This window comes from Isoptericola sp. NPDC057653 (genome assembly GCF_042799955.1).
In the GTDB taxonomy this organism is placed as follows: domain Bacteria; phylum Actinomycetota; class Actinomycetes; order Actinomycetales; family Cellulomonadaceae; genus Isoptericola.
Map to the genome: position 1 here is coordinate 188272 of NZ_JBHVHP010000004.1, position 83590 is coordinate 271861.

An 83590-nucleotide genomic window follows, 5' to 3' on the forward strand; every position below is an offset into this window, starting at 1 on the left:
CCGGGCGTCGCTCGTCGTGGGCATGCGCGGCCACGCCACGATGGTCCCGTTCGGCCTCGGCACCCCCGTGCTGAGCCTCGTCTCGCACCCCAAGATGCGCTACTTCCTCGACGACGTCGGGCGCCCGGAGTGGGGCTTCGACGTCGCAGGCCCCCGGCTCGGCGAGCGGGTCGCCGAGCGCGCGCTCGACGTCCTCGCGCGCGAGCAGGAGTACCGCGACGACGTCCGCGACCGGCAGCTCGCGCTGCTGCCGCACGTCCAGGACGCCGCCGGGCGGGTGGCCGCCGCGCTCGGCGCCCCGACGGGGGCCGCCGGCCCGGTGCCGGCGGCCGCGCACCACCAGCACTGACAGCACCGACAGCACAGCAGCACCGACCCAGACAGGAGCCCTCGATGCCCACCATGCGGAGCGTCCCGCTCGGCCGAGAGCCGGGCGACGCGGAGATCGCCTCGTTCGCCGACCTGACCGACCGGCCGCTGCTCGTCGTCGGCAACGGCCCGTCCTCGGCGATGCCGCCCTACCACCGCATCCCCGCCGACGCCGTGGTCTTCCGGATGAACTGGTTCTTCCTGGAGAGCAACTACCACTTCGGCGACCGCGTCGACGCGTGGTTCAGCGCCGTCCCGCACGAGCGGCTCGAGAAGCTGCTGCAGGACGAGATCCGGTCCGGCCGCTACGACGTGCGTCGCCTCGCGTCCCCCATGCGGCACGCCGCGCACCGCGACGGCGACCGGTACGGGCTCGAGCCGCTCACCGACGTCGAGGAGCTGGACTCCTGGGCCGTGCCGGCCCGCAACCCGCGGCTCGCGCGCCACTTCATGAGCCGCCCCGGCCTGCCCACGACCGGCATGCAGGCGCTGGCGTTCGGGCTCGGCGTCGGGTTCCGCGAGATCTACCTCGCCGGCGTCGACCTGTACGAGTCGAAGGACGTGCGCTACGGGTACACGATGCCGCAGGTGGCCGAGCTGGGCCTGCAGGCCAAGGACGCCGCGCCCGGCTACGAGGCGGCGCACGGGCTCGACACCGACATCGCGTTCCTGCGCTCGTGCCTGGCCGCGTACCCCGAGGCCACCGTCCGCTCGGTGAGCCAGTCGGAGATGCTGCACCTGTACGTGCCCCCGGCCGAGGACCTGCCGGCCGACCGCCCGGCCCTCGCCCCCGGGGAGGGGTCGGTCGTCGGGGCCACCAAGGACACGGTCGAGATCGAGCTGCCCGCCACCGGCGGCGTCCAGGCGCTCACGGTGCCGAGGGTGGACGGCCCCCTGTGGAAGGAGGTCGACGGGCGGCGGTGCGCGTACGTCACCGTCGTCTCCGGCTCCTACCACCACGGCGCCCGCGCGCTCGCGAACTCCCTGCGCCGGGTCAGCGACGTGCCGCTGGTCGCGCTCTGCACGCCCGACGCCGACAAGGCGGCGCTCGCGGCGAGCGGCATCCTCACCCTCGACGTCCCGCCCATCGCCAACCCCGTGCTGCGGGGCGGTCGCAAGCAGAAGGTGCAGGAGCGGTTCGCCGCCACCTACACGAAGCTGCACGTCTTCCGGCTCGACTTCCTCGACCGCGCCGTCTACGTCGACAGCGACGCCGTGGTGCGCCGGAACGTCGACGACCTGTTCGCCGGCGACGACTTCGCCGCCGTCCCGGACGCCGGCCTCGACGCGCCGAACCCCGACGTCTTCAACTCCGGCGTGTTCGCCTTCACGCCGTCGTACGCGACGTTCGAGGCGATGATGTCGCGCCTGGCGCACACCCCGTCGTACGACGGCGGTGACCAGGGCTTCCTCAACGTCTTCTTCGACTCGTGGCGGGCGCTGCCGCCGGAGGACAACACGACCAAGCGGATCTTCGCCCACCACCCGGCGCTCTTCCACGACGAGGACGTGCGGGTGCTGCACTACGTGGGCAAGAAGCCGTGGGAGCCGGCGGGCGGCGACGACCGGTACGACACCCTCGACCTCGAGTGGCTCGACTACCTGGCCGACACGGAGAAGAACGAGCTGATCCGCGACCTGCGCCGCCAGACCGACCTCTCCACGACCACGGCCGAGGCGCCCGCCGACGTGCTGCGGACGGTCAGGGCCCACCTGGCGCAGGGCCGGCCCGAGCCCGCGGCGCGCCTGCTCGCCGAGACGGCGGGCAAGCGGCGGCTGACCACCGCCGAGCAGCGTCAGCTCGCGGTCGCGTCCATGCGCCTCGGCCGGCGACGCGACGCGCTGCGCACCCTGGAGCGGGCCAAGGGCCCGGTCGCGACCGTCGCCGTCGGCAGCGGCATCCTCGCCCAGTACTACCGGAACCGGAGGAAGTGACATGGCCCGGGACATGGCCCGCTGGCTCACGGCCCCGAGGGCGGTGCGCAAGGCCCGCGCCGCCGCCGAGGAGCACCTGCCCCCGCACCTGGGCCCCGCCCTGCTGACCCGCGACTGGGAGGCCCTCGCCGCGGGGGCCGGGACCACGTCGAGGGACGCGCGCCTCGCCGGGGCGCTCACCGGCCTGCGCGCGGGCGAGGACGCGGCCGTGCTCGCGGCGCTGCCCGAGGAGCCGGGGGACGCGCTGCGCTACCTGGGCGACGTCGCCCGGTGGCGGCTCGGCACCCTCGCCGAGGAGCGCGGTGCGGCGTTCGCCGACGCGTTCGGCCGGCTGCACCGCGAGGACCTGGTCACCGTGGCGACGGTCCAGAAGTCCGGCACCCACTGGATGCGGTTCTTCCTCACCAACTACGCGCGCGCCCTCGCCGACCCGGGCGTGCGCCTCCCGATCTCCTACCCGCAGCTGCAGCAGGAGTACTACGGCAACAACCGGTGGCAGGTGTTCCGCGAGGCGGAGCCCTACCGGGCGCCGTCCGACCTGCTCGCCCGGCACGGGGTGTCGGACGTGACCATGCAGCACTTCCGGCACGACGTCGACCCGTTCGTCCTCACCCCGGGCCGCAAGATCATGCTGTACCGCAACCCGCTCGACTACGTGGTGTCGCTGTACCACTACACGATCAAGCAGCGGCCCCAGCACCGGGACAAGGCGGAGCACCCGCGCGACGTCATCGAGCCGATGCTCGACACGTACGCCCGGCACTACCTCACCCTGGACAGCTACCGCGGCGACCCCGACGTGCACGTCGCGTCCTACGAGGCGCTCAAGGAGGACCCGGGCCGGCGGTTCCGCGAGGTGGTGCGGTTCCTCGCCCTGCCGCTGGAGGACGACGCCGTCGAGGTCGCCCTCGCGCTCTCGGACATCTCCACCGTGCGCGCCATGGAGGAGCGGACCGGGCGGTCGATGGTCGTGAGGCTGGACGGCTACTTCACCCGCGACGGCTCGATCGGGCAGTGGAAGCAGTACTTCGACGACGACGACGTCGAGCGGGCCCGCGGCGCGCTCGCCGTCCACGGGATCGACCTCGACACGTTCACCGTCGACGGGTGACCGCGCTCCGCCCCCGGCGCGGCCCGCGGCCCGACGAGGTCGTGATGTTCGTCCGCACCCTCGCCGGCTCGGTCGCCGGCGGCACGCGCGCCGTGCTCGCGCGGGCCAACGCCTACGCCGCCGCCGGGCACCCCACCACCCTCGTCGTCACCAGCGTCGTCCCCGACGGCGGGGAGTGGGCCCGCAGGTCCGGCCTGCTCGACCCGCGCGTGCGCCTGCGCCACTTCTGGCGCGACGGGCCCGGCACCGCCGAGCACCGCGCGGCGGCCGGCCTCCCGCCGCTCGCACCGCCCCGGGTGGCCGACGGGGCCGGCGTCGTGCGCCGCCGCCGGGTCACCGCCGCCGGCGAGCGGTGGCGCACCACGGTGGACGGCGTGCTGCGCACCCAGGAGCTGCGCGACCCCGCCACCGGGGAGGTGCTGTCCTTCGTGACCTACGCCGACGACGGCGGCCGGGACACCGTGTGGACCTACGTCGACGGCCGCGTCGCCACCGTGGACCGGCTCGACCGGGCGACCGGCGGACGGGTGCGGGAGTTCGTCGTCGACGGCCGCCTGGTGTGGCTGACCGCGCACCTCACGGGTCCCGAGGGCACCGGCGCCGTGACGTACGCCCTCGGCGGCCCGGGCCGCGGCGGACCGCTCGACCTCGCCGGGGCGCTCGCCGCCTGGCTGGACGGCGAGCTCGCCGACCGGGGACGGGTCGTGGTGGTCGCCGACGGCGAGAACGTCTGGCAGCGCACCCTGCGTCTGCTCACCCACCCGGGCGTGCGCGGCGTGTCCGTGCTGCACAACTCGCACCTGGCGCCGCCGTACGGGCCCGACGCGCCCACCAAGGAGCACTGGCGCGGCTACTTCGACGACCTGCGGAACGTGCACGCGATGGTGTGCCTCACCGGCCGCCAGCACGAGGACCTGAGCCGCCGGTACCCGGGGCTGCCGCTGCGCGTCGTGCACCACGCCGCCGAGCGCCCCGACGCCGGCGGGGCGACCCGCGACCCGCGCACCGTCGTCTTCGTCGGGCGGCTCGCCCCCCAGAAGCAGCTCGACCACCTGCTGCGCGCCTTCGTCCTCGTCCGCCGCGACGTCCCCGACGCCCGGCTCGACCTGTACGGCGACGGTCCGCTCGACGGCGAGCTGCGGGCGCTCGCCGCCGACCTGGGCCTGGGGACTGCGGTGGCGTTCCGCGGCCGGACCGACGCGCCCCTGCGCGCCTTCGCGGCCGCGCGCGTCGCGGCGATGACCTCCCTGCACGAGGGGCTGCCGCTCACCCTCACCGAGGGGATGTCCGTGGGCACGCCGTTCGTCGCCTACGACTGCTGCTACGGCCCCGCCGAGGTGCTGCGCGACGGGGAGAACGGCTTCCTCGTCGCGCCCGGGGACGTCGAGGGGTTCGCCGCCCGCCTGGTCGCGGTGCTCCAGGACGACGCGCTCGCCCGGCGGCTCGGCCGGCGCGCGCGCGGCGTGCGCCGCGAGCTCGGGCCCCGCCGCTACCGGCGGGCGTGGCTCGACGTGCTCGACGACGTCCTGGCGGCTCCTACGACACCGCGGTGATCTTCGAGATCCACGCGGCCGGCATCGAGCCGGTCGTGGTGCGGGCGCCGACCTTGGCGCGCATCGCGTCGGCCTTGCCGGTGACCGTGGCGGTCTTCCCGGTCGACGACGTCGCGACGAGCGTGCGCAGCTGCCCGCTGGACCACTTCGCGCTGACCCTGATCGACTGCACGTCCGCGAGCCCGAACAGCGTGCGGGCCTGTGCCTGCGTCAGCGTGCGCGTCCACGAGGCGTAGGAGTTGCCGGGCGCGGCCTTGCTGTACGGGTCCGCGACCGAGCGCTCGTACGGGATCACGGAGGACCACACGTCCTCCGAGTTCGCGGTGCGCCCGCCGCTCGAGGAGTAGTAGTGCGCCGCGACGGGCAGCCCGCCGTAGGTGAGCACCCGGGCCTCCGTCGCGCCCCGCACCGAGGCGCGGACCGCCGACGTCCAGACCTTGCCGTACTTGGCCCCCGTGCCCTCGTTCTCCTTGTTCCAGCCCGAGTAGTACTGGTCGCGCACGTCGTCGACGACGTTGCAGAGGCACCCGGACCGCAGGGACGGCTTCGACATGGCGTAGGAGCGGGCGGTGATCGCCTGCGCCGACAGCGCGTCGAAGCCGCCGTTGAGGCCCCACGACGACGGCATCTCGGCGATCCCGTACAGGTACTCGGTGTTGAGCAGCACGTCGTTCGTGAGGTTGGTGTAGCCCTGCTGGACCGTCGCCGTCAGCCGGCCGTTGCGGTACGAGCCGTGCGTGCCCGCGACGGTCGCCACCGCCTTCTTGCCCGTGGACTTGTAGTACCGCGTGCCCGACCAGTGGATGCGCAGCAGCGCGCCGTCGTACGTCTTGCCGCCGACGGTGACGCGCGTCCGGCTGCCCGTGGTGGTCGCCACCTTGAGGGTGGTGGTCCCGGTGCCGGAGGCCAGGGTCGTGCCCGCCGCGCTGCGGAGGCGCCAGTCGCCGCCGGTGATCGTGACGGTCGTCGACGTCTTGCGGTCGCCGTACGCCGTCGAGCCGCCCGGGTCCGGGCCGAAGACCTGCACCAGCACGTCCTTGGGGGTCGTCTTCCACGACACCGTGGCGCCCGGGTAGTAGTACTTCAGGATGTTGCGGCCGAGCGTGCCCTGCCGCGACATCTGGTACGCGCCGTACTGCGGCATCCCCACGCCGTGGCCGAACCCCGATCCGGTCAGGGTGAACGACTTCGGCACCGCGGCCTCGGCCGACGTCGCGGCCACCGTCCCTCCCGCGAGCGCCACCAGCGCCGCCACCGCCGCCGCGACGACGCGGCGGGCCGTGCGCCGGCCGCCTCCCGTGCTCCCCGTGGTCCCCGTCGTGCCCTCGCCGTCGGCGCGCGCGACCGTCCGTTCCTCGCCCATCCCGATCACCCCCTCTTTCACTCTGCCCCAGGGGTGGGTGCCCAGCATCCGGAACGGGTGGCGGTCTCGGCGTGCCGGTGCGGCCGGGACTCCTTATCGTCGGGCGAGTCAGATGCCCGGCGCGACCATGGTGGACGAGCGGAGACGAGCATGACGGCCACGACCACGAGCACGGACCCGAGCACGCCCCCGTCGACAGCCCGGACGAAGGCCAGGACGGCTCTGAGGACCGGCGTCACGACGACCACGGTCCTGGCGCTCGCCCTCGCCGGGGTCGTCCTCCCGACCGTCTCCCTCCCCGTCCCGCAGGCGCACGCCGTGGCCCCGGACGTCGAGCACGTCCCCGTCCACGGGGTCGACGCCGGCGCCCGCCACCAGAAGGGCGCGCTGGACGACGCCGTCGGCGAGGAGCACGAGGCGCCCGCCGCGGCGGAGGCCGCGAAGGAGGTCGCGCCGGACGGCAGCACGACGACCCTCCCGCAGGGCGAGCCCGACGAGGGGGCGCTCGCGGCGCTGAGCGAGCGCACCACGACCCAGGACTTCCTCGTCGCCGGGGTCACCTGGGACTCCTCGACGTCCAGCGAGGTCACCGAGGTCGCCGTGCGGCTGCGCGAGGACGGCCGCTGGAGCGCGTGGCAGGCGCTGGGGCTCGACGGCGTCACCGTCGACGGGGGCCGGGCCGGGACCGAGCCGATCGTGTCCACGGGCGCCGACGGGGTGCAGGCCCGCGTGCGGACCGCGGACGGCACGTCGCCGCGCGGGCTGCAGGTGGACGTCGTCGACCCGGGGACGTCCCGCGCCGACGCCTACGTCGGGAGCGACGCCGCGCCGGCGTCGTCGGCGAACGCCGGGACCGGCTTCGAGATCCGCCCGCGGATCGTCACGCGCGCGGGCTGGGGCGCCGACGAGTCGCTGGCGGGCAGCTGGCCCGAGACGTCCAAGACGCTCAAGGCGATCTACGTGCACCACACGGCGGGCACCAACAGCTACAAGGAGAGCCAGTCCGCGGCGCTCGTGCGCGGCATCTACGCGTACCACACGAAGTCGCGCGGATGGCCGGACATCGGGTACCAGTTCCTGGTCGACCGGTACGGCAACGTGTTCCAGGGCCGGCAGAACGCCCGCAGCGACAACCCGATCGGGGCGCAGGCCGGCGGGTACAACACGGGCACGATCGGGGTGTCCGCGATGGGGAACTTCGACACGGCGCAGCCCACCAGCGCCCTCCTCACCGGGCTGTCCCAGGTGATCGGCTGGAAGGCCTACCAGTACAAGCTCAACGCCAAGGGCACCACCACGCTGGTCACGGGCAGCAGCACCGGGTCCGGCACCCGGGCGAAGCCGGGGGCCACGGTGAAGGTGCCCACGGTGCTGATGCACAAGACCACCAACGAGACGGCGTGCCCCGGCCGCTACCTCGCCGCGAAGATGAGCAGCCTGCGCAGCTCCGCGGAGGCCCGGCGGCAGGCGGCGATCAAGAAGTACGGGGCCGTCCGGTGGGCGGTCGGCGCGCCCACGCGGACCGCGCCGACGTCGGCGCAGACGCCGGTGCAGTGGAACGTCAGGTCCACCTACACGTGGAAGGCCGTCCCGGGCGCGATCTACTACCAGGTGCTCTACCGGGACGCCCGGTGGAGCTCCGACATGCCCAGCACCAACTACTGGCGGATCCTCCAGGCGAAGAACACGTCCCGGTCCGTCACCGTGAACATGAAGCACGGCACGTCGCGCGACCTGGTCGTGCGCGCGATCAGCAAGGACTACCACCGGGGGCCCATGACCACGCTCGTGCGCACCACGACCCGGATCCTGCCGCAGTCGTGGAGCCTCTCGAGCGGCTGGAAGAAGGTCGAGCACAAGGTCTACCGCGGGGACGTCGCGTACCAGACGGCCAAGGGCGGCGCGACCCTCAGCCTCAAGAGCGCGAACCAGGTGCGGCGGGTCGTCGTCCGCGGCGCGACGAACCCCGCGGACGGCAAGCTCCAGGTGCTGGTGGGCGGCAAGGTCCGCGGGACGATCGACTTCGCGAAGCCGTCGGACGGCGACCGCATCTTCACCGTCACGCTGTCCGGGCAGACCGACGGCACCGTGACCTTGCGCAAGGTGGCCGACGGGAAGAAGGTGCGGGTCGTCCAGGTCGCGCTCACCCGCTGGTAGCGGGCACGTTCCCTCCCAGCCGACCCGCAGCCGGAACCGGTAGCCTGCGGGCACGTACCTCGGTGTCGAGGGGACCCCGGGGACGGGTCCCGGAGGAGTGTGGATGTCGACCAGCACGGGCCCGTCCGAGCCGTTGCAGCTGCCCGAGCGGGCCCTGCTGCTGCACATCGGGCTGATGAAGACCGGGACCACCAGCCTGCAGAACGCCGCCGCGGCGCTCCGGCCCGAGCTCCTCGCGCGCGGGGTGCGCTACCCCGGGCGCCACACGAACCACCGCAGCGCGGTGAACGACTTCATGGGGCAGTCCTGGGGCTGGGACACCGCGCCCGTCGAGGGCGCCTGGCGGAAGCTGCGGGCGGAGATCGACCGTGACACCGAGAACCGGGTGTGGTTCGGCCACGAGTTCGCCGCGAACGCGGACGACGCGACGGTCGCGGCCTGGCGCGCCGAGCTCGGCGAGCGGGCCCACGTCGTCGTGACGCTGCGCAACTACGCCGCGATCCTGCCGTCGATGTGGCAGGAGATGATGAAGGAGGGCCACCACTGGACCTTCGAGCGGTGGCTGAAGAACTCCTTCGCCGACCAGCCGGAGGAGGAGCTGCGCCCGTTCCTCGAGCGGCACGACCAGGGTCGCGTCGTGACGCGGTGGGCCGAGGCGTTCGGCCCGGAGAACGTCACCGTGGTCGTCGTCGACAAGTCGACGCCCTCGCTGCTCTTCGACGCGTTCGAGTCGATGCTCGGGCTGGAGCACGGGCTCCTCGGCACGGCCAAGCTCGACGGCAAGTCGACCAACCGGGGCATGTCGGTCGAGGAGGCGGAGCTGCTCCGGGCGCTCAACCTGCGCCTGCGCAAGCAGCTCACCTGGCTCGAGTACTGCAAGTGGCTGCGGGACACCGCGTCCAACTCGATGCTCAAGCGGCGCAAGCCGGGGGCCCACGACACCAAGCTCGTGCTGCCCACGTGGGCGGCGGAGGCCGCGCACGCGCGGTCGGCACGGTACGTCGAGCAGATCCGGGAGTCGGGCGTGCGGGTGGTCGGCGACCTGACGCTCCTGAACGCGGAGGTGCCGTCGAGCGCCGACCCGCGCCTGCGTGCGGACGTGGTGCCGATCGACGCCGCGACGGAGGCGGTCCTGGGGGTGATCCGCCAGGGGCGGCGGGACGAGGACCGGTTGTTCACCGCCCGCGAGGAGGTCGTGGAGCTGGAGGAGTCCGCGACGGCGTCGCGCAAGGCCGGCCCCGCGCTCTCCGAGGCGAGCGGGCGCGAGCTGGTGCGCGCCCTCGGCGCCCGTGCCAAGCGGCGCCTGCGGCGAGGCTAGGCTCACCCGGGTGCACCTCGCGCAACAGCTGATCCTGTCCGTTCCCGCCGACCGCCGCACCCTCGTCGTCGAGGACGGCCCCGCCACCGTCGACGGTGGGGCGGTCCACGTGCCGGCGGGGGCCAGCCAGGGGTTCGCCGCCTACTTCTCCGCCTTCCCGGCGTCGTACTGGGTGCGCTGGGCCGGCGTCGCGGCCGTGCGGCTGGAGGTCGACGCCTCCGGCGCCGGCCGGGTGCGCCTCGTCCGCTCGGACGCCGGCGGTGCCCCGACGGCGGTCGCCACCGCCGAGGTGGCGCCGGGCGGCGGCACCCTGACGCTCGACGCGGACGTCGCCGGCGCGACCGACGGCGGCTGGCTCTGGTTCGAGGTGGACGCGGGCGACGACGCCGTCGCCGTCACCGGGGCCCGCTGGCTGGTCGACGTGGCGCCGCGGCGCACGGGCGACGTGTGCCTGTCGATCACCACGATGGACAAGCCGGAGTTCTGCGTCGCGACGCTGGAGCGGATCGCCGGCTCGGCGGCGCTGGCGGAGGCCGTGGGCACGGTGCTGGTCGTCGACCAGGGGTCGCGCCGCGTCGTCGACCACCCGGGCTACGCCGAGGTGGCGGCCGCGCTCGGCGACCGGCTCACCGTCATCGAGCAGCGCAACCTGGGCGGGTCGGGCGGCTTCTCGCGCGGCATGCTCGAGGCGCTGGACCGGCCCGCGGCCGACGCCGTCCTGATCCTGGACGACGACGTCGAGGTGGAGCCCGAGGCGCTGCTGCGCGCCGTCCGGTTCCACCGTGCCGCGCGTACCCCCGTCGTCGTCGGCGGGCACATGCTCGACCTGCACCGCCCGACGGTGCTCAACTCCTTCAGCGAGGTCGTGCACGAGCGCAGCTTCAACTGGGGGCCGCCGCAGCCCGACCAGCAGTGGCACGACCTCGCGGCCGGCACCCTGCGCGGCACGCCCTGGCTGCACGCCCGCGGGGAGAGCGACTTCAACGGCTGGTGGATGTGCCTCATGCCGACGGACGTGCTGCGCGCCGTCGGGCTGTCCCTGCCGCTGTTCCTCAAGTGGGACGACGCCGAGTTCGGCCTGCGGGCCCGCGACGCGGGGCGGGCCACGGTCTCGCTCCCGGGCGCCGCGCTGTGGCACGTCGCGTGGACGGAGAAGGACGACACCGTCGAGTGGCAGGCGTACCTGCACGTGCGCAACCGCGTGGCCGCGGCGCTGCTGCGCGCCCGCCGCCCGCGGGCCGGGCTGCTGCTGCCGCTGCTGCTCGCGAACGACCTCAAGCTGCTGCTGGGGATGCGGTACTACGCCGTCGACCTGCACGTGCGCGCCCTGCGCGACGTGCTCGACGGGCCGGGCGACCTGCACGCCGACCTCGAGCGCGTGGTCCCCGCCGCCCGCGCGGTGGGCGCCGCGTACCCGGAGACGACGGTGCACCGCGCCGGTGACCCCGCCTTCGACGCCGCCGCGCCCCGCGCGACGGCCGGCGGGCCCGGGGAGAAGCCGACGTCGGCGGCGCTGGTGCGCTTCGCGGTCGGCGGGCTGCTGCGCCAGCTCCGGCCCGCCCGCGGCGGGTCCGTCCCCGCCACCGCGATGACCCGCGAGCAGGCGACCTGGTGGGAGACGCCCGGGCACGACTCGGTGCTCGTGCTCGCCGGCGACGGCGCCTCGGGGGTCTGGCTGCGGCGGGACCCGCGCCGGTTCTGGCGGCTGCTCGGGGCCACCGTCGCCACCCACGCGCGCCTCGCGCTGCGGTGGGGTTCCGTGTCCGCGCGGTGGCGCGCCGCCGCGCCTGCGCTCGTCGACCCCGAGACCTGGCGGGCGACCTTCGCACCCCGGCCGCCCCACTAGGATGAGCAGGATGTCCACCCCCTCCGTCGTCGCGGTCGTCGTGTCGTACAACAGGTCCGCGCTGCTCGGCGCGGCCCTCGACGCGCTCGCCGCCCAGACCCGGCCCGTCGACCGGGTGCTCGTGGTCGACAACGCGTCCACCGACGACGCGCTCGACGTCGCCCGGTCCCACCCCAGCGCCCCCGAGGTCGTCGCGCTCAAGCGCAACACGGGCGGCGCGGGCGGCTTCGCCGTCGGCATCGCGACCGCCGTCGCCGACCTCGACGCCGACCTCGTGTGGCTCATGGACGACGACACCGTCCCCACGGAGACCGCGCTGGAGGCGCTCCTCGGCGCGCGCGACGCCTACGCCGGCGACGTCACCGCGATGGCGAGCCGCGTCGTGTGGACCGACGGCAGCGACCACCCGATGAACACGCCGCGCACGCGCCCCGGCGCGTCGCCGGCCGAGCTGAACCGGGCGCGCGCCGCCGGCGCCGTGCCCGTCCGGTCGATGTCGTTCGTGTCGATGATGGTGGACGCGCGCGCCGTGCGGCAGCACGGGCTGCCCGTCAGCGACTACTTCATCTGGAACGACGACTTCGAGTACTCCACGCGCATGCTGCGCCGCGGCACCGGCCTGTACGTGCCGGGCAGCGTCGTCGAGCACCGCACGGCCCGCCTGGTCGGCACCGACCACGACCCGGGCCCGCGCTTCTACTACGAGGTGCGCAACAAGGTCTGGATGTTCACGCGGTCGTCCGCGCTCGGCCTGTCCGAGCGCGCCCTCTACGGCGGGTCGACCCTGCGGCGCTGGGCCCGCACCGTGGCCCGCTCCTCCGACCGCGGCACCCTCGTCAAGGCCGGCGCGCGCGGTCTGTGGCACGGCGTCGTGCGCCGCCCGCGTGCCGACACCGAGGTGCTCGCCGGCGTCGGGCCCGCCGCCCTGAGCGTCGCGCGGGTCGAGCTGGGACGGACCGAGCGGCACGACGCCGAGCCGCGTCCGGAGACGCGCCCCGCGGCGGCCCCCCGGGCGGCGGCCGCCACCGGCGCCCTCGAGGACCAGCGGTTCTCCGTGCTCCTGCCCGTCTACGCGGGCGACGACGCGGCGCACCTGGAGCGCGGCTTCCTGTCCGTGACCCGCGACCAGACGCTGCGGCCGGACGAGGTCGTCGTCGTGCGCGACGGACCCGTGGGCGCGGACATCACCGCCGTCCTCGGCCGGCTGCACGAGCTCACCGACGTCCCCGTCACCCTCGTGCCGCTGGAGCGCAACGTCGGCCTCGCCCGCGCCCTCGAGTCCGGCCTGGAGGCGTGCAAGCACGAGATCGTGGCGCGCGCCGACGCCGACGACATCTCCCGCCCGGAGCGGTTCGCCGTGCAGGTGCCGCTGGTGGCGGCGGGGTGCGACATCGTCGGCTCCGCGATCCAGGAGTTCGACGACGACGAGCACGACCCCGGCATGGTCCGTGTGCCCCCGACCGGCGACGACATCGCGACCACCGCGCGGTTCCGGGACCCGTTCAACCACCCGTCGGTCGTCTACCGGCGCTCCGCCGTCGCGGCCGCCGGCGGGTACGAGCACCTGGACCTCATGGAGGACTACCTCCTGTTCGCCCGGATGATCGCGGGCGGCGCGGACGCGGAGAACGTCGTCGAGCCCCTCGTGCTGTACCGCGTCGGCGCGGGTGCCTACGCGCGCCGCGGCGGCCGCCGCCTGCTGGCGTCCGAGCTCGCGCTGCAGCGCACCCTCCACTCCGAGGGCTTCCTCACCGGCCCGCAGATGGTGCGCAACGTCGTGGTGCGCGCCGGCTACCGCGTGGTGCCGGAGTCCGTCCGCAAGGCGGGCTACCGCGCCTACACGCGCCTGCGCGGCGGGTACGAGCCCGACTGACCACCCCCTGACCCTGGAGGCAGCAGCATGACCGACCTCGTCGTCGTCGGCACCGGGCTCTTCGGCCTGACCGTCGCCGAGCGGATGGCCGAGCAGGGCCGCAAGGTGCTCATGATCGACCGTCGTGACCACCTCGGCGGCAACGCGTACAGCGAGACGGACCCGGCCACCGGCATCGAGGTCCACAAGTACGGCGCGCACCTGTTCCACACCTCGAACGAGCGCGTCTGGGAGTACGTCAACCGGTTCACCTCGTTCACGTCGTACGTGCACCGCGTGTACACCACGCACCGCGGCGAGGTCTTCCCGATGCCGATCAACCTCGGCACGATCAACCAGTTCTTCCGTTCCGCGCACGGCCCCGACGCCGCCCGGGCGCTGGTGCGCGAGCAGGCCGCCGAGCTGGGCGACAAGCGCCCCGAGAACCTCGACGAGCAGGGCGTGTCCCTCATCGGGCGGCCGCTCTACGAGGCGTTCATCCAGGGGTACACGGCCAAGCAGTGGCAGACCGACCCGCGCGAGCTGCCGGCGTCGATCATCTCCCGCCTGCCCGTGCGGTACACGTACGACAACCGGTACTTCAACGACACCCACGAGGGGCTGCCCACGGGCGGGTACACGGCGTGGCTGGAGCGGATGGCCGACCACCCGAACATCGAGGTGCGGCTTCAGGCCGACTTCTTCGACGACGCGCAGCCGGTGAGCAAGAAGGCCGTGGTCGGGCAGGTGCCGGTCGTGTACACCGGCCCGGTGGACCGGTACTTCGACGACGCCGAGGGGTCGCTGTCGTGGCGCACCCTCGACTTCGAGCGCGAGGTGCTGCCCGTGGGCGACTTCCAGGGCGCGCCGGTGATGAACTACGCCGACACCGAGGTGCCGTACACGCGCATCCTCGAGTTCCGCCACTTCCACCCCGAGCGCGAGTACGCCGCCGACAAGACCGTCATCGTGCGCGAGTACTCCCGCTTCGCCGAGCGCGGCGACGAGCCGTACTACCCGGTCAACACCCCCGCCGACCGCGAGCGGCTGATGCGGTACCGCGAGCTCATGACCGACGAGCCCGACGTGCACTTCGGCGGCCGCCTCGGCACGTACCAGTACCTCGACATGCACATGGCCATCGGCTCCGCCCTGTCCATGGTGGACAACAAGCTCACCGCCTGACGCCCGGCCAGGTTCTGCACCCCCGGCCTGATGCCGAACAGGCAGTTGACACCGTTATGGACGCTCAAAGGCGCCCATAACGGTGTCAACTGCCTGTTCGGCGTCCGGCGCGGGAGCTGCCCCCAGGAGGGCGCGTCGTCCACAGGTCGATCGCGGGTGCCCCGCTGGACGCACGGGCCTGGTGGTGTGTCGGGATGCGCACCCTCGCCCCGGTCCCGCCGCTCCTCCAGGACCTCGCGGATGCGCAGGAAGGGCTGCTGTCGGCGCAGCAATGCGAACGGCACGGTGTCGGCGCCTCACGACGCTCCCGGCTGGTGGCCGCCGGGCGCTGGCTCGCCGTGACCCGAGGCGTCGTCGACACGGTCGCGGTGCCACCGGCCTCGCGGGTGGCCGCGGACGCACCGGACCGCGTCGTGGTCCCGATCGCGGCGCGCAGGGCGCCCCATCTGACGGCGTGGCCGCCGGAGAGCGACGGCGACGTGCTGCACGGACACCTCCGGCGCCGCCAGGCGTGGATCGGCCTGCTCGCGTACGGGCCGGAGGCGATAGCCGTCGGGGACGGAGCCCTCGTCCTTCACGGTGTGGAGGGGATGCCGACCCGACTCCGCTCCGGCACGGCGCTGCCGACCGCGTCACGCCGCCCTCGACGGCCGGGTGTGCCGCAGCGTCAGTTCGACGACGGGATGACGACCGTCGAGTTCGGAGACCGCCGGACAGGCCCGCGCCGGATCGCCTCCGCCGAGTGGGCGCTCGCGCAGGCGGTGCCGGAGCTGTCGATGGCCGACGGGCTGGCGGTCCTGGACTCGGCCCTGCGCCTGGGTGCCGTGGACCGCCGCGGGTTGGCGCGGTCGCACGACCATGCCCGCGGACGGCGCGGCGTCGCGCTGCGGCACGAGCTGTGGGACCACGCGAGCCCGCTCGCCGCCTCACCGCTGGAGTCCCGCGGAAGGTGGCAGTGCATCGCGGAGGGGGTACCGCCGGACGCCCTCCAGCTCGCCGTGCACGACCGCGCCGGACGGGTGCTCGCCGTCGCCGACATGGCCTGGCGCCTGCGCGACGGGTGGCTCGTCACGGAGATGGACGGGCGCGCATGGCACGACGACCGTCCGGGTGGTGTCCGCCGGGACCGCGACCGGGACAACGCGCTGGCCGCGGTCGGCGTGCGTCTCCTCCATTTCGACGCCGGGCACGTCGCCCGCGGCGTCGTCGGGACCACGGTCCGCACCGTCCTCGCTCCGGCTCGCCGAACAGGCAGTTGACACCGTGATGTATGCCTTCGAGCATCCATCACGGTGTCAACTGCCTGTTCGGCGCCGCGGGCGGGCGGGCGGGTCAGAGGGGGAGGCCGGCGGCGCGGAGCTCGCGCTCGAGGTAGGGCGTCATGGTGCGCGTGTACGTGGCCGTCAGGTGGTGCGTGTCGCGGTACACGTTGACGCCGCCGATGACGGCGGGGCAGGTGCCGTCCTGGCAGTAGAGCTCCGTGAGGTCGACGTACGACGCGCCCGGCACCTCGGCGACCGCGTCCTCGTAGACCTGCGTGTCGGGGAACGCCTGCTTCTCGGTCACGCCGCACTGCTCCGGGCCGTTGCGGAACGTCCGGTCGAGGCAGAGCGACGGCTCCTCGTCGTGCTGCGGGTTGTCGGAGAGGGCGACGATCGGGACGCCCGCGTCCGCGACCGGCTCCCACGCCTCGGCGAGGTCGTCGGCCTGTTCGGCCGCGTCGCCGGAGAGGTAGTCGAGGTAGCCGGTCGTGACGACGGCGTCCGTCCGGGGCGCCTGGCGCTCGAGCCACGGCTCGAGCTGGTCCTTCCACCGCTCGCAGGTGCGCGCGCGCTCCCCGTCGGCGTCCGTCGGGCCCGCGCTCCACGCGCACGAGGACTTGAGCTGCACGCTCAGGCTGATCCGGCCCTGGTCGACCATCTCCCGGAAGGCCGGCATCATCGCGCGGGCGTGCGAGTCGCCGACCAGCACGACGTGCGGGACGTCGTCGTCGTCGTCGACCGGGCCGAACGTGCAGTCCTCGAGGGCGGACTCGTCACTGTCCACGAAGCAGTCGGTCGGCTCGGCGACGTCCTGCGACACGGCCTCGGGCGCGGGGACGACGACGTCGTCGAGCTCGGGGTTGTCGCAGGCCTGCTCCGGGTCCATCGACGCGGCCCCGAGGCACGCGGGCTCGTCGGCCACGATGCTCGCCGCGAGCTCCTCCTGCCCCTGCACGCGGTGCTTCGCGACGGCGAGGCCGCCGCCGGCGACGAGGGCGAGCGCGGCCGCCCCGGCCACGGTGAGGGAGAGGGCGCGGCCGGTGCGGTGCAGGTCCCAGCGCCGGCTGAAGCGGGCGGGATCCTCGACGAACCGCTTGGTGAGGTCGGCCAGCAGCACGACGCCGACCAGCAGGACGGCGCGCTCGAGCAGCCCGGCCTCGTGCCCCAGCGCGAACGGCAGGATCACGATGGCCGGCCAGTGCCACAGGTACAGGGAGTAGGAGATCTCCGCGGCGTACGGCACGGGCCGCCAGGCGAACAGGCCGGCGGGGGAGAGTCGGCCCGACGGCGTCCCGGCGGCGATGACCACGACGGTCGCCAGCACGGGCGCGATCGCGGCGGTGCCGGGGAACGGCGTGCCGGCGTCGTAGCCGAGCGCGCACGCGACGAGGACGGCGAGCCCGGCCCAGCTCGCCGCGACCCGCACGCCGTCGCCCACCGGGCGGCGGCCCGGCCGCGCGAGCCACAGGGCGAGCAGCGCCCCCGCGCCGAACTGCCAGGCGCGGGTCGTCGTCGCGAAGTAGGCGGGCGCCGGGTCCGTGGCGGTGAGCCACAGCGACGCCGCGAACGAGGCGAGCGTCGCGACGGCGAGCAGCACGCCGGTCGTGCGGCGCGTGGTCCGGCCGGTGCGGGCCGCGACGGCGGCGGCGGCCACCACGAGCAGCGGCCACACCAGGTAGAACTGCTCCTCCGTCGACAGGGACCAGTAGTGCTGGACGGGCGACGGGTCGGCGTCGGCGGCGAGGTAGTCGACCGCGTCGGCGGCGAGCACCCAGTTCTCGACGTAGAGCGTGGCCCCGAGCGTCTCGCGGAACCACTGCTGCCACAGCGAGTGCGGGGCCAGCAGGAGGGTCGCGACGACGGTGGCCGCGAGGACGAGGTACGCGGCGGGCAGCAGGCGGCGGGCGCGGCGGGCCCAGAACCGACCCAGTCGGACGCGGCCGGTGGCCTCCGCCTCGCGCAGCAGGTGGCCGGTGATGAGGAAGCCGGAGATGACGAAGAAGACGTCCACGCCCACGTAGCCGCCGGGTACCCGGCCGGGCCAGAGGTGGAAGAGGACGACCATCCCCACCGCCAGCGCCCGCAGGGCCTGCACCTCGGGCCGGAACGACCGTCGTGGGGTGGAGCGGTCCGTGGCTCCGGCACCTCCCGCGGTGCGTGCGGGGGCAGGGCCGGCGTGGTCTCGGACGGGGGTCGTCATGCGCAGGGATCACCGGGGGCGTCGGGGGCGGGGCGGGCCGTGCGACGACGGCTCGGGAGCGGCGACGGTGCACGGACGCCGGTCAGGCTAACCGCGACCCCGGTGCCCGGGGCAAACCCGGCGTGTCAACTGCCTGTTCGGTAGTGGGCCGTGGGCGGGTCAGGGCACCCAGGCGCACACGACGTGCGCGGCGCCGTCGACGGTGAGCGGCCCGGCGGAGTCGGGCACGAAGCACGACTCGCCGCGGCGCAGCCGCAGCTCGCCGGAGCCGGTGAGGACCGTCGCGTCGCCGTCGAGGGCGAGGACGACGCGGGGGCCGTCGGCGGCGAGCGCCACCGGCTCGCCGGGCACGACGTCGGCGAAGGTCAGCGCGAACTCCTCGACGGGGGCGCGGTAGGTGACCACGACGCTCTCGCCGCCGGACACCAGCGTGGCGGGGCGCGCGGGCGGGCGCGGGGCGAACGACGCGCACTCGAGCAGGGCGGGGGCGTCGACGTGCTTCGTCGTGAGCCCGGCGCGCAGCACGTTGTCCGACGCGGCCATGACCTCGACGCCGAAGCCGCTGAGGTAGGCGTGCACCTCGCCGGCGGGCACGTACATCGCCTCGCCGGGCTCCAGCGTGACGCGGTTGAGGAGCAGGGAGACGAGGGCGCCGGGGTCGCCGGGGTGCTGCTCGGCGAGGTCGAGCACGGTGGCGTCGGCGCGCGCGGTCGGGCCCGAGCCGCCGGTGGCCCGGTGCCGGCGCGCGACGGACCCCACGGCCGCGGCGACGTCCGCGGCGCACGACGGCGAGCGCCGCGCGGCCACGAGTGCCTCGGTGGCGGAGCGCACCCCGGCGGTGGACGGCCGCTCGGCGAGCGCGGCGCGCACGGCGTCCACGAGGACGCCGTCGAGCCCGTCCAGCAGGCCGGCCACCGAGCGGGGGCTGCGGAAGCCGGCGAGGGCCTCGAACGGGCTGAGCGCCACGATCATCTCGGGCTTGTGCTGGTCGTCGTGGAACGACCGGCGCGGGTGCCCGGTGGGCAGGCCGTCGCGGGTCTCGCGGTGGTAGCCCGCGCGGGCGAGGTGCGGGCGGGGGTGCACCTGCAGCGACAGGGCCCGGTCGGCCGCGAGCACCTTGAGCAGGAACGGCAGGCGCGGCCCGAACCGGTCGGCGACGCGGGGGCCGAGGGCGTCGTGGGGCTCGGCGCCGACCAGGTCGTCGAGGCGCCGCCCTGCGCCGCCCTGCGCGCGGACCCGGGACGGCGCGGCGGGGTGCGCGCCGAGCCACAGCTCGGCCGCGGGCGTCCCGTCGGGCTCGCGTCCCAGCAGGTCGGGGATGCGCGTGGGCGATCCCCAGTCGTACGCCCGCACCGGGTTGTCGAGGGGCAGCAGGGGCAGGCCGCCGGCCCGCGGTGCGCGGGCGGCGTGGGTGGCACGCGGCGACGTGCGGGCGGTCAGGGCGTCCATGAGACCTCCTCGGACAGGGGACTTCTCCCGGTGACTTCTCCCATGAAAGGGCACGGAGAAAGGCCGGCGAACCATTCCCGCACACGCTCCGGAAATGTTCACCTGACGGCATCCTGATGTTCGGCGACAGTTGGCCGGAAAGGGTCGGTCGCGCCTTGTCGCGCTCTTAGTGTCGGCGCCATGAACGACATCCACCCGGGGTCAGACCCCGACCGAGGTGCGCTCGTCGTGATCCCCGCCCGGGGCGGCTCGGCCGGCATCCCGCTGAAGAACCTGCAGCGGGTGGGCGGCACGACGCTCGTCGCCAGGGCGGTCCGCTCGGCGCTCGCGGCGCCCTCGGTGTCCGCCGTGGTGGTCTCCACCGACCACGACGAGATCGCCCGCGAGGCGACGACGCACGGGGCGCGGGTCGTCCGGCGCCCCGCCGGCATCGCGGGCGCCACGGCCAGCTCCGAGTCCGCCGTCCTGCACGCGCTCGACGCCCTGCGCGCCGAGGGGGCCGACCCGGCCGTCACGGTGCTGCTGCAGGCGACGTCGCCGTTCGTCGACCCGGCCGACCTGGACGCCGCGGTGCGCCGGGTGGCCGACGGCGCGCACGACGTCGTGGTCGCGGTGGCACCCACGCACGACTTCCAGTGGCGGCTCGACGACGACGGCCCGGCGCCCGTGGGCCACGGCACCGACCACCGCCCGCGCCGGCAGGACCGCGCTCCGCACTTCCGCGAGACCGGCGCGTTCTACGCGATGCGCACGGCCGGGCTGCGCGAGGCGGGCAGCCGCTTCTTCGGGTCGGTGGGCCTGCAGCCGGTGGCGGCCGAGTGGTCGCTGGAGATCGACGAGCCCCGCGACCTGTGGCTGGCCCGCACGCTGCTGGACCAGCCGGGCGCCGCGCCCGCGGGCTCGCCGGCCGACGCGCCGATCGACGTCGACGCCCTGGTGACCGACTTCGACGGCGTGCACACCGACGACGCCGCCTACGTGGCCCAGGACGGCACGGAGACCGTGCGCGTGCACCGCGGGGACGGCATGGGCGTCGCGCGCCTCAAGCGCGCCGGCGTCCCGCTGCTGATCCTGTCCACCGAGACCAACCCGGTGGTGGCGGCCCGCGCCCGCAAGCTCGGCGTCGACGTGCTGCACGGCGTCGACGACAAGGCCACCGCGCTGCGCGACTGGTGCGCGGTCAACCGCCTCGACCCGGGCCGGGTCGCGTACGTCGGCAACGACGTCAACGACCTGCCCGCCCTCGCCGTCGTCGGCTGGCCCGTGGCCGTGGCCGACGCCCACCCCGAGGTCGCCGCCGCCGCGCGCGTCGTCCTCGACCGTGCGGGCGGCCACGGCGCCGTCCGCGAGGTCTGCGAGCGGATCCTCGCAGCCCGTCCCGACGCGACCGCGCGTCGTAGCCCTGAGCTCCACGATCGGAAGGACACCCCCGTGACCAGCACCGCCAGCACGACCCCCGCCGCCGAGCGTCCCGCGGAGCCCGTCGTCCGCGTGGGCGACCACGAGGTCGGCGCCGGCCAGCCGGTGTACGTCATCGGTGAGATCGGCATCAACCACAACGGCGACGTCGAGATCGCCAAGCAGCTGATCGACGTCGCGGCGGCCGCCGGCTGCCAGGCCGTGAAGTTCCAGAAGCGCACGCCGGAGATCAGCACCCCGAAGGACCAGCGGGACAAGATCCGGCAGACGCCGTGGGGCGAGATGACGTACCTCGAGTACAAGTACCGCGTCGAGTTCGAGCACGACCAGTACACCGAGGTGGACCAGTACGCGAAGTCGCGCGGCATCCAGTGGTTCGCGTCGCCGTGGGACGTGCCGTCGGTCGCCTTCCTCGAGGGGTTCGGCGTCCCGACGCACAAGATCGCGTCGGCGTCCGTCACCGACCACGAGCTGCTCCGGGCGCTGGCCGACACGGGCAAGCCGCTCATCCTGTCGACCGGCATGTCGACGCTCGAGCAGATCGACTCCGCCGTGGAGATCCTCGGTACCGACGGGCTCGTCATCCTGCACGCCACCTCGACGTACCCGCTGCCGGCGGAGGAGGCGAACCTGCGCACGATCACGACGCTGCAGGAGCGCTACGGCGTGCCGGTCGGCTACTCCGGTCACGAGACGGGCCTGCAGATCTCGCTCGCCGCGGTGGCGCTGGGCGCCGTCGCCGTCGAGCGGCACATCACGCTGGACCGGGCGATGTGGGGCTCGGACCACGCCGCGTCGCTGGAGCCGAAGGGCCTCGCGAACCTGGTGCGCGACGTCCGCATCCTCGAGCAGGCGATGGGCGACGGCACCAAGCGCGTCATGCCGGGCGAGCTCGCGCCGATGTCGCGCCTGCGCCGCGTCGACGCCTGACCGACGCGACCGGTGGAGAAGCTCGACCGGGCGGCGGCCCCCGTTCATCGGCCGGGCGGCGGGCCGTCCGGCCTGCGGTGGACGGAGGCGCCGCCCGGCGTCGCCGTCGTCGCGTGCGTGCGCGACGAGGAGGCCTACCTGGCCGAGGCGGTCGCGTCCGTGCTCGTCCAGGACTACTGCGGCCCGCTGCGGCTGGTGCTCGCCGTCGGGCCGTCCCACGACGCGACGGCACAGGTCGCGGCGGAGCTCGCCGCGGCCGACCCGCGCGTCGTGGTCGTGGACAACCCGACGGGCTCACGCTCCGTCGGGCTCAACCTCGCGACCGAGCACGCGGCCGGCGACGACCAGGTGCTGCTGCGCGTCGACGGGCACACCGTGCTGCCGACCGACTACGTGACCCGCGCGGTCGCGACGCTCGAGCACACGGGCGCCGTGGGGGTCGGCGGGCTGATGCACCCCGTCGGGACGTCGACCCTGCAGCGGGCGGCCGCGCGCGCGATGAGCCACCCGGCGGGCATCGGCGCGGCGTCGTTCCACGTCGGCGGCGAGGCGGGCCCGTCCGAGACGGTGTACCTGGGGGCGTTCCGGCGCTCGGCGGTCGAGGCCGTCGGCGGGTACGACCCGTCCCTGGTGCGCGCGGAGGACTGGGAGCTGTGCCTGCGGCTGCGCCGCGCGGGCGGGCTGCTGTGGTTCGACCCCGCGCTGCAGGTCACCTACCGCCCGCGGCGCACGCTGCGCGCGGTGGCCAAGCAGTTCTGGCGCACCGGCATGTGGCGCCGCGAGGTGATCCGTCGCGACCCGTCCACGGCGAGCGTGCGCTACCTCGCGCCGCCCGCCCTCGTGCTCGGGCTGGTCGCGTCCGCGCTGCTCGTGGCCGGGGGCGCGCTCGCCGCGCTGCCGGCGGTCGTCGCGCTCGGCGCGGCCCTGCCCGCGGCCTACGTCGTGGGCGTCGTCGCCGCGTGCGCGCACGCCACCGGCCGCCGCCCGCGGCTGGGCCTGCGCGAGGCCGTGGTGCTGCCCGCCGTCGTCGTGACGATGCACCTGGCGTGGGGCGCGGGCTTCGTGCGCGGCCTCACCGCCCGCGCGGTGGCCGACCACCGCGCGTAGCGCCCCGCCCCGGGACGCCGAACAGGCAGTTGACACCGTGATCGGCCGGAATCCGGCGGGATTACGGTGTCAACTGCCTGTTCGGCGCCGTGGCGGGGCGGGCCGTGGGGGTCAGCGGGTGAGGGTCAGGCGCTGGGCGACGGCGACGGGCAGCGCGGAGCGCAGCACCGTGTACGCGTGCCGCGGCCACGACCACGGGCGCACCCGGACCGGTGGCAGGTCGCCGGCGCGGGCGCGGCGGGCCAGGTCGTGCACGGCGGCGGGCAGGCCCGACGGCGCGGCGTGCAGGTAGTGCTCGTCGCTCCACACGGGGTCGGGCGTGGGGCCGCCGGCGCGGAGCGTGGCGGCGACGTCGTCCAGGCGGCGCAGGCAGCCCGACGCCGCGAACGGCTCGTTGAGCTGCTCCGGGCCGACGCCGAAGTCGGCGAGGAACACCGTGGGCAGGCCGCGCGCGAGCGACTCCAGACCCGCCGTCGAGCTGACGGTGAGCAGCGCCGTCCCCGGCGTGAGCTGGTCGGCCATGGGGCCGGTGGCGAAGGAGACGGCGCCGGCGGCGTGCCCGAGGCCCGCGTGCTCGGCGGCCCAGAGCGCGTCGAGGGGGTGGGCCTCGTTGTGGGTCTGGCGCTCGCCCGCGCGGGCGCGCAGCTTGACGACGACCTCCAGCCCCTCCGCCGCGAGGCCGGCGAGCCCGTCGAGCAGCGCGACGCGGTCGGCGCGGGTGGCGGGCACCTTGGCCTGCGCCGCGAGCACGACCCGTCGCACGGGGGCGGCGGGCGCGCGGCGCGGCGCGGCCTCGTCGAGGAACGGGAGCCGGGTGAGCACGAGGTCGGGCCGCGCGCCCTGGCGGGCGAACGCCTCGACGTACGGGGCGGCCTCCACGCGGGCGTGCACGAGGAACGCGTCGCACCAGCGGCGCCAGCCGGTGCCCTGCGGCGTGGCCGGCAGGGCCATGCCGGGCAGCCCGGCCAGCAGGGCGGGGCGGCGGCCGGCGGGCAGCGCCCGGACCACCTGCGCGGCCACGACCTCCGCCACCGGCCCGGTGGCGGCCACGAGCACGACGTCGGGCCGCGCGCGGCGCACCAGCCGGCGCAGCGCGCGCGGCCCCAGCACCGGCGGGCGCCCGACGCCCGTCCCGCTGACGGCCGCGGCCGACTGGCCCGCCGTCGGGGCGATGGGGGAGCGCACCACCACGGCGGAGAGGCGCAGACCGTCCGCACCGTCGCCGCCGGGGTCGTCGCGCAGGCGGGCCAAGGTCCAGACGCCCCACTTGAGGTAGGAGTCGGAGTCGGCGACGGCGAGCACGCGCGGCGCCCGGCGGTCGCCCGGCGGCGGGACGGCGGGCCCGCGGTCGCGGCGGTGGGTGCGGGGGAGCGGGCGGGCGAGCGTCATGCGCGCGACGCGACCGACGCCGGCCGGCCCGGGCGCAGCGGGCCCGCGGCCGTGCCCCGGGCGGACACGCCGGACGCGCCCGACTCCGCGGCCGCGCGGGTCGCCAGCGCGTGCGTGCGGCCGAGGTGGCGGCGCAGCTCGGGCGTGGCGCGGTCGGTCCACCAGGCGTCCGGCACGGCGTGCGGCGCCACGACGACGCCGCGGGGCGCGAGCAGGCGAGACAGGGTGACCGCCGACGTCGACGGCAGCATCACGGTGCGCTGCCCGGGCCGCAGGCCGCGCAGGCGGATCTCGACGGGGGCGCCGGGCTCGTCCACCGTGACGCCGGGCAGGCGCTCCAGCAGCGCGGCCACCAGGGGGTCGTGGCGGCGGTGCGGCACGTAGCGCACGGGGCCGTCGGCGGCGATCCCGCGCACCCACGCGGCGTACCGGTCGGCGTGCACGAGGCCGTCGGCCACCAGGGCCGACCCGACGACGATCGTCGCCTCGTCGGGGGCGTTGCGCTGCGGGCGCGAGCGCAGCCAGGCGAAGTCGTGCGGGCGCACGTCGACGCCGAGCCCCCGAAGCCCCACGAGCGCGTCGTCGTCGAGCGGGATCGTGGTGCACAGGGTGAGCCGCCCGGCGGCGACGACGCGGCGCAGCCGGCGCGCGGCGAGCGCGCCGAGGCCGTAGCGCAGCGGGTCGGGCGGCGCCGTGAGGCGCACGAGCGGGGAGCCGGTGAGCACCCGGCGCACCAGGTCGAGCGTCGCGAGCCCGTCGTCGACGACGACCAGGCGCTCCGGCGGGCGGGGCGCCCGCAGCAGCGCGGCCTGGAACGCCCCGGAGAACGGGTCGCCCACCACCACGGTGTCCTCGGGCAGGCGGCGCGGCGCCGGCGCGGGCTCCACGTCCAGCCCGGCGGGCAGGCCGAGGGCGCGCACGGCGTCGATCCCTGCGGTGAGGGCCGGGACGTCCGCACGGGCCAGCACGCGGGTGCGGGCTCCGGCGTGCCCGGCGGCGTGCGCCTCGACGGCGCAGAGCAGCTGGAGCGGGGACTCGACGAACGCGGTCACGCGGCCAGTCTCACCGCGGCGGGCGACGGGCGGGGGACGTGGGCGTGGCCGCGGGATGAACGTTGGGTGGTGGTCGCTTCCCCGGCCTGCCCCGGAGTGGTGACCGGCCGGGGAGGCCTCCGCTGCCTACGATGATCGCGTGCCGCCGTCGCGCCCCGGACACCCGACGACCCTGCTCCCCCCGGGGAGCCACGCCGCGGCGACGTGGACGATCCCGGCCGACTACGGCGGCATGACGTCGGCGCTCCTGCGGCGGTCGCGCGCGTTCGTGCAGGAGGCGGGCGTGCCCGTGCGGATCCTGACGTTCGCGCCCGACCTCGACCTCGACGCCGCGCGGGCGACGCTCGAGGACCGGGGCGAGCTGGTCCCGGGCATGACCCTGCACAACGTGTGGCACGACCTGTGCCTGCGCCCCGACGACGCCCTCGGCGTCCCGCGCAGGGCGGTCCGGGAGCCGCTGCCGACCGGGTCGCCGGGCGAGCGCGTGCGGACGGAGGGCGACGGCGACGAGGCGGCGCGCGTCCTGCACTTCCGGTCGGACGGCTCGCCGGCGGCCGTCGACGAGCGGTCGGGGCGGGGCCGCTCCGTGACGCTCTACGACCGCGCCGGCCGCCGCGGGCGACGCTGGGGCTCGGTCTGGGCCCTCTACCGGTCCTGGCTCGACGAGGTGCTGCCCGCGGGGCCCCGCTTCGTCGTGGTCGACAGCAAGTCGCTGGTCACCTTCTTCGCCGCCGCGGGCCGCGAGGACCTCCGCACCGTGCACGTGGTGCACGGCGCGCACCTGGCCGCGGGCGCCGTCGACGCGCACGGCCCGCTCACGGTGGCCCGCACGCCGCTCGTCGAGCACCTCGACGACCTCGACGCCGTGGTCTTCCTGACCGACGCGCAGCGCCGGGACGTGGTGGACCGGGTCGGCGACCGCGCGCACACCCACGTGGTGCCGAACAGCACCGACCTCCCGCACGGACCCCTGCCCGAGCACGCCGACCGGTACCGCGGCGCCGTCGTCGCGTCGCTGCACGCACGCAAGCGGGTGGGGCACGCGGTCGCCGCGACCGGGCGCGCCGCCCGCCGGGCCGGCCTCGGCCTGACGCTCGACGTGTACGGGGACGGGCCGATGCGCCCCCGGGTCGAGGCGCGCGCCGCGGCGGTGCCCGGCGTGACCCTGCACGGCTTCGTGCCGGGTGCCGCCGAGCGGCTGGCCGACGCGTCGTTCCTGCTGGTCACCAGCCGGTCGGAGGGCCTGCCCCTGGTCTTCGCGGAGGCGATGGCGCGCGGCTGCGTGCCCCTCGCCTACGACATCCGCTACGGGCCCTCGGACATCGTCACCGACGGCGTCGACGGCTTCCTCGTGCCCGACGGGGACATCGACGCGCTCGCGGCGGCGATCCAGCGGTTCGTCACGCTGGACGGCGAGGCCGTGCGGCGGATGCGCGAGGCCGCGGTCGCCACGGCCCAGGGCTACTCGGACGCCGCCGTCGTCGCGCGCTGGGCCGAGGTGCTGCACGACGTGGCCCGCCGGCCCCCGGCGGCCCGGGGGCCGCGGAGCCTGCGGCGCGTGGCCGGTATGCTGCGACGCGCCCCCCGCTGACCGACGACGTCTCTGGAGACCCATGCCTGCCACACCCCGGGGCGCCACGCTGCGGCGCCGGATCCGTTCTCTGGGGGGCAGGGTCGTCCGCCGGCTGGGGCTGCTGCCCGGTGGCATGCCGGACGGGCTCGGCGAGGACGAGGCGCTCCTCGGGACGTCGTGGCCCTACGAGGTGCTGGTCTACTTCGCGGACACCCCCGAGGCGCTCTACCAGATCGAGCAGTGGTACGACACGTTCCGCGCGCTGCACGCCGAGCACCCGCTGGTCGTCGTCACCCAGGACTCCCGCACGGCCCGCGCGATCCGCCGCGACAGCGGCCTGGACGTGCGGACGGTCGCGCGCTACACGACGCTCGACGACGTCCTGGGCCGCTCGGCCACCAAGCTCGCGCTGTACGTGAACCACAACCCGGAGAACTTCACCTGCCTGCGGTTCGGGCAGCTGGTGCACGCGTCGCTCATGCACGGCGACAGCGACAAGCTGGTCACGGTGTCCAACCAGACCAAGGCGTACGACTTCTCCTTCGTCGCGGGGCAGGCCGCCGTCGAGCGGATGGCGCGGTTCAGCACCCTGTACGACGCGCACGCCCGCTGCGTGCCCGTGGGCCGCCCCCAGCTGGACGACCAGCTGAGCCTGCGTGCGCGGACCCCGCGCGGCCCGCTCCCCACGGTCCTGTACGCGCCCACGTGGGAGGGCGGGCAGCCGTCCGCCGAGTACGGGTCGGTCGCCACGCACGGGCCGGCGATCGTGCGGGCCCTCGTGGAGTCCGGTCGCTACCGGGTGCTCTACCGTCCGCACCCGCTCACCGGCGTCCGCGTCGCGGCGTACGGCGAGGCGGACAAGGCGATCCGCGAGTACCTCGCGGCCGCGCCGGCGCCCGCGGAGGGACCCGGGCACGGCACCGACACCCACGGCGACGTCGCGCCGGCCTTCGCCGCCGCCGACCTGCTGGTCTGCGACGTCTCCGGGGTCGCCATGGACTGGCTCGCCACGGGGGAGCCGATCGTCGTGACGCGCCCCGTGGGCGACGTGATCATCGCGTCCAGCCCGCTCCTGGAGCTGGCCCCGGAGCTGCCGGTGTCGGCGCTCGGCGACGTGGTGGCCACCGTGGACCGTGAGCTCACGGAGGACCCGACGCGTGCGCAGCGCCTCGCGCTGCGGGAGCACTACCTCGGCGACACGGCTCCGGGCGCCTCCACGCGCCGGTTCGTCGCCGCGTGCGAGCGCCTCATGGACGTCCGCGATCGCGAGGTCGCACGGATCAAGGCCGCGGAGCAGCCTCCGGCGCTGGGCTGACGCCGCTCACGCCGGGCCCTGCCCGGGGAGCGGGGCGACCAGCGCGTCGCGGCGGGCCACGCAGTCGTCGACGAACTCGAGGAACCGCCGGCTGCTCTCCCCGCGGGCGAGGCCGAAGTAGTGGTCGCGCAGGCGCGCCCGGTCGTCGTGGCGGGGGTCCGCGGCGAGGTTCTTGGCCAGCAGCCCCGCGAGGTCGCCGACCGTGTCGCCGTCGACGACGTCCACGGCTCCGGCGAGCGGTGCCTCGGCGACCAGCCGGGCGCGATCGGTGTGCCGGTCGGTGAGGACGAGGGGCGCGTCGGGCCGCAGGTAGAGGAAGTCGAGCCCGACCGCCGAGATGTCGGTGACGAGGAGGTCGGTGGCCCCGTACAGGCCGAGGACGTCGGACTTGAGCGGCCGCAGGTGCGGCGGGCCCGCGGCGGCGAGGAGACGGACGATCTCGGCGTGCGCGGTGGCGACCCCACGGTCCTCGGCGGTGAGCACCCGGGGGTGCGGCTTGTAGACGACGCGGACGTCGGGACGGTCGAGCAGCGCGCGCACCACCGCGACGCCGTACCGGTCCACGGAGGTGTAGTTGTTGGCGTCGTCCTCGCCGGACCAGGTCGGGGCGTAGAGCACGGTGCGCCGACCGGGCAGCGGGTCGAGCGTCGGGGCGACGTCGAGGTCGAGCTGGGGGCGCCCGCAGACGACGAGACGGTCGAGGTCGAAGTTGATGAGGGCCCGGCGGTGCCGCTCGACCGCCGCCCTGCCGGCGACGACGACGTGGTCGTAGGCCTTCGCCTGGTTCGAGACCATCGAGATCTTGTCGGACTCGCCGTGGTTGACGTGCACGTGCAGGGCCCGCTGGTAGATCAGCGACTGGAAGTTGCGCCAGCCGTTGTTGACGTAGACCACGACCTTGACGTCGATCTGCTCGTAGAGGCGGCGCAGGCCGTCGAGCTCGAGCGCGAAGAGCACGGGGAGGTCGGTGGCGGCCCGCAGCTGCTCGGTGAGGTCCCACTGGCGGGTGACGACGGCCAGCGGGTGCCGCTCGGCGACGCGCTCGAGCACGGGCAGCCACTGCCGCAGCTGATAGGCCTGCAGGGGCGTGTCGGCGAAGTAGGCCACGACGGGGTACGGCGGCAGGCCCTCGAGCGCGGGGGAGAGCTCGGGCGGCTCGTCCCCGGCGGCCCTGCTCACGGCTCGCTTGGCCCGGGCTCCCGCGCTAAGCAGGCCGCGGGCGAGGGCCCGGCGGACACGCTGCGGGAGGGCGGGCTGCGGGGCGCTGACGTGCGGCATCGGCGCGCCTTCCTGGAGGCGGGACCGGGGGAGCGCCCCGGCGATGCCCCGAGTATTCCAGAGTGCCCCGGGCCTGCTGCGGGTTCACGCCGGAGGAAGGTGGGGGTGCATCACGGCTGTACTATCGACGGGGCCTGTCAGCCGCAGGCCGTACCTAGAAGGCCGTACCTAGAAGACGGGTATGCAAGCTACGTGACCACCGACACCACCACGGGCGCCGCATCGGGTGACCGCGGGAAGCCGGGGCCGGGGCGAGACGCACTCCGCCCTCCGGATCCGATCGTGCCCGACACCACCTCGCAGGAGCGCCTCGCTCTCGCGGAGCAGTACGGGCTGCACGCCATGGGCGTGCGCCCGCCGCTCGGCCGGTACATCAAGGACGTCGCCTCCCGCTGGGCGTTCATCCGCGTGCTCGGCACCGCGACCGCCTACTCCAAGAACCAGAACAACTACCTCGGTCAGCTGTGGGCGGTGCTCAACCCGCTGCTCAACGCGATCGTCTACGTGCTGATCTTCGGCGTGCTGCTCCAGGCCACCCGCGGGCTGGAGAACGCGATCGCGTTCATCACCATCGGCACGTTCCTGTACCGGTTCTTCGAGCAGTCGGTGCACGCCGGGTCGCGGTCGATCGCGCAGAAGTCGAACCTCATCCGGTCGCTGCACTTCCCCCGCGCCGTGCTGCCCATCGCCCAGGTCGTCTCGCTGCTCACCACCCTGGTGCCCGCGCTCCTGGTGATGCTGGCGATCGTGCTGCTCAGCGGGCTGCTGCCGAAGTACGCGACCGTGCAGGTCACGTGGACCTGGCTCCTGCTGCCCGCGCTCATCGCGCTGCTGTGGATCTTCAACACCGGCGTCGCGTTCGTCGTGGCCCGGGCGGTGGCGATCACCCCCGACCTGGACAACATCATCGGCTTCGTGCTGCGGCTCGTCATGTACGGGTCCGGCGTGATCTTCCCGGTGACGCACTACGTGGACAACCTCCCCGAGAGCGTCCAGGGCTGGATCGGCCCGATCCTCGAGTACCAGCCGATCGGCGTCTTCCTGTATCTGGGGCGCTCGCTCCTCACCCAGGAGCCGTCGATGCCGCACGACCCGTCGATGTGGGCGTGGGCGGCCGGGTGGGCGGTCGTGGCGTTCGCCGTCGGGTTCATCGTGTTCTGGCGTGGAGAGGAGCGGTACGGCCGTGACTGAGTCCGATCTGCACCTCGACGTGGACCTGGACGAGGAGTTCGAGCCGGAGGACCTCGAGGGCCCTAAGCCGGTCGCGACCCTCGGCGACCCGGTCCTCGTCGTCGACGACCTGCACATCGTCTACCGCGTGTTCGGCGGCAAGGCGAAGCAGGTGGCCGCCAAGGGCGGCGCGACCGTGCGCGAGGCCGAGGCGCCGAAGCGTTCGTTCGTGCGCCGGCTCCTCAGCTCGACCTCGCAGCACGTGGGCGCCGTGAGCGAGGTGCACGCGGTGCGCGGCATCTCGTTCGTGGCGCGCCACGGCGAGTCGATCGGCATCGTCGGCATCAACGGGTCCGGCAAGAGCACCCTGCTGCGCGCGATCACCGGGCTGATCCCGCCGCACTCCGGCTCGGTGCACGTCGCGGGCGACCCGGCGCTCCTCGGCGTCAACGCCGCGCTCATGCCGCAGCTCTCGGGCGAGCGGAACATCTGGATCGGCGGCCTCGCGCTCGGGCTCACGCCCAAGCAGGTCGAGGAGCGCTTCGACGAGGTGGTGGAGTTCGCCGACATCGGCGACTTCGTCTACATGCCGATGAAGACCTACTCGTCGGGCATGGGGGCGCGGCTGCGGTTCGCGATCTCGTCCGCCGCGACGCCGGACATCCTCATGATCGACGAGGCGCTGGCCACGGGCGACGCCGCGTTCAAGGCCCGCTCCAAGGCCCGCATCGACGAGGTGCGCAAGAACGCCGGCACGATCTTCCTGGTCAGCCACTCGGTCACCACGATCGAGGCGATGTGCACCCGCGTGCTGTGGGTGCACCAGGGCGAGCTCGTCATGGACGGGCCGACCGACGAGGTCCTCGAGCACTACCGGCAGTTCGTGCGCGCCCACCGCGCCGCGAACTCCTCCGGCCGGGCCGGCGGCGTGGGTCCGCGCGCGCGGCGCAAGAAGAAGCCGCAGGACTGACCTCCGCACGCGGCGAGCCCGCCGGGACCCAGGTCCCGGCGGGCTCGCTGCATGTCCGGGCCGGTCGCCCCCGCGCTCAGCCCAGGCGCTCGGCGAGCGCGGCGCGGACCCGAGCGACGGCGTCGGCGACGTCGACCCGGGACGTGTCGAGGACGAGGTCGGCGTCGGTGGGCTCCTCGTACGGCGAGGAGATCCCGGTGAACTCGGGGATCTCGCCGCGGCGTGCCCGGGCGTAGAGGCCCTTGCGGTCGCGGGCCTCGCAGACCTCCAGGGGCGTGCTGACGTGCACCAGCAGGAACGTGCCTGCGGCCTCGGCCAGCGCGCGGACCCGGGCGCGGCCGGAGGCGAACGGCGCGATGGGGGCCGCCACGGCCACGCCGCCGTGGGACGACACGAGCGAGGCGACGTAGCCGATGCGCTCCACGTTCAGCTCGCGCGAGGCCTTGTCGAAGCCGAGCCCCTTGGACAGGTGGTGGCGCACCTCGTCCCCGTCGAGCAGCGTGGTGTGCAGGCCCTCGTCGTCGAGCTCGGCCGCGAGGGCGCGGGCCACGGTCGACTTGCCGGAGCCGGACAGCCCCGTGAAGAAGACGACGGCGCCGCGCCGGCGCGCGGTCCGCGCCGCGCGGGCCAGCTCGCCGGCGGCGGGTTCGGCGTAGAGCGCGCCGACCTCGTCGGACCAGAGCGCACCGAGCCGGTCGACGCGCGCGCGCTCGGCGGGCGAGCGGTGGTCGGCGAGCACCTCGGCGCGCGCGGCACCGTAGCGGGCGGCGACGTCGGGCCAGCGCAGCGCGTCGGGGGCGGTCGCCGGCCAGGGGACCACGACCATGTCGGCGGCGCGGCCGGTCGCGCGCACCCGTTCCGCCAGGTCGTGCGCGACGCGGACGAGGCCGGGCGCGCCCACGTGCCCCGCGGCGGGGGAGCGGCGGGACGCCGGCACCAGGACCAGCACGGCATCGGCGTCGGCGGTCAGGCCCGGCAGGGCGGCGAGCTCGGACCGCGTGGGCGGCTCGGCGACGACGACGGCGAGGGAGCCCGCCGCGCCCGGGCGGACGTCCTCGGCGGTGCGGCGCAGGGCGGGGTCCCAGTGCGGGCCGGCGGCGCGGGCGAACGGCTTCACCGCGTGCGGCGCAGCGCCGTCCCCGGCGACGGCGAGGGGCGTGTTCTCGGCGTCGGTGAGCGTCACGGGCCCGGCGGGGAGGCCCGCCGGCGGGGTCCACGCCGCGCCGCCGCCGAGGGCGAGCTCGAGCAGGTCCAGCTCGTCGGGGGCCAGGACGTGCGTGGCGGTGGGCAGGTCGGCGGGCACGGCGTCGGGCGTGGTCATGGTGAGGGGGTGGCGTCCTTCGGTGCGGGCTCGGGCTCGGGTTCGGGTTCGGGTGCCGGGACGGTCCCGAGGGGGAGGGGCCGCGGCGGGAGCTTCTTGAGGCGCTCGCGCACCACGATCCACAGCAGGTTGCCGACGACGAGGGCGCCGACGGCGGCCGCGACGACGACGCCCAGCGAGGCGCCCAGCAGCTTGAGGCCCGAGGCGAGCAGGAGGATCGCGAGCGCGCGGCGGATGATGCCGCCGGGAGCGCGGCTGGAGACGTGCGCGCCGAACCAGGCTCCGGGGATCGCGCCGATGAGCAGCGAGGTCGTGAGCCCGAGCTCGAAGTCCCCGTAGAGGATGTGGCCGAGGGACGCGGCGGCGACGAGCGGGACGGCCTGCACGAGGTCCGTGCCCACGAGCTGCGAGGCCTTGAGCGCGGGGTAGAGCAGCAGCAGCACCACGATGATGATCGACCCGGCACCCACCGAGGTGAGGCCCACCATGAGCCCGGCGACGGCGCCGAGGATCACGGTGGGGACCTTGCGCACGGCGACGTCCGGGCTGGTGGGCTCGGCGGGCCCCTCGCCGAGCGCCGTGCGGCGCTGGAGCATGCCGAGCACGGCGCGCACGACCAGGCCGGCGGAGGCGATCAGCAGGGCGACGCCGAGCACCTTCTTGAGGACCTCGTCGAAGCCGTCGCCGAAGGGCAGGTAGCGGATGAGGAGCGCGCCGGAGAAGGCCGCCGGCACGGAGCCGATGCAGAGCCAGAGGACGAGCTGCAGGTTCACGGTGCGTCGCCGCAGGTGCACGATCGCGCCGGCCGGCTTCATGAACAGGCTGGCCACGACGTCGGAGGACACGGCGGTGAGCGGGTCCACGCGGAACACGAAGATGAGCATCGGCGTCATGAGGGCGCCCCCGCCCATCCCGGTGAGGCCCACGACGAAGCCCACGACCAGGCCGCCGAGGACCAGCGGGAGATCGACGCTCAAAGGGGCACCATTCCTATCGGATACAACGAATTTCGCCGTCGCGAACGCTCCCGCGGGACTCCATTCCCGGAATGGTAGCCTCGGCCGCGGCCCCTTCGGGCCGCCGTCCCAGAGCCGCCTGCCGAGGAGCCGCATGCCGCAGTCCAGCCCGTCCTACCCGGACCCGGTGCTGCCCGACGGCGATCTCGCGGTCGCGCTCGCCCGCGGTGCGGGCGAGGTGCTGCTCGGCCTGCGGGCCGAGGTGGACTCCGCCGGCGGCGGCTTCGTCGCCGCCGAGCTCAAGGACGCCGGCGACGCCGCGAGCCAGGCCTGGCTCGCGGGGGCCCTCGCGCACGCCCGCCCCGGCGACGCCGTCCTCTCCGAGGAGGCGAAGGACGTCGGGGCCCGCGCCACCGCGGACCGCGTCTGGATCATCGACCCGCTCGACGGCACGCGCGAGTTCGCCGAGCGGTACGCCGACGGCGAGCGCGCCGGCGCCTGGCGCGACGACTTCGCGGTCCACGTGGCCCTGTGGGAGCGCGGCTCCGGTCGCGCCGACGGGCTCACGGCCGGGGCCGTCGGGCTGCCGGCGCGCGACGCCGTCCTCAGCACCGTGTCCGTCGGCGCCGAGCAGTCGGGCGCCGACCAGGTGCCCGCCGGCGCCCGCCCGCTGCGCCTCGCCGCGAGCCGCAGCCGCCCGCCGGAGTTCGTGCGCGACCTCGCCGCCCGCGGCGACGTCGAGCTCGTGCCGATGGGCTCGGCCGGCGTGAAGGTGGTCGCCGTCGTCGACGGCACCGTCGACGCGTACGTGCACGGCGGCGGCCAGTACGAGTGGGACTCCGCGGCGCCCGTGGCCGTCGCCCTCGCCGCGGGCCTGGACTGCACCCGCCTGGACGGCACCGCGCTCGAGTACAACCGCCAGAACCCCTGGCTCCCCGATCTCTTCGTCTGCCACCCGGCCGTGGCGTCGCGCCTGCGCGCGGCGCTGACCTCGGTCGGGGTCGACATCAAGGAAGGTGCCCAGTCGTGACGTCCCACGTCCTGAGCCAGCTCCGCAGCCTCGAAGCGGAGAGCATCCACATCATCCGCGAGGTGGTGGCCGAGATGCAGCGCCCCTGTCTGCTCTTCTCGGGCGGCAAGGACTCCATCGTCATGCTCCACCTCGCCGCCAAGGCGTTCGCGCCGGCGCGGATCCCGTTCCCGATCATGCACGTGGACACGGGCCTGAACTTCCCGTCCGTGCTCGAGACGCGGGACCGCTGGGTCGAGAAGCTCGGCATCCAGCTCGTCGTGGCGTCCGTGCAGGACGCGATCGACCGCGGCCTGGTGCAGGAGGAGCCCAACGGCTCCCGCAACCGCATCCAGACCCCGGTCCTGCTGGAGGCCGCGGAGAAGAACGGCTTCGACGCGCTGTTCGGCGGCGGGCGTCGCGACGAGGAGAAGGCGCGCGCCAAGGAGCGCGTGTTCTCCTTCCGTGACGACTTCGGCCAGTGGGACCCCAAGAACCAGCGGCCCGAGATCTGGGACCTGTACAACGGGCGCGTCCACCAGGGCGAGTCGATCCGCGTGTTCCCGCTGTCCAACTGGACCGAGCTGGACATCTGGGCCTACATCGAGGCGGAGGAGATCGACCTCCCCGACCTGTACTTCGCCGCCGAGCGCGAGGTCGTGGACCGGGGCGGCATGCTGTTCGCCGTCAACGAGTTCACGCCGCTCAAGGACGGCGAGACGTCCGAGGTGCGCTCCGTGCGCTACCGCACGGTGGGGGACGCGAACCTCACCGCCGCCGTCGCGTCGACGGCGTCGACCCGCGCGGAGATCGTCGAGGAGGTCGCCGCCGTGCGCCTCACCGAGCGCGGCGCCACCCGTGGCGACGACAAGGTGAGCGAGGCCGCGATGGAGGACCGCAAGCGAGAGGGCTACTTCTAAGCCATGAGCACCGAGACCCAGACCCCGTCCGCCGCCTCCCAGCAGGCGATCGACACGTCGGCCGACCTGCTGCGCTTCGCCACGGCGGGCTCCGTGGACGACGGCAAGAGCACCCTCATCGGGCGGCTGCTGTTCGACTCGAAGACGATCTTCGAGGACCAGCTCGAGTCGGTCGAGCAGGTGAGCAAGGACCGCGGGAACGACTACACGGACCTCGCGCTGCTCACCGACGGCCTGCGCGCCGAGCGCGAGCAGGGCATCACCATCGACGTGGCGTACCGCTACTTCGCGACGCCCAAGCGCAAGTTCATCATCGCGGACACCCCCGGCCACATCCAGTACACGCGGAACATGGTCACCGGCGCCTCGACGGCCGACGTCGCGCTCATCCTCGTCGACGCGCGCAAGGGCGTCATCGAGCAGAGCCGCCGCCACACGTTCCTCGCGACGCTCCTGGGCGTGCCGCACATCGTGGTGTGCGTCAACAAGATGGACCTCGTCGACTACTCCGAGGAGGTGTTCGAGAACATCCGCCGGGAGTTCACGGACTTCGCCTCGCGCCTCAACGTGCCCGACCTGACGTTCGTCCCGATCTCCGCCCTCGTCGGCGACAACGTCGTGAACCGCAGCGAGAACACGCCGTGGTTCGACGGCCGGCCGCTGCTGAGCCACCTCGAGTCGCTCCACGTCGCCAGCGACCGCAACCTGCAGGACGTGCGGTTCCCGGTGCAGTACGTGATCCGGCCGCAGTCGCACGACGCGCGGGACTACCGCGGGTACGCCGGCACGGTCGCGAGCGGCGTGCTCAAGCCGGGTGACACCGTGCGCGTGCTGCCCTCCGGGCTGGAGACCACCATCGAGGGCATCGACACCGCGGACGGGCCGGTCTCCGAGGCGTTCCCGCCCATGTCGGTCACCGTCCGGCTCGCCGACGAGATCGACATCTCGCGCGGCGACATGATCTGCCGCCCGAACAACAGCCCGGCCGCGCTGCAGGACATCGACGCCCAGATCTGCTGGATGGACGAGTCCGCGCCGCTGGTGCAGGGCAAGAAGTACGCCATCAAGCACACCACCAGCTGGGCGCGCGCGATGGTCAAGGACGTCAAGTACCGCGTGGACGTGAACACGCTGCACCGCGACGAGGACGCCACCGAGATCCGGCTCAACGAGATCGGTCGCATCCAGCTGCGCGTCACCAAGCCGCTCTTCGTCGACTCGTACCGCCAGAACCGCCGTACGGGTGCGTTCATCCTGGTGGACGAGGCCACGAACAAGACCGTCGCGGCGGGGATGGTCGGCGCCCTCCCGCACTCCTCCTGAACCCGGGAGCCCTCCCGATCCTCCCGGGTCTCCCGTCCTGCGCCTGATCGCGAGTTGATGACCACCGTGCTTTCGAACTTCCTGCGGTCCACCTACCGCCGCCTGCCCGCCTCCTGGCGGGCGCGGGTGACCGAGCTGCGTCGCCCGGGTCGCCGGACGCTCGTGTCCGTCATCGTGCCGGTGTACAACGTCGAGCGGTACGTCGGCGAGTGCCTCGAGTCGATCCTCGCCCAGACGCACCGCAGGCTCGAGGTCGTCGTCGTCGACGACGGGTCGCCCGACGACTCGATCTCGGTGGTCCGCGCGATCGCCGCGCGCGACCGTCGCGTCCGGATCGTGCGGCAGGAGAACGGCGGACTGGGCGCGGCGCGGAACACGGGCGTGCGGAACGCGCGCGGCGAGATGCTGTGCTTCGTCGACTCGGACGACACGGTGCCGCCGAACGCCGTCGAGGTCATGCTGACGTCGCTGACGCGCAGCGGGTCCGACTTCGCGGTCGGCTCGCTGCTGCGGGACACCTCGGGCGGCCGGCACATGCCCCCGTGGGCGCGCAAGCTCCACGACCGGACGCGCACCGGCGTGACGATCGCCGAGGAGCCCGACGCGCTCAAGAACGTCTTCGCGTGGACGAAGCTGTTCCGCGCGGAGTACTTCCGCCGCGTCGTCGGCGGCTTCCCGGACGGCCTCTACGAGGACCAGGTGCCGTCCGCGAAGGCGTACCTGCACGGCCGGTTCGACATCGTCGAGGACGTGGTCTGCTTCTGGCGGATCCGCGACGACGAGTCGTCGATCACGCAGCAGAAGTCGACGATGCGGGACCTCACCGGCCGCTGGCGGATGCTCGACGAGCTGCACGAGGTGATGCGCGACGCACCCACCTCGGTGCGGCAGGCGTGGGAGGCGAAGGTCGTCGGCTTCGACATGCGCCTCTATTACGAGCAGGTGCCGCGCACCGGCGACGAGTACTGGGACTTCCTCCGCGCGGAGGTGCAGGGGTTCCTCGGCATGGCGGGGTACGAGCGCCTGCGGGAGGTGCCGATCTACGACCGGCTGCTCGCGGCGGCGGCGTACCACGGCCTGCGGGACGACGTGGTCGAGCTCGTCGCCCGCCGGGAGTCGATGACGTGGAAGGTGCACGGCGTCGCCGCCGACGGCCACGTGACCCTCGGCGCGGACTACCTGGAGGGCCTGGAGCTGCGCCCGGACGGCGTCGTGGACGACCTGGACCCCGACGCCGAGATCGTGGGCCGCGTGGCCGACATCGCGCTGGACGACGACGGGTCGCTCACCGTGGAGGGGAGCGCGTACCTCGCTTACGTCGACCTCGCGGGCACGTCCAGCGAGATCACCGTGGACGCGGTCCCCGAGGACGGCCGCCGCGTGCCGGGCCGGGTCGAGCGCTTCGCCGACGAGACCATCGACATGCGCGCGGTCGACCCGTGGAACGACCACGCGGCGTCCGGGTTCCGGGCGCGGTTCGACCTCGCCGAGCTGGTCTCGCCGCCGTACCGCCTCGAGGTCGGGGTGCGCGTGGAGGGCGTCGAGCGCGTCGCCCCGCTGCCCGTGCCGGACCCGCGCACGGGGGGACGGCTCCCGACCTTCGGCCGGCTGGACGCCGACGGTCGGTGGTTCGTGGACGCGCCGTCCGGGACGGACGCCCTGGAGCTGCGCCGCACGACCCCCGCCCGGGTGCCCGTCGAGGACCTCCGCGTGTCGGGCCGCCGCGTGGAGCTCGTCCTGGCGGCGGGCGCGCCGGAGGTCCGCAGCTGCGTGGCGCGGGCCGGGACGTGGACCGTGCCCGGCGTGCGGCAGCAGGAGGAGGGCCGCGAGGTCGTCGCCTTCACGCTGCCCGAGGCGCTCACGACGGAGGGCCTGCGGACGTGGGTCTTCGCCGCCCGCCCGGCGGCCGGCGGGCCGGAGCTCCGGTTCTCGTGGGCCGCGCCGAGCAGCGCCCTCGAGCCGGTCACCGGCACCAGCGTGCTCCCGGCGGCGACGCGGTACGGGAACGTGGTCGCGCAGACCGGCCCGGTGCTGGGAGAGATCGAGGAGCTGAGCCTCGGCCGCGACGGCCTGCGCGTGCGCGGCTGGGCGTCCCTGTCCAAGGAGCTGCCCCGCGAGCAGCTGACGCTCGCGCTGTGGCACGAGGTGGCCGCCGGCAGCGAGGTGCGCCTCGACCTCGACGCCGACGGCGCGTTCGACGTCCTGCTCCCGGTCACCGACGCCGTCGGCAGCACGCTCTCGAAGTCGGTGAGCTTCGTGATGGTCCTGTCGGTGGGCGACGTCGTGATGCGGCCGCGGGCGGCGGCGCGCCTGGTCCGCTCGCTGCAGCTCGAGCTCACGGACGGGGTCGTGTCGGCGTCGGTCTCGGCGACCCCGAAGATCGGGTCGGTGAGCGTGCGCCTGCGCACGGCGCTCGACGACGGCGAGCGGAGCCGCCGGGCGCAGCACCGCCTGTACCTGCGGTACCGCCGCGCCGAGCAGGCCCCGCTGGACGCGGTGCTGCTCGAGTCGTTCGGTGGCAGGACCGTCGGCGACTCGCCGCTCGCGCTGAGCCGCGAGCTGCACCGGCGCGGCGACGCCCGCCCGCAGTACTGGTCCGTCGCCTGCCTGTCGACGCCGGTCCCGGAGTGGGCCACCCCGGTGCTGCGCTACTCGACGGCCTGGTACGACCTGCTCGAGCGCGCCACGGTGCTCGTCAACAACAACAACTGGCCCTGGTACTTCCGCAAGGGCGCGCACCAGACCTACCTGCAGACGTGGCACGGCACGCCGCTGAAGCGCATCGGCAACGACGTGCCCGGGGCGAACCTCACGATCACCTACCGCCGCCTCATGGTGCAGGAGGCGCGGAGCTGGGACTACCTGCTCGCGCAGAACGACTACTCCGCGGAGATCTTCCCGGGGGCGTTCGGCTACGACGGCCCGATCGTCACCCAGGGCTACCCGCGCAACGACTCGCTGGTCGACGGCACCGCCGACGCGACGCGCCGGGCGGTCCGCGAGCGGCTGGGCCTGCAGGACGACGCGCGGGTGCTCCTGTACGCCCCGACGTGGCGCGACAACATCAAGGAGGGCGCCCGGTACGGCCGGGTCGCGTTCCTCGACTTCGACGAGCTGAGCCGCGCGGCCGGTCCGCGCACCGTGGTGCTCTACCGCGGGCACTCGAACACGGCGGGCTCGTCGAGCGAGCTGCCGGACGGCGTGATCGACGTGACGCACCACCCCGACGTCAACGAGCTGATGCTCGCGTCGGACGCGCTGGTCACGGACTACTCGTCGATCATGTTCGACTACGGCGTCCTGCGGCGGCCGATCTACCTCCTGGTCCCGGACCTCGAGCTGTACGGGTCGAAGACCCGCGGCTTCTACCGCGACCTCGTCGACGTGGCACCCGGTCCGCTCTGCGCGGACACGGCCGAGCTGGTGGCCGCGCTGGGGGCCGACCACTGGTCCGCGTGGGGCGCCGCGCACGATAGGTTCGTCGCTGAGTTCGCGCCCCTCGACGACGGCGCGGCCTCGGCCCGAGTCATCGATGCGGTCAGCCTGTCCGCCTGACCCGCACCCATCCAGTACCGGAGCACATCATGTCGATCTACCGTTCTGCCCGGGCCCGCGTCGTGCAGGAGGCGAAGACCCGCCTCGGGCGTCGGCGCCCGGACACCTTCGGGACGCGGCGATTCCGCCATCTCCTCGACGACTACGAGGTCGCGCCTCTCGTCGAGGAGGACGGCAAGGTGCCGGTGAACTACTTCACGTACCGCCCGAACTTCGGCGACCTGCTGTCTCCCTGGCTCGTGCAGAAGATGACCGGCCGCGACGTCGTCGTCGCCGACCGCAAGAAGCTGCACTACGTGGTGATCGGCTCGATCATCAACCAGGCCACCAGCAAGTCGATCGTGTGGGGGAGCGGCACCTACGGCACGGAGGGCAAGTCCGAGGTCTCGCCCAACGCGCACTACACCGCCGTCCGCGGGCCGCTGACCCGCGCGAAGCTCGGCGCGCACAAGGGGTTCGGGATCGAGGTGCCGGAGGTCTACGGCGACCCGGCCCTGCTGCTCCCGCTCTACTACATGCCGGAGGTGCCGATCACGCACGAGTACGGCGTGGTGGTGCGGTGGAGCGAGCGCCGGTGGGCGAAGGCGACGTTCGGCCCCGGGGTGAAGGTGATCGACTTCGCGCGGAGCGACGTCGAGGCGGTGGTCCGCGAGCTCCTCTCGTGCCGGAAGATCGTCACGTCCTCCCTGCACGGGCTCATCGTGGCCGACGCGTACGGCATCCCGAACGCCTGGCTGGCCTCGGACTCCCCGCGCGGCGGCGTGTACAAGTTCTACGACTACTTCGCGTCGGTGGAGAAGTTCCGCAACCCGCAGACCTTCGACCTGACGTCGGGCCCGGTCACGCAGGAGCGCCTGCGCGACGGCCTGACGTTCGACGGCGCGGCGATCCGCTACGACTACCGCCCGCTGCTCGACGCGTCGCCCTTCCTGCGCCGCAAGTCGCGCGCCCGCTCCGGTGACGCCGCACGTCCCCTGGCGCGGGAGCCGGAGACGCGCCTGGTCTCGCAGCCCGGCCTGTCGACGCTGATCCCCTCGCTGGGCTACTTCGGTGGCAACGCGGTGAACTACCTCCCGGTCGAGACCGGAGGGCCGGTCTCCGAGATCCGGGTCTTCCTCCCGCAGTCCGAGGGCCAGCTCGACCTGCGCGGCGTCGAGCTCTTCTCCGGCGGTCGTCGCCTGGTGATCGACGAGTCGCGGGCGACCGTCTCGCAGAGCTCCGGCGTGGAGCGCCCGGGCGGGCAGGCGAGCCCGTTCGCCCTGGGCGGGATCAGGACGAAGCGCGAGCACGGGGCCTGGTGGTCGGTGCGGTTCGACGCGCCCGTCGACGCGACCGAGGTCCGGGTGCTCAACCGTCTCGACGGCTGGGGATCTCGCGCGCGGGCCCTCACCGTCGCGGTGGCCGGGATCGACGGCACGTTCCGGACGATCCGCTCCGTGGGCTCCGACCGCGTGATCGCTGCGACCCTGGCGCTCGTCGAGCGGATCACCGAGCAGAAGATCGACGAGACGGCGCTGTCCTCGAAGGAGGGGGCGGGTGCCGTGCGCGCCGAGGTGCTGGCAGAGCTTGCCCGCCGCGCGGGGGAGGGGCTGCTCACGCCCGACCGTGAGGAGCAGCGACTGCTCGCCTCGTTGATCCGCACCCACCGGCTCGAGGACGGCGAGTTCCTGACCGACGACGAGTGGACCCTGCTGGGGCACCTGCTCGCCGCCGAGCGTCTCCGGCTCCCGTCCACGGCGACGTCGATGCGGACGTTCCACCTGGTCCTCGACTCACGGACCGCCCTCAGGCGACTCGAGGTGGAGGTGAACCGCGCGGGGGAGGTCCTCGGGACCCCTCCGGCGATCCTGTCGCGGCACCGCCTGATCGACGTCGGCGGGCTCCGCAACCGCTCCGACGACTACGTCGCGGCGATGCAGCGCGCCACGGCCGTCCTGGAGGAGTGCGGCTACCCGGCCATGCTCGCGTACGGCACGCTGCTCGGAGCGGTGCGCGAGAGCGACTTCCTGGCGCACGACGACGACGTCGACATGATCATCCCCCTGCAGGCGTCCTCCGAGAAGGAGGCGCGGGAGGTGCTGCGCGGGCTGCACGGCCAGCTCCGCGACAAGGGCTGGAAGGTCACGCGGCCGAACGAGTACATGAACTTCCACCTGGGCGACCCGGCGACCAAGCTCCACGTCGACGTGTTCCCCCTCCTGGTGGAAGGCGATCGCGCGCGCCTCTACACGCAGAAGATGCAGCTGCGGGAGGTCCCGACCGAGATGGTGCTCCCGTCCGCCCCCGTCGCGTTCCTCGGGCACGAGATGCTCGCGCCGGCGGACCCGGAGGGCTTCCTCACGGAGCGGTACGGCGAGACGTGGTCGACCCCCGACCCGTTCTACGACTGGCCCTGGGCGCTCCGTGACTGAGCGGGGTGCCTCGCGGCCCCACAGGCCGTGCCGGCGGATCGGCCCGTGCGCCGGGCCGCGCACGGTAGGTTCGTCGCTGAGCTCGCACCGCGCGACGACGGCGCCGCGTCGGCCCGCGTGCTCGACGCGACTGGCCTGAGCCTCTGACCGCCCTCCAGCCCCGGAGCACATCATGTCGATCTATCGTTCCGCCCGGTCCCGGCTCGGCCAGGTGGTGAGGGGGGCCAGGTCCGGCCGACGGCAGCCGGACGCCGTCGAGGCGCTGCGCGCCCTGCACCTGCTCGACGACTACGAGGTGGCGGGGGACCTCGTTCTGGTCGACGGGAAGGTGCCGGTCAACCACTTCACGTTCCGCCCCAGCTTCGGTGACGCCCTGTCGCCGTGGCTCGTCGGGCGGCTCACGGGCCGCGCGACCATGGTGGCGGACCGGTCCCGGCCGCACTACGGGGTCATCGGCTCGGTGATCAACCAGGGCACCGACGAGACGATCTTCTGGGGCACGGGCGTCTACGGGACCGAGGACGTGACGGAGGTGCCGGCCGCCGCGGCGTACACCGCGGTCCGCGGCCCGCTGACCCGGGCGAAGCTGTCGGCGGCCAAGGGGTTCGGCATCCCCGTCCCGGCCGTGTACGGGGACCCGGCGCTGCTGCTCCCGCTGGTGCACGCGCCGCAGGTGCCCGTGACGCACGACGTCGGCGTGGTCGTCAGCTGGAACGAGCGCCGGTGGGCGGAGGCGACGTACGGCCCGGGCGTCCTGCTTATCGACGCCGGCCGCGTCGACGTCGAGGGGGTGCTCCGCGACATCCTGTCGTGCCGGCGCATCGTGTCGTCGGTGCTGCACGGTCTCGTGGTCGCCGACGCGTACGGCATCCCGAACGCGTGGCTGGAGTCCGACGCCCCCCGCGGGGGCGCGTTCCCGTTCTACGACTACTTCGGGGCCGTCCAGAAGCTCCGGGCCCCGCACCGGTTCGACCTCGCGGCCCAGCCGGTGACGCGCGAGCTGCTCGAGGAGACCTTCGCGTTCGCGGACGACGCGATCCGCTTCGACCACCGGGCGTTCCTCGACGCGAGCCCGCTCCTGCACCGCACGGGGGCCCCTCGTCGTCGGACCGAGCGTCTGCCCCGGCGGGAACCGAGCACGCTGCTGAGCCAGGCCGGCACCCGTCGCCTCCTTCCGTCGCTGGGCTACTTCGGCGGCATCGGGGCCAACTACCTGCCGGTCCGGTTCGCCGGGCCCGTGGAGGAGGTGCGGTTCTCGCTCCCGCGTGGCGGGCAGCACCAGCTCGACCTGCGGGGCCTGGAGCTGTTCCGCCGCGGGAAGCGGCTGGACGTCGACCTGTCGACGGCGACGGTGACGCAGAGCTCCGACGTGACGAAGGACGACCGCTCCCCGTTCGGGCTCGGCGGCATCCGGACCGCGCGGGAGACCGGTCCGTGGTGGTCCGTGCGCTTCGACCCGCCCGTGGACGCCGAAGAGGTCCGCGTCTTCAACCGCCTCGACGGGTACGGCGTCCGCACGCGTGCGCTGAGCGTCGCGGTCGGTCGCGGGGCCGAGGGCCCCGACGTCGTGGTGACGGTGGATTCCGACCGGGTCGTGCGGCACACGCTCGACGTCCTGTCCCGGCTCTGCGGGACGCCGGTGGACGAGGCGGTCCTCGCGTCGGCGGCGACCGCCGACGCGACGCGGGCGGACGTCCTCGCGCGGCTGTCCGAGCGGGCCCGCGAGGGGCTCCTGACGGCCGACCCGGCGGAGCAGCGGCTGCTGGCGCAGCTCCTGCCGACGGAGCGGCTCGACGACGGCGCCGCGCTCTCCGACGACGAGTGGGCGCTGCTCGGCCACCTTCTCGCGGCGGAGCGCCACCGGGCACCGGGGACCGCCACGTCGATGCGGTCCTTCCAGTTCGTCCTGCGCTCCAAGGCCGACCTCCACCGGCTCGGCGACGAGGTCAACCGGGCGGGAGAGGTCCTGGGCGCGCCGCGGGCGGTGCTCACGCGGCACGGGATCGTCGACGTGGGCGGGCTGCGGGAGCGCTCGGACGACTACATCGCGACCATCGAGCACGCGTCCGCGGTGCTCGAGTCGTGCGGGTACCCGACGATGCTGGCCTACGGGACGCTGCTGGGCGCCGTGCGCGAGGGCGACTTCCTGGCGCACGACGACGACGTGGACCTCATGGTGCCCCTCGACGCGCCCGGCAGGGCGGAGGGCGAGCCCTTGCTCACCGAGCTCCGCGAGCGGCTGCAGGCGAAGGGCTGGAAGGTGTCCCGCCCGAACTCCTACACGAACTTCCACCTGCACGACCCGGAGACCCACCTCCACGTGGACGTGTTCCCGCTGTTCGTCGGCGGCGCGTCGACGGCGCTCCACATGGAGAAGATGCAGCTCCGCACGATCGACACGGACATCGTCATGCCCCCGCGGACGTTCTCGTTCAAGGGGCACGACCTGCTCGTGCCGGCGCGGCCCGAGGCGTTCCTCGAGGAGCGCTACGGCACGGGCTGGTCGGTGGCCGACCCGTTCTACGACTGGCCCTGGGCGCTGCGCGACTGACGCGGCGCGGCGGGCGCGCGGCCGTCAGGCCAGCGCGCCCGCCTTCCTCAGCTCACGGAGCAGGTAGGGCGCCAACGTCTTGGTGTACGTGGTCGTGAGGTGGCTGTTGTCCCGGTAGACGTTGACCCCGCCGATCACCGACGGGCAGGTCTTCTCGTCGCAGTAGTAGTCCGTCAGGTCGACGTACTTCGCACCGCGGACCTCCTTCGCCGAGGCCGCGAACGTGTTCGGGAACGGGAAGGCCTTCGCGCGCGTCGTGTCGCAGCTGTCGGGCTCGATCACGTCGAGCTCCTCGAGGCACTTCGACGGGCCGGTGCGGTGCCAGGGGTTGTCCCCGAGCGCCACGATCGGCACGTCCTTCTCCGCGACCGGCCGCCAGGCCGCCACCATCTGGTCGCGCTGCTGGTCGGCGTCGCCCGAGAGCATCTTGAGGTACCCGGTCGTGACGATGAGGTCGATGTCCTCGGCGTGGTCCACGAGCCAGGGAGCGAGCTGGTCCTTCCACGTCTCGCACGTCGCGGAGCGCTGCGGGTCGTCGTAGTTCATCGTGCCCGTGGTCCACGCGCAGGTGGCCTTGAGCTGCGGCGTCAGGCTGATCGTGCCCTTCTCCGCCAGCGCGATGAACGCGGGCAGCATGGCGCGGGCGTGCGAGTCGCCGATGAGGACGACGTGCGGGACGTCGGGGTCGTCCACGGGCCCGAACGAGCAGTCCTTGAGGCGGTCCTGGTTGCCCTCGACCCAGCAGTCGGGGTAGTCGGCGTAGTCGCCGCCGACGGCCTCCGGGGCGGGGACGAGCATGCCGTCGAGGTCGGGGTTGTCGCAGGGCTTCTCCGGGTCCATCGACCCGGCGCCGAAGCACGGCGGCATGTCGGCGACGAGCCGGGCCGCGAGCTCCTCCTGCTGCTGCGTGCGGTGGTCGGCGACCGCCAGGCCGGCCCCCGCGACGAGGGCGAGCACGGCGGCGACGGCGGCGGTGAGCCCGAGGGCGCGCCCGGTGCGCTGCAGCCCCCAGCGACGGGTGAAGCGGAACGTGTCCTCGACGTACCGCTTCGACAGCACGGACAGCACCAGCACCGCCAGGAGCAGGGCGACCCGCTCGACGAGCCCCGGCGTGTGCCCGACGACGTACGGCAGGATCACGATCGCGGGCCAGTGCCACAGGTACAGGGAGTACGAGATCTCCCCGGTGTACTGCACGGGGCGCCAGCGCATGAGCGGCGTCGGGCTGAGGGGGCCCGACGGCGTCCCGGCCCAGATGACGGCGAGGGTGGCGAGCACCGGGAGCACCGCCGCGGTCCCGGGGAACGGGGTCTTCGCGTCGTAGAACAGCCCGCACGCAGCGATCGCGGCGAGTCCTGCCCAGCTGACGAGCGTGCGCCACCGTGCGCCCACCAGGGCAGGGGCCGACCGTGCGAGCACGACGGCGAGGAGGGCGCCGGCCCCGAACTGCCAGGCGCGCGTCGTCGTCACGAAGTACGCGGAGGCCGGGTTGGTCGTGGTGAGCCACAGCGAGTAGGCGAAGGACGCGAAGGTCGCGACCGCGAGGACCACTCCGGTCATGCGGCGTCGCGACCAGCGCCCGCGCGTCGCGACGAGGGCGGCGAGCAGGACGAGCACGGGCCAGACGAGGTAGAACTGCTCCTCGGCCGAGAGGGACCAGTAGTGCTGGACCGGCGAGGGCGCGTTCTCGGCGGCGAGGTAGTCCACGGAGTCCGCGGCGAGCACCCAGTTCTCCACGTAGAGCGTGGCGCCGATGGCCTCGCGGAACCACTGGTGCCACTGCGTCATGGGCACGACCAGCAGCGTCACCACGACGGACACCGCGATCACCAGGTATGCCGCGGGCAGCAGGCGCCTCGCGCGGCGCGCCCAGAACCTGCCGAGGGCGACGGTGCCGGTGGACTCGACCTCGCGCAGGAGGTGACCGGTGATGAGGAAGCCCGAGATCACGAAGAAGACGTCGACACCGACGTACCCGCCGGGCAGGCGACCCGGCCAGAAGTGGAACAGCACCACGAGCAGCACCGCGAGCGCGCGGAGCGCCTGGACCTCGTACCGCAGCGCTGTGGCCGGCGGCTTGGACGCGGCCGTGCGTGCGGGTGCGTCGACCGTCTGGCTCACGGCGTGGGCGCCGGGAGGAAGGGCGTGCGGGGAGCGTTCTGTGCCACGGGAGAACCTTTGGTGGGGTACGGAACCGACGGGACATCGTAGCGGCGATCGGGCACGGGCCCTCCGACGGCCCGGACGCGGGGACGAGCGCGTGGGCGTGGTTGCTTCCGGCGCGGGGGGAGGGCCTGCCATCCTCCCCATGCATAATGTCCCTCAATCACGGTCAGCGAGGTGTGTACAGGTGGGTGAACAGCGGGGAGAACGCGGACTGCGTCGGTGGCTTCGCGTCGCGAAGGACATCCGCGACGACGTCCGCCGAGCGGCGGTCGCGGCCGAGCGGCAGCTCAAGGTCGCGAAGCAGACGGCGAGCGCGACGGAGGCCGCCGCGGCGGCCGCGCGGGCGTCGTCGCGCGAGACCCAGCGGCAGCTGCAGGCGGTGACCAAGGCGCTCAAGGAGCAGGCGGCGCTCCTGGAGAAGGTCCGGGCGGAGTCGGCACGCCACGGTGAAGAGTTCCGGACGCTGCGGGTCGCGACGACGGCAGCCACGATGAAGGACGTGCACGCCTTCGTCGCCGCTCGTCAGATGGGCTACCGGGAGACGCTCGAGGCCCTGGCCCACGGCGGGACGAGCTTCGCGCGGTTCGGCGACGGTGAGCTGCGCCTGATGGTCGACCCCTTCTACAACCTGGGCTTCCAGGTCAACGACCCCGACCTGCGGGACGAGCTCCGCCTCACCCTGGAGCAGCCGCAGGACGGCCTGCTCGTGGGGTGGCCGCGGGCGTTCTGGACCGCGCACAACTCGATGATGTGGTCCATCATGTGGGACCAGGTCGAGCCGATCCTGCCTCGGGAGGCCCGGTTCGGGAACAGCCACGTCTCCCGCCCCGACTGCTTCCAGTCGCTGCGGGAGGAAGCGGTCGAGCTGTGGCGGCAGGTCTGGGCCGGCAAGCGCGTCGCGATCGTGACCGGCCGCGGGTCGCGCTTCGAGCTCGTCCCGCAGCTGTTCGACAACCTCGCCGGCCACGAGTTCGTGTACTCGGAGCCGCGCAACGCGTTCTCGGACGTCGACCGGCTGGTGGCGGAGGTGCGGAGCCTCCCCGGGATCGACCTGTGCCTGGTCGCGCTCGGCCCTGCCGGGACGGTCCTCACCAGGAAACTCGCGGCGGTAGGGGTCCGCACCATCGACGTCGGCCACATCTCCAACAGCTACGCGAACGTCTTCGAGGGGAAGCCGCACCCCGAGAAGGTCGCGCCGGTGCGTTCCATCGAGCCCGAGCCGCTGGGCTCCTGACCCTGGGTCCGGGGCCAGCCGTCTCGTCCAGGGTCCGACGGCGCGGCCTGGCGGGCGGGGCATCCGCAGTAGAGTGCCCCGCACCGCGCGGTCGACCGGACGGCGCGGCAGCCCAGGACCTGAGGAAGGGTGCCGATGTCGTCCCAGAGGTCGAGCGCGAGGCTCGAGAAGGAGTTCGCGCGTCTCCTGGCCGGCACCTCCCGCGTCGCCGTGCGGAGGCGCCCGGACGGATGCGCCCTGGTCGGGGGGACGGCGCCCGACGAGTGGGAGGTCGCCGTCGTCCTCGAGGACGGGTCGGCGACGACCACCGCGACCGGCTCGAGCACCGTGAGCCGGCGGGCCCTCCGGAACGCCCTGATCGGCAAGGCGTCCCTGCACGCGGAGCCCGTCCAGCACCACGTCCTCGGTCGCGTTGCCCTGGGCACGTCGCCCGCGCGCGCCGAGCTGTCCGCCGTCGCGGCCGTCGCGGCGCGGTGGGCGCTGTGGCTGGACGTCGCCGTCCGCCGTACGCCGCCGAAGGGGGACAGGGTCCCGCGCCTCGGACGGTCCCAGGTGCCGGTCTTCTGGTGGGACGAGCGCTCCAACTTCGGTGACGCGATCGGCCCGTGGCTGGTGCAGCGGATCTCCGGGATGGAGCCGGTCAACGCCCGGCGGCAGCGCCACCTGAAGCCCGCGCTCTACAGCGTGGGGTCGATCTTCCGGTCCATCGACCGCCACGACGTGGACGTGTGGGGGACCGGCCTGATGGACCCCCTGGGCGGGGCGACGCTCGAGCGTCTCGGCGGCCGGAAGGACGTCCGCGTCCACGCCGTCCGCGGGCGGCGCACCCGCGAGGAGCTCGTGACGAAGCTCGGCTGGGACGTCCCGGAGGTGTACGGCGACCCCGGGCTCCTGCTGCCACGGCTCTACACGCCCGCGGCGTCCGGACCGTCCCCCCGCGCCAAGGTCGCCTTCGTGCCGCACTACGCGCACCAGAAGTACGTCGCCGACGCTCCGGAGGCGGGGGTGGAGGTCGTCGACGTCTCGGTGAACCTCGAGCGGGTCGTCGACCAGATCGCCGGCGCGGACGCGTGCGTCTCGACGTCGCTGCACGGCGTGATCGTGGCGCAGGCCTACGAGGTGCCGTGGGTCTGGCTCCGGGTGTCGGACCACCCCCTCGGCGGTGACACGTTCAAGTTCGAGGACTTCTTCTCGACGCTCGACGAGTCCAAGGTCGTGACCCACGACAGCCTCGCGGAGGAGCTCGCGACCCTCGACCTGGTCGCCCTGGCGGGCCGCGCGACCCTGCCCGACCTGACGATCTCGCTCGACGCCCTCATGGACTCGTTCCCCGTGCCGCGGGCCGCAGGGGCCGGGAAGCCGTTCGAGCTCCCGCCGCTTCCCGCCCCGCCGGCCGCGCCCCGCGGCCGGCTGGCGCGTCGGGCCGCCCGGCTCGCCTCCGGGGTGCGACGGCGCCTGCGGCGCAGGTAGCGCCCGCCGACCGCGCCGGCGCCCGGGCGTAGCATGTCCGGCCTGTCGGAGGGGCGGACGATCGACGAGAGGACACGTGTGCTGGAGAGCGCTCAGGTCGTGCCCCGGAGCGCGGGCTCGACGACGTCGCCCGCCCGGGGGGCGCGCACCGACATCCAGGCGCTGCGGGCGATCGCGGTCGCCGCCGTCGTCGCGTACCACCTGTGGCCGGGGAGGCTGCCGGGAGGGTTCGTCGGGGTCGACGTCTTCTTCGTCATCTCCGGCTTCCTCATCACGTCCCACCTGCTGCGCCGCCCGCCGCGCCACGGTCGCGACCTCCGGGACTTCTGGGCGCGACGGGTGCGCCGACTCCTGCCGGCGTCCTTCCTCGTCCTCCTGGTGACCGCCGCGGCGACCTTCGTCGTGGCGCCGAGCACGATGTGGGCGAGCACGCTGCGCGAGATCGGCGCCTCGGCCCTCTACGTCGAGAACTGGTCGTTGGCCGCGTCGTCCGTGGACTACCTCGGCGCCGAGGCGGCCGCCTCTCCCGTGCAGCACTACTGGTCGCTCTCCGTCGAGGAGCAGTTCTACCTCCTCTGGCCCCTGGTGCTGGTCGCGGTCGGGTGGTGGACCGCACGTCGAGGGGGGAACCTCGTGCGCCGCGCCTCCGTCGCCGTCGGCGCGATCGTCCTCCTCTCGTTCGGGTGGTCGGTCGTCGCGACGGCCCTGCAGCCGTCGAGCGCCTACTTCGTCACGCCGACGCGGATCTGGGAGCTCGGGGTGGGAGCGCTGCTCGCCACGCTGTCCATCCGGCTCGCGCCGCGGTGGCGCACACCGCTCGCCTGGCTCGGCATCGCCATGATCCTGGCTGCCGTCCTGACCTACAGCGGGGCCCTCCCGTTCCCGGGGTACACGGCCGCCCTCCCCGTCGTGGGGTGCGCCCTGGTGATCGCGGCGGAGTGCGACCGCACCCGATGGTCACCCCGACGGATCGGTGACGTGCGGCCGGTGCAGTGGCTGGGCGACGTCTCGTACTCCGTCTACCTGTGGCACTGGCCGCTCGTCGTGCTCGTGCCGTTCGCGCTCGGGCACCACCCCGGGCTCCTCGAGCGGGTCGCCGTGCTCGCCTGCGCGCTCGGGCTCGCCGCGGTCACGAAGCCGCTCGTCGAGGACCGCTTCCGTCGCGGTCGCGCCGGCTCCGGTCGGGCGATCGCGATCGCCCTGTCGGCGTCCGTGCTCATCGGTGGGGCGGCCATCGGCGGCGCGCTCCTGCTGCAGGCGCGCGTCGACGCGAACATCGCGCAGGCCGCCCAGGCGGCGCACGGCCCGTGCGTCGGCGCGGCAGCCATGGCGCCCGGCGCCGACTGCGACGTCGCCGGCGACGGGGATCTCCTCCTCGACCCGGTCGAGGCCGCCGACGACAAGCCGAGCGCCTACGCCGACGGCTGCTGGGAGTCCCTGCCGTTCGACGGCACCTCGACGTGCCGGTACGGCGACCCGGACGCCGCCACCAAGGTCGCGCTGATCGGGAACTCGCACGCGGGCAACCTGCTGCCGCCCCTGCAGGACCTCGCCGAGAAGAACGACTGGTCGATCACCACGTACGTCGCGTCGCGCTGCCCCACCTCGGACGTCCGCTGGCAGCTCGGGACCGCGCGGGACTCCGAGGGCTGCCACGACTGGGGGCAGCGTGTGCTCGACAAGGTCCGGGACGGGAGCTTCGACCTGGTCGTGACGTCGCAGCTGACGCCGTACGCCGCCGCGGGCACGACCTCGGCCGACAACGACGCGGTCGTCGCCCAGGGCTACTCCCGCTATCTCGACGACCTGGCCGCGACGGGCACGCCGACGCTCGTCGTGCGCGACATGCCCTACCCGAAGCACACGATCCCCTCGGTGCCGGACTGCCTCGCCGCCGCGTCGTCGCCGACCGGGTGCGACGGGAAGAGGTCGGCATGGCTGGCGCCCGACCCGCTGTACGACGCGGCGGAGAGCCTGGACCAACCGGCGGTCTCGACCCTGGACCTCACCGGGTTCACCTGTACGAAGGACGTCTGCCCGGCCGTCATCGGCGACGTCGTCGTCTACTTCGACGCCTCGCACCTGACCGCCACCTTCTCGCGGACGCTCGCGCCGTACCTCGAGCCGGCGGTCGTCTCCGCGCTCGGCTCGCCGTGAGCCTTCCGCCCGGGAGTCCGTGGCGCGCCGCCCGTCGTCGTGCCGCGTGACGGACGGGTACGCATACTGGGACCTTCGCGACTCTCGCGCGAGGAGAACACCGTGGCACCTGACACGTCGAGGGGGCGGCAGGACAGCACCGGCAGGGGGCAGCGCCGGGTCGTCGTCGTCGCCGACGACAACCCGCCCGACGTGCTGCGCGCCGTCGTCGACCGGTACCGCGGCGACGAGCTGTTCGTCGTCGCCCCCGTGCCGTACGAGGAGTGGCACCTCGACGAGCCGCACCGGTACCTCAAGCTCGACAAGGAGTCGAACGTGCAGTGGTACCTCAAGCTGCACGGTCCGGTCGATCGCATCGTCGACACGCGGCTGAGGTGGCCGAAGGAGCACGAGGCCTCGCTGCGGGGGCTGCTCTTCCACCTCGTCCCCGACGGCGAGTACGTGGTGCCCCGCGCGGCGCTGCGCGGCTACCGGGAGGGGAACCCGCTCGAGGCCCGGCTGGCGACGTTCGCGCGGGCGCTCTCGGGAGCAGACGGGGCCGACGACCTGCCCGAGCTGTCCCGGGCCGTCGCGGAGGTGCGCCTGGACCGCGAGGAGATCGTGGTGCGCAAGAACGGCCGGCACTATCTCAAGCTCTCGGACCGGTGGGCGAACAGGATGCTGTCGACGCGCCGCCTGGAGACGACGACGGTGCACGAGCTCGCGCTGCTCCCCGAGCTCCGGTTCGCCTCGCGGACCACGGTCGACTCCCACGGCGCGTCACGCCCGCGCCGGGGGCTGGAGACGACGGTGGACGTCCCGCCGCTCCACCTGCGGCACTACAGCGGGCGGATCGGGGTGGTGAGCAACGCGCTGACGTTCACCGCGAACGAGATCCTCCCGGACTCCTTCCGCCACCACCTGTCCAACTCCCGCAACCGGCGCCTGGTGCAGGTGGACCAGAACTTCGCGCGCATCCCGCAGCACGTGCAGCCCACGCGGGAGCTGCCCGGCTCCTACTACCTGCTCGACTCCGAGAACTCCGGTCACTACGGCCACCTCATGACCGAGGTGATCTCCCGGCTCTGGGGCTGGGACCGCGCGAAGCGGGACGCGCCGGACCTCAAGGCGGTCCTGAGGCTGCGGCATCCCGGGGAGCGCGAGCCCGTCCTGGAGCGCACCGTCCTCGGGGCGTACGGCATCCCTCCGGAGGACGTCGTGGCCGTGGGGGAGCCGGTGTTCCTCGAGTCGATGTACGCGGCGACGCCGATGTTCCACAACGCCCAGCCGTACTACGTCCACCCGGAGGTCCGAGACGTGTGGCGCCGGATCCGGGAGGGGCTGCCGTCGGAGCCCGGCCCCACCTGGGACCGCGTCTTCGTCTCGCGCAAGGACGAGCTCGGGAACCGGCGGTGCCTCAACCGCGCCGAGGTGGAGGAGTACTTCGCGGGCGCCGGCTTCGAGGTGATCTACCCCGAGGAGCATTCGCTCGGCCGCCAGGCGGAGATCTTCTCGCACGCCCGCGTGATCGCCGGGTTCGGTGGGTCCGGCATGTTCAACGCGCTGTTCGCGGAGCGTCTCGAGCACCTCGTCGTGCTCACCCACGAGGCGTACACGGCGCGCAACGAGGTGCTGATCGCGCTCCCGCTCGGGGTGCGCCTGCACTACTTCTGGAACCGGCCCGTCGTCCCGCACCCCGAGGGCGGGTGGTCGGAGGCGGCCTACAAGTCGGACTGGTCGTTCGACCTGGCGGGCCACCGGCGCGATCTCAAGGCGTTGGTGCGATCCTTCTGACCTTCGCCTGCGCCCACTCCCGGGCGGCGCGGCGCCGCCTGCGGTACTGGTCCGGCTCGGCGAGGGCCTGCCGGATCTCCGCCAGGCCGCGCTCGCGCCTCCGCCAGGGCCGGTCGCCGCGGTGCAGGAGACCCCACACGGGGCGGCCGAGCAGCCGCTGCGCGTCCCACGCGCCCGTCCGGTCGAGGACGTCCTGCGGCACCGGCTGGGGGTCGTCCCGGACGTAGTCGGCGACGATCCGGTCGTAGCCCTCGGAGAGCACGGTGCTCGCCGGATCGAGGCCGAGCACGACGACCGTCCCGGTGGGGGCCGTGTCGACGGGGAGCACGGTGAGGTCCGGCCGGAGGTCGCGCAGCACGTCGGCGACGCGGAACACGTCGCCCGTCCAGGCGTGCGTGTGGCGGTCCCGTGCCGCCTCGTCGACGTCGCGCGGGAGCATGTCGTCGAGCACGACGACGCTGGACCACCGGCAGTGCTTCTCGACGTTGATGAAGTCGCGGAGCGCGTACTCGAACAGGTGCATGCCGTCGATGAAGGCGAGATCGACCGGGCCCCCGAGCCACTCCTTCGGGTCCGTGGCGGCGAAGTACTCGTCGCTGGTGGTGCGGGCGAGCCGCACCGGGGCGCCGAGCTCCTTGGTGATCGAGTAGCCCGGGTCGATCGCGACGCTGCGGGCCGAGGAGAGGCGCAGGCTGGAGCCGTCGGCGACCCCGACCTCGAGGTAGGTCCGTGGGCGCAGCTGCCGGTGCAGGCCGGCGAGCAGCGCGTGCCTGCTGGCGCGGGTCCGACGCCGGGGCTTCTTCGGTGACATGGGTCACATCATGACGGCCCGGTCTGCCGGGGGGGAAGGGTAAGCCCCGGCCGGGTCGGAGGACCGCGCCTTCGGGGGCGCGAGCGGTCAGATCCGCAGGGGAGCACGCCGCGCGAGGATCTGGTCGCTCTCGTCGAGGAAGCGCTGGAGGGAGGAGCCGGGCGTGACGTCGCCGAAGTACCGCTCGACGATCTGCTGATAGCGGTGGTGGTCGCCGCCGTCCGAGACGGCGTCGATCACGGCGAGGACGTTGCCGGCGTCCTCGACCCGGAACGTCCGCAGCAGGCCCGCGATGCCCTCCCGGTCGACCTCGGTGGCGGGGTCGGCGGGCTCGGTGAGCAGGAGCGGCTTGCCGGTCGCGAGCCAGTCGAAGGCCACGGCCGAGATGTCGGCGACGCACACGTCGGCGGCCTTGAGGTGCCACCCGAACGCCGAATCCGTGTCCACGACGTGCCGGGCCGCGGGGTCGGCCCGGTTGGCCGACTCGAGCTTCGCCACGACCGCATCGTGCAGCTCCCGGTACCGGGGGGCGAACGCGCCCGTCCGCGGGTGCGGCCGGTAGATCACGCGGTGCGTCCCCGTGGCGAGGAGGGCGTCGAGCATCGGGCCGGCGTGCGACGCCAGGGAGGAGTAGCGCATCGACGGCCGGTCGCCCTCCCAGGTCGGTGCGTACAGCACCACCGTGCGACCGTCGTCGGGCAGGGCGGGCCCCTCGTAGTCGACGTCGACCTGGGGTCGGCCGACGCGCACCAGGCGCGTGTCGCGGTCGTAGTCGACGAGGCGCCGGCCGATGCGCTCGTAGGCGGCCTGCCCGGCGATGTACGTGTAGTCGTAGGCCTTGAGCTGGTTCGAGGCCATGTAGTCCTTGTCGGACTCGCCGTGGCTGATGAAGATGTGCGCCGGGTCGCGGAAGCGCAGCATGCGGAAGTTCGTCATGTTCTGGTTGACGTAGAACACGATGCCCACCGACTGCCGGGCCATCCAGTCCTCCGTCTCCGCGACCGTCGGCTGGAGGACGACGGGCAGGGGGCACTCCCGGGTGAGCACGACGGCGGTCTGCACGTCGCGCGCGAGCACGACCACGGGGTGCTTCTCCGCGAGCCGGCGCATGGGCTCGTACCACTGCCGGACCTGGTACAGGTTGACCGGCGGGTCGGCGAAGAAGATCGCCACCTCGAACTTCTCGTCCTCGGTGTGGTGCGTCGCCTGGTGGCGGCTCCACTCGATCCGTGCCTGCCGCCGGTCGAGCGTCGAGCGCACCAGGCCGGACATCGTCTTCAGATCGCGCAGCAGGGGCACAGGTGGAGACCTTCGTGGAGGAGGGGGCGGGGCGCAGCCATCGTAACGGCAGCGTCCGCGGGCCCGTCGGCGGCCCAGGTCTTTGTCCATGTAGTCTGGTCGGAATAGTGAAGAAAGCCGACCCACGGAGCACCCCTATGCCGACGTACCCCTCTGTCCGGGCCCGCCTCGACCGGGTCGCGCGGACCAGCCTCGGGCGCCGCGTGCCGGACACCTTCGGCGTGCGGCGCTCACGCCACCTCCTCGACGACTACGAGGTCGCGGACCTCATCGAGGTGGAGGGCAAGGTGCCGCTCAACTACTTCACGTACCGCCCGAACTTCGGCGACCTCCTCTCGCCCTGGCTCGTGAAGAAGATGACGGGCAAGAAGGTGGTGGTCGCCGACCGGAAGAAGCCGCACTACGTGGTGATCGGCTCGATCATCAACCAGGCGACGGCCCAGTCCGTGGTCTGGGGCAGCGGCACCTACGGCACCGAGGGCAAGGACGAGGTGTCGCCGGACGCGCGGTACACCGCGGTCCGCGGGCCGCTGACGCGCGCCAAGCTCGGCGCGTCCAAGGGCTTCGGCATCGAGGTGCCTGAGGTCTACGGCGACCCGGCCCTGCTGCTCCCGCTCTACTACATGCCGAAGGTACCGATCACCCACGAGTACGGCGTGGTGGTGCGGTGGAGCGAGCGCCGGTGGGCCAAGGCGACGTTCGGCCCCGGCGTGAAGCTGATCGACTTCGCCCGCAGCGACGTCGAGGCCGTGATCCGCGAGCTCCTCTCGTGCCGGAAGATCGTCACCTCCTCCCTGCACGGGCTGATCGTCGCCGACGCGTACGGCATCCCGAACGCCTGGCTGGCCTCGGCCTCGCCGCGCGGCGGCGTCTACAAGTTCTACGACTACTTCGCGTCGGTGGAGAAGTTCCGCAACCCGCAGACCTTCGACCTCACCGGCGGTCCCGTCACGGCCGAGCGGCTGCGCGACGCGCTGTCGTTCGACGGCGACCCGATCGAGTACGACTACCGGCCGCTCCTCGACGCGTCGCCGTTCCTCCGCCGACGGACGTCCACCGCGCCGCGCGAGGCCGAGGCCGCCCCGGGGGTGCTGGCCGCCGCCCGGCCGTAGCGCACGGCCCCGGCCCGCGAGGTCGGCGGCTCACCGCACGCCGAGCGCCTTCTCGTCCTACCGTCTCCCTGACGGCCGCAACGACGCGGCCGTACCAACGAAGGGGAGACATGAGCATGCGCACCACGAGTCGCGCGCGTCTGGCCGCCGTCGGAGCCGCCGCAGCCCTCCTGATCGCCGGTGCCGGCAACGCCGCCGTCGCCGCCGACGCACCGAACGAACCACCGTCCACCCCGGTACCGGTCGTCACGCCGGACGGCCAGACCTTCTCGTACGTCGTCAACGCCAAGCACGCCAACCCCGGCCAGACCCGCCTCGCCGAGCGGGCGGTCGTCGACGCCGGCGGCGTCGTCGTGCAGTCGTGGCCGGAGATCGGCGTCGTCGTGGCCCACTCCGCGCGGGCGGCCTTCCGGGCCGACGTCGCGCGGCTCGCCAAGGGGCACGCCGTCGGGTCCGTGGGCGTGACGCGCACCGTGCCCGTCTCGGAGGGCACCCCGGCCGCCGTCGCCGACGTGCCGGGGGCCAAGGGCGGCCCCCGGAAGGCCACGGTGACCAAGGAGCCGGGGGCGGACGTCTCGGACGGGACGGCGGTCGCGGCCGCCGACCCGGGCGAGGCCCCCCAGTGGGACATGGCGATGATCAAGGCCGACCAGGCGATCGCGACCGACCCCGGGTCGAAGGACGTGCTGGTCGGCGTCCTCGACTCGGGCATCGACGCGAGCCACCCCGACCTCGCGACGCAGGTCGACGCGGCGGCCTCGGTGAACTGCACGACGGCCGGCCGCCCGGACACGTCGCCCACCGGCTGGCTGCCCACGACGTCCGACCACGGCACCCACGTGGCGGGCACCATCGCGGCCGCGGACAACGGCGTCGGGATCGTCGGCGTCGCCCCGGGCGTGCGCCTGGCGTCGGTGAAGGTCGTCAACGACGACGGCTTCATCTACCCCGAGTACGCGGTCTGCGGCTTCGTCTGGGCCGGCCTGCACGGCGTGGACGTCACCAACAACTCGTACTACATCGACCCGTTCGAGTTCTGGTGCGACGACCAGCCCGACCAGGCGGCGGTGAAGGAGGCCGTGCGCCGCGCGATCGACTTCTCCACCGACCGGGGCGCCGTGCACGCCGCGGCGGCCGGCAACTCGGCCACCGACCTGTCGACCAACACCCGGGACACGGCGAGCCCCAACGACTCGACGGCCGTGGACCGCACCATCAACGCGGGCTGCGAGGACATCCCCACGGAGGCGGACGGGGTGGTGACGGTGTCGTCGGTGACCAGGACGGAGGCGCTGAGCTCGTTCTCGAACCGCGGCCTCGGCAAGATCGACGTCGCGGCGCCGGGCAGCTCGATCCTCTCGACCGTGCCCGGCGGCTGGGGCCTCAAGAGCGGCACGTCGATGGCGTCGCCGCACGTGGCGGGCGTGCTCGCGCTCATGAGGTCCGCGCACCCCGGCTGGTCGCCGGCGATGCTGGAGCGGGCCGTGCGCGACCAGGCGGACGACCGGCCGTGCGGCACGACGACCGCCGGCCCCGCGTGCGTCGGCACCCCGGAGGAGAACAGCTTCTTCGGGGACGGCCTGGCGGACGCGCTCGACGCGGTGACGCTGGGCTGACGCCCCGCGGACTCCCAGGGCGCGGGAGCCCCGGCCTCGTCGGAGGTCGGGGCTCCCGCGTGCCGTGGGTCGGGGCGCGGCGCTACCGGCCGGCGGCGTAGCCCTGCCCGCCGCGGGGGTTGGCCGCGGCCCCGACGACGCCGGTGGCGGGGTCGCGCGTGACGGCGCTGAGCCGCCCGAGCGCCCAGTCCCCGGCGAGGGTGAGCACGTGGCCGCGCTCGGCCAGCCCGGCCAGGACGTCGGCGCCCAGCCGGTCCTCGACGACGGCGCCGCCGGGCGTCCAGGTGCGGGGCCAGAACGAGCCGGGCGCGGAGGTCGTGTGCAAGGCAGGGGCGTCGATCGCCTCCTGCGGCGTGTAGCCGCCCACCAGCACACGCAGCAGGAACGTGAGCTGCCACTGGTCCTGCTGGTCGCCGCCCGGGGACCCGCACGCGAGCACGGGCTCGCCGTCGCGCAGCACGAGCGTCGGCGTCAGGGTGGTGCGCGGGCGCCGGCCCGGCTCCAGGCGGGACGGGGACGACTCGTCGAGCCAGGTCATCTGCAGGCGGGTGCCGAGCGCGAAGCCGAGGCCGGGCACGGTGGGGGAGGACTGCAGCCAGCCGCCCGACGGCGTCGCGCTGATCATGTTGCCCCAGCGGTCCACGACGTCCAGGTGGCAGGTGTCGCCGCGCGTCGCGCCCGTGGCGTCGGTCTGGAGGCCGTCGCCGTTCAGCGGCGCGGCCGCGGGGACGGCGACGGTGGGCTCGCCGACGCCCGCCGCGGCGCCGCCGGTCGGCGCCCCGGGCAGCGCGGCGGCGGGCACGTCGGTGGCGTACTCGGTGCGCAGCGGCGGCAGCGCGGGTGCGGGCCGCCCGGGGACCTGCCCGGGGCGCACCTCGTGGGAGGCCCGGTCGCCGATCAGCGCGCGGCGGGCGGCGGCGTACTCCTCGGAGAGCAGCGCGTCGAGCGGCACGTCACCGTCCCCGTACCAGGCGTCGCGGTCGGCGAGGGCGAGCTTGAGCGCCTCGAGCACCGTGTGCGCGCCGAGCTCGGTGGACGGGTCGAGCCGCGCGTCGTCGAGCCCGTCGAGGATCCGCAGCGCCTCCAGCAGGGCGGGGCCCTGCCCCCAGGCGGCGGTCTTGGCCACGGTGTACCCGCGGAAGTCGACCGTCGCGGCGTCCTCGAACGACGCCTCGAACCCGGCGACGTCGGCCGCCGTGAGCACGCCGGCGTGGTCCCGGCCGTCCGCGTGCCGGTGCGGCGTGCGGACGAACTCCGCGGCCGCCTCGCCCACCACGGCGCGCCAGGCGCCGCGGGCGGCGTCGACGGCCGCGGCGCGGTCGGCGCCCGAGGACGCGGCGTCGGCCTCCGCCGCGCCGAGGCGCCCGAGGACGGCGGCGAGCTCGGGGTTGGTCACGAGCTCGCCCTCGCGCGGCGCCCGGCCGCCCGGGAGCCAGCGGTCCGCGGAGGTGGTCCAGTGGTCGCGGAACAGGCCGGACACGCCCTCGATCGTGCGGCACACGGCCGCGAGCACCGGGTGGCCGTCGCGCGCGTAGCCGAGCGCGGGGGCGAGGACGTCCGCCACGGTCCAGGTGCCGTGGTCGCGCAGCAGCAGCAGCCAGGCCTCGACCGCGCCCGGGACGGCCGCGGCCAGCGCACCCGACCCGGGCACCAGGTCCAGGCCCTCGACGTCCCGGTAGTGCGCGATCGTCGCGCCCGCGGGCGCCGGGCCCTGCCCGACGAGCACCCGTGGCCGCCCCGGCTCGGCGGCGGTCGTGAGGACCGCCGTCATGTCCCCGCCCGGCCCGTTGAGGTGCGGCTCGACGACGTGCAGCACGAACGCGCCCGCGACGGCCGCGTCGAAGGCGTTGCCGCCGCGCTCGAGGACGGACTGCGCGCTCGCGCTCGCCAGCCAGTGCGTGGACGCGACCATCCCGAACGTGCCGCGCAGGTCGGGTCGGGTCGGGTGGGTGGGCGGGGGCGTGAACGGCGGCGTGGGCGGGGGAGTGGACGTCATGCTGAGGCTTCCTCCGTGGTGTGTCCGAGGGCGGCGACGAGGAGCGTGAGCACCGCGGACACGGCCACGCCCCACGCCAGGTGGGCCTGCAGGAGCAGCGCGCCGACGGCCGCCCCCGCGCAGATGAGGGCGATCGCGGTGACGCGCCGCCCGGAGTGCTTGCCGGAGCCGCCCGCCAGCCGGGAGTCGGCGGCCAGACCGGTGATGGTCGAGGTGACGACGACGGTCGTGACGTCCTTGACCGACAGGTGCCGCGCCGTCGCGGCCTGGGTGCCCATCGCCAGGGCCAGCAGCCCCGTCACGACGAGCTGCATCGTGCGCGGCAGGTCGGCACCCGTGACCGCGAGCAGCACCGTGATCGCGGCGAGGAGCACCCCGACCGTCACGATCAGCCCGGTGGTGCGGGTGGTCCACCCCACCTGCACGGGCCGCAGCACCACGCCGGCCAGCGCGGCCCCGGCCATGAACGTGCCGAGGGCGAGCAGCGGGCCCGCGACCGGCAGCCCGTCCCCGCCCGCCAGCGCCATGCCGAGGATGACGACGTTGCCCGTCATGTTGCCGGTGAACACCCGGTCGAGCCCGAGGTAGCCGACCGCGTCGGCGATGCCGGTGGAGAACGTCAGGGCGAGCATCAGGACCAGGTGGAGGCGGTCGCGGTCGCCGGTGATCCTCAGGAGCGTGGAGCGGGGCACCCGGCCACCGTACCGAGCGCCGCCGAGGGAGCCCGGACCTCGCCGGGGGAGTACGACGATCGCCGGGGCGGTTCCGCGTCGGCGGAACCACCCCGGCGAGGACCGGGCTACCTCAGCGAAGGGTCACTTCGCGGCGTCGCCGGCGGACGCGCCGCCGGTGACCTGGTCGACGAAGTCCGGGTTGGCCTTCAGCCACGCGTCGACGGCGGCCTCCGGGTCGTCCTTGTACTGGTCGTCGTTGAACATGAGGTTCTCGAGCGAGAACAGCTGGTCGTCGTCGAGCGTGAAGCCCTTCAGCCAGCCGGCGAGCTCGGGGTAGCGGTCGGCGAAGTCCTCGGTGCCGTAGGTGTGGATCTCCTCGGCGTCGCCCATCGCGCCCTCGGGGTCCTCGAGGTCGCGGATCGGGAACTCGTCGTAGGCCCAGTGCGGGCGCCACAGCGTGACGGCGATGTTGTTGCCCTTGTCGACGGCGCCCTTGAGCTCGGCGAGCATCGCGGGGGTCGAGGAGATCGTGTAGTCCAGGTCCTCCAGGCCGTAGGTCGGGATGGCCTGCTCCTTGGTGACCTTGGTGAGGCCGGCGCCGGCCTCGATGCCCACCAGCTTGTTGTCGTACTGGTCGGCCATGTCCTTGAGGTCGCCGATGGTCTTGGCCGGCGAGTCCTCGTTCACCGCGATGGTGAGCTTGGCGTCGTCGTACCAGGTGCCGAGGTCGGAGATGTCGTCGCCGAACTTCTCCACGTAGCTGGCGTGCGTCAGCGGCAGCCAGGTGTCGAAGAGCACGTCCATGTCGCCGCCGGCGAGGCCGGTGAAGACCACGCCGATGTCGGCGGTCTTCGTGTCGACGTCGTAGCCCTTCTCCTCCAGCACCTTGGCCCAGAGGTTCGAGACGGCGATGCCCTCGTCCCAGCCGGACGGGATGCCGATGGTGATCTCCTTCTCGTCACCCGAGCCGGTGCTCGAGCCGCCGTCGTCGTCCGACGCGCAGGCGGCGAGGGAGACGGCGAGGGCGAGGGTGCCGCCGGCGGCGGCGACGCGGCGGGTGTGGCGTCCGAGATTCATGGTTGTCCTTCCTGAGGGTGCCCGTGCGGCGGCGCGGCGGCCGCCGCACGAGCGAGGAGCGGGAGCGTCAGCGCGTGGCCTTGAGGGCCTTCGCGACCGGGGAGCGGTCCGCGAGGGCCGAGGTGACGCGGTCGAGGTAGATGGCGAGGAACACGACCGCGAGGCCGGCCTCGAACCCGAGGGCGATGTCGACGCTGGAGAGCGCGCCCACGACGTCGCCGCCGAGGCCGCCGGCGCCGACCATGCCGGAGATGACGACCATCGACAGGGCCAGCATGATCACCTGGTTGACGCCCGCCATGATGGTGGGCATCGCCAGCGGGATCTGGATCTGGCGCAGGATGCGGCGGTCCGTGGAGCCGAACGCGCGGCCGGCCTCCACCACCTCGGAGTCGACCTGACGGATGCCGAGCTCGGTGAACCGCACGCCGGGGGCGAGCGCGAACACGATGGTCGCGATGATGCCGGGCACGGGGCCGGTGAGGAAGATGACGACCGTCGGGATCAGGTAGACGAAGGCGGGCATCGTCTGCATGAAGTCGAGGATCGGTCGGACGACGCGTGAGACGTGCTCGTTGCGCGCGGACCAGATGCCGAGCGGGATGCCGATCAGCAGCGCGACCACGGACGCGAGGAGCACGAGCGCCAGGGAGTCCATGGCGTTGCCCCACTGGTCCATCGCGGCGATCAGCACGAAGCCGACGAGCGAGCCGAGCGCGAGCTTCCAGCCGCGGGCCCAGAACGCGATCGCGGCGAGCACGATCGCGACGACGAAGAACGGCGGCGTGCTGAGCACCCAGTCCAGGCCGTCGTAGATCGACTCGAAGAACGTCTTGACGGCGTCGAACAGCGGGTCGAACGTGTCGGTGACCCAGTCGATCGCCGTCTCGATCCAGTCGCCCACCGGGATCCGGGGGACGAGGGTGTCGCTGGCAGCGGTGACGATCATGCCGGGGCTCCTTCCGTCGTCCCGGCAGGTTCGTCGTCGGCCGGCACCTCCTGCGTCGTCCCCGGGGTCGACACGTTGCCGTTCTCGACCGCTTCGCCGGCCATGGCCTCGAGCAGCGTCACGCGCGGCACGACGCCGACCAGGCGGCCTTCGTCGTCGACCACCGCGAGCGGCACGGCGGACTCTGCCGCCGGGGCGAAGAGCTCGGCGATCGGGGTGTCCTGGTGCACCGAGGTGACCTCGGTGTCGAGGATGCCGTCGAGCTTCTCCGCGCCCTCCTTCGTGGCGCGCACCGCGTCGTCGGCGCGGACGAGCCCCTTGAGGACGCGCCGCCGGTCGACCGCGAACGCGCCCGACACCTCGGCCTCGCGCATCTCGCGCGCCGCCTGGCGGGGCCCGCCGCCGGCGGGCACGGTGAGGCGCGGCCGCTGCATGACCGAGGACGCCGTGAGCACGCGCGACCGGTCGACGTCCGCCACGAACTTCTCGACGTACGAGTTGGCGGGGTCGGAGAGGATCTGCTCGGCGGTGCCGATCTGCACGATCCGCCCGTCACGCATGACGGCGATCCGGTCCCCGAGGTGCATGGCCTCGTTGAGGTCGTGCGTGATGAAGATGATCGTCTTGCCCAGCTTCTCCTGGAGCTCCAGGAGCTGCTCCTGCATCTCCGAGCGGATCAGGGGGTCGAGGGCGCTGAACGCCTCGTCCATGAGCAGCACGTCGGTGTCGGCGGCGAGGGCGCGGGCGAGGCCGACGCGCTGACGCATGCCGCCGGACAGCTGCGACGGCAGCGAGTCCTCCCAGCCGGAGAGGCCGACCATGTCGAGCGCCTGGCGGGCCTTCTCCTGCCGCTCGGTCCTGCCGGCCCCCTGGATCTCCAGCGGGTACGCGGCGTTGTCGAGCACCGTGCGGTGCGGGAGCAGCGCGAAGTGCTGGAAGACCATGCTGACGCGGGTGCGGCGCAGCTCGCGCAGGCGCTTGCCGTCGACGGTCGCGAGGTTCGCGTCCCCGAGGAGGACGTCGCCCGCGGTCGGCGTCCACAGGCCGTTGAGCATGCGGATGAGGGTCGACTTGCCGGAGCCGGACAGGCCCATGACGACGAAGATCTCGCCGGGGGCGACGTCGAACGACGCGTCGATCACCGCTGCGGTACCGAGGCTCTTGACCTCGTCGCGTGAGGCTCCCGCCTCGAGGCGGCGCACGGCCTCGCCAGGCTTGGGCCCGAAGACCTTGTAGACGCCTCTCACCGACACCGCAGGGGTGACCCCGGACGTCTCGGCGGGCGTTGCTGTGGTGGTACTGCTGTCTCCCGTCATACGGGCAGGGCTCGCCACCTTCCATCACGTTCGGATGTACCCACGGTTCGCCGGGCGGTGCGTCGAGCACCGGTCACGGGTTCCCGTGCTTCCGCGGTTCCAGTGGGCACAAGGGCATCAAGCACCCTCCTACGCCGACGGGTGCCGTGGCGAACTGAGAAAGCGCGCCTGATCTGCGCGTTTCTTCCGGGTTGTCCTGGGGAAACACCGACTTTTGGCTGGTCAGAAGGGTGCAGCGATCGTTACCGGAATGTGACAAAGCGCGTGACGCAGGTCACGATCCGCGCCTGAACAGTGTGTCCCGGGCCACCATCTGGCGCCACTCGGGAGGCGGCGACCGTGAAGAAAGCATCTGGGAACGGCAAGGACTCGGCAAGTCGTGGGTGCCTCACGGGGCGGGTCGGGCGCGATCGGACGGCCGCGACGAACGCCGGCGGAGCGGGTGAAAACCTGCTCGCGAGCGGGTGAATTTCGGGCTCGACGACCGAAGCCGGAGGGTGACCGGTGACCGGGGCTCCATACTCGGCGCAGCACCGCCCGCCCGCGCCTCGGCACGGCCGCGGCGACCGGCACCGACGCCGACGTGGCCCTGCGGCCGTGCCCTCACCCTCGCCGGCCGGGCACCTGGCCGGCACGAGTCCCGGAGGACCCGTGGAACCTGTCCTGTCCGGCCGTGCGCGGCACCGCGCGCGCACGACGGCGCTCGTCGCCGCCCTCTCCCTGGTCGTCGCGCCGCTGGTGGTCGCGCCCGCCGCGGTCGCTGCCACCGACCCCCCGCCCGAGAGCCAGGTCGCCGTCGAGCCGACGGTCGAGCCGACGGCCGAGCCGACGACCGGGCCGACGACCGGGCCGACGGCGCCTGCCGCCCTCACCGACGTCGTCGCGCCCGACGTCGCGCAGCTCGCCGTCGCGGGCACGCTGCGGGTGGGCGAGCAGGTCGTGGTCGACCCGCACCCCGAGCTCTGGACGCCCGCCGACGTCGATCTCGCCTTCGACTACCGCTGGTCCGTGGACGGGGTCGAGGTCGGGGACGGGACCGGAGCCGCCCTGGTCGTCCCGGCCGGCGCCGTCGGCGGCGTCCTGAGCGTCGCGATCACCGGCACCGCGCCGGTGGGCGCCGTCGACGGCGTCCCCTCGGCGTCCGTGGTGGTGACCGCCGACGGCACCGTGGCGCCGGGCGCCATCGCCGGTGCCGATCCCACCGTGTCCGGCACCGTGCGCGTCGGGAGCCGCGTCACCGTGCAGCCGGGGGAGTGGCCCGAGGGCACGACCCTCGCCTACCGCTGGACCGTCGAGCGGGCGACCGGCACGGCGACCGTCGCGACGACGTCGTCGTACACGCCGGTCGTGGCCGACAGGGGCGGGGTGCTCACCGTCGCGGTGACAGGCAAGCGCCCCGGCTACGAGACCACCCGGACCACCGTGCCGGTCACGGTGGCCGCCGGCGTCCTCACGGCGCCGACCCCGACCATCTCCGGCACCGTGCGCGTCGGCTCGAAGGTCGCGGCGAAGCCGGGCGCCTGGACCGCCGGCACGACGCTCACGTACCAGTGGTACGCGTCGGGCGTGGCCATCTCGAAGGCCACGGGCACCACCTACACGCCGACCGCGTCGGTCAAGGGCAAGACGCTGCGGGTCCGCGTCACCGGCACCAAGTCGGGCTACACCACGGTGACTCGCGCGAGCGGCTGGAAGACCGTCGCCGCCGGCGTCCTGTCCGCGCCGCGGCCGAAGATCAGCGGCACGGTGCGCGTCGGCGCCAAGGTCGCCGTCGCGAAGGGCACCTGGAAGCCCGCCGCGAGCACCTACCGCTACCAGTGGCGCGCCAACGGCGCGAAGATCTCCGGCGCGACGAAGTCGTCGTACACGGTCCCGTCGAGGTACGCGGGCAAGAAGCTCACCGTCACCGTCACCGGCAGCCGCTCGGGGTACGCCACGACGTCGGTGACGAGCTCGTCGTCCACGGTGCTGCGGGTCTACTCCCGGACGTCGGCACCGAAGATCTCGGGCAGCGCGCGCGTCGGGTCCACCCTCAAGGTGAGCAGCCGCGGCACGTGGACGCCGAAGCCGTCGTCCTGGCGGTACCAGTGGAAGGCGAACGGCACGGAGATCAAGGGTGCGACCCGGTCGAGCCTGAAGCTCACGGGTGCCCAGTACGGCAAGCGCATCACCGTCACCGTCAAGGGCGTCCGCTCGGGCTACTACTCCTCCACCCGCACCAGCGCCGCGACGGCGCGGGTGACGGTGCCCGCCCCGGTGCTCACGAAGAACGGCACGTACAAGGTCGGGACGCAGATCAAGGCGGGCACGTACGTCGCTCCCGGCTCGCCGAAGGGGTGCCGTGTCCAGCGGCTCGACGGGAACAAGAAGATGGTCTGGGCGGGTCTGACCTACGGCCAGACGATCGTGACGATCCGCAGCACGGACAAGTACTTCGCCACCACCGGCTGCGGCACGTGGCGCAAGTACGCCGCGTACGGGAAGGTGCGGACGTCGACGCCGACCGACGGCATCTACAAGGTCGGCACGGGTGGGGGACAGCTCAAGCCCGGGCTGTACTACACCACCGGGCCGGCGTACTCGGACGACGTCTGCTACGTCGCCGCGCTGAAGAGCTTCACGATGACGCACGCGGCGATCGACGAGGCCGCCGAGTTCACCGAGCCGGGCTACTGGAAGGTCCTGACCGGCGACGTCGGTTTCGAGGCCTACGGCTGCTCCTGGCGGCGCGTCTCGAGCTGACCGTCGCGGTTCCCGAGCGCCGCCGTCCGCCGTCCCCGACCGGGACCGGTGGGCGGCGGCGCTCGTCCTGCCGTGGACAGGGGCCGACTGCGGCGAAGATCACCCGCCCCGCAACGGGTGAAGTCCGACATCGACCGGTTGCTTTCGGCAAGAGCGCTCACATACTTGACTGGCGACACCATCGCCCCGGCGGGCGGCCCGACGACGGCCGCCGCCGCGGGGGGCCGGGGTCGCGCCACCTCACCTGCCGACGTCGTCGGCGCACCCCCCAGGAGCAGCTCGTGAAGCACACCTCGCCCGCGCGCCGGGGCGGCCGCCTCGCCGCGATCGTCACGACCGTCACCCTGCTGGCGGCACCGCTCGCCGTCGTGCCCGCCACCCTCGGCGCGCCGTCGGCCGCCGCGGCGACCACCACCCAGGTGACGATCAAGAAGATCGGCACGAAGACCGCGCCGTACAAGAAGAAGACGACGGTCAAGCCGAGCGTCAGCGCCAAGGGCAACGTCTCCGTGAAGTCCAAGACCCTCACGGTGAAGAAGTCCGGCAAGACGGTCGCGAAGAACAAGAAGTCCGTCGCGCTGAAGGCCGGCACCTACAAGGTGACGACGAAGGTCACGTACAAGACCTACAAGGTCAAGAGCACGACGAAGACCGTGACGAAGAAGAAGGTCGGCGTCCCCGCGTCCACCGACGTGAAGGTGAGCTGCAAGGCCACCTCGGTGAAGGACCTCGGCTACGACGACTACCGTCTGGTCACCTCGTGCACGTCGTCCAAGTACGACGGGGCGCGCAAGGTGACCCTGGACGTGTACGACTTCGGGGACGAGGTCTGGGGGATCGCGGACAACTGGGACGAGCTGACGATGGCCTCGGTGCCGCGCCAGGGCGCCACCTTCTCGGCGACCCTCAACCCGGGGGTCGACCTGAAGAAGTCGTACACGGTCAAGCAGACGACGAAGAAGAAGGTCTGGTCGGCCACGAAGGCGAAGACCAAGACGCAGACGCTCGTCGTCAAGCAGGGCAAGAAGCCGTCGCGCACCACGCCGGTCAGCAAGTACAACTGCCCGAGCTGGGCTCCTGTCAAGGGCAACCAGTCCGGCATCTACCACGTCCCGGGCGGGCGGTACTACGAGGTGACCACCCCCGAAGAGTGCTTCACCTCCGCCGCCGCGGCGCGCAACGCGGGCTACCGCGCGTCGAAGAACGGCTGACGACGCGCCACCCCCGGGCGGACGCACGAGGCCGGTGCCCCTGCGGGCGCCGGCCTCGCTGCGTCGTCGACGTGCCGCGGACTACCCTGGGTGCTGGCCCGTGCCGCCGACGGCAGGCCACGCGCAGACGGGAGCCCCCAGCGCGACCGACATGACCCCGAGACGTCCAGGAGGGCGACCATGTCCACGACCGCTGAGGCACCCGGAACCACCGGCTTCGACGAGGTTCCCGGCCGCTACAAGGTGCGCTCGCTCGCGCTGGCGGAGGCGGGGCGGCACCAGATCCGCCTGGCCGAGCACGAGATGCCCGGCCTGATGGCGCTGCGCGCGGAGTTCGGCGAGTCGCAGCCGCTGGCCGGCGCCCGCATCGCCGGCTCGCTGCACATGACGGTGCAGACCGCCGTCCTCATCGAGACGCTCGTGGCGCTCGGCGCCGAGGTCCGGTGGGCGAGCTGCAACATCTTCAGCACGCAGGACGAGGCCGCGGCGGCGATCGTCGTCGGCCCGCACGGCACCCCCGCCGACCCGCAGGGCGTGCCCGTCTTCGCCTGGAAGGGCGAGAGCCTCGAGGAGTACTGGGACTGCACCGAGCAGATCCTCGTGTGGCCGGGGGCGGAGAACGGCCAGGGCGGCCCCAACCTCATCCTCGACGACGGCGGCGACGCCACGATGCTGGTGCACCTGGGCCTGCAGTACGAGCGCGCCGGCGTCGTGCCGCCCGACACGCTGCCCGGCGAGCCGGACCACACCCACGAGATGAACGTGGTGCGCAGCGTGCTGCGCCGGGCGCTGGACTCCGACCCGCTGCGCTGGACCACGGTCGCGCAGGGCATCGGCGGCGTCACCGAGGAGACGACGACGGGCGTGCACCGGCTCTACCACCTCGCGGAGGCGGGCGAGCTGATCTTCCCGGCGATCAACGTCAACGACTCGGTCACCAAGTCGAAGTTCGACAACAAGTACGGCATCCGGCACTCGCTGCCCGACGGCATCAACCGCGCCACGGACATCCTCATCGGCGGCAAGGTCGCCTTCGTCTGCGGTTACGGCGACGTCGGCAAGGGTGCGGCCGAGGCGTTCCGCGGCCAGGGCGCGCGCGTCATCGTGTCCGAGGTGGACCCGATCTGCGCGCTGCAGGCGGCGATGGACGGCTTCCAGGTGGCCCGGCTGGACGACGTGATCGGCGAGGCCGACTTCGTCATCACCACGACCGGCAACAAGGACGTCGTGCGCGTCGAGCACATGCTCGCGCTCAAGGACAAGGCCGTCGTCGGCAACATCGGCCACTTCGACAACGAGATCGACATGGCCGGCCTCGCCGCCGTGCCGGGCGTCGTGAAGACCGAGATCAAGCCCCAGGTGCACGAGTGGACGCTGCCCGCGGCCGACGGCCGGCCCGAGCGGTCGATCATCGTGCTCTCGGAGGGGCGCCTGCTCAACCTGGGCAACGCGACCGGCCACCCGTCGTTCGTCATGTCGAACTCGTTCGCCAACCAGGTGATCGGCCAGATCGAGCTGTTCGCCGACATGGCCCGCCCCGCCGACGAGCGCCAGTACGAGCGCCAGGTGTACCGCCTGCCCAAGGTGCTCGACGAGAAGGTCGCGCGCCTGCACCTCGACGCGCTCGGCGTGCGGCTCACCGAGCTGAGCAAGGAGCAGGCCGAGTACATCGGCGTGCCGGTCGAGGGCCCGTACAAGGCGGAGCACTACCGGTACTGACGAGGGAGCCCTTCTGCCGCGGCCCGGACCGGCCCGGCAGGGGGGACAACCCCCGGCAGGACGGCGGTGGGCCGGATATCGGCTCGGCGCCGCGGGCGGCAGCCTGGAAGCATGACCAGCATGACGTCCACCGACGGCACCGCACCGTCGCCCGCCACCCCGCACTCGACGGAGGCGGCTCCGGCGTCGCCGAGCGCGGACGACGGCGCGCCGCCGTTCCTCCTCGCCCCGTTCGACGGCCGCACCTGGCGGGCCTACGGCTTCATCTGGCTCTCGCTGCTCCTGGCGCCGTTCGCGTTCACGTACGCGATCTTCACCGTCTCCTTCATGGCGGGGGTGGCGGTCACCGTCGTGGGCCTGTTCGTGGCGGGCGGCGTGCTGATCGGGGCCCGCGGCTGGGGCTCGACGTACCGGCGGATGGCGGTGCGCTACCTCGGCGTGGAGATCGCCGAGCCCGCGCCGCGCACGCCGCGCAAGGGCTTCTGGCGTCGGCTCGGCGGGATGCTGGGCGACTCGACGGCCTGGCGGTCGCTGCTGTACATGGTCGTCACCTTCCCGCTGGCGATCGTGTCGTTCGTCGTGAGCACGGTGTTCCTGGCCGTGGCCCTCGGCGGCATGACGCACTGGTTCTGGTCGCGCTGGCTGCCGCTGCAGCAGGCGAGCGACGGCACCTGGCACCGGGGCGCGTCGTTCGGCACCGACTGGTTCGTCGACACCCCGGCGCGCCAGCTGCTGCTCGTCGCCGCCGGCGTGATCCTGCTGTACCTGTGGCCGCAGGTGCAGGCCCTGTTCGCGGGGCTCTTCCGGCTGCTCACCGTCGGGCTGCTCAGCCCCACCCGGGCCAGCCTGCGCGTCGCCTACGCCGAGCGGGCCCGCGCCGTCACGGTGGAGGACGCCGACGCCCGCCTGCGCCGCATCGAGCGCGACCTGCACGACGGCACCCAGGCGCACCTCGTGGCCGTCGCCATGCAGATCGGCGAGGCGCGGGAGCTGCTGCGCGACGGCGCCGACGAGGCCGAGCTCGCCGCCGTCCTGGAGACGGCGCACTCCAGCACCAAGGACACGCTCGCGGAGCTGCGCGAGCTGGCCCGCGGCATCCGGCCGCCCGCCCTGGACGCGGGCCTCGCCGTCGCCCTGGAGACCCTGGCCGCGCGCGCCGCCCTGCCGGTCCGGGTGCACGCGGTCGGGCTCGACGCCGCCGACCTGCCGCCCAGCGTCACCGCGATCTCCTACTTCGCCGTCGCGGAGCTCGTCGCCAACGCGACCAAGCACGCCCGCGCCACCGGGGTCGACGTCGTCGCCGGCGTGGAGCCCGTGGCCGACACCGCCACCGGCGCCGCCGTGCGCGCCCTGGTCCTGCGGGTGCACGACGACGGCGTGGGCGGCGCGGCCGTGCGCGCCCCGGACGCGTCGGGCCGCGGCAGCGGGCTGGCGGGCCTGACCGACCGGCTGTCCGGTGTCGACGGCACGCTCGGGGTGGTCAGCCCCGCCGGAGGGCCTACGGTGATCACCGTGACCATCCCGCTGCCCGCCCCCGGCACCGCCCGATGACTTCCGACGCGCCGGGCGCGCCTGGCGGTCTGCGCGTCGTCGTCGCCGAGGACTCCGCGATCCTGCGCGACGGCCTCGTCGCGCTGCTGTCCCGCCGCGGGTTCGACGTCGTGGCGGCCGTGCCCGACGGCGACGCCCTCGTCCGCGAGGTCACCACCCTCGCCGCCGCGGGCGCGCTGCCCGACGTGCTCGTCGCCGACATCCGCATGCCCCCGTCCCACACGGACGAGGGGCTGCGCGCCGCCGAGGCGCTGCGGGCCGCCCACCCGGGGCTGCCCGTGCTGGTGTTCTCCCAGTGGGTCGAGACGCGGTACGCGTCGCGCCTGCTCGAGGGCGACCCGCGCGGTGTCGGCTACCTCCTCAAGGACCGCGTGGCCGACGTCGGGGACTTCGTCGCCGCGCTCGGGCGCGTGGCCGCGGGGGAGACGGTGCTCGACCCCGAGGTCGTGCGCCAGCTGATGGGCGCGCACCGCTCCGTCGAGGACGGGGTGGCCCGCCTGACGCCGCGCGAGAAGGAGGTGCTCGAGCTGATGGCGCAGGGCCGCTCCAACGGCGCGATCGCCGAGGCGCTGTTCCTGTCCTACGGCGCCGTCGAGAAGAACGTCGCGGCGATCTTCACCAAGCTGGACCTCCCGCAGGACTCCGCCGACCACCGGCGCGTGCTCGCCGTGCTGCGCTACCTCGGCGTCGACGCCTGAGCCGAGACCTGTCCTGACAGGTCGACGGGGGACGTCCCCCGGAACGACCCGGGGGAGGAGCCGGGCGGGGCGGGGGCCAGGCCCATGTCCGGCGACGTCGCAGGTCACGAGGCTGAGAGTGTCCCTCTCACCGAGCCTCAGGAGCCATCGTGGCCGTCCTCGACGCCCCTGCCCCACCCGCCCTGTCCGCGCCGCCGCCGGTCGTCCGGCCCCGGCCCGCCGCGGCCGCCACGGCGCCTCTCCGCCGCCCGCGGGACCCGTTCGTCGACGTCGTACGGGCCGTCGGCACCGTCGGCGTGGTGCTCCTGCACTGGCTGATGGCGGAGGCCGCGTGGGACGGCCGCACGCTGCAGGTCGGCAACGCCCTCGGCCACGGCGCCGGCTGGCTCGTGACCTGGCTCCAGCCGCTGGCCCTCCTGTTCTTCGCCGCCGGCGCCTCGGCCGGCTACCAGCGAGGCGGGACGGCCACCGCCGGCCGCGGCTGGGGCGGCGTGGTCCTGGCCCGGCTGCGGGCCGTCGCCCGCCCGGTGGGCGCGTTCGCCGCGGCCTGGGCGCTCGCCGTCGCCGCGCTGCTCGCCCTGGGCGTGCCCGACGACGCCGTGTGGCGGATGGCCCGAATGGCGCCGCAGCTGCTGTGGTTCCTCGGCGTGTGGGTGGTGCTCATGGCGATCACGCCCCTGCTGCGGGCCGCGTGGGAGCGGTGGCGCTGGGGTGCGCTCGGCGCGGCGGTGGCGCTGCCGCTGTCCCTGGACGCCCTGCGCTTCGGGCTCCCGAACGACGTCACCGCCGGCCTCGCCTGGGCCAACGTGCTCCTCGCGTGGGCGGCCCCCTACCTCGCCGGCATCGCGTACGCCGCCGAGCGGGGCGCCCCGCGCCGCCCCGCCGAGCCTCTCGGCTCGCGCACCGCTCGCCGGCTGCTCGCCGCGGGCGCCCTCGCCGCCGTCGCCGCCATGGCCGTGCTCGTCGCCGTCGGCCCCTACCCGCCCAGCATGATCGGGATGCCCGGCGACGAGATCTCCAACCTCGGCCCGCCCACCGCGCCCGTCGTGGCGCACGCGGTCGCCCAGGTCTGCCTCGTCCTGCTGTTCCGCGCCGCCCTCGTGCGCCGGGCGGGCACGGCCGCCGGGCAGCGGGTCGTCGGGGCTCTGGCTCGCCGGTCGATGACGGTCTACCTGTGGCACCTCACGGCGATGTTCGCCGTCGTCGGCGTGGCGCTGCTGGGCCTCGGGCAGCGGCTGCCCGCCGCCTGGGGCGCGGACTGGTGGGCGTCCCGGCCGATCTGGTTCGCCGCGTTCCTGCTGGTGCTGCTCGGCCTGGTGCGCGTGTTCGGCCGGTTCGAGGACCGCCCCCGCCGTTCCTGACCGGGGTCAGCGGGGCGGGTCGGGGACGGCGTAGGGCAGGCGGTGCAGGGTGGCGGCGCGGGCCTCGGCCCGTTCCTGCTCCGCCTGCCCGCGCTCGAGCTCGCGGTCGCGGCGCTCGTGCAGCACGGCGTGCAGGAACGCCTCGGCGGGCGTGCCGGGCGGCGGCCCGGGGGCGACGAGCGGCTCGATGCTGCCGGCGAGGTCGTCGGCCAGGCCGGCGCGCGACGCGGGGGCGAGGCGGGGCGCGCGGTCGAGGAACTGGCGGGCGGCGAGGGCCAACCCGTCCGGCAGCCGCCGGATGTCGGCCGTGCGCGCCCAGGCGGCGAGCTCGGGGGGCATCGCGAGCGGCACCGACCAGCCGCGCCCGCCCCGCACGCGGATGACGTAGGTGCCGGCCAGCAGGTCGCCGAGGCGCTTGCCGCGGGAGTTCGACAGCGACGCGATCAGGGCCACGCTGCCGAACGTCAGCCAGAGCTCGCCCACGCCCACCAGGGCGCGCACGAAGGCGTGCCGGAAGCGCACCGGGCCGCCGTCGTCGCGGACCACCCGGAGCCCCGCCGCCAGCTTCCCGAGGGACCGGCCGCGGCTGAGGGTCTCGACCGTCACCGGCAGCACGACCATCACCAGCACGGCCGCGACCACGCCGAGCACGGCGGCCCACTGCTGGTCGATCTGGACGTCCTGCACCGCGACCACGACGAGCAGCGCGATCCCCACGACGACGATCGCCGCGAGGTCGAGCAGCGCCGCGAGCGCGCGGCTGACGAACGAGGCGGGGCGCGCGTCGAGCACCACGCCCTCGCCGATGACGATCCCGTCGTGCATGTGCATCCCCCGCTCGTGCGACGTGTCCCGTGTGGAAGGGTATCGACCGTGGACCTCGACGCCTTCACCGCCGTGCACAGCCCCCAGTGGGAGCGGCTGCGGCAGCTCACCCGCAAGCGGCGGCTCGACGGCGCGGAGGCGGACGAGCTCGTGCGGCTCTACCAGGCGGTGGCCACGCACCTGTCCACGGTGCGGTCCGCGGCGCCGGACCCGGTGCTGGTCACCCGGCTCTCCGACCTGCTCAGCCGCGCCCGCGTGCGCATCGCGGGCGCCCACGAGCCGGCGTGGGCCGACGTCGTGCGGTTCGTGGCCGTGACCGTCCCGGCCGCGCTGTACCGCGTGCGCTGGTGGACGCTCGGCGTCGTCGTGGTCTGCCTGGCCCTCGCGGTGCTGGCGGGGTACCGGGTGGCGACCGACCCGGGCGCGCTCGCCGCGATGGGCACCCCCTCCGAGCGGGAGGCGTACGTCAACGAGGCCTTCGCGTCCTACTACGACCCGGGCGCGTCGTTCGCCGCGATGGTGTGGACGAACAACGCGTGGATCGCCGCGCAGTGCGTGGGCCTGGGCATCACGGGCGTGTGGCCCGCCATGGTGCTGGTGCAGAACGCCGTGGGCGTGGGCGCCACGGGCGGGATGATGGCCGCCTACGGCGAGCTGGACCTGTTCCTGCAGCTCATCGCGCCGCACGGGCTGCTCGAGCTCACCGCCGTGTTCGTCGCGGGCGCGGCCGGGCTCAAGCTGTTCTGGACGGCGGTGTCCCCGGGCCCCCGCCCGCGCACCGTGGCGCTGGCCCAGGAGGGGCGCGCGCTGGTGACCGTCGCGATCGGCCTCGCGGGGGCGCTCGCGGTGTCCGGCCTGATCGAGGGGTACGTCACCGGCTCCACGCTGCCGTGGTGGTTCAAGATCGTCATCGGCACGATCGCCCTCGCGGGGTTCTGGGTCTACGTCGTGGTGCTGGGCCGCCGGGCCACCGCCGCCGGTCTCACGGGCGACCTCGACGCCGACCGCGCGGGCGAGGTCGTGCCGACCGTCGGCTGACGGCACGCGGCCGCGGCTCGGGGGACCGGGCGGCCGGTCGACCGGGTGGATTGTGGCCGCGGGCCTGGTCGGCGCGGGGTGCCCTCACCTAGCGTGGATGGCTTCCAGGCAACCTGGTCGGGCCCCGCCCGTGCCGCGCGCACGCCGGGACCCGTCGGCCCGAGGAGGCCGCCATGACGAAGAAGCCGCTCGTCCTCACCTCGGTCGCCCTCGCCGGCGCGCTCGCCCTGGCCGGCTGCGACGGCGGCCCCTCGACGGACGCCCCCACCGCGGGCACGGTCACGGGGTCGGGACAGCCCGAGGAGGCGGCCGAGGAGTCGGCGCCCGCGCAGGACGTCCCGCCGTACTCCGAGATCGCCGACGAGGTGAAGGCGAACGTCGCCGCGCTGACGTCGCTGACGCTGACCGGGACCTTCGTCGACGACGGCGAGACCATGACGATCGAGGGGTCCGGCGCGGTCACCGGCGAGGGCGACTTCACGCTCACGATGTCGGGGACGGTGGACGGCAAGCCCGCGGACGCGACCATCCTGCGCGTCGACGGTGCCACCTACCTCAAGGCGTCCCCGCAGTTCTTCGCGGCCAACTTCGGCGACTCGGACGGCGCGATCTCCGAGGCGCTCGGCGACAAGTACCTGCAGCTGCCGAAGGAGGCCGGCGCCGACGACCTGTCGCTCGAGAGCTTCGTGGACGAGTTCGCCGCCGACCTCCCGAGCGCCGCCGACGTGCCCGACGACACCCCGGGCGAGCTCGTGGACTTCCACGGGCAGCAGGTCTACGAGTACGCCGCCGACGACGGCACGTCGATGCAGGTCACCGCCGACGGCTCGGACCAGCTGGTCGGCGTCAGCAGCCCCGGGGACGGCGAGATGGTGCTGTCCGACCTGAACGAGGCGCCCGACGTCCAGGCGCCGGCCGCCGACGACGTGATGGACCTCAGCGGGATGACCGGCAACTGACCCTCGCGGCGGGCAACGGGGTCAGAGGCGGCCGGCGGCCTTGAGCGCCAGGTACGTGTCGGCGAGGCGCGGCGCCAGGTCGTCGGGGAGCGCCTCGACCACCTCGGCGCCGTGCTGGCGCAGCACCGCCGAGACGGCGGCCCGCTCCAGGTCCGCGCGGGCGGCCGCGGCCGCGTCGTAGACGGCGGCCTCCGACGACCGGTCGGCGCGCAGCCGGGCCGAGTCCGCGTCGGCGACGGCGGCGACGACCACCTGGTGCGTGCCGGACAGCCGATGCACCACGGGCAGCAGCCCCGTCTCCACGGCGGCGGGGTCGAGCGACGTGAGCAGCACGACCAGCGACCGCTGCGACACGCGCTGGCGCACCTGCCCGACGAGGCCCGGCCAGTCCGTCTCCAGCAGCGCGGGCTCGACGACGGCCAGCGACTCGGCGAGCGCGGGCAGCAGCCTGGGGCCCGACGCCCCGGCCACGCGGGCGCGCAGCGCGCGGTCGTAGGCCAGCACCTGCACGCGGTCGCCCGCGCGGTCGGCGAGGGCGCCGAGCAGCAGCGCCGCCTCGATGCTCGCCTCGAGCCGGGTGCCCCCGAGCGTCGAGGCGAGCTCGTCGCCGTCCCCGGCCCCGGGGGGCGTCGGGACGTGGGCGCCCGGCGCGCTGCCGATGCGGGCGGCGGAGGTGCGCCCGGTGTCGAGCACGATCACCACGCGCCGGTCGCGCTCGGGGCGCCACGTGCGCACGACGACGTCGCCGCGCCGGGCGGTGGCACGCCAGTCGATCGAGCGGACGTCGTCGCCCACGACGTACTCGCGCAGCGAGTCGAACTCCGTGCCCTCGCCGCGCACCTGCACCGCGGCCCGGCCGTCCATCTCCCGCAGGCGCGCGAGGCGCGACGGCAGGTGGCGGCGGCTCGCGAACTCGGGCAGCACGCGCAGGCGCCCGGGCACGGGGATCGACGCCTGCCGGGCGGCGACCCGCAGCGGCCCGTACGACCGGATGGTCACCGCGCCCGCCGCCCGGTCGCCCCGCCGGGTCGGGCGCAGCGTGGTGCGCACCCGCGCGGACTCGCCGGCGGGCAGGTCGACCGCGTGGCGGGCCGAGCGCGCCACGAGCGGCTCGCCCGCGGCGGCGCCGTCGGTGCGCACGGCGGCGTCCACGACGAGCGACGGAGGCCACGCGTCCCGGACCAGCGCACGCAGGCGGCGGCGGGTCGTGTTGGTGAGGACCAGCTCGGAACGCGTGGTCACGCCGAGCCGCACCGAGCGCGGCGCGCGGCGCTGGATCGCGACGGCGCGCGGCGACGCGGCGAGCGCGACGTCGACGGCGCAGACGGCCACCACGACGAGCGCCCACACCACGACCGTCCCCGGGACCGGGAACAGGGCCACCGGGATCACGCCGAGCGCCGCCAGGACGACGGCACGCCACGTCAGCGCCACGCGATCACCGCCCCGTCGGCGCCCGGCCCCATACCGTCTCGCCGCACGTTCAGCGGGGGACGGGCACGGTCGCGAGCACGCTGGTCAGCACGCTCTCGGCGGTGACCCCCTCGAGCTCGGCCTCGGGCCGGAGCTGGACGCGGTGCCGCAGCGTGGGGTGCGCGAGCGCCTTCACGTCGTCGGGCGTGACGTACGAGCGGCCCGAGAGCCAGGCCCAGGCGCGCGACGTCGCGAGCAGCGCCGTGGCGCCGCGCGGCGACACCCCGAGCGACAGGGAGGGGGAGCGGCGGGTGGCGCGGCACAGGTCGACGGCGTAGCCGAGCACCTCGGGCGCCACCTGGACCTGCCGGACCTCGGCGCGGGCGGCGGCGAGCTGCTGCGGGCCGGCGACGGGCCGGACCCCGGCACCGTGCAGGTCGCGGGGGTCGAAGCCGGCGGCGTGCCGGGCCAGGACCTCGATCTCCTGCTCGCGCGCCGGCACGGGCAGCACCACCTTGAGCAGGAAGCGGTCGAGCTGTGCCTCCGGCAGCGGGTACGTGCCCTCGTGCTCCACGGGGTTCTGCGTCGCGATGACGACGAACGGGTCCGGCAGGGGGCGCGGCGTGCCGTCCACCGACACCTGGCGCTCCTCCATCGCCTCGAGCAGCGACGCCTGCGTCTTCGGGGGCGTGCGGTTGATCTCGTCCGCGAGCAGCAGGTTCGTGAAGACGGGGCCCTCGCGGAAGGAGAACTCGGCGGTGCGGGCGTCGTAGACCAGCGACCCGGTGACGTCGCCCGGCATGAGGTCGGGCGTGAACTGGACGCGCTTGGTGGACAGGTCCAGCGACTCGCCGAGCGCGCGCACCAGCAGCGTCTTCGCGACGCCGGGCACGCCCTCGAGCAGCACGTGGCCCGAGCAGAGCAGCGCGATGAGCAGGCTCGTCACCGCGGAGTCCTGGCCGACGACGGCCTTGCCGACCTCGGTGCGCACGCCCGCGAGCGCGGCGCGCAGCTCGACGGACGGCGCCGCGGGGGCCGGCGCGTCGTCCGGCGCCACCGGAGCCGTGGGCGTTACCGGAGCCGCGGGCGCGGGCGGTGCCGCGGGGGCTGCCGAGGCGTCGGCCGGGGCCGGCGGGTCGACGGGGGCGGGCGCCGTGGTCTGCGGGACCGGGGCGGCCTGCGGGTTCTCGTCGGGGGTCGTCACGATCGGTGGACCTCGCTCTCCAGGGTGTCGAGCCGGCGCGCTAGCTCGACCAGCGCGCCGTCGTCGGGGGGTGGTGGGCCGTACAGCAGGTCGGCCACGTCGCGGGTGGGGCGGCCGGTGGCTCGGGAGACGGCCTCGGTGAGGGTCGTCGGGTCCGCCGACCGGGGGACGCCCAGGCGCCGTGCGACGACCTCGGCGCTGGCCGCGCGGAGCCCCGCGGCGGCGTGCCCGCGGGAGCGGGTGCGCCGGTACAGGCGGCCGCGGCCGCGGGTGGTCTCGGTGGCGCGCACCACGACCGGCAGCTCCTCGGCGACGAGCGGCCCGAGGCGGCGCGCGCGCCAGACGGCGGCGACGCCCACGACCAGCAGGGCCCACAGGCCGACGACGCCGGCCCAGCTCGGCAGCACGGCCCCGCCCGGGTCGGACGGCTCCCCGGCCGCGCTGGTGTCCAGCGGGTCGGGGACGAGCCACACCAGCGTCTCGTGCGCGCCCAGCAGGCCCAGGGCGAGGGCCGCGTTCCCGTCGTCCAGGACGGTGTCGTTGCGGACGAGCGCCGCGTCGTCGACGGCGGTCACGGTGCGCGTGCCGCCCGCGGTCGGGAGCTCCACCTGCGCGAGCGCCGCCCGGTCGTCGGCCGTCCAGCAGAGGGTCACGTCGCGCGACGCGTCGGGGTTGGCCTCGAGCCCGGCGCCGAGCTGCAGGGTCCCCGCGCGCCGTGCGACGGGGAGGTCGCACCCGGGGGCGACGGGGGAGCCGGGCGTGGCGGCCGGGTGCACGCGGCCGGCGTCGCCGTCGGTCGCGGCGCCGACCAGGAGGTCGTCGGCCCCGATCAGCACCAGGTCGGCCTCGACGCCGGCGAGGGCGTCCGCCTGCTCGGGCAGGAGGTAGGACGACGGCGTCACGAGCAGCGTGGTGCCCGGGCCCGCCGCGGACACGGCGTCGGCGACGCGGGTCACGTGCTCGACGTCGACGCCCTGCCGCCCGAGCACCTGGGCCACGGCGCGGGCGCCGTCCGGGCCGGGGTTGTCCGGGGCGTACGGCGTGCTCGACGTGACCGGCCGCGTCACCGCGAGCACGGCCACCACGAGGACGACGACACCCAGCACCAGCAGCGTCCAGCGGGCGCGCCGCCACCGTCGGGCCGCGCGGCTGCCGGCGGTGGTGCCGTCGCCGGTGACGACGGGCGAGGTCGCCGCGTCGGTCGCCGCCGCGGCTGCCGCGGGGGAGCCGAGGCCGGCACCGAGGTCCGTGCCGGGGTCCGTGCCGAGCGTCATGGTGCGGCCACCCCGCTCGTCGCCGCGAGCGGCTCGGGCCGGAGCGCGCGCACGCGCGCGTCGAGGTCGCGCAGGCGCTGGTCGTCCTCGGCCCGGGCGGGGAGGGTGCCGTAGCAGACGTCGTCGAAGAGGCCGGCGGCGCCGTGCAGCTCGCCGGCCACGACGCGCAGGCGCGAGCCGGCGTCGTGCGCCGCCTCCTGCGCGGTACGGCCCGGGCGCTCGTCGATGACCACCCGCTCCTCCAGGGACCGCACCAGGGCGCGGAACCGCTCGAGCACCGCGGTCGACCAGTCGCCGCGCCCGGCGGCGGCGTCCGCGGCCGCCCGCAGCTCCTCGGCGGTCCGTGCGTCGTCGCCGAGCACGACCGCGGAGCGGTGCCGGCTCCGCGTGAGCCGCACCGGCCCGGCGACCCACCACGCGATCGCGGCCACGAGGACCACGGCGACGACCACCACGAACGCGACCGGGAACCGGCCCCCGCCGAGCGACAGCCCGTCGAAGAGGTCCGCGATCCACTGCAGCAGGCGCTCGAGGAGGGACGGAGCGGTGGAGTACTCGGAGCGGGACAGCTCCTCGAGGAGCCAGCGGTGCGCCGTCTCGCGGTCGGGGTCCACCGGCACGGTGGCGGGCAGGGCCGCCAGCGCGGCCGGGAGCAGCCCCGCCGACGCGCCGGTCACGCGATCATGCCGGGGGGCGGCCCCGGGCGGGGGCCGGGCCCGGCCCCCGGCTGCCCGTCGTCGGGCGCCTGGGCCGCGGCGGCGAGCTGCACGTCGAGGCCCTCGCGGCGCATCCGCACGTCGATGTAGAGCAGGGCGACGACGGACGCCGTGAAGATCGTGGTGATGGCCGTGCTGACGATGATCGACAGCACGCTGGCGACGACCGTCGACGCGCTCATGACCTGGGTGCTCTCGCTGGCACCGCCGATGGCGGCCGCGATGATCGTGATGGGGTAGGTGATGAGGTTCGCCGCGATGCCGATGATGATCGCCGCGAGCAGGTAGATCCCGAACAGCCGCCAGAACGACCCGCGGGTCAGCCGCCACGCGCGACCGATCGTGGAGCCGAGACCCTGGCCCTCGAGCGCCAGCGCGGGGGCCACGAGGCCGACGCGCACCCCGAGCCACACGACCGCCGCGAGGAGCCCCGCCACCAGGAGCAGCACGATCGCGACGGTGCCGCCGACCGACGAGTCGCCGAACGCGGCGATGACGACGACGAGCAGGGTGAACCACACCGCGCCGAGCACCAGGGACGCGAGGGTCCGCAGCAGCGCCCAGCCGATCAGGCGGCCCACCCGGCCGCGCAGACGGGTCCAGACCTGCCCGAGGCTCTGCTTGCGCCCGATGACCGACTGGCTCACGGAGACCGTGAGGATGCCCTCGACCACCGGCTGGGCGACGAGGATCGTCAGCCCGGTGCCGAGGCCCGTCGCGACGACCTGGGCGTAGACGGCGTCGAACCCGAGGTCGGCGATCTCGGGGTCGGCCGCGGCGAGCGACGAGAACGACGAGGTCAGGGAGGGGACGATGAGCTGCGCCACCAGCACGCCGAGCACGGTCGCGACCAGCAGCACGAGCGTCGCCGCGCCGAGCATCACCTTGGGGTTGTGCCGGATCGCCGTGAACGCGCCGTCGTAGATCTCGCCGAGCGTCAGCGGCCGCAGCGGCACGATGCCGGGCTTGGCCGCCGCCGGGCCGTAGGGTCCGGGCGCACCGCCCGGACGCTGCCCGTACCGGCCCTGCCCGTACTGCGGCTGGCCCTGCCCGTACTGCTGGCCCTGCCCGTACTGCTGGCCCTGCCCGTACTGGGGCTCGCCGCCGGGCGCGCGCTGGCCGTACCGCGGGGGCTCGGAGGCCTCGCCCCAGCCGGACGGAGGCTGGGGCTGGTCGGGCGTGGTCATCGCGGCCTCCCGGGCTGCAGGGCGGTCGGGTCGTCGGCGAGCGGCGTCGACGGACTCTCGGCGGGGGGGGGGCCCCCGGGGCCCCCCCCCCCCCCCCCCCAAAAACCCGGCGGGGGGGGAAACCCCGCCGGACCACAACGAGGCCCCCGCGCCGGGGGGAATGTGGCACGTAATAACCGTGGGGGTGTGTGGG

Annotated in this window: 58 protein-coding genes and 1 pseudogene (1 of these 59 cut by a window edge); 37 read left to right on the top strand and 22 right to left on the bottom strand. The window is 74.3% G+C overall.

The window, feature by feature from the left end; all coding sequences use genetic code 11:
- The 4 genes in view from ACFU9A_RS20450 to ACFU9A_RS20465 are tightly spaced (at most 44 nt apart) and all read left to right on the top strand, a layout consistent with a single transcriptional unit that may run on beyond the window.
- Positions 1–349, top strand: partial view of a polysaccharide pyruvyl transferase family protein gene (locus ACFU9A_RS20450; protein WP_430577140.1) — the 3' portion only. It extends 1844 nt beyond the left edge of the window; the window shows 349 of its 2193 coding nt (coding positions 1845–2193); its start codon lies off the left edge, out of view; the stop codon is at positions 347–349.
- A 44-nt stretch (positions 350–393) separates the two neighbouring features.
- Positions 394–2304: a glycosyltransferase gene (locus ACFU9A_RS20455; protein WP_430577141.1), complete on the top strand. Its 1911-nt coding sequence runs from the start codon at positions 394–396 to the stop codon at positions 2302–2304.
- 1 nt (position 2305) lies between these two features.
- Positions 2306–3415, top strand: coding sequence for a sulfotransferase domain-containing protein (locus tag ACFU9A_RS20460; RefSeq protein ID WP_430577142.1), 1110 nt, complete (start codon positions 2306–2308; stop codon positions 3413–3415).
- Positions 3412–4968 (top strand): glycosyltransferase, encoded by a 1557-nt coding sequence (locus tag ACFU9A_RS20465; protein WP_430577143.1) that lies wholly within the window; start codon positions 3412–3414, stop codon positions 4966–4968. The genes ACFU9A_RS20460 and ACFU9A_RS20465 overlap by 4 nt, the downstream gene beginning before the upstream one ends.
- Here the strand turns inward: ACFU9A_RS20465 and ACFU9A_RS20470 are convergent.
- Positions 4952–6331: a SpoIID/LytB domain-containing protein gene (locus ACFU9A_RS20470; RefSeq protein WP_430577144.1), complete on the bottom strand. Its 1380-nt coding sequence runs from the start codon at positions 6329–6331 to the stop codon at positions 4952–4954. The genes ACFU9A_RS20465 and ACFU9A_RS20470 overlap by 17 nt on opposite strands.
- Before the next feature lie 150 nt (positions 6332–6481).
- On the opposite strand from ACFU9A_RS20470, the gene ACFU9A_RS20475 reads away from it, so the two are divergent.
- From ACFU9A_RS20475 to ACFU9A_RS20500, 6 genes are all read left to right on the top strand, one after another.
- The gene (locus ACFU9A_RS20475) at positions 6482–8488 is read left to right on the top strand and encodes a peptidoglycan recognition protein (protein ID WP_430577145.1); all 2007 of its coding nucleotides are present in this window, start codon (positions 6482–6484) and stop codon (positions 8486–8488) included.
- Positions 8489–8591: 103 nt separating this feature from the next.
- Positions 8592–9806 (top strand): hypothetical protein, encoded by a 1215-nt coding sequence (locus tag ACFU9A_RS20480; protein ID WP_430577146.1) that lies wholly within the window; start codon positions 8592–8594, stop codon positions 9804–9806.
- Positions 9807–9816: 10 nt separating this feature from the next.
- The gene (locus tag ACFU9A_RS20485; RefSeq protein WP_430577147.1) at positions 9817–11652 is read left to right on the top strand and encodes a glycosyltransferase; all 1836 of its coding nucleotides are present in this window, start codon (positions 9817–9819) and stop codon (positions 11650–11652) included.
- Positions 11653–11662: 10 nt separating this feature from the next.
- Positions 11663–13525, top strand: a complete 1863-nt coding sequence (locus tag ACFU9A_RS20490; RefSeq protein ID WP_430577148.1) for a glycosyltransferase — start codon at positions 11663–11665, stop codon at positions 13523–13525.
- 27 nt (positions 13526–13552) lie between these two features.
- Positions 13553–14689, top strand: coding sequence for a UDP-galactopyranose mutase (gene glf, locus ACFU9A_RS20495; protein WP_430577149.1), 1137 nt, complete (start codon positions 13553–13555; stop codon positions 14687–14689).
- A 194-nt stretch (positions 14690–14883) separates the two neighbouring features.
- Complete coding sequence (locus ACFU9A_RS20500; protein ID WP_430577150.1) at positions 14884–15948, top strand: hypothetical protein; 1065 nt, start codon at positions 14884–14886, stop codon at positions 15946–15948.
- Between the two features lie 73 nt (positions 15949–16021).
- Here ACFU9A_RS20500 and ACFU9A_RS20505 read toward each other — a convergent pair whose 3' ends face one another.
- Entirely contained in the window at positions 16022–18151 is a 2130-nt protein-coding gene (locus ACFU9A_RS20505; RefSeq protein ID WP_430577151.1) for an acyltransferase family protein, read from the bottom strand.
- Between the two features lie 159 nt (positions 18152–18310).
- Entirely contained in the window at positions 18311–19600 is a 1290-nt protein-coding gene (gene manA / locus ACFU9A_RS20510) for a mannose-6-phosphate isomerase, class I (RefSeq protein WP_430577152.1), read from the bottom strand.
- A 180-nt stretch (positions 19601–19780) separates the two neighbouring features.
- Here manA and ACFU9A_RS20515 point away from each other — a divergent pair.
- The 3 genes and pseudogenes from ACFU9A_RS20515 to ACFU9A_RS20525 all read left to right on the top strand — a co-directional run.
- A pseudogene (locus tag ACFU9A_RS20515) lies at positions 19781–20920 on the top strand (cytidylyltransferase domain-containing protein); the annotation flags it as partial.
- 171 nt (positions 20921–21091) lie between these two features.
- Complete coding sequence (locus ACFU9A_RS20520; RefSeq protein ID WP_430577385.1) at positions 21092–21949, top strand: N-acetylneuraminate synthase family protein; 858 nt, start codon at positions 21092–21094, stop codon at positions 21947–21949.
- Between the two features lie 12 nt (positions 21950–21961).
- Positions 21962–23056 (top strand): glycosyltransferase family 2 protein, encoded by a 1095-nt coding sequence (locus ACFU9A_RS20525; RefSeq protein ID WP_430577153.1) that lies wholly within the window; start codon positions 21962–21964, stop codon positions 23054–23056.
- A gap of 111 nt (positions 23057–23167) precedes the next feature.
- On the opposite strand, the gene ACFU9A_RS20530 is transcribed toward ACFU9A_RS20525, so the two are convergent.
- On the bottom strand, positions 23168–24445 hold the full coding sequence (locus ACFU9A_RS20530; protein ID WP_430577154.1) for a DUF6716 putative glycosyltransferase: 1278 nt from the start codon (positions 24443–24445) through the stop codon (positions 23168–23170).
- On the bottom strand, positions 24442–25497 hold the full coding sequence (locus ACFU9A_RS20535; protein ID WP_430577155.1) for a hypothetical protein: 1056 nt from the start codon (positions 25495–25497) through the stop codon (positions 24442–24444). Before ACFU9A_RS20535 ends, ACFU9A_RS20530 begins: the two co-directional genes overlap by 4 nt.
- A gap of 139 nt (positions 25498–25636) precedes the next feature.
- Here ACFU9A_RS20535 and ACFU9A_RS20540 point away from each other — a divergent pair, with 139 nt between their 5' ends.
- Both ACFU9A_RS20540 and ACFU9A_RS20545 read left to right on the top strand, forming a co-directional pair.
- On the top strand, positions 25637–27088 hold the full coding sequence (locus ACFU9A_RS20540) for a glycosyltransferase (protein WP_430577156.1): 1452 nt from the start codon (positions 25637–25639) through the stop codon (positions 27086–27088).
- A gap of 22 nt (positions 27089–27110) precedes the next feature.
- Positions 27111–28385 (top strand): CDP-glycerol glycerophosphotransferase family protein, encoded by a 1275-nt coding sequence (locus ACFU9A_RS20545; protein WP_430577157.1) that lies wholly within the window; start codon positions 27111–27113, stop codon positions 28383–28385.
- 6 nt (positions 28386–28391) lie between these two features.
- Here the strand turns inward: ACFU9A_RS20545 and ACFU9A_RS20550 are convergent, their stop codons facing one another.
- Positions 28392–29663: a CDP-glycerol glycerophosphotransferase family protein gene (locus ACFU9A_RS20550; RefSeq protein ID WP_430577158.1), complete on the bottom strand. Its 1272-nt coding sequence runs from the start codon at positions 29661–29663 to the stop codon at positions 28392–28394.
- 282 nt (positions 29664–29945) lie between these two features.
- On the opposite strand from ACFU9A_RS20550, the gene ACFU9A_RS20555 reads away from it, so the two are divergent.
- Together ACFU9A_RS20555 and ACFU9A_RS20560 are read left to right on the top strand one after the other, a co-directional pair.
- A complete protein-coding gene (locus ACFU9A_RS20555) occupies positions 29946–30854 on the top strand; it encodes an ABC transporter permease (protein WP_430577159.1) in 909 nt (302 codons plus the stop codon).
- Positions 30847–31803 (top strand): ABC transporter ATP-binding protein, encoded by a 957-nt coding sequence (locus ACFU9A_RS20560; RefSeq protein ID WP_430577160.1) that lies wholly within the window; start codon positions 30847–30849, stop codon positions 31801–31803. Before ACFU9A_RS20555 ends, ACFU9A_RS20560 begins: the two co-directional genes overlap by 8 nt.
- A 76-nt stretch (positions 31804–31879) precedes the next feature.
- Here the strand turns inward: ACFU9A_RS20560 and cysC are convergent, their stop codons facing one another.
- Both cysC and ACFU9A_RS20570 read right to left on the bottom strand, forming a co-directional pair.
- Positions 31880–33124: an adenylyl-sulfate kinase gene (gene cysC, locus ACFU9A_RS20565; RefSeq protein ID WP_430577161.1), complete on the bottom strand. Its 1245-nt coding sequence runs from the start codon at positions 33122–33124 to the stop codon at positions 31880–31882.
- A complete protein-coding gene (locus tag ACFU9A_RS20570; protein ID WP_430577162.1) occupies positions 33121–34101 on the bottom strand; it encodes a sulfite exporter TauE/SafE family protein in 981 nt (326 codons plus the stop codon). The genes cysC and ACFU9A_RS20570 overlap by 4 nt, the downstream gene beginning before the upstream one ends.
- Before the next feature lie 133 nt (positions 34102–34234).
- Here ACFU9A_RS20570 and ACFU9A_RS20575 point away from each other — a divergent pair, with 133 nt between their 5' ends.
- The 6 genes from ACFU9A_RS20575 to ACFU9A_RS20600 all read left to right on the top strand — a co-directional run bounded on the left by ACFU9A_RS20575 (position 34235) and on the right by ACFU9A_RS20600 (position 45849).
- On the top strand, positions 34235–35110 hold the full coding sequence (locus ACFU9A_RS20575; RefSeq protein WP_430577163.1) for a 3'(2'),5'-bisphosphate nucleotidase CysQ: 876 nt from the start codon (positions 34235–34237) through the stop codon (positions 35108–35110).
- Positions 35107–36009 carry a sulfate adenylyltransferase subunit CysD gene (cysD, locus tag ACFU9A_RS20580; RefSeq protein WP_430577164.1) on the top strand — a complete coding sequence of 301 codons (903 nt, stop codon included), beginning with the start codon at positions 35107–35109 and terminating at the stop codon, positions 36007–36009. The genes ACFU9A_RS20575 and cysD overlap by 4 nt, the downstream gene beginning before the upstream one ends.
- A gap of 3 nt (positions 36010–36012) precedes the next feature.
- Positions 36013–37332, top strand: coding sequence for a sulfate adenylyltransferase subunit CysN (cysN, locus tag ACFU9A_RS20585; protein ID WP_430577165.1), 1320 nt, complete (start codon positions 36013–36015; stop codon positions 37330–37332).
- Between the two features lie 57 nt (positions 37333–37389).
- The gene (locus ACFU9A_RS20590; protein WP_430577166.1) at positions 37390–40887 is read left to right on the top strand and encodes a CDP-glycerol glycerophosphotransferase family protein; all 3498 of its coding nucleotides are present in this window, start codon (positions 37390–37392) and stop codon (positions 40885–40887) included.
- Positions 40888–40916: 29 nt separating this feature from the next.
- The gene (locus ACFU9A_RS20595) at positions 40917–43298 is read left to right on the top strand and encodes a polysaccharide pyruvyl transferase family protein (RefSeq protein ID WP_430577167.1); all 2382 of its coding nucleotides are present in this window, start codon (positions 40917–40919) and stop codon (positions 43296–43298) included.
- 172 nt (positions 43299–43470) lie between these two features.
- Positions 43471–45849: a LicD family protein gene (locus ACFU9A_RS20600; RefSeq protein ID WP_430577168.1), complete on the top strand. Its 2379-nt coding sequence runs from the start codon at positions 43471–43473 to the stop codon at positions 45847–45849.
- Positions 45850–45873: 24 nt separating this feature from the next.
- On the opposite strand, the gene ACFU9A_RS20605 is transcribed toward ACFU9A_RS20600, so the two are convergent.
- A complete protein-coding gene (locus tag ACFU9A_RS20605; RefSeq protein ID WP_430577169.1) occupies positions 45874–47970 on the bottom strand; it encodes an acyltransferase family protein in 2097 nt (698 codons plus the stop codon).
- Between the two features lie 229 nt (positions 47971–48199).
- Between ACFU9A_RS20605 and ACFU9A_RS20610 the strand changes: the two genes are divergently transcribed.
- From ACFU9A_RS20610 to ACFU9A_RS20625, 4 genes are all read left to right on the top strand, one after another.
- The gene (locus ACFU9A_RS20610; protein WP_430577170.1) at positions 48200–49249 is read left to right on the top strand and encodes a GT-D fold domain-containing glycosyltransferase; all 1050 of its coding nucleotides are present in this window, start codon (positions 48200–48202) and stop codon (positions 49247–49249) included.
- 135 nt (positions 49250–49384) lie between these two features.
- Positions 49385–50719, top strand: coding sequence for a polysaccharide pyruvyl transferase family protein (locus ACFU9A_RS20615; protein WP_430577171.1), 1335 nt, complete (start codon positions 49385–49387; stop codon positions 50717–50719).
- 78 nt (positions 50720–50797) lie between these two features.
- Positions 50798–52876: an acyltransferase family protein gene (locus ACFU9A_RS20620; RefSeq protein ID WP_430577172.1), complete on the top strand. Its 2079-nt coding sequence runs from the start codon at positions 50798–50800 to the stop codon at positions 52874–52876.
- Between the two features lie 102 nt (positions 52877–52978).
- Positions 52979–54649, top strand: coding sequence for a glycosyltransferase family 61 protein (locus ACFU9A_RS20625; RefSeq protein WP_430577173.1), 1671 nt, complete (start codon positions 52979–52981; stop codon positions 54647–54649).
- On the opposite strand, the gene ACFU9A_RS20630 is transcribed toward ACFU9A_RS20625, so the two are convergent.
- Together ACFU9A_RS20630 and ACFU9A_RS20635 are read right to left on the bottom strand one after the other, a co-directional pair.
- Positions 54624–55460: a class I SAM-dependent methyltransferase gene (locus tag ACFU9A_RS20630; protein WP_430577174.1), complete on the bottom strand. Its 837-nt coding sequence runs from the start codon at positions 55458–55460 to the stop codon at positions 54624–54626. The genes ACFU9A_RS20625 and ACFU9A_RS20630 overlap by 26 nt on opposite strands.
- Before the next feature lie 87 nt (positions 55461–55547).
- Positions 55548–56759 carry a CDP-glycerol glycerophosphotransferase family protein gene (locus ACFU9A_RS20635; RefSeq protein ID WP_430577175.1) on the bottom strand — a complete coding sequence of 404 codons (1212 nt, stop codon included), beginning with the start codon at positions 56757–56759 and terminating at the stop codon, positions 55548–55550.
- Between the two features lie 137 nt (positions 56760–56896).
- Here ACFU9A_RS20635 and ACFU9A_RS20640 point away from each other — a divergent pair, with 137 nt between their 5' ends.
- Positions 56897–57871: a polysaccharide pyruvyl transferase family protein gene (locus ACFU9A_RS20640; protein WP_430577176.1), complete on the top strand. Its 975-nt coding sequence runs from the start codon at positions 56897–56899 to the stop codon at positions 57869–57871.
- Positions 57872–57981: 110 nt separating this feature from the next.
- Positions 57982–59487, top strand: coding sequence for a S8 family serine peptidase (locus tag ACFU9A_RS20645; protein ID WP_430577177.1), 1506 nt, complete (start codon positions 57982–57984; stop codon positions 59485–59487).
- Between the two features lie 82 nt (positions 59488–59569).
- Here the strand turns inward: ACFU9A_RS20645 and ACFU9A_RS20650 are convergent, their stop codons facing one another.
- From ACFU9A_RS20650 to ACFU9A_RS20670, 5 genes are all read right to left on the bottom strand, one after another.
- Positions 59570–61483 carry a gamma-glutamyltransferase family protein gene (locus ACFU9A_RS20650; protein ID WP_430577178.1) on the bottom strand — a complete coding sequence of 638 codons (1914 nt, stop codon included), beginning with the start codon at positions 61481–61483 and terminating at the stop codon, positions 59570–59572.
- Entirely contained in the window at positions 61480–62175 is a 696-nt protein-coding gene (locus tag ACFU9A_RS20655) for a YoaK family protein (RefSeq protein WP_430577179.1), read from the bottom strand. The genes ACFU9A_RS20650 and ACFU9A_RS20655 overlap by 4 nt, the downstream gene beginning before the upstream one ends.
- Before the next feature lie 123 nt (positions 62176–62298).
- The gene (locus ACFU9A_RS20660) at positions 62299–63234 is read right to left on the bottom strand and encodes a glycine betaine ABC transporter substrate-binding protein (RefSeq protein WP_430577180.1); all 936 of its coding nucleotides are present in this window, start codon (positions 63232–63234) and stop codon (positions 62299–62301) included.
- A 67-nt stretch (positions 63235–63301) separates the two neighbouring features.
- Positions 63302–64183, bottom strand: a complete 882-nt coding sequence (locus tag ACFU9A_RS20665) for an ABC transporter permease (RefSeq protein ID WP_430577181.1) — start codon at positions 64181–64183, stop codon at positions 63302–63304.
- Positions 64180–65499, bottom strand: a complete 1320-nt coding sequence (locus ACFU9A_RS20670; protein WP_430577182.1) for a glycine betaine/L-proline ABC transporter ATP-binding protein — start codon at positions 65497–65499, stop codon at positions 64180–64182. The genes ACFU9A_RS20665 and ACFU9A_RS20670 overlap by 4 nt, the downstream gene beginning before the upstream one ends.
- A gap of 651 nt (positions 65500–66150) precedes the next feature.
- Here ACFU9A_RS20670 and ACFU9A_RS20675 point away from each other — a divergent pair.
- The 6 genes from ACFU9A_RS20675 to ACFU9A_RS20700 all read left to right on the top strand — a co-directional run bounded on the left by ACFU9A_RS20675 (position 66151) and on the right by ACFU9A_RS20700 (position 74781).
- Positions 66151–68241: a hypothetical protein gene (locus ACFU9A_RS20675; RefSeq protein WP_430577183.1), complete on the top strand. Its 2091-nt coding sequence runs from the start codon at positions 66151–66153 to the stop codon at positions 68239–68241.
- A 281-nt stretch (positions 68242–68522) separates the two neighbouring features.
- Positions 68523–69452 (top strand): hypothetical protein, encoded by a 930-nt coding sequence (locus ACFU9A_RS20680; RefSeq protein WP_430577184.1) that lies wholly within the window; start codon positions 68523–68525, stop codon positions 69450–69452.
- 180 nt (positions 69453–69632) lie between these two features.
- Complete coding sequence (ahcY, locus tag ACFU9A_RS20685; RefSeq protein ID WP_430577185.1) at positions 69633–71171, top strand: adenosylhomocysteinase; 1539 nt, start codon at positions 69633–69635, stop codon at positions 71169–71171.
- A 111-nt stretch (positions 71172–71282) separates the two neighbouring features.
- Positions 71283–72722, top strand: a complete 1440-nt coding sequence (locus ACFU9A_RS20690; protein WP_430577186.1) for a sensor histidine kinase — start codon at positions 71283–71285, stop codon at positions 72720–72722.
- Positions 72719–73420, top strand: coding sequence for a response regulator transcription factor (locus ACFU9A_RS20695; protein ID WP_430577187.1), 702 nt, complete (start codon positions 72719–72721; stop codon positions 73418–73420). The genes ACFU9A_RS20690 and ACFU9A_RS20695 overlap by 4 nt, the downstream gene beginning before the upstream one ends.
- A gap of 149 nt (positions 73421–73569) precedes the next feature.
- The gene (locus tag ACFU9A_RS20700) at positions 73570–74781 is read left to right on the top strand and encodes an acyltransferase family protein (protein WP_430577188.1); all 1212 of its coding nucleotides are present in this window, start codon (positions 73570–73572) and stop codon (positions 74779–74781) included.
- Between the two features lie 6 nt (positions 74782–74787).
- Here ACFU9A_RS20700 and ACFU9A_RS20705 read toward each other — a convergent pair whose 3' ends face one another.
- Positions 74788–75606 carry an RDD family protein gene (locus ACFU9A_RS20705; RefSeq protein WP_430577386.1) on the bottom strand — a complete coding sequence of 273 codons (819 nt, stop codon included), beginning with the start codon at positions 75604–75606 and terminating at the stop codon, positions 74788–74790.
- Between the two features lie 48 nt (positions 75607–75654).
- Between ACFU9A_RS20705 and ACFU9A_RS20710 the strand changes: the two genes are divergently transcribed.
- Positions 75655–76644, top strand: a complete 990-nt coding sequence (locus ACFU9A_RS20710; RefSeq protein ID WP_430577189.1) for a stage II sporulation protein M — start codon at positions 75655–75657, stop codon at positions 76642–76644.
- A gap of 173 nt (positions 76645–76817) precedes the next feature.
- Positions 76818–77603, top strand: a complete 786-nt coding sequence (locus ACFU9A_RS20715; protein ID WP_430577190.1) for a hypothetical protein — start codon at positions 76818–76820, stop codon at positions 77601–77603.
- A gap of 21 nt (positions 77604–77624) precedes the next feature.
- Here the strand turns inward: ACFU9A_RS20715 and ACFU9A_RS20720 are convergent, their stop codons facing one another.
- The 5 genes from ACFU9A_RS20720 to ACFU9A_RS20740 form a co-directional block, all read right to left on the bottom strand.
- Positions 77625–79037, bottom strand: a complete 1413-nt coding sequence (locus ACFU9A_RS20720; RefSeq protein WP_430577191.1) for a DUF58 domain-containing protein — start codon at positions 79035–79037, stop codon at positions 77625–77627.
- Between the two features lie 49 nt (positions 79038–79086).
- A complete protein-coding gene (locus ACFU9A_RS20725; protein ID WP_430577387.1) occupies positions 79087–80073 on the bottom strand; it encodes an AAA family ATPase in 987 nt (328 codons plus the stop codon).
- Positions 80074–80216: 143 nt separating this feature from the next.
- Positions 80217–81494, bottom strand: a complete 1278-nt coding sequence (locus ACFU9A_RS20730) for a DUF4350 domain-containing protein (protein ID WP_430577192.1) — start codon at positions 81492–81494, stop codon at positions 80217–80219.
- Entirely contained in the window at positions 81491–82171 is a 681-nt protein-coding gene (locus ACFU9A_RS20735) for a DUF4129 domain-containing protein (protein ID WP_430577193.1), read from the bottom strand. The genes ACFU9A_RS20730 and ACFU9A_RS20735 overlap by 4 nt, the downstream gene beginning before the upstream one ends.
- On the bottom strand, positions 82168–83397 hold the full coding sequence (locus ACFU9A_RS20740) for a glycerophosphoryl diester phosphodiesterase membrane domain-containing protein (protein ID WP_430577194.1): 1230 nt from the start codon (positions 83395–83397) through the stop codon (positions 82168–82170). The genes ACFU9A_RS20735 and ACFU9A_RS20740 overlap by 4 nt, the downstream gene beginning before the upstream one ends.
- Positions 83398–83590 lie beyond the last annotated feature (193 nt).

Coding starts and splice junctions, on each gene's coding strand:
- ACFU9A_RS20455 (WP_430577141.1), top strand. CDS start 394: ATGCCCACCATGCGGAGCGTCCCGCTCGGCCGAGAGCCGGGCGACGCG.
- ACFU9A_RS20460 (WP_430577142.1), top strand. CDS start 2,306: ATGGCCCGGGACATGGCCCGCTGGCTCACGGCCCCGAGGGCGGTGCGC.
- ACFU9A_RS20470 (WP_430577144.1), bottom strand. CDS start 6,331: ATGGGCGAGGAACGGACGGTCGCGCGCGCCGACGGCGAGGGCACGACG.
- ACFU9A_RS20475 (WP_430577145.1), top strand. CDS start 6,482: ATGACGGCCACGACCACGAGCACGGACCCGAGCACGCCCCCGTCGACA.
- ACFU9A_RS20480 (WP_430577146.1), top strand. CDS start 8,592: ATGTCGACCAGCACGGGCCCGTCCGAGCCGTTGCAGCTGCCCGAGCGG.
- ACFU9A_RS20490 (WP_430577148.1), top strand. CDS start 11,663: ATGTCCACCCCCTCCGTCGTCGCGGTCGTCGTGTCGTACAACAGGTCC.
- glf (WP_430577149.1), top strand. CDS start 13,553: ATGACCGACCTCGTCGTCGTCGGCACCGGGCTCTTCGGCCTGACCGTC.
- ACFU9A_RS20500 (WP_430577150.1), top strand. CDS start 14,884: ATGCGCACCCTCGCCCCGGTCCCGCCGCTCCTCCAGGACCTCGCGGAT.
- ACFU9A_RS20505 (WP_430577151.1), bottom strand. CDS start 18,151: ATGACGACCCCCGTCCGAGACCACGCCGGCCCTGCCCCCGCACGCACC.
- manA (WP_430577152.1), bottom strand. CDS start 19,600: ATGGACGCCCTGACCGCCCGCACGTCGCCGCGTGCCACCCACGCCGCC.
- ACFU9A_RS20530 (WP_430577154.1), bottom strand. CDS start 24,445: ATGACGCTCGCCCGCCCGCTCCCCCGCACCCACCGCCGCGACCGCGGG.
- ACFU9A_RS20545 (WP_430577157.1), top strand. CDS start 27,111: ATGCCTGCCACACCCCGGGGCGCCACGCTGCGGCGCCGGATCCGTTCT.
- ACFU9A_RS20550 (WP_430577158.1), bottom strand. CDS start 29,663: ATGCCGCACGTCAGCGCCCCGCAGCCCGCCCTCCCGCAGCGTGTCCGC.
- cysC (WP_430577161.1), bottom strand. CDS start 33,124: ATGACCACGCCCGACGCCGTGCCCGCCGACCTGCCCACCGCCACGCAC.
- ACFU9A_RS20575 (WP_430577163.1), top strand. CDS start 34,235: ATGCCGCAGTCCAGCCCGTCCTACCCGGACCCGGTGCTGCCCGACGGC.
- cysN (WP_430577165.1), top strand. CDS start 36,013: ATGAGCACCGAGACCCAGACCCCGTCCGCCGCCTCCCAGCAGGCGATC.
- ACFU9A_RS20590 (WP_430577166.1), top strand. CDS start 37,390: ATGACCACCGTGCTTTCGAACTTCCTGCGGTCCACCTACCGCCGCCTG.
- ACFU9A_RS20595 (WP_430577167.1), top strand. CDS start 40,917: ATGTCGATCTACCGTTCTGCCCGGGCCCGCGTCGTGCAGGAGGCGAAG.
- ACFU9A_RS20600 (WP_430577168.1), top strand. CDS start 43,471: ATGTCGATCTATCGTTCCGCCCGGTCCCGGCTCGGCCAGGTGGTGAGG.
- ACFU9A_RS20615 (WP_430577171.1), top strand. CDS start 49,385: ATGTCGTCCCAGAGGTCGAGCGCGAGGCTCGAGAAGGAGTTCGCGCGT.
- ACFU9A_RS20630 (WP_430577174.1), bottom strand. CDS start 55,460: ATGTCACCGAAGAAGCCCCGGCGTCGGACCCGCGCCAGCAGGCACGCG.
- ACFU9A_RS20640 (WP_430577176.1), top strand. CDS start 56,897: ATGCCGACGTACCCCTCTGTCCGGGCCCGCCTCGACCGGGTCGCGCGG.
- ACFU9A_RS20645 (WP_430577177.1), top strand. CDS start 57,982: ATGAGCATGCGCACCACGAGTCGCGCGCGTCTGGCCGCCGTCGGAGCC.
- ACFU9A_RS20650 (WP_430577178.1), bottom strand. CDS start 61,483: ATGACGTCCACTCCCCCGCCCACGCCGCCGTTCACGCCCCCGCCCACC.
- ACFU9A_RS20660 (WP_430577180.1), bottom strand. CDS start 63,234: ATGAATCTCGGACGCCACACCCGCCGCGTCGCCGCCGCCGGCGGCACC.
- ACFU9A_RS20665 (WP_430577181.1), bottom strand. CDS start 64,183: ATGATCGTCACCGCTGCCAGCGACACCCTCGTCCCCCGGATCCCGGTG.
- ACFU9A_RS20670 (WP_430577182.1), bottom strand. CDS start 65,499: ATGACGGGAGACAGCAGTACCACCACAGCAACGCCCGCCGAGACGTCC.
- ahcY (WP_430577185.1), top strand. CDS start 69,633: ATGTCCACGACCGCTGAGGCACCCGGAACCACCGGCTTCGACGAGGTT.
- ACFU9A_RS20690 (WP_430577186.1), top strand. CDS start 71,283: ATGACCAGCATGACGTCCACCGACGGCACCGCACCGTCGCCCGCCACC.
- ACFU9A_RS20695 (WP_430577187.1), top strand. CDS start 72,719: ATGACTTCCGACGCGCCGGGCGCGCCTGGCGGTCTGCGCGTCGTCGTC.
- ACFU9A_RS20705 (WP_430577386.1), bottom strand. CDS start 75,606: ATGCACGACGGGATCGTCATCGGCGAGGGCGTGGTGCTCGACGCGCGC.
- ACFU9A_RS20715 (WP_430577190.1), top strand. CDS start 76,818: ATGACGAAGAAGCCGCTCGTCCTCACCTCGGTCGCCCTCGCCGGCGCG.
- ACFU9A_RS20730 (WP_430577192.1), bottom strand. CDS start 81,494: ATGACGCTCGGCACGGACCCCGGCACGGACCTCGGTGCCGGCCTCGGC.
- ACFU9A_RS20740 (WP_430577194.1), bottom strand. CDS start 83,397: ATGACCACGCCCGACCAGCCCCAGCCTCCGTCCGGCTGGGGCGAGGCC.